The 113,498-nt window shown below is 73.2% G+C and carries 98 protein-coding genes and 2 pseudogenes (2 of these 100 cut by a window edge); 46 read left to right on the top strand and 54 right to left on the bottom strand.

The window, feature by feature from the left end; all coding sequences use genetic code 11:
* Positions 1-1,857, top strand: the 3' portion of a protein-coding gene (locus ACZ6JS_RS24605; RefSeq protein ID WP_469300946.1) for a tetratricopeptide repeat protein. The gene continues 318 nt to the left of window position 1, outside the view; the window shows 1,857 of its 2,175 coding nt (coding positions 319-2,175); the start codon falls outside the window, past its left edge; the stop codon is at positions 1,855-1,857.
* Between the two features lie 32 nt (positions 1,858-1,889).
* Here the strand turns inward: ACZ6JS_RS24605 and ACZ6JS_RS24600 are convergent, their stop codons facing one another.
* The 4 genes from ACZ6JS_RS24600 to ACZ6JS_RS24585 form a co-directional block, all read right to left on the bottom strand.
* Positions 1,890-3,194 carry an MFS transporter gene (locus ACZ6JS_RS24600; RefSeq protein WP_469300944.1) on the bottom strand — a complete coding sequence of 435 codons (1,305 nt, stop codon included), beginning with the start codon at positions 3,192-3,194 and terminating at the stop codon, positions 1,890-1,892.
* Positions 3,191-4,315 carry a PLP-dependent cysteine synthase family protein gene (locus ACZ6JS_RS24595; RefSeq protein ID WP_469300942.1) on the bottom strand — a complete coding sequence of 375 codons (1,125 nt, stop codon included), beginning with the start codon at positions 4,313-4,315 and terminating at the stop codon, positions 3,191-3,193. The genes ACZ6JS_RS24600 and ACZ6JS_RS24595 overlap by 4 nt, the downstream gene beginning before the upstream one ends.
* Before the next feature lie 126 nt (positions 4,316-4,441).
* On the bottom strand, positions 4,442-4,954 hold the full coding sequence (locus ACZ6JS_RS24590; protein WP_469300940.1) for a hypothetical protein: 513 nt from the start codon (positions 4,952-4,954) through the stop codon (positions 4,442-4,444).
* 124 nt (positions 4,955-5,078) lie between these two features.
* Positions 5,079-5,477, bottom strand: coding sequence for a hypothetical protein (locus tag ACZ6JS_RS24585; RefSeq protein ID WP_469300938.1), 399 nt, complete (start codon positions 5,475-5,477; stop codon positions 5,079-5,081).
* A gap of 105 nt (positions 5,478-5,582) precedes the next feature.
* On the opposite strand from ACZ6JS_RS24585, the gene ACZ6JS_RS24580 reads away from it, so the two are divergent.
* From ACZ6JS_RS24580 to ACZ6JS_RS24550, 7 genes are all read left to right on the top strand, one after another.
* Positions 5,583-6,020 (top strand): DUF6153 family protein, encoded by a 438-nt coding sequence (locus tag ACZ6JS_RS24580; RefSeq protein ID WP_469300936.1) that lies wholly within the window; start codon positions 5,583-5,585, stop codon positions 6,018-6,020.
* A gap of 117 nt (positions 6,021-6,137) precedes the next feature.
* The gene (locus ACZ6JS_RS24575) at positions 6,138-6,785 is read left to right on the top strand and encodes a DUF305 domain-containing protein (protein ID WP_469300934.1); all 648 of its coding nucleotides are present in this window, start codon (positions 6,138-6,140) and stop codon (positions 6,783-6,785) included.
* A gap of 125 nt (positions 6,786-6,910) precedes the next feature.
* A complete protein-coding gene (locus tag ACZ6JS_RS24570; protein ID WP_469300932.1) occupies positions 6,911-7,918 on the top strand; it encodes a saccharopine dehydrogenase family protein in 1,008 nt (335 codons plus the stop codon).
* Positions 7,919-8,050: 132 nt separating this feature from the next.
* Positions 8,051-9,373: a cytochrome P450 gene (locus tag ACZ6JS_RS24565; protein ID WP_469300930.1), complete on the top strand. Its 1,323-nt coding sequence runs from the start codon at positions 8,051-8,053 to the stop codon at positions 9,371-9,373.
* 123 nt (positions 9,374-9,496) lie between these two features.
* Positions 9,497-11,332, top strand: a complete 1,836-nt coding sequence (locus ACZ6JS_RS24560; RefSeq protein ID WP_469300929.1) for an ABC transporter ATP-binding protein — start codon at positions 9,497-9,499, stop codon at positions 11,330-11,332.
* Positions 11,333-11,351: 19 nt separating this feature from the next.
* Positions 11,352-12,089: a carbonic anhydrase gene (locus ACZ6JS_RS24555; protein WP_469300927.1), complete on the top strand. Its 738-nt coding sequence runs from the start codon at positions 11,352-11,354 to the stop codon at positions 12,087-12,089.
* Between the two features lie 240 nt (positions 12,090-12,329).
* On the top strand, positions 12,330-14,198 hold the full coding sequence (locus tag ACZ6JS_RS24550) for a flavin monoamine oxidase family protein (RefSeq protein ID WP_469301064.1): 1,869 nt from the start codon (positions 12,330-12,332) through the stop codon (positions 14,196-14,198).
* Between the two features lie 22 nt (positions 14,199-14,220).
* Here ACZ6JS_RS24550 and ACZ6JS_RS24545 read toward each other — a convergent pair whose 3' ends face one another.
* The 3 genes from ACZ6JS_RS24545 to ACZ6JS_RS24535 form a co-directional block, all read right to left on the bottom strand.
* On the bottom strand, positions 14,221-16,203 hold the full coding sequence (locus tag ACZ6JS_RS24545; protein ID WP_469300926.1) for a CASTOR/POLLUX-related putative ion channel: 1,983 nt from the start codon (positions 16,201-16,203) through the stop codon (positions 14,221-14,223).
* Between the two features lie 65 nt (positions 16,204-16,268).
* Positions 16,269-16,904: a TetR/AcrR family transcriptional regulator gene (locus tag ACZ6JS_RS24540; protein ID WP_469300924.1), complete on the bottom strand. Its 636-nt coding sequence runs from the start codon at positions 16,902-16,904 to the stop codon at positions 16,269-16,271.
* A complete protein-coding gene (locus tag ACZ6JS_RS24535; protein ID WP_469300922.1) occupies positions 16,901-17,983 on the bottom strand; it encodes a saccharopine dehydrogenase family protein in 1,083 nt (360 codons plus the stop codon). The genes ACZ6JS_RS24540 and ACZ6JS_RS24535 overlap by 4 nt, the downstream gene beginning before the upstream one ends.
* A gap of 201 nt (positions 17,984-18,184) precedes the next feature.
* Between ACZ6JS_RS24535 and ACZ6JS_RS24530 the strand changes: the two genes are divergently transcribed.
* Positions 18,185-18,745, top strand: coding sequence for a DUF6434 domain-containing protein (locus ACZ6JS_RS24530; protein ID WP_469300920.1), 561 nt, complete (start codon positions 18,185-18,187; stop codon positions 18,743-18,745).
* 144 nt (positions 18,746-18,889) lie between these two features.
* Here the strand turns inward: ACZ6JS_RS24530 and ACZ6JS_RS24525 are convergent, their stop codons facing one another.
* From ACZ6JS_RS24525 to ACZ6JS_RS24515, 3 genes are all read right to left on the bottom strand, one after another.
* Positions 18,890-19,342 carry a hypothetical protein gene (locus ACZ6JS_RS24525; protein ID WP_469300918.1) on the bottom strand — a complete coding sequence of 151 codons (453 nt, stop codon included), beginning with the start codon at positions 19,340-19,342 and terminating at the stop codon, positions 18,890-18,892.
* A 580-nt stretch (positions 19,343-19,922) separates the two neighbouring features.
* Positions 19,923-20,795: a hypothetical protein gene (locus ACZ6JS_RS24520; RefSeq protein ID WP_469300916.1), complete on the bottom strand. Its 873-nt coding sequence runs from the start codon at positions 20,793-20,795 to the stop codon at positions 19,923-19,925.
* 19 nt (positions 20,796-20,814) lie between these two features.
* Positions 20,815-21,129 (bottom strand): hypothetical protein, encoded by a 315-nt coding sequence (locus tag ACZ6JS_RS24515; protein WP_469300915.1) that lies wholly within the window; start codon positions 21,127-21,129, stop codon positions 20,815-20,817.
* Positions 21,130-22,526: 1,397 nt separating this feature from the next.
* On the opposite strand from ACZ6JS_RS24515, the gene ACZ6JS_RS24510 reads away from it, so the two are divergent.
* Positions 22,527-23,549 (top strand): enoyl-CoA hydratase/isomerase family protein, encoded by a 1,023-nt coding sequence (locus ACZ6JS_RS24510; RefSeq protein ID WP_469301062.1) that lies wholly within the window; start codon positions 22,527-22,529, stop codon positions 23,547-23,549.
* Positions 23,550-23,728: 179 nt separating this feature from the next.
* On the opposite strand, the gene ACZ6JS_RS24505 is transcribed toward ACZ6JS_RS24510, so the two are convergent.
* Positions 23,729-25,996: an ATP-binding cassette domain-containing protein gene (locus ACZ6JS_RS24505; protein ID WP_469300913.1), complete on the bottom strand. Its 2,268-nt coding sequence runs from the start codon at positions 25,994-25,996 to the stop codon at positions 23,729-23,731.
* Positions 25,997-26,076: 80 nt separating this feature from the next.
* On the opposite strand from ACZ6JS_RS24505, the gene ACZ6JS_RS24500 reads away from it, so the two are divergent.
* A complete protein-coding gene (locus tag ACZ6JS_RS24500) occupies positions 26,077-26,862 on the top strand; it encodes a TetR/AcrR family transcriptional regulator (protein WP_469300912.1) in 786 nt (261 codons plus the stop codon).
* A gap of 656 nt (positions 26,863-27,518) precedes the next feature.
* Here ACZ6JS_RS24500 and ACZ6JS_RS24495 read toward each other — a convergent pair.
* Positions 27,519-28,445: an SDR family oxidoreductase gene (locus tag ACZ6JS_RS24495; RefSeq protein ID WP_469300910.1), complete on the bottom strand. Its 927-nt coding sequence runs from the start codon at positions 28,443-28,445 to the stop codon at positions 27,519-27,521.
* 201 nt (positions 28,446-28,646) lie between these two features.
* Between ACZ6JS_RS24495 and ACZ6JS_RS24490 the strand changes: the two genes are divergently transcribed.
* Positions 28,647-29,924: a cytochrome P450 family protein gene (locus ACZ6JS_RS24490; protein ID WP_469300909.1), complete on the top strand. Its 1,278-nt coding sequence runs from the start codon at positions 28,647-28,649 to the stop codon at positions 29,922-29,924.
* A gap of 48 nt (positions 29,925-29,972) precedes the next feature.
* On the opposite strand, the gene ACZ6JS_RS24485 is transcribed toward ACZ6JS_RS24490, so the two are convergent.
* The 7 genes from ACZ6JS_RS24485 to ACZ6JS_RS24455 form a co-directional block, all read right to left on the bottom strand.
* Complete coding sequence (locus ACZ6JS_RS24485; protein WP_469300907.1) at positions 29,973-31,151, bottom strand: serine hydrolase domain-containing protein; 1,179 nt, start codon at positions 31,149-31,151, stop codon at positions 29,973-29,975.
* A 253-nt stretch (positions 31,152-31,404) separates the two neighbouring features.
* Positions 31,405-32,994 (bottom strand): molybdopterin-dependent oxidoreductase, encoded by a 1,590-nt coding sequence (locus ACZ6JS_RS24480; protein WP_469300906.1) that lies wholly within the window; start codon positions 32,992-32,994, stop codon positions 31,405-31,407.
* 60 nt (positions 32,995-33,054) lie between these two features.
* Positions 33,055-34,242: an oxygenase MpaB family protein gene (locus tag ACZ6JS_RS24475; protein WP_469300904.1), complete on the bottom strand. Its 1,188-nt coding sequence runs from the start codon at positions 34,240-34,242 to the stop codon at positions 33,055-33,057.
* 61 nt (positions 34,243-34,303) lie between these two features.
* Positions 34,304-35,338 carry a polyprenyl synthetase family protein gene (locus tag ACZ6JS_RS24470; protein ID WP_469300902.1) on the bottom strand — a complete coding sequence of 345 codons (1,035 nt, stop codon included), beginning with the start codon at positions 35,336-35,338 and terminating at the stop codon, positions 34,304-34,306.
* Entirely contained in the window at positions 35,331-35,681 is a 351-nt protein-coding gene (locus ACZ6JS_RS24465; RefSeq protein ID WP_469300900.1) for a hypothetical protein, read from the bottom strand. The genes ACZ6JS_RS24470 and ACZ6JS_RS24465 overlap by 8 nt, the downstream gene beginning before the upstream one ends.
* A 235-nt stretch (positions 35,682-35,916) precedes the next feature.
* On the bottom strand, positions 35,917-38,229 hold the full coding sequence (locus ACZ6JS_RS24460) for an alpha-N-acetylglucosaminidase (protein WP_469300899.1): 2,313 nt from the start codon (positions 38,227-38,229) through the stop codon (positions 35,917-35,919).
* Positions 38,230-38,315: 86 nt separating this feature from the next.
* Positions 38,316-40,004, bottom strand: coding sequence for a ricin-type beta-trefoil lectin domain protein (locus ACZ6JS_RS24455; protein WP_469300897.1), 1,689 nt, complete (start codon positions 40,002-40,004; stop codon positions 38,316-38,318).
* A 155-nt stretch (positions 40,005-40,159) separates the two neighbouring features.
* Between ACZ6JS_RS24455 and ACZ6JS_RS24450 the strand changes: the two genes are divergently transcribed.
* Both ACZ6JS_RS24450 and ACZ6JS_RS24445 read left to right on the top strand, forming a co-directional pair.
* Positions 40,160-40,801: a TetR/AcrR family transcriptional regulator gene (locus ACZ6JS_RS24450; RefSeq protein ID WP_469300895.1), complete on the top strand. Its 642-nt coding sequence runs from the start codon at positions 40,160-40,162 to the stop codon at positions 40,799-40,801.
* Positions 40,802-40,816: 15 nt separating this feature from the next.
* Positions 40,817-41,758 carry a serine/threonine dehydratase gene (locus tag ACZ6JS_RS24445; protein ID WP_469300893.1) on the top strand — a complete coding sequence of 314 codons (942 nt, stop codon included), beginning with the start codon at positions 40,817-40,819 and terminating at the stop codon, positions 41,756-41,758.
* An 86-nt stretch (positions 41,759-41,844) separates the two neighbouring features.
* Here ACZ6JS_RS24445 and ACZ6JS_RS24440 read toward each other — a convergent pair whose 3' ends face one another.
* Positions 41,845-42,318 (bottom strand): universal stress protein, encoded by a 474-nt coding sequence (locus ACZ6JS_RS24440; protein ID WP_469300892.1) that lies wholly within the window; start codon positions 42,316-42,318, stop codon positions 41,845-41,847.
* A 190-nt stretch (positions 42,319-42,508) separates the two neighbouring features.
* On the opposite strand from ACZ6JS_RS24440, the gene ACZ6JS_RS24435 reads away from it, so the two are divergent.
* Positions 42,509-42,874 carry a hypothetical protein gene (locus ACZ6JS_RS24435; protein ID WP_469300890.1) on the top strand — a complete coding sequence of 122 codons (366 nt, stop codon included), beginning with the start codon at positions 42,509-42,511 and terminating at the stop codon, positions 42,872-42,874.
* A 5-nt stretch (positions 42,875-42,879) separates the two neighbouring features.
* Here the strand turns inward: ACZ6JS_RS24435 and ACZ6JS_RS24430 are convergent, their stop codons facing one another.
* Positions 42,880-43,938, bottom strand: a complete 1,059-nt coding sequence (locus tag ACZ6JS_RS24430) for an AraC family transcriptional regulator (protein WP_469300888.1) — start codon at positions 43,936-43,938, stop codon at positions 42,880-42,882.
* Positions 43,939-44,207: 269 nt separating this feature from the next.
* On the opposite strand from ACZ6JS_RS24430, the gene ACZ6JS_RS24425 reads away from it, so the two are divergent.
* On the top strand, positions 44,208-45,596 hold the full coding sequence (locus ACZ6JS_RS24425) for a serine hydrolase domain-containing protein (RefSeq protein WP_469300886.1): 1,389 nt from the start codon (positions 44,208-44,210) through the stop codon (positions 45,594-45,596).
* Positions 45,597-45,871: 275 nt separating this feature from the next.
* Here the strand turns inward: ACZ6JS_RS24425 and ACZ6JS_RS24420 are convergent, their stop codons facing one another.
* From ACZ6JS_RS24420 to ACZ6JS_RS24410, 3 genes and pseudogenes are all read right to left on the bottom strand, one after another.
* Complete coding sequence (locus ACZ6JS_RS24420) at positions 45,872-46,444, bottom strand: EF-Tu/IF-2/RF-3 family GTPase (RefSeq protein ID WP_469300884.1); 573 nt, start codon at positions 46,442-46,444, stop codon at positions 45,872-45,874.
* Between the two features lie 268 nt (positions 46,445-46,712).
* Positions 46,713-46,889: pseudogene (locus tag ACZ6JS_RS24415) on the bottom strand (ABC transporter ATP-binding protein); the annotation flags it as partial.
* A gap of 14 nt (positions 46,890-46,903) precedes the next feature.
* Entirely contained in the window at positions 46,904-48,169 is a 1,266-nt protein-coding gene (locus ACZ6JS_RS24410) for an MFS transporter (protein ID WP_469300883.1), read from the bottom strand.
* 258 nt (positions 48,170-48,427) lie between these two features.
* Here ACZ6JS_RS24410 and ACZ6JS_RS24405 point away from each other — a divergent pair, with 258 nt between their 5' ends.
* From ACZ6JS_RS24405 to ACZ6JS_RS24385, 5 genes are all read left to right on the top strand, one after another.
* The gene (locus ACZ6JS_RS24405; protein WP_469300881.1) at positions 48,428-48,670 is read left to right on the top strand and encodes a hypothetical protein; all 243 of its coding nucleotides are present in this window, start codon (positions 48,428-48,430) and stop codon (positions 48,668-48,670) included.
* Positions 48,671-49,291: 621 nt separating this feature from the next.
* Positions 49,292-50,629 (top strand): ABC transporter substrate-binding protein, encoded by a 1,338-nt coding sequence (locus ACZ6JS_RS24400; protein ID WP_469300879.1) that lies wholly within the window; start codon positions 49,292-49,294, stop codon positions 50,627-50,629.
* The gene (locus tag ACZ6JS_RS24395; RefSeq protein ID WP_469300877.1) at positions 50,626-51,585 is read left to right on the top strand and encodes a carbohydrate ABC transporter permease; all 960 of its coding nucleotides are present in this window, start codon (positions 50,626-50,628) and stop codon (positions 51,583-51,585) included. Before ACZ6JS_RS24400 ends, ACZ6JS_RS24395 begins: the two co-directional genes overlap by 4 nt.
* Entirely contained in the window at positions 51,582-52,433 is an 852-nt protein-coding gene (locus ACZ6JS_RS24390; protein ID WP_469300875.1) for a carbohydrate ABC transporter permease, read from the top strand. The genes ACZ6JS_RS24395 and ACZ6JS_RS24390 overlap by 4 nt, the downstream gene beginning before the upstream one ends.
* A 62-nt stretch (positions 52,434-52,495) precedes the next feature.
* A complete protein-coding gene (locus tag ACZ6JS_RS24385) occupies positions 52,496-55,519 on the top strand; it encodes an alpha-mannosidase (protein WP_469300873.1) in 3,024 nt (1,007 codons plus the stop codon).
* 5 nt (positions 55,520-55,524) lie between these two features.
* Here ACZ6JS_RS24385 and ACZ6JS_RS24380 read toward each other — a convergent pair whose 3' ends face one another.
* Entirely contained in the window at positions 55,525-56,775 is a 1,251-nt protein-coding gene (locus ACZ6JS_RS24380; RefSeq protein ID WP_469300871.1) for an alpha/beta fold hydrolase, read from the bottom strand.
* A 35-nt stretch (positions 56,776-56,810) separates the two neighbouring features.
* On the opposite strand from ACZ6JS_RS24380, the pseudogene ACZ6JS_RS24375 reads away from it, so the two are divergent.
* Positions 56,811-57,635: pseudogene (locus ACZ6JS_RS24375) on the top strand (RNA polymerase sigma factor); the annotation flags it as partial.
* A 21-nt stretch (positions 57,636-57,656) separates the two neighbouring features.
* Here the strand turns inward: ACZ6JS_RS24375 and ACZ6JS_RS24370 are convergent.
* The 4 genes from ACZ6JS_RS24370 to ACZ6JS_RS24355 form a co-directional block, all read right to left on the bottom strand.
* Entirely contained in the window at positions 57,657-59,138 is a 1,482-nt protein-coding gene (locus ACZ6JS_RS24370) for a condensation domain-containing protein (RefSeq protein WP_469300869.1), read from the bottom strand.
* Between the two features lie 69 nt (positions 59,139-59,207).
* The gene (locus ACZ6JS_RS24365; protein ID WP_469300867.1) at positions 59,208-59,633 is read right to left on the bottom strand and encodes a hypothetical protein; all 426 of its coding nucleotides are present in this window, start codon (positions 59,631-59,633) and stop codon (positions 59,208-59,210) included.
* Between the two features lie 93 nt (positions 59,634-59,726).
* Entirely contained in the window at positions 59,727-62,033 is a 2,307-nt protein-coding gene (locus tag ACZ6JS_RS24360) for an ABC transporter permease (protein ID WP_469300866.1), read from the bottom strand.
* Positions 62,030-62,740: an ABC transporter ATP-binding protein gene (locus ACZ6JS_RS24355; RefSeq protein WP_469300864.1), complete on the bottom strand. Its 711-nt coding sequence runs from the start codon at positions 62,738-62,740 to the stop codon at positions 62,030-62,032. Before ACZ6JS_RS24355 ends, ACZ6JS_RS24360 begins: the two co-directional genes overlap by 4 nt.
* Positions 62,741-62,874: 134 nt before the next feature.
* Here ACZ6JS_RS24355 and ACZ6JS_RS24350 point away from each other — a divergent pair, with 134 nt between their 5' ends.
* Together ACZ6JS_RS24350 and ACZ6JS_RS24345 are read left to right on the top strand one after the other, a co-directional pair.
* The gene (locus tag ACZ6JS_RS24350; RefSeq protein WP_469300862.1) at positions 62,875-63,735 is read left to right on the top strand and encodes a sensor histidine kinase; all 861 of its coding nucleotides are present in this window, start codon (positions 62,875-62,877) and stop codon (positions 63,733-63,735) included.
* The gene (locus ACZ6JS_RS24345; protein ID WP_469300860.1) at positions 63,732-64,445 is read left to right on the top strand and encodes a response regulator; all 714 of its coding nucleotides are present in this window, start codon (positions 63,732-63,734) and stop codon (positions 64,443-64,445) included. The genes ACZ6JS_RS24350 and ACZ6JS_RS24345 overlap by 4 nt, the downstream gene beginning before the upstream one ends.
* Before the next feature lie 8 nt (positions 64,446-64,453).
* Here ACZ6JS_RS24345 and ACZ6JS_RS24340 read toward each other — a convergent pair whose 3' ends face one another.
* Both ACZ6JS_RS24340 and ACZ6JS_RS24335 read right to left on the bottom strand, forming a co-directional pair.
* Positions 64,454-66,004, bottom strand: coding sequence for a hypothetical protein (locus ACZ6JS_RS24340; protein WP_469301061.1), 1,551 nt, complete (start codon positions 66,002-66,004; stop codon positions 64,454-64,456).
* Entirely contained in the window at positions 66,001-66,918 is a 918-nt protein-coding gene (locus ACZ6JS_RS24335) for a LysR family transcriptional regulator (RefSeq protein WP_469300858.1), read from the bottom strand. The genes ACZ6JS_RS24340 and ACZ6JS_RS24335 overlap by 4 nt, the downstream gene beginning before the upstream one ends.
* A gap of 71 nt (positions 66,919-66,989) precedes the next feature.
* Between ACZ6JS_RS24335 and ACZ6JS_RS24330 the strand changes: the two genes are divergently transcribed.
* Positions 66,990-67,922 (top strand): NAD-dependent epimerase/dehydratase family protein, encoded by a 933-nt coding sequence (locus tag ACZ6JS_RS24330; RefSeq protein ID WP_469300856.1) that lies wholly within the window; start codon positions 66,990-66,992, stop codon positions 67,920-67,922.
* 70 nt (positions 67,923-67,992) lie between these two features.
* Here ACZ6JS_RS24330 and ACZ6JS_RS24325 read toward each other — a convergent pair whose 3' ends face one another.
* On the bottom strand, positions 67,993-68,505 hold the full coding sequence (locus ACZ6JS_RS24325; RefSeq protein ID WP_469300854.1) for a hypothetical protein: 513 nt from the start codon (positions 68,503-68,505) through the stop codon (positions 67,993-67,995).
* An 85-nt stretch (positions 68,506-68,590) separates the two neighbouring features.
* Here ACZ6JS_RS24325 and ACZ6JS_RS24320 point away from each other — a divergent pair, with 85 nt between their 5' ends.
* From ACZ6JS_RS24320 to ACZ6JS_RS24295, 6 genes are all read left to right on the top strand, one after another.
* On the top strand, positions 68,591-69,670 hold the full coding sequence (locus tag ACZ6JS_RS24320; protein WP_469300852.1) for a DUF2330 domain-containing protein: 1,080 nt from the start codon (positions 68,591-68,593) through the stop codon (positions 69,668-69,670).
* Between the two features lie 257 nt (positions 69,671-69,927).
* Positions 69,928-70,251, top strand: coding sequence for a hypothetical protein (locus ACZ6JS_RS24315; protein ID WP_469300850.1), 324 nt, complete (start codon positions 69,928-69,930; stop codon positions 70,249-70,251).
* A gap of 317 nt (positions 70,252-70,568) precedes the next feature.
* Positions 70,569-70,730 carry a hypothetical protein gene (locus tag ACZ6JS_RS24310; protein WP_469300848.1) on the top strand — a complete coding sequence of 54 codons (162 nt, stop codon included), beginning with the start codon at positions 70,569-70,571 and terminating at the stop codon, positions 70,728-70,730.
* 153 nt (positions 70,731-70,883) lie between these two features.
* Entirely contained in the window at positions 70,884-71,171 is a 288-nt protein-coding gene (locus ACZ6JS_RS24305; protein ID WP_469300847.1) for a hypothetical protein, read from the top strand.
* Between the two features lie 176 nt (positions 71,172-71,347).
* Positions 71,348-71,893, top strand: a complete 546-nt coding sequence (locus tag ACZ6JS_RS24300; protein ID WP_469300846.1) for a hypothetical protein — start codon at positions 71,348-71,350, stop codon at positions 71,891-71,893.
* A 72-nt stretch (positions 71,894-71,965) separates the two neighbouring features.
* On the top strand, positions 71,966-74,287 hold the full coding sequence (locus ACZ6JS_RS24295) for a bifunctional polysaccharide deacetylase/glycosyltransferase family 2 protein (RefSeq protein WP_469300845.1): 2,322 nt from the start codon (positions 71,966-71,968) through the stop codon (positions 74,285-74,287).
* A gap of 2 nt (positions 74,288-74,289) precedes the next feature.
* Here ACZ6JS_RS24295 and ACZ6JS_RS24290 read toward each other — a convergent pair whose 3' ends face one another.
* The 3 genes from ACZ6JS_RS24290 to ACZ6JS_RS24280 all read right to left on the bottom strand — a co-directional run bounded on the left by ACZ6JS_RS24290 (position 74,290) and on the right by ACZ6JS_RS24280 (position 76,966).
* Positions 74,290-75,144: a DMT family transporter gene (locus tag ACZ6JS_RS24290; protein ID WP_469300843.1), complete on the bottom strand. Its 855-nt coding sequence runs from the start codon at positions 75,142-75,144 to the stop codon at positions 74,290-74,292.
* Positions 75,145-75,248: 104 nt separating this feature from the next.
* Positions 75,249-76,049, bottom strand: coding sequence for an ATP-grasp domain-containing protein (locus ACZ6JS_RS24285; RefSeq protein WP_469300841.1), 801 nt, complete (start codon positions 76,047-76,049; stop codon positions 75,249-75,251).
* Complete coding sequence (locus ACZ6JS_RS24280; protein WP_469300839.1) at positions 76,046-76,966, bottom strand: ATP-grasp domain-containing protein; 921 nt, start codon at positions 76,964-76,966, stop codon at positions 76,046-76,048. Before ACZ6JS_RS24280 ends, ACZ6JS_RS24285 begins: the two co-directional genes overlap by 4 nt.
* A gap of 211 nt (positions 76,967-77,177) precedes the next feature.
* Between ACZ6JS_RS24280 and ACZ6JS_RS24275 the strand changes: the two genes are divergently transcribed.
* Positions 77,178-78,602: a hypothetical protein gene (locus ACZ6JS_RS24275; protein WP_469300838.1), complete on the top strand. Its 1,425-nt coding sequence runs from the start codon at positions 77,178-77,180 to the stop codon at positions 78,600-78,602.
* A gap of 9 nt (positions 78,603-78,611) precedes the next feature.
* Complete coding sequence (locus ACZ6JS_RS24270) at positions 78,612-79,343, top strand: DUF7873 family protein (protein WP_030031943.1); 732 nt, start codon at positions 78,612-78,614, stop codon at positions 79,341-79,343.
* Positions 79,344-79,763: 420 nt separating this feature from the next.
* Here ACZ6JS_RS24270 and ACZ6JS_RS24265 read toward each other — a convergent pair whose 3' ends face one another.
* From ACZ6JS_RS24265 to ACZ6JS_RS24255, 3 genes are all read right to left on the bottom strand, one after another.
* The gene (locus ACZ6JS_RS24265; RefSeq protein WP_469300836.1) at positions 79,764-80,489 is read right to left on the bottom strand and encodes an anti-sigma factor; all 726 of its coding nucleotides are present in this window, start codon (positions 80,487-80,489) and stop codon (positions 79,764-79,766) included.
* On the bottom strand, positions 80,486-81,097 hold the full coding sequence (locus tag ACZ6JS_RS24260) for a sigma-70 family RNA polymerase sigma factor (RefSeq protein ID WP_469300834.1): 612 nt from the start codon (positions 81,095-81,097) through the stop codon (positions 80,486-80,488). Before ACZ6JS_RS24260 ends, ACZ6JS_RS24265 begins: the two co-directional genes overlap by 4 nt.
* A 99-nt stretch (positions 81,098-81,196) precedes the next feature.
* Positions 81,197-82,204 carry a DUF1996 domain-containing protein gene (locus ACZ6JS_RS24255; RefSeq protein ID WP_469300833.1) on the bottom strand — a complete coding sequence of 336 codons (1,008 nt, stop codon included), beginning with the start codon at positions 82,202-82,204 and terminating at the stop codon, positions 81,197-81,199.
* A gap of 438 nt (positions 82,205-82,642) precedes the next feature.
* Here ACZ6JS_RS24255 and ACZ6JS_RS24250 point away from each other — a divergent pair, with 438 nt between their 5' ends.
* The 3 genes from ACZ6JS_RS24250 (at position 82,643) to ACZ6JS_RS24240 (ending at position 88,772) form a co-directional block, all read left to right on the top strand.
* Positions 82,643-83,392 carry a DUF1838 family protein gene (locus ACZ6JS_RS24250; protein WP_469300831.1) on the top strand — a complete coding sequence of 250 codons (750 nt, stop codon included), beginning with the start codon at positions 82,643-82,645 and terminating at the stop codon, positions 83,390-83,392.
* 612 nt (positions 83,393-84,004) lie between these two features.
* Complete coding sequence (locus tag ACZ6JS_RS24245; protein ID WP_469301059.1) at positions 84,005-85,768, top strand: S8 family peptidase; 1,764 nt, start codon at positions 84,005-84,007, stop codon at positions 85,766-85,768.
* A 235-nt stretch (positions 85,769-86,003) separates the two neighbouring features.
* Entirely contained in the window at positions 86,004-88,772 is a 2,769-nt protein-coding gene (locus ACZ6JS_RS24240) for an AAA family ATPase (RefSeq protein WP_469300830.1), read from the top strand.
* A 17-nt stretch (positions 88,773-88,789) separates the two neighbouring features.
* Here ACZ6JS_RS24240 and ACZ6JS_RS24235 read toward each other — a convergent pair whose 3' ends face one another.
* From ACZ6JS_RS24235 to ACZ6JS_RS24225, 3 genes are all read right to left on the bottom strand, one after another.
* Positions 88,790-89,716 (bottom strand): glycoside hydrolase family 19 protein, encoded by a 927-nt coding sequence (locus ACZ6JS_RS24235; protein ID WP_469300828.1) that lies wholly within the window; start codon positions 89,714-89,716, stop codon positions 88,790-88,792.
* Between the two features lie 140 nt (positions 89,717-89,856).
* Positions 89,857-90,270 (bottom strand): rodlin, encoded by a 414-nt coding sequence (locus ACZ6JS_RS24230; RefSeq protein ID WP_136228620.1) that lies wholly within the window; start codon positions 90,268-90,270, stop codon positions 89,857-89,859.
* A 184-nt stretch (positions 90,271-90,454) separates the two neighbouring features.
* A complete protein-coding gene (locus ACZ6JS_RS24225; protein ID WP_030848425.1) occupies positions 90,455-90,646 on the bottom strand; it encodes a DUF5302 domain-containing protein in 192 nt (63 codons plus the stop codon).
* Between the two features lie 217 nt (positions 90,647-90,863).
* Here ACZ6JS_RS24225 and ACZ6JS_RS24220 point away from each other — a divergent pair, with 217 nt between their 5' ends.
* The 3 genes from ACZ6JS_RS24220 to ACZ6JS_RS24210 all read left to right on the top strand — a co-directional run bounded on the left by ACZ6JS_RS24220 (position 90,864) and on the right by ACZ6JS_RS24210 (position 93,677).
* Positions 90,864-92,225 (top strand): FAD-dependent oxidoreductase, encoded by a 1,362-nt coding sequence (locus ACZ6JS_RS24220; RefSeq protein WP_469300826.1) that lies wholly within the window; start codon positions 90,864-90,866, stop codon positions 92,223-92,225.
* 158 nt (positions 92,226-92,383) lie between these two features.
* Positions 92,384-93,046, top strand: a complete 663-nt coding sequence (locus ACZ6JS_RS24215; protein ID WP_469300824.1) for an NADPH-dependent F420 reductase — start codon at positions 92,384-92,386, stop codon at positions 93,044-93,046.
* 232 nt (positions 93,047-93,278) lie between these two features.
* The gene (locus tag ACZ6JS_RS24210; RefSeq protein ID WP_469300822.1) at positions 93,279-93,677 is read left to right on the top strand and encodes a hypothetical protein; all 399 of its coding nucleotides are present in this window, start codon (positions 93,279-93,281) and stop codon (positions 93,675-93,677) included.
* A gap of 30 nt (positions 93,678-93,707) precedes the next feature.
* Here the strand turns inward: ACZ6JS_RS24210 and ACZ6JS_RS24205 are convergent, their stop codons facing one another.
* Together ACZ6JS_RS24205 and ACZ6JS_RS24200 are read right to left on the bottom strand one after the other, a co-directional pair.
* Positions 93,708-94,226 carry a mycothiol transferase gene (locus ACZ6JS_RS24205; protein ID WP_469300820.1) on the bottom strand — a complete coding sequence of 173 codons (519 nt, stop codon included), beginning with the start codon at positions 94,224-94,226 and terminating at the stop codon, positions 93,708-93,710.
* 80 nt (positions 94,227-94,306) lie between these two features.
* Complete coding sequence (locus tag ACZ6JS_RS24200) at positions 94,307-95,821, bottom strand: MFS transporter (protein WP_469300819.1); 1,515 nt, start codon at positions 95,819-95,821, stop codon at positions 94,307-94,309.
* A 152-nt stretch (positions 95,822-95,973) separates the two neighbouring features.
* Between ACZ6JS_RS24200 and ACZ6JS_RS24195 the strand changes: the two genes are divergently transcribed.
* Genes ACZ6JS_RS24195 through ACZ6JS_RS24185 form a run of 3 tightly spaced genes read left to right on the top strand, consistent with a single transcriptional unit; the run spans position 95,974 to position 97,363 of the window.
* Positions 95,974-96,408 (top strand): MarR family winged helix-turn-helix transcriptional regulator, encoded by a 435-nt coding sequence (locus ACZ6JS_RS24195; RefSeq protein WP_469300818.1) that lies wholly within the window; start codon positions 95,974-95,976, stop codon positions 96,406-96,408.
* A gap of 11 nt (positions 96,409-96,419) precedes the next feature.
* A complete protein-coding gene (locus ACZ6JS_RS24190) occupies positions 96,420-96,791 on the top strand; it encodes a DUF4180 domain-containing protein (RefSeq protein WP_469300816.1) in 372 nt (123 codons plus the stop codon).
* Positions 96,788-97,363, top strand: coding sequence for a HutD/Ves family protein (locus tag ACZ6JS_RS24185; protein WP_469300814.1), 576 nt, complete (start codon positions 96,788-96,790; stop codon positions 97,361-97,363). The genes ACZ6JS_RS24190 and ACZ6JS_RS24185 overlap by 4 nt, the downstream gene beginning before the upstream one ends.
* 342 nt (positions 97,364-97,705) lie before the next feature.
* Here the strand turns inward: ACZ6JS_RS24185 and ACZ6JS_RS24180 are convergent, their stop codons facing one another.
* On the bottom strand, positions 97,706-99,511 hold the full coding sequence (locus tag ACZ6JS_RS24180) for a galactose oxidase-like domain-containing protein (RefSeq protein WP_469300813.1): 1,806 nt from the start codon (positions 99,509-99,511) through the stop codon (positions 97,706-97,708).
* A 267-nt stretch (positions 99,512-99,778) separates the two neighbouring features.
* Between ACZ6JS_RS24180 and ACZ6JS_RS24175 the strand changes: the two genes are divergently transcribed.
* Positions 99,779-100,429 (top strand): DUF4360 domain-containing protein, encoded by a 651-nt coding sequence (locus tag ACZ6JS_RS24175; RefSeq protein ID WP_469300811.1) that lies wholly within the window; start codon positions 99,779-99,781, stop codon positions 100,427-100,429.
* 40 nt (positions 100,430-100,469) lie between these two features.
* Here ACZ6JS_RS24175 and ACZ6JS_RS24170 read toward each other — a convergent pair whose 3' ends face one another.
* The 3 genes from ACZ6JS_RS24170 to ACZ6JS_RS24160 form a co-directional block, all read right to left on the bottom strand.
* Positions 100,470-101,516 (bottom strand): LacI family DNA-binding transcriptional regulator, encoded by a 1,047-nt coding sequence (locus ACZ6JS_RS24170; RefSeq protein WP_469300810.1) that lies wholly within the window; start codon positions 101,514-101,516, stop codon positions 100,470-100,472.
* A 76-nt stretch (positions 101,517-101,592) separates the two neighbouring features.
* The gene (locus ACZ6JS_RS24165) at positions 101,593-102,603 is read right to left on the bottom strand and encodes a glutathione S-transferase family protein (protein WP_469300809.1); all 1,011 of its coding nucleotides are present in this window, start codon (positions 102,601-102,603) and stop codon (positions 101,593-101,595) included.
* Positions 102,604-102,611: 8 nt separating this feature from the next.
* Positions 102,612-102,965, bottom strand: coding sequence for a PRC-barrel domain-containing protein (locus ACZ6JS_RS24160; protein ID WP_469300808.1), 354 nt, complete (start codon positions 102,963-102,965; stop codon positions 102,612-102,614).
* Positions 102,966-103,174: 209 nt separating this feature from the next.
* On the opposite strand from ACZ6JS_RS24160, the gene ACZ6JS_RS24155 reads away from it, so the two are divergent.
* Entirely contained in the window at positions 103,175-104,281 is a 1,107-nt protein-coding gene (locus ACZ6JS_RS24155; RefSeq protein WP_469300806.1) for an NAD-dependent epimerase/dehydratase family protein, read from the top strand.
* Positions 104,282-104,356: 75 nt separating this feature from the next.
* Here the strand turns inward: ACZ6JS_RS24155 and ACZ6JS_RS24150 are convergent, their stop codons facing one another.
* The 4 genes from ACZ6JS_RS24150 to ACZ6JS_RS24135 form a co-directional block, all read right to left on the bottom strand.
* Positions 104,357-104,965: a hypothetical protein gene (locus tag ACZ6JS_RS24150; RefSeq protein ID WP_469300805.1), complete on the bottom strand. Its 609-nt coding sequence runs from the start codon at positions 104,963-104,965 to the stop codon at positions 104,357-104,359.
* A 10-nt stretch (positions 104,966-104,975) separates the two neighbouring features.
* Positions 104,976-105,200, bottom strand: coding sequence for a hypothetical protein (locus ACZ6JS_RS24145; protein WP_469300803.1), 225 nt, complete (start codon positions 105,198-105,200; stop codon positions 104,976-104,978).
* 89 nt (positions 105,201-105,289) lie between these two features.
* Positions 105,290-106,375: a carboxylate-amine ligase gene (locus tag ACZ6JS_RS24140; RefSeq protein WP_469300801.1), complete on the bottom strand. Its 1,086-nt coding sequence runs from the start codon at positions 106,373-106,375 to the stop codon at positions 105,290-105,292.
* A 245-nt stretch (positions 106,376-106,620) separates the two neighbouring features.
* Entirely contained in the window at positions 106,621-107,457 is an 837-nt protein-coding gene (locus ACZ6JS_RS24135; protein ID WP_469300799.1) for a class II glutamine amidotransferase, read from the bottom strand.
* Between the two features lie 143 nt (positions 107,458-107,600).
* Here ACZ6JS_RS24135 and ACZ6JS_RS24130 point away from each other — a divergent pair, with 143 nt between their 5' ends.
* Complete coding sequence (locus ACZ6JS_RS24130) at positions 107,601-110,027, top strand: GAF domain-containing SpoIIE family protein phosphatase (protein ID WP_469300798.1); 2,427 nt, start codon at positions 107,601-107,603, stop codon at positions 110,025-110,027.
* Positions 110,028-110,065: 38 nt separating this feature from the next.
* On the opposite strand, the gene ACZ6JS_RS24125 is transcribed toward ACZ6JS_RS24130, so the two are convergent.
* The 3 genes from ACZ6JS_RS24125 to ACZ6JS_RS24115 form a co-directional block, all read right to left on the bottom strand.
* A complete protein-coding gene (locus ACZ6JS_RS24125; protein WP_469300796.1) occupies positions 110,066-110,662 on the bottom strand; it encodes a hypothetical protein in 597 nt (198 codons plus the stop codon).
* Position 110,663: 1 nt separating this feature from the next.
* Positions 110,664-111,206, bottom strand: coding sequence for a hypothetical protein (locus ACZ6JS_RS24120; RefSeq protein ID WP_469300795.1), 543 nt, complete (start codon positions 111,204-111,206; stop codon positions 110,664-110,666).
* Positions 111,207-111,309: 103 nt separating this feature from the next.
* Entirely contained in the window at positions 111,310-112,383 is a 1,074-nt protein-coding gene (locus ACZ6JS_RS24115; protein WP_469301057.1) for a CapA family protein, read from the bottom strand.
* Positions 112,384-112,631: 248 nt separating this feature from the next.
* On the opposite strand from ACZ6JS_RS24115, the gene polX reads away from it, so the two are divergent.
* A protein-coding gene (gene polX / locus ACZ6JS_RS24110; protein WP_469300793.1) for a DNA polymerase/3'-5' exonuclease PolX crosses the window boundary here: on the top strand, positions 112,632-113,498 show its 5' portion. 858 nt of this gene lie beyond the right edge of the window; the window shows 867 of its 1,725 coding nt (coding positions 1-867); the start codon lies at positions 112,632-112,634; the stop codon falls past the right edge of the window.

Raw genomic sequence — 113,498 nt, 5'->3', positions numbered from 1 at the left:
CATCCTGCCGACGGGAGCCGGACCCCGGCCCCGCCCCCGGCGTACATCCGCCGCGACGTGGAACCCCAGCTGCGCGAGGCCCTCGGCCGGGCCGGCTTCGTCCTGGTGGTGGGGGAGTCCACCGCCGGCAAGTCCCGGCTGGCACACGAGGTGGCCCGCGCGCTCTTCCCCCGCCACGCCTTCGTCCGTCCCCTGGGCAGGACCGCGCTCCCGCAGGCGCTGCGCGTGGCCGCCAAGCGGCGGCGGGCCGTGCTGTGGCTCGACGACCTGGAGGAGTTCCTCGGCGCGGGAGGGCTCACGACCGCCATGCTGGCCGCGCTGTCGGCGCCCGCGCCGGGGCGCCGGGTGGTGCTCGCGACCATGCGCACCCAGGAGTTCCGGCGCTTCGACGCCCGCGAGGAGAGCCGGCTGACGGGATCCGACCGCGATGCCTGGCGCACCCAGCGGGACGTGCTCCGGCAGGCGCAGGTGGTACGGCTGGCCCGGCACTGGTCCCCCGAGGAGCGCAGGCGGGCCGCCGCACACGGACAGGACCCGCGGATCAGGGCGGCCCTGCGAGCCGGGGACCGCTTCGGCATCGCGGAAGTCCTGGCCGCCGGACCCGAGTTGCTCGCCGCATGGCACAACGCCTGGACGCCCGGCGCCAATCCGCGCGGCGCGGCCGTGGTCGCGGCGGCCGTGGACTGCCGGCGGGCCGGGCTGCGAAGCCCGGTGAGCCGTGACCGCCTGCGCGAACTGCACCGCCCCTACCTGGTGGAACGCGGCGGCGGCGACCTCCAGCCGGAACCCTTCGACGACGCGATGACCTGGGCCTGCACGGCGGTCTACGCCACCAGCGGGCTGCTCATCGGCAACTACACCCAGGGCTACACGGCCTTCGACTACCTCCTCAACGCGCCCGGCCTGCCCCCGGTGCCGGAGCACCTGTGGCAGACCCTCGTCACCAGGGTCACGCCGGCCGGGGCCTACGACATGGGACTGCTGGCCCACCAGGAAGGGAGGCCGAGGCGGGCCGCCGAAGCGCTGTCCCGGGCCCGGCTGGGCGGGGTCCCCGGGGCCGACTTCCTGCTCGCCATCACGGTCGGGGACGCGGGGCGACCGCGCCGGGCCGCCGCAGACCTCGCCGGGATCACCCGGCGGCGCGAGGACCGGCTGGGCCCGGCCCACCCGGACACCCTGGCCGCCCGCCACCAGCTGGCCTTCTTCACCGGCGAGGCGGGCAACCCGCACGCCGCGGCCGGCCGGTTCGCCGCCCTGGCCGCCCACACCGCGTCCGTCCTCGGCGCCGATCACCCCGACACCCTGGCCGCGCGGCACGAACTGGCCTACTTCACCGGCGAGGCGGGCGCCACGGCCGAGGCGGCACGGCAACTGACCCGGCTGCTCGCCGACCGGCTGCGGGTCCAGGGCCCCGACGACCCCCAGGTGCTCGCCACCCGGCGCAGCCTGATCTGGTACCGGGCCGACGAACCGGACCGCACCGAACAGCAGCTGGTCGAACTCCTGGCCGACGCCGAACGCTGCCTCGGCGGCGACGACCCGCACACCCTCGCCGTCCGCAGCAGCCTCGCCGCCTTCGCGGCCCGGGCGGGCCGTACCGCCGAGGCGGCGGCCGCCTGGGAGTCCCTGGTGGCCGACCGCACCCGGGTCATGGGCCCCGATCATCCGCACACGATCTACGCCCGCCTGGAATGGGCCCGGGCGCTCGCCTCCGCGGGCCGCCCCGAGCAGGCCCGCACCCTGCTGAACCGGACCCTCGGCGACGCCCGGACCCTGCTGGAGCCGGGCCATCGCCATCTGCGCCTGGCCCGGGAGCTGCTGGCCGGCCTCCCGCCGACGGGGCAGCACCGGGCCTGACCCGCGCACCACCCGCGCCGGGGAGGGGCCGGTCAGGCGGCGGCCGGCTCCGTCCGCCCCGCCGAAACGGGGTCCGCCAGGCGCCCGCTGCGGTGCAGCCACCGGACCGCGGCGGCGCACAGCACTCCCACGGCGGCCAGGGACAGCCACGGCAGCGCCGGCGCCCCCGAGGCCCGGGCCGCGTCGAGAGCCGCACCCGTGAGCAGGTTGCCCACGGTGATTCCGATCCCGCAGACCGTGTTGTACAGCCCGTAGTGCGTCGCGACGAGCCGGTCCCCGGACAGCCGGACGACGGTGTCCATCTCGAACGGATACGCGATCATCGTGCCGACGGCGAGCAGCAGCGCCGCCAGCGTCGGCGGCCCTGCCGCGAGGAGCCAACGCCCCGGACCCCCGTCCGGGACCGGAACGGCCGTCGCCAGGAGCAGCGGCACGAACGCGCCGCCCATCACCAGCAGACCCCCGGGCAGGGCCCGTCCCGGCGTCGTGCGCGCCTTGCACCAGGCGGTGACCCGCGTCTGGAACAGGACGGTGCTCAGCCCCGACACGGCGAACAGGCAGGCCGTCGCCGCCCCCGCGAAGGTCCCGTCGCCACCGAGGCGGCGGACCTCCAGCGGCAGCGCCAGGTACACCTGGAAGGCCAGCACGTACGAGCCGGTCATCGCGGCGGCGAAGAGCAGGAACGGCCGGTTGGCGAGGATCCCGCGCCACTGGGCCGGCACGGTCTCGCGCGCCGCGCCCGGTGCCGTGCCCGCCCCGTCCGCCCGGCGGGCGGGCAGGCCGCGGATCTGTACGAGGCTCAGTACGGCGAAGATCCCGGCCGCCGTCAGGCAGATGACGCGGAACCCGGCCCCGGTGAGGACCATGCCCACCAGCGGCCCGAGCAGGATGCCTGCCTGATAGAAGACGTTGAACAGGGCGAACGCCTCCACCCGGCCGTCACCCGCCTCCGCAGCCAGGTACGCCCGGGTCGCCGGGTTGAACAGGGCCCCCGCCAGGCCGGTGGCGGCGGACGCCGCCAGCAGGGCGGGCACGGACTCGACGAGCCCGAGGGCGGCGAAGCCGATGACGCGCAGGACCAGCCCCGCGATGATCACGGGTTTGCAGCCGAACCGGTCGGCGAGGGTGCCGCCGATCAGGAACATGCCCTGCTGGCTGAAGTTGCGTACGCCGAGGACCAGGCCGACGAGCCAGCCGGCGAGCCCCAGCGAGCCGGACAGGTGCGCGGCGAGGTACGGCATCAGCATGTAGAAGCCGAGGTTGATGGTGAACTGGTTCACCATCAGCAGTCGGACGCTGCGGTCGTAGGAGCGGAACTGCGCGAGGGTGCCCTTCACCGGCCGGATCCCTCCGCCCGTTCCGGGGACCCGCCGGCCCGCTCCTCGAGGGACAGCGGATCGACGACCGCCGCACACCGGGTCCAGCGCGTGACCTCCTTCTCGTCGACGCGCCCGACGACGTCCGGTTCGGCGCCGGGAGGGCCCTCGAGGAGCCCGTGTGCCGCGCAGTAGTCGTCGTCGTAGACCGTGCCGAGGTAGCGCTGGGGCCCGTCGGGGAAGACCGCGGCGATACGGGTGTCCGCCGGCCGGGTCCGGGCCAGCCAGCCCGCTACCAGGGCGACGGCGCCCACGCTCCAGCCGCCCGTGGCGTAGTGCGAGCCGGCGAGCTGTCGGCAGGCCCAGACCGCCTCGGACGGTGCCACCCAGTGCACTTCGCAGAAGTCGCCGTAGGCGACGTTGCGCGGATAGATGCTCGATCCGAGTCCGCGCATCAGGCGGGGCCGGGCGGGCTGGCCGAAGATCGTCGAGCCGATCGTGTCCACGCCGACCAGCTCCAGCTGCGGGTGGAGCTGCCGCAGTACGCGGGAGACGCCCGCGGAGTGCCCGCCCGTGCCGACGCTGCACACCAGGACGTCGATGTGCCCCAGTTCGGTGGCCAGTTCGAGGGCGAGGGGCGTGTAGGCGCCGGTGTTGTCGGGGTTGTTGTACTGGTCGGGGCACCAGGATCCCGGATTCCGGTCCATGAGCCGGCGTACCCGCTCGCGGCGGGCCTCCTGCCATCCGCCGCAGGGGTGGGGCTCGGCGACGACGTTGACCTGTGCGCCGTAGGCGGTCAGCAGTTTCGTCATGGACGGCTCCAGTCCCGGGTCGGTGACCAGCGTGACCGGATGCCCGTGGACCATGCCGGCCAGGGCGAGCCCCAGGCCCAGGGTGCCGCTGGTGGACTCGATGATCCGGGCGCCGGGCAGCAGGTCACCGCGGGCGCGGGCCCGTTCGACCATGTGCAGGCCGGGCCGGTCCTTGATGCCACCGGGGTTGAAGCCCTCGAGCTTGGCCCAGAAGCCGTGGCCCTCGGGGGCGAACGGCTCGGACACGCGCAGGAGCGGGGTGTTGCCGACGAGCCCGGACAGGGCGGCGCCGCGGGCGGGCTGGGCGGTTCGTGTGGACGGAGAGGACATCTTCCTCTGCTCTCGTTCGTAGACGGATGTTTCCGTGACATCTCGTCCGCCTCTGTCGCGCAGGGGTGTCGGCCCGTACGGGACGGAGGGGACGGCGGCCTTTCGGGCAGGCCGCACGAACGGCTTCTAGATCCGCCAGCAGCAGATGCGGGTCCTGGTTCTGCGGCCCGCGAGCGCTATGCCGGGAGACGGGGAGGCGCGGTGCCGTACCGGGCCGGGCGACGCCGCGGCGAGCAGTGCGAGGAGCACGGTGGCGAGCACCGGGAACGCGGCCGGGCGCTGCACCGCGAGGTCCTGGACGCCCCGCGGCGCGAGATGGAGGACGCAGGGGTCGTCGGGGTGGGGGACCCCCGGAGAGTCCGGAGCGGTGCTCTCGTGGTGGTGGACCGGTGCGGATCGGGCGAGGGCCGGCCGTGGGGCCGGCTGACCGTCGTGGACCAGGCAGCCGATGAGTGCCGCGGTGAAGGCGTACAGGGCGAGGAACGCGGACAGCGCGAGCAGCGGCCGCACGAGGACCCCCGCGCGGCGCGCGGCGGCGGACAGGTGGAACGACACGGCTCCTCCGGGGAGGTGCTTCGGACCGTGGACGGGGACGAGGGTGCCCGGTACGGGCGGCGGGTGGATGGCGCCGCGGGTCATGCGGAGTGTCCCGCCGATGTCCGGGGGGCCCGGTCGGCGCGACCCCCGGACGCCCGGGAAGGGTGAACCGGATGCGCCGCGTGGCCCACCGGACCGCCGGGAGCGGACGCGGGTACGGCCGGAGCTAGATGCGCAGGACCCCGTGCGCCGGCCGGGCCGGAGTGCCGCAGGTCTGCGGGGCGGCCGTGCCCGGTGCCGAGTACCCCTCCGTGCGCAGGGCGGGCGTCGCCGGACCTGCGACCGCCTGCGGGTGGCCCGCGGGAGCGGTGCCGCGGTCGGAGCGGCCGGGCATGCACTGCTCGGACGGCGTGGAACCGTGCGCGTCGAACGCGAGGGCCTGCGAGGAGGCGGTGACGGCAGCGGCGGAGGAGGCGGAACGGGCGTGGTGCACGTCGCCGCCGTCCGTGCCGGTCCCGTGCGCGTCGAGCAGACCGATGAGGAGCAGGGTCAGCCACAGGAGCACCAGCGGAGTCCGGTTCCCCCGGATCCGCGGCACGCCGGAGGACGACCGAGCCGTGATCATGTCGTGATCCTAGCCACCCCTTCACGGGCGGCGGCAGGCCCGTTCGCACGAATGGCTCGAAAGCGGTTGCCGCTCGGCGGCGCTCGGTGGCCGTACGATGATCCGGTGACCCGCACCCGCCGCCCGACGAACCCGCGCCCCTCGGCGCGCGGTGCGGCACTGTCGGTGCTGGTGCTGGCGTTGCTGACCGGGATCCTCGGCATGCATGCCCTGGGACCCGCCCCGGCATCCGCTGCCGTGTCCGCGGGCGCCCACCACGCGGCGGCCGGGGACCACGGAGGTCCTGCCGCCGGGCAGACGGCTCCCGCCGTCGAGCAGGCGGGCGGAGGCTGCTCGCACCCCGCCGACGGCTCGGGCCATGTCGAGCACGCCGACGCCACCTGCGCCGCCACCGGTGTCGCCTCCGCCTACTCGCCGCCCGCACTCGCCGAGGCGCTCGCGGGCGTCCCCGGGGCGTCCTCGTGGGACGCCGCCGAACCGGCGGCCGCTGCCGGCGCCCGGGCTCCTCCCGATCTGGCCGAACTGCAGCTGCTGCGGATCTAGAGCCGCCCGCGCGGACCGTCCCGTCCGGCACCGCCGGGCGAACGGCCGCGCTCCGGGCCCCTCTTCATCCGTACTTCCCGCATGCCCCGAACCGGGCTGCGGATCAAGGAGCAGCACATGACCAGCAAGCGTTCCCTCTTCCGCCGCGCCGCCGCCGCCGTCTCGGCGGGCGCGGCCGCCGTCGCCCTTGCCGCCTGCGGTGGCGGCGACAGCACGAGCGGGCACGACGGCCACGGCGCCGCGGCCGCTTCGGCGTCCCCGTCGGCCACCGCGTCGGCCCAGGCCCCGGCCGCCGAGGGCCGGCACAACGCGGCCGACGCCGCCTTCGCCAAGGGCATGATCCCCCACCACCGCCAGGCCGTGGAGATGGCCGATCTGGCACCCTCCCGCGCCCGTTCCGCGGAGGTGAAGAAGCTCGCCGAGGACATCAGGAAGGCGCAGGACCCCGAGATCAGGACCCTGTCCGGGTGGCTGGCCTCCTGGGGTGAGCAGGTGCCCGCCGAGGGGGTCACGGACCACTCCGCGCACGGTATGCCCGGGATGATGACCGCGGAACAGATGGACAAGCTCAAGAGCGCCTCGGGCGCGGCGTTCGACACAGCCTTCATGGAGCTGATGGTCGAGCACCACGAAGGCGCGGTGGCGATGGCGAAGACGGAGCAGGCCCAGGGCGCCTTCCCCGCGGCCAAGACGATGGCCGAGGCGATCGTCACCTCCCAGTCCGCCGAGATCGCGCAGATGAACAAGCTCCTCGGCAAGGGCTGACCGTCCCCCGGCGGGCCGGGGCGGGCGTGCGTGAGCGGCCACGCCCCCGCCCCGGCCGTCGGGGCCGGCAGGACCCGCACGGCCCGGTCGCTTCGAAGTCGTTCACTCCCCTGGGGCAGGTACAAGTGACATCGGACAGGATCGTGGTGGTCGGAGGCTATGGCGCGGTGGGCGCGACGGTGGTCTCCACACTCGACGGGTGGTTTCCGGGACGGGTCGTCGTCGCCGGGCGCGACGAGGCCAGGGCACGCCGGCTCGGCGGCGTACGCGCCGACGTGGCCGATCCGGAAGGATTCCGGCGGACGTTGGAGGAGCTGGGCGACGTGGCGGCCGTCGTGCTGTGCGTGGAGCCGCCCGACACCGGCGTCGCGCGCGTCTGCCTGGAACGCGGCGTGCACCTCGTCGACATCGGTGCCACACGGCGGCTGCTCGACGGGGTTGCGGACCTGCACGACCTCGCCGCCGGGGCCGGTGCCACGGCCGTACTCAGCGTGGGCGTCGCCCCCGGCCTGACCAACCTCCTCGCCCGCCGGGTGCACGAGGCCGTGGGCGGCGCCGAGCGCATCGACCTCACGGTGCTGCTGGGCGCCGGCGAGCGGCACGGCGTCGACGCCGTGCGCTGGACCGTCGAGGGCCTGGCCGGGCCGACGGCCGCCGCCCCGCTGCGGACGACCCTGCCCGGCCACGGCAGGCGCACCGCGCACCCGTTCCCGTTCTCCGACCAGCACACGCTGGCCCGTACGCTCGGCGTGGAGCAGGTGACCACCCGGCTGTGTCTGGACTCCAGGCCGCTGACCTCCGCTCTGTTCGGGCTGCGGGCGGCCGCCCGCCGGCCCGCAGTGCGGCGGGCGCTGACCGCCGCCTTCAGCCGGATCCACCTGGGAGGCGACGGCTTCGCCGTCCGGGCCGACGCCCGGCGCGGCGGCCTCCACGCGGCCTGCGCCGTCACCGGACGGGAGCAGAGCCGCGTGACCGCCCTGGCCGCGGCCTACGCGACGCGGGAACTGCTCACCGGCCCGTTGCCCCCGGGGGTCCACCACATCGAGCAACTGCCCGCGCTGGCAGGCCTGCCGGAGGTCCTGGGCGCACACGGACTCGCCGTCTGGCACCGCGACGACGCGCTCGGCTCCTGACCGTTCGCACTGCCTCCGGCTCGGCGTGCGGAGCCGGAGGCGGGCTGTCGCGCACCGCGCGCACTCCCTTACAGTGCGTGATGCCGAAAGCCGGTCCGTGACGACGCACAGCCGCCGAAGAGGAGCAGACCCGTGGCCACCCACGCCCGACCCGGCCCGATCCCGTCCCCGGCCGCCCGCCCGGTTCCCGAGCTGGACCCCGCCCTCGTTCAGGACTGGCGGACCGGGGGAGGGGAGCTCGTCGACCTGTTCGCCCGGGCCCGCGCGCGGATCGGCGGCGTCGCCGCGTTCCGGCTCGGCCCGCACCCCACCGTCCTGGTCACCGCACCCGAAGCCGTCCAGCACGTCCTCGCACTGCGGCCCGACCTGTATGTGAAGCGTTCGCACCGGGCCCGGCTGCTGATCGGCGACGGGGTCCTCGCCGCGACCGGCGATGCCTGGCAGCGCCAACGCAGGCTGCTCCAGTCCCAGTTCACCGGACGGGGGATGCGCCGCTACGAGCAGCGGATCGCCGAGGCCGCGCGGACCACCGCGGCGCGCTGGGCGGCGTACGCCCGCGACGGACAGGTCCTCGACGTGGGCGAGGAGATGCGCCGCTTCGCCCTGGACACCATCTGGCGGTCGCTGACCGGACATCCCCTGGATCCCGGCACCGAACGTGAACTGGCCGCCGTGCAGGCCGTGGTGGCCGCGCTGCCCAGCCTGCCCGCCGACGGCGTCGCCGCCCAGGGGGCGGTGGCCGCCGAACTGGCCCGGATCGACGCCCTGTCGAGCCGTGCCATCGCCGCCGCCCGCTCAGCCGGGGCGGGCCCCCACGGCCCGGGTCTGCTGCACGTGCTGCTGGAGGCGGCCGAAACGTCCCCCGAGTACATCGACCGGCTGATCCGCGACGAGCTCGTCACCCTGATGGTCGCCGGCCACGAGACCACTGCGACCACCCTGACCTGGCTCCACGTCCTGCTCGACCGCAACCCGCACGCACGGGAGCGGACCCTCGCCGCGGGCGCGGAAGGCTCCCCCGAACGGCGCCAGGCGATGCAGGCCCTCGTCCACGAGACACTGCGTTTCTACCCGTCCGCCTGGATCCTGCCCCGCCACGCGGTCGGCGACGACGTCCTCGCCGGGTACGCGGTCGAGGCCGGCACCGACGTCCTCGTCTGCCCCTACCTCACCCACCGGGACCCCGGGACCTGGGAGGACCCCGGCCGCTTCGACCCGGACCGCTTTCTCACCCCCGGCCGGCGGCCCACGCGCCCCGGCAGCTACATCCCCTTCGGCCTGGGCCCCCGGGCCTGCCTGGGCCTGCAGTTCGCCCTCCGGGAGTCGACCGCCCTCCTCGAACACCTGCTGCCCGCGCACGTCCCGCACTTCCACTCCGTACCGGCCAAGGCCGCCTACGGCCTCACCGTCCGCCCGGACGGCCCCACCCCCGCGACTCTCGGCGCCACCGCCTGAGGGCTGTGCCCCGGTGCGCCTTTCCGGTCACACCACTGCGCCGGGAAAACGCGTGGACCGGCCCGCTGTCCGTGCGGGACACTCCGACTCCTGTCCTGCCGGTCCGACAACACAGGGTTTGGGATGGGTTCACCAAAATCGCCCGAAAGCACGCCGAGCAGGGGCTCGGTCCTCCTCGCACTCCGCTACTACGGACGGGAGTTGGCGCGCCTGCGCCGGCTGACCGCTCCCGCCATGCTGCTCCCGGCGCTGGGCAACATCGGCATCTTCTACGTCGCGCCGCTGGTCGTCGCCAAGCTCGTCGGCGAGATCGCCGACGGCGCGTCAGGCATCGACGCGATGCTGCCCTACCTCCTCGGATTCGCCGGGGTCCTGCTGCTCGCCGAGACGCTGTGGCGGATCGGGTTGCACTGCCTCAACCGCCTCGACGCCCGCGGCATCGAGCACCTCTACGTCATCGGCATGGACGAGCTGTTCGCGAAGGACGCGGCGTTCTTCCACGACAACTTCGCCGGCTCGCTGACCAAGCGGGTCCTGAGCTTCGCCTCCCGCTTCGAGGAGTTCGTCGACACGCTCACGTTCTCCGTCATGGGCAGCTTCGTGCCGCTGCTCTTCGCGTCGGTGGTGCTGTGGCAGTACGAACCGATGCTGGTGGTGGGCCTCCTCGCGCTGATCACCCTGACGGCGATCTGCGTCACCCCTCTCATCCGCCGCCGCCAGACCCTCGTCGCCCGGCGCGAGGAGGCGATCGCCCGGGTCTCGGGCCATGTCGCCGACAGCCTGATGAACATGGACACGGTCCGGGCGTTCGCAGCCGAGGACCGCGAGGCCGCCGAGCACCGGTCCCGCGTCGGGGAGTCGCGCCGGCTGATGCTTCGTTCGTGGGACTACGGCAACCTGCGCATCGACACGCTGGTCGCACCGCTCTCCGTGCTGACCAACGTGCTGGGCCTGTTGCTCGCGGTCGCCCTCGGCGCGGCGGAGCACGGCGTGGAGGCGATCATCGTCACCTTCACCTACTACGCCAACGCGACCCGCATCATGTTCGAGTTCAACCAGATCTACCGCCGACTGGAGAGCTCGATGACGGAGGCCGGGCAGTTCACCGAACTGCTGCTGCAGCCGCCGACTGTCCTCGACCCGGAAACCCCGGAGCCGCTGCGGTCCGACAGCGCCGACGTCCGGTTCGAACGGGTGAACTTCTCCCACAGGGGAGCGCAGCCGCTCTTCGAAGGCCTCGACCTGGACGTGCCCAGCGGGTCGAAGATCGGCCTGGTCGGCCGGTCCGGCGGCGGCAAGACCACCCTCACCCGGCTGCTGCTGCGGATGACGGACGTCGACGGCGGCAGGATCATGATCGGAGGGCAGGACATCAGCCGGCTGCGGCAGGCGGACCTGCGCAGTCGGCTCGCCTACGTGCCACAGGACCCGGCGATGTTCCACCGGACGCTGCGGGAGAACATCGCGTTCGCGCGGCCGGGCGCCACCGAGGCCGAGATCCGCCGCGCCGCCGAGGCGGCCCACGTCACGGAGTTCGCCGACGCCCTGCCGGACGGATTCGACACCATGGTCGGCGAACGCGGCATCAAGCTGTCCGGCGGACAGCGCCAGCGCGTCGCCCTCGCCCGGGCCGTCCTGCGCGACGCGCCGATCCTGCTGCTCGACGAGGCGACCAGCGCCCTGGACTCCGAGAGCGAGATCCTCGTGCAGGAGGCGCTGTGGCGGCTCATGGAGGGCCGGACGGCCCTCGTGGTCGCGCACCGGCTGAGCACGGTGGCCACCATGGACCGGCTCGTCGTCCTCGACCGCGGGCGGATCGTGGAGCAGGGCTCGCACCGGGAGCTCCTCGCCGCCGAAGGCGCCTACGCGAAGCTGTGGAAGCACCAGTCGGGCGGTTTCCTCCACGACACCCCCGCCGCGGCCGACACCGTCACCCGCGCGCGCTCCGAACTCCGCTGAACCGCTAGTTTGTCCCGATGTGAGCGTCGAAGGCGAAGGTCGAGAGGTCCCCGGGCGGCGTCGGCTGGCACGGGCGCTGCTGACGGGCGCGGCCGCCGTGGGCGCCGGGCTCGTGGCCGGTTCCGCCCATGTGCCCATCGCCGCCCCACCCGGGGGAGGGGCCGGATCCCGGCCCACCACGCCGGAGTCGGCGCTCCGCGAACTGGTCGCGGGGAACGGGCGCTGGCGCACCTACCACGAGCGCCACCCCGACCAGACGCGCACCGTGCGGCGCACGCTGGTCGCCGGACAGCACCCGTTCGCCGTCGTCCTCGGCTGCGTCGACTCCCGCGTCCCGCCGGAACTGGTCTTCGACCAGGGCCTCGGCGACCTGCTGACCGTGCGCTCGGCGGGGGAGGTCCTGGACGAGGCGGTCCTCGGGAGCATCGCCTACGGGGTCCTGGAGCTGCGCATCCCGCTCGTCGTCATCCTCGGACACCAGTCCTGCGGTGCCGTCGCCGCCGCCGTGCGGGCCGCGGAGGGCGGACCGCTGCTCCCGGGCCACATGCAGTACCTGGTCGACCAGATCCGCCCCGCCATCGACCGCGGGCTCCGGGGGGCGGCGCGGATCGACGCCGCGATCACCTCCAACGTACGGCTGGTGCGCAGGCGGCTGGCCGCGGAGCCCGAGATGGCCGCCAAGATCGCCGCCGGGGCGCTGGCCGTCGTGGGGGCCCGCTACGAACTCACCAGCCAGCGCGTGCGCCTGGTGCGCTGAGAGCACTCCGGCGTACGAAACTCCGTTCGTCAGCACCGTGCGGGCGAGGCCGCACGTCCGGGTGATTGTTCCCCTCCGGGACGGCTTTCAGCGATCAAGGCGTGCCGGGGCCGGGAGAGTTGGTTCGTGATCATCGACTCTTCCCCGACCCCCGGTTCCGACCCCGCCCCGGGCTCCGACCCCGCCCCCGGTTCCGACCCCGCCGCGGACACGGGCCGGCGCCCCTCCCGTCGCACGCTCATCGCCGGCGCCGCCGTGGTCGCGGGAGCCGGCGCCCTCACGGTCGCCACCGCGTCCGCCGGCACCCCGCAGGCGCCCGCCGGCTCCGCGCGCCCGGACTGGGAGACCTGCCTCACGATCGCCCGCGCCGTCCTCGTACGCGGCGACGACGACCAGCCCCTGGTACCCGGCTACGCGGACATCCTCCTCAGGAACGGCCTGCCGCGCTCCCGCATGCCCCGCAGGAAAGTGCTGGTCGTCGGCGCCGGACCGGCCGGCCTGACCGCTGCCCACCTGCTGCGCGAGGCCGGCCACCAGGTCACCGTCATCGAGGCCAACGGCAACCGCGTCGGCGGCCGGATCAAGACCTTCCGCACCGGCGGCCACGAGAAGTCCCCCGCGGCCTTCGCGGACCCCAAGCAGTACGCCGAGGCCGGCGCGATGCGGATCCCCGACAGCCACCCGCTCGTCACGGGCCTCATCGACAGCCTCGGCCTCGAGCGCCGGCGCTTCCACCTGGTCGACGTCGACGGCTCCGGCCGCCCCGCCTACCGCACCTGGATCTTCGTCAACGGCGTCCGCGTCCGCCGCGCCGACTACGCGCGCAGCCCGCAGACCCTCAACCGCTCCTTCGGGGTGCCGGCGGCCTACGAGGGGATCCCCGCCGCGCAGATCGTCCGCAACGCCTTCGCCCCCGTGCGCAAGGAGATCGAGGGCAGGAAGGACAAGGCACTCGTCGAAGGCTGGGCCCGCATCATCCAGCGCTACGGCCACATGTCGATGTACCGCTTCCTGACCGAGGAGGCGAAACTCGACGAGCGCACCATCGACCTCATCGGAACCGTCGAGAACCTCACCTCCCGCCTCCACCTCGCCTTCGTGCACAGCTTCATCGGGGCCTCCCTCATCAGCCCCGACACGGCCTTCTTCGAACTGCCCGGCGGCACCGCCACCCTGGCCGACGCCCTCTACGCCCGGGTCGAGGACATCGTGCGGCTCGACCGCCGCGCCACGCGGATCACCCACGGGGAGGGCAAGGTCACCGTCGACACCGTCTCCGAGGGCCGCGACGGCCGACCCGTGCAGCGCGAGACCTTCACCGGCGACACCGCCATCATCACCGTGCCCTTCTCCGGCCTGCGCCACATCCCCGTCACCCCCGCCCTCTCCTACGGCAAGCGGCGCGCGATCACCGAGCTGCACTACGACGCGGCCACCAAGGTGCTGCTGGAGTTCAGCCGCCGCTGGTGGGAGTTCGACGAGGCCGACTGGAAGCGCGAACTGGAAGCCCTGCAGCCCGGCCTGTACCGCAAATACCAGCTCGGGCAGACCCCGGAGGACGGCGCGCTGCTCGGCGCCCACTCCTCCGTACCGCGCAGCGGCATCTCCGGCGCCCAGCGGGCCCACTACGCGGCCTGCCGCAGCCGCACCCGGGACCAGCCCGAGGCCGCCGGGGTCATCGGCGGCGGCTCGGCCACCGACAACCCCAACCGGTTCATGTTCCAGCCCTCCTACCCCGTCGAGGGCAGCCGCGGCGGGGTCGTGCTCGCCTCCTACAGCTGGTCGGACGACGCCCTGAAGTGGGACTCCCTGGACGACGACGAGCGCTATCCCCGCGCCCTGGCCGGTGTCCAGGAGGTGTTCGGGCAGCGGATCGAGGTGTTCTACACCGGCGTCGGACGCACCCAGTCCTGGATGCGCGACCCGTACGCCTACGGCGAGGCCTCGGTGCTGCTGCCCGGCCAGCACACCGAGCTCTTCCCGCACGTCCGCAAGGCGGAGGGGAACCTGCACTTCGCGGGCTGCCACACCTCCATCAAGCCGGCGTGGATCGAGGGAGCCCTGGAATCCGCGGTGCGCACCGCCCTGGAGGTCCACACCTCGGTGTGACGGACGGCCGCAGGCCCGTGGCTCAGCTCTCGGCGAGCACGACCACCCAGTCGTGCTCGCCGAAGCGGACCGGCTGCCGCTTGTCGGGATTGAGCCGCACACCGTACGACGGGGCCGTGGCGGCCTGCGCGCGCAGCCGGTAGCCGACCGCGCACTCCCGGCGGCGGCGTGCCGACTCGACCACCGTCGCGAACGCCACCTCCCGGTCGGTTCGGACGTAGTCCGCCGCCGGCCTCAGGTAGAACTCGCTGCCCTCCGCCCTGAACAACTCCTCGAAGACGTCGGCGAGATGTCCGCTCTCCGAGATCTGCGTCATCAGGAGGCTGATCAGACGGCCGCTGACGATGAAGTCGGCGCCGGCCCGGGCGGGCGCGAGCAGCCGGTTGGCGTCGTCGGACATCTCGGTGGTGAGCGGGAGTTCGCGGCCCGCCGCCTCGCCGATCGCCCGCAGGTGAAGCAGCGTCACCAGGGTCCGGTCGTCCGTGCCGTTGCCGGGCTCCGGGGCGGAGGCCGGCAGCGCCGTGCCGGTCGCCGCGGGTGCGGTCGCGGGCGGGGGCGGGGGCGCGCTCTCGCGGTCCGTCTCGCCGATCACGATCACGCTGTCGTAGGAGGGCACGTCCAGTTTGGCGAGGACCTCCGGATCGGTGATGTCCCCGTTGCGGAAAGCCACTTCGAGGCGGCTGCGCGACGCGGCGACCTCGGCGGCGGTCCGCCGCGCCGCTCCGTCGCCGAGGGCCACGACGTCCAGGGTGGTGCCGGGGCTCACGAACTCGTCGAGCTGCTCGACGACGAGCGGCGCGCGCCGGTTCCAGCCGAGGAGGAGCAGGCGTTCGGCGAAGCGGGACCGGGCGCGGGCGGTGACGATCGCGTCCTCGTCGACCCAGGGGCCCGCCGGCTCCGGCACGGCCGTGTCGTCGTCCTCGGAGACCAGGATGATCCGGTCGCCCGCGTCGATCTCCGTACCCGGATCCGGATTGAGCACGACACGGCCGTCGTCGTGCAGCAGGCCGACCACCGAGGAGGTGGTGAACGCCAGAAGGGCCTCGCCGAAGGCGCGTCCGACGAGATCCCGGGCATCGGCGGTGTAGAACTCGTCGCCGTCGAAGTCCAGCAAGTCCTGGTAGACGAGGGAGAGTCCGGGCTGCCGGGCGGTCTGGACGAGGAGCCGGGCGATGATCTCGTCGGCGCAGAGCACGTGCCCGCCGGGCCCGGCCGCCAGTTTCGCGGTGAGGTGGTTGCGGGAATCGCGCACCGCGGCGACCACCACCGTGCCGCGCGGGCGGGGGAGCGCGGCGTCGAGAGCGAGCAGGGTCTTCACCACGTGGGCGTCGCCCGAGTCCCCGTCGGGAGGCAGCACGAGGACCGCCTTCGACGTCTGCGGGCTCAGCCGGGCCAGCGCCGCCGGGTCGGTGGTGGAGCCGCTGCGGCAGATGATCCGGGTGGCTCCCGTGCCCGTACGGCCTTCCGGGCCGCAGAGGCCCGTGGCGACCTCGTCCTCCATGTCCACCTTGTCCTTCGGCGCGAGGACCGCGATGGCGGACCGGCGCTGGTTGGCGTTGGCCGCGACGAGCTCCGAGACCACCGGAAAGATCTGGTCGGACCAGCCCAGGACGACGGTGTGCCCCGCCTCCAGCACCGTCGAGTGCCCGCGGCGCAGCGACATGATGCGCCGGTTGATGCCGGTGGTGATCAGACTGACCAGCGTCGACACAAACAGCAGGGCGACCAGGGCGAGCGTCACCGAGGCCAGCACATAGAGGGGCGAACCGACCGCACCCCCGAGCTTGAGGGTCTGCCCGACGCTGACCCATACAGCCGTGAGCCGCCCCGAGAGGGTCGCCGGGGCAGCCCGGTCGGCCCAGACGAGGACCGCGCTCGCCGGGACGACGACGGCCAGGCAGGCCACCGCCAGCCACCCGATGAGCGGGGTGGTTCCGCCCGCCACCAGGTTGTCGAACCGGTACCGCAGGCGCAGCCGCAGGGACGTCGTGTGCTGCTGTGCCATGCGTACTCCCTCGTTTTCCGAGCTGCTAACCGGCGGGAGCCCTCCCGGTTACGGCCTGAACCGGCCTACACGGCCCCGTCCTCGGGGCCGGGCACCCCGAGCAGGCCGAGCAGGGTACGGCGGAGCACGGCGTCGGTCGCCGGGGCGGCCCTGCCGGCGATGCCCGAGCGGAACAGCGCCGCGCCCTCCATCAGCATCACGAAGGCCTCGGCGCGGGAGTGCGCCGCGACGGGGTCCAGGCCGGGGGAGCGGTCGCGGACGAAGCGGGCCACGTGCCCGGCGTAGGCGGAGTAGAAGGCGCGGACGGCCCCGGCCGCGTCCTCGTCGTGCGCGGCCATCGCCCAGACCTCGGTGAACAGCCGGACCAGGGACGGGTCGTCGTGGTCGCCGAGGAGGGTGTCCAGGACGGCCGCCGGGTCGCCCGCCGCACCGGACTCCGCGAGTGCGGCGACGCGCGCCAGTGAAGCCGCGAGGATGCGGTCGAGCAGGGCGGCCAGGAGGTCGGAACGGGCCGGGAAGTAGTACTGGAGGTGGCCCAGCCGGACGCCCGCCGCGTCGGCGACCGCCCGCAAGGTGAGTTCGGCGCCGCCCGCCGAGCCGAGGACGTGCTCCGCGGCGTCCAGCAGGGCCGCCCGCCGCCGGTCCCCCTTCGGGGTCGGCGCAGCGGCCTTCCCGGGGGTGCCGGGGTTCCCTGGGGTCATGCCGCCGCCCCCGTCCCCACGCGGTCGCGTTCGACGCGTACGCCGTGGTCCGCGAGCCGGGTGGCCGCCGCGACCGGGTCGGGGTGCTGCTCGGGGAAGACCACCCCCTGCGGCGGCGCCGCCCCATCGGTGCCCAGCACGCGGTGCAGTCCCAGGACCGCCCCGACGGCGGTCAGATGGCTCTGGCCGCGCGTGTCTGTGACGGTCGCGCTGCGGCTGCGCCCGCCGTGCGACACGTCGACGCGCAGCTGCGCCGTACCGCCGTCCCCGGGTGAGTGCAGCAGGGCCCGGCGCGCCGGCGCCCAGCGCTCCCCGCCGGCCCAGCGGAAGAAGCCGGTCCCCCGCAGGGCCAGGAGCGCGCGAGTGGCGGCAGGGGAGCCGAAGCCGATACGGGTCGCCGCGGTGGAGGCGGCGAGGGTCAGCGGAAGGGTGAACTGCTCCGGTGTGTCGATGCGGGCGACCCGTACGGGAGCCCCGTCGATGACTGCCGTACGGGCTTCCGTGAGCGGGGCGGCGAGCCGGCGGCGCCCGCCGTCGACCACCTCGAACCGCACACCGAGCCGGTCCATGAACTCCACCGAGTCCGCGCCGGACCGGTCGGCCGTGTCCCAGCGGACCGCGATCTCCACCTGCTCGGCGCCGCCCAGGCCGGCGGCGAGCGACGCGGCGACCAGGCTGCTCACTCCGCCCATCCAGGCCGAGGACAGCAGCACGGGCGCGGTCGGGCGCAGCAGGGTGGCCACGGTGATCGCCCGCTGCATCCGGGCCGTCCACCGGGTGATGTCGACGTAGGGGACGCCGCCTTCGACGGCGGCGCGCAGGACCCGGTCCTCCGGGTCGTTGACCGCGTTGACCACGGCCCGGACGTCCGCGCGGAAGGGCGCCGGGGAGCCGAGGTCCCACGCGCGCACGTCGGCGCCGGTCTCGGCGGCCAGGGCCCGGCCGCGCTCGGGCGAGCGGCCGGTGAGCAGGATCGGGGAGACGGGGGCGACCATACGGGCGATCTCGGCGCCGACGGTTCCGTACCCCCCGGTGATCAGGACGGGAGCGGACGGATCGTGCCGCAGGACATCAGTCATGCGCGAGATTCTAGGTCGAGCGACCTAGAAATGTGAACCGGATGGTGCCCCCCTGCCGGATCCGCGGGAATCCGAAGGTGTCCGCGTGGGAGTCGGCGTCGGTGTCGGCGCCGGCACCCTCGCGGACGACCGGGTCGCGCGTTCCCGGGCTCGGCGGGCTCGGCGAGCGGCAGATCTCGGGGAACCGCCTAGAATGCGAACGTGAGTACGAATTCGGGGGAGGTCCGTCCCCTCCTGTCGTCGGCGTTGACCGGCGCGGAACTGCGGCGCTGGTACTGGACCCTGGCCGAACTGACCGGGCTGGCACGGCGGATGGGCCTGCCGGTCCGGGGCGGGAAAGCCGCCGTCACCGCCCGGCTGGCCGCCGCCCTCGACGGCCTGCCCGAGCCCGCGGCCGCGGCGTCCGCCGCGCCCCGGCGCGCCGGGCGCCAACTCGCCGCCCCCGTCGACGGGACGACGGTGATACCTCAGGGGCAGCGCTGCAGCCAGGTGCTGCGGGAGTACTTCGTACGGGAGATCGGCCCCGGCTTCCACTTCGACGCCTTCATGCGGGAGTACATCGCCGCGCACGCGGGACACACCCTCGCCGAGGCCGTCGAACACTGGCACGCGACCCGGGCACGGGCGGCCGAGCCCCAGGAGGTCGGCGCCCAGTTCGAGTTCAACCGCTTCCTGCGCGACTGGCACGCCCGCCACCCCGGCGGCGCCCGGACGGACGCCCTGGCCGCCTGGCAGGTCCACCGGACCCGCCCCCGCGACTGACCTCGGGCGGACGACGGCGGCGCCGACGTCCCGGTCGTCCGGAGCGCCACCGCATGGGCCTTGCCATCAGCTCGTCGAGGACCTGCTCGCCGAGCTGATGGCGGTGCGCGCCGGCGGGGCCGTGGTCCGTGAGACGGTACGGCTTCAGTGGGTCGGCGCAGGCCTGCGGTCGACGCGGGCCGGATGCCTGGTGGTGTCGCGCACGGCGAGGAGGAACGCGGCGATGTGGTCCGGCGCCGCCGGGACGTCGGCCCGCAGGATCCGGTAGCCGTCGATGTCGACGCCGTGGGCGATGCGCTGTTGCTGCAGCCCTTCCTGAGGCCGTTCCACCATGCCGGCCTTCCGTTTGCGATGCTGCAGAGCGTAGGCGCCTGCGGCGACGACCTCGGCGAGCCGGTTGGCGAAGGCCGCGTTGCATCCTCCGAGCCGGACGAAGCCGTGGCCGGCCACCGGCCCGTCGTTGCTCAGGGAGGGAAGGGTCAGGTCGGCGAGTGCGAGCGCCGCCCGAAGGTTGGAGACAGCCTCTGCGCCCGCCTGGTAGGCGGCGTCCTGGCGCCGCTTGTACTGGATCCGCTCCTGATAGGTCAATTCGTACATGGTGCTGCTCTCTCGTGTCGGGGGTGGGGCGCCGGAGCGCCTTGTGCTTTCGGTTCAGCGGAGTGCGGCCTTCGCAGAAGCCGATGGGCCGGGCCCGCTGCCCGGGCATGACCGGGCTCTACGGCACGTCGGCCGGGTGGGCCGACGCGATCGGACGCCCGGGGTGCGGGGGTGAGGTCCGGGCGGCATCGCGGTGCACGACTCAGGTCCGGCGTCGCGAGGGCCGAGAGCGGGTGGACCTCGGACCGAGTCCGGGTCCGGCCCGTGACCATCGGTTTCGATCTTCGTTTCAAAGATGCAGGCGAGCACCCCTCTGACGTGTGGGAAGGACCGGGTTGGCCAGGGAGGAGTCAGCAACCGCCACCCCCTTCGCCCCTCGTGGCCGCCGCCCCGGGGCGATCGGCCCTCTTGCGACGTGCTGCGGCGGCTCGGTTCCCGCCGGGACGCTCGCCCAGGTCTTCCGCTCCCGCGCCCGGACGGCGAATCGCTCTCGCCGGCGGCAGGACTGCCGTCCGGGCGGACGGCCTTTGCCGTGGCCTGCGCACGGGGCACCGCCGCACGCGTACGTCCGTCATTCGCCCTATCCGAATCTGCTGTGGGACGGCGATCGGAGTGCAGTGCTGTCGGCCGCGGGGAAGCCGGGAGTGACACCGCCCGGGCCACGTCTGGCGGAGGCCGACTGCCGGAGCGCAGCGGACACGGAAGCCGTCGGATTGCGGTGCCGCGGAGCGGCTTGGCGAGGCGGCCGCGTGAGGGTGATCTGGCGGACCAGCTGCTGGAAGCAGGCCAGCGCCGCGACGGCGGGAAGAGCGGACGCCGCCCCGGCGGCGATCGTCCTGGGAGCCTGGGCCACGCACAGGAGTGTGGCCAGGGTGGAGAACAGCAGAACGATCGACCAGGAATGCAGCGCACGGCGCTGGTGCAGGGCCGACCTGAGGATGGACAGCGAGGCGACCATCCAGGGCCCGTAGATCAGCAGGGGCCACCAGCTGACCACTTCGCGGTCCGTGTGGGGCCCGGCGCTGTGGCGCAGGGCGTCGCAGATGGCCAGGCCGCTGAGGACGCTCACCACGGCGGCGATGCCGCCCACCAGCGCGGCGGCGAAGAGACTGCCCGTTTGCAGCAGGGGCACGACCGGCGATCCCGGCAGGCTCCGCCGGCGCACCCGGGAGGCTTCTGCGGGCGGACGCGCGGGAGGGGAGTTCTTCAGCCCTGCGAGGAGGCCGATGGTGTCGGCCGCGGCACCGGTACGGTCGAAGTCGCCTCGGGCGAGGGGCTCCCGCTGCCCGTGTGCAGCGCTCTCCTGGAGTAGGCCGGCGAGTTCCTCAGCCGGATCCCATGGGGGATGCGCCTCGCCGGGTCCGCCGAGCGGTTGCCCGGCAGAGGCGTTCGGCATGTGGTCCGGCCAGCCCCAGAACTCCGAGGTCTCCGGCTGGGGGTGGACACCTTGCATGTCCGGGTACCCGTACGGCTCATACACGGGAGCTGCCACCCGAGCAGTCGCCGGCAGTCGTTGCGGACGCCGCCGTGTTCCCCAACCGCCTGCCGAAGTCGGTCTCGATCACGCTGATCGTATGGAGGAAGTCCTCGAGGATCGTCGACGAGTCACTCGGCCCGGTTTCCGGAGTCTCGGGTTCCAGCGTCGTGTTCCGGGTCGCGCCACGGCCGGCCGAGCCCGGAGCGAAAAGCCGCTTCCCGATCTTGATTGCGCCGCTCTGGGAACCGTCTCCCTGCCCGTCTTCTTCCGTGGTTCCGCGGAAAAAAACGGGGATCTTTGCTGTTGTCATATTCCATAAACGCTGTCGATGTTGGTCAGGGTATGCGCCATCCGGGTGATGGTGGCCGAGGGGTAAGTCCCGGTTCTGTCATATCGATTTCAACAAAGAGCTGTAACGTTATTCCCGCAGTCGTGCCGCCCCGCGGGTCGGGCGGCAATGTGTTCGCGTCAATACGGTCGCCCTCCGGCCCGTCGGGGCCCATCGGCGGAGTCCTCGTGCGCGGGATGGGGGTGTCGTGCCCGTCTGCGACTCCTGCCGCAGGACGCCGCCGGGCTGCGGGCCCGGTTCGGCCCGGGCTTGCTGGCCGGCGGGCGGCTGATCATCGGTGAACAGTGCGAGATGCCGAGTCCGCCGGTCGCCGCGCATGGCTGCAATCGGGGGACGGGGCGCAACCAGGCATATGCCATCGCGTTATGCCGATCGATCGCAGGGGCCCCGGTCCGGGCGAACCATGCCGTTGCAACCTTCGAAAGGACCAGCTGTGGGAGGCATCCTCCTGTGGATCGTGCTGATTGCCACTGCGTTGGGCACTGTTTTCACGGCCTTGAGCTCCTCGAGGGCCGGCCGTCTCTGGGGTGTCGACGCTCTTGAGCTGAGGCGCCAACGACGCTTCAGGCAGGTCCTGTCCCTGCATGTTGACGCCACCAGGCTGTCTTGCCGGGAAGCCGCGGTGCCCGACCGGTCCGGGGAGGAGCCGGTCGGCGTCCGGGTGCCCGGATCGTTCATGAGTCATGTCGGCCACCCGTCCTACGGCGAAACGCTCGTGTGCCGGCGTTCGGCTCCACCCGCTGAGCCGCTCCAGCCCTGAGGGTGGAGCGCTTGCGCCGCCTCCTGCCCCGTCGCATCCCGTCTCCGGCGCGGCGGGTGAGGGCGAGGGCGCATCAATGCCGGAACGCCGTGCAATGCGGCATGTCGACACGACACCCGGCCGCCTCCTGATCAAGTACGCCCGGCGGAAAGGGCGGCCGGCGTCACTGAAAAACCCCGGCAATTCGTACATCCTCGGAGGGGGGTGGAAACCCCGGCAATTTGCGCATCGATGGCCGGGTAAAACCCGGCAATTCGCACCTCGCTGCTCTCTCGCCATCGAATGGCCATATCGAAATGATCACGGGCGGCCTCGTTCGCGTTCGATGTATTCCGTCCTGAGTGCCGAGGGGGAAAGTCGCGAGTTGCTTGAACCGAAAAGATGATCATCGTGAGATGCCTGGACGGGCCGGGCCGCGAAGAGCCGGGTATGACCTTCCCGTGGGGGCGCACCCGGCTCAGGCTGCACCGGGCCTGTGGGCGCCCCTGGCGCGCACTGCGGTCCGCCCCTGGCGCGCACTGCGGTCACGGACATACTGATGGCCGTGAAGACCGAACCCGAGACGCACGCCAGCGCCCGCGCCGACGACGACCCCGTCCTGTTCCACGTCGACGGGCGGACCGGCGTGGTCACCCTCAACCGCCCCAGGGCCCTCAACGCCCTCACCCACCCCATGGTGCTGCGGATCGCCGAGGCTCTCGACGCCTGGGCGGACGACCCCGCCGTCGGGCAGGTCCTGATCCGCGGAGCCGGCGAGCGCGGGCTGTGTGCGGGCGGCGACATCCGGGCCATCCACGACGACGCCAAGGCCGGGAACACCGCCTCCGCCGGCTTCTGGCGCGACGAGTACCGGCTCAACGCCCGCATCGCCCGCTACCCCAAGCCGTACGTCGCCCTCATGGACGGCATCGTCATGGGCGGCGGCGTCGGCGTCTCCTCCCACGGCAGCGTCCGTGTCGTCACCGAACGCTCACGCGTCGCCATGCCCGAGACCGGCATCGGCTTCGTCCCGGACGTCGGCGGGACCTGGCTGCTGGGCCGCGCCCCCGGCCGGCTCGGCACCCATCTCGCCCTCACCGGCAGTGCCGTCGGCGCCGCGGACGCGCTGCTGTGCGGGCTCGCCGACCACTTCGTACCCGCCGAACGCCTCCCCGAGCTCACCGCCGCGCTCGCCACGGCCCCCGCCGACGAGGTCCTGCCGCGGTACGCCGCCACGCCCGAGCCCGGAGTGCTCGCCGGCGGACGCTCCTGGATCGACCCCTGCTACGCGGCCGACACGGTCGAGGAGATCGTGGAGAGGCTGCTCGGCCGGGGCGAGCCGGCGGCGAAGGAGGCCGCCGAGACGATCCTGGCCAAGTCTCCGACCGCGCTGAAGGCCACCCTCGCGGCGGTGCGCCGGGCCGCGGTCCTCGGGACGCTGGAGGAGGCGCTGGCCCAGGAGTACCGGGTCTCCTGCAACGCTCTGACCTCGCCCGACCTGGTGGAGGGCATCCGGGCGCAGGTCGTCGACAAGGACCGCAGCCCGCGCTGGACCCCGGCGACGCCGGCCGAGGTCACCGAAGCCGACGTCGAGCGGTTCTTCGCCCCGCTCGGCGAGGACCGCGAGCTGCGCCTGCCGTAGCCCTCGCAGGGGAGCGTGGCGCCGGGTCGGGGCGGGCCGGCCTCGGGGTGCGCACGGGCCCGCGGCCGTACCGCGCCGCGTGGCCCGGCCGGGCGGTGGAGGCCCGGCCGGGGCCGTTCGACGGCCGGCGCCGGAGCCCGCAGCCGCCGGCGACCCGCGGGCCCGCGCCCCGTACCGCTCTACGCGTCGGCGCCGACGTATTCCCGAAGGTGGCGGGCGGTCAGGGTGTCGCCCTCGGCCACCAGGGAGGCCGGAGTGCCCTCGAAGACGACCTGGCCGCCGGAGTGCCCGCCTCCGGGGCCGATGTCGATCAGCCAGTCGGCGTGCGCCATCACGGCCTGGTGGTGCTCGATGACGATCACCGAGTTGCCGTCGTCGACGAGCCGGTCCAGCAGGGCCAGCAGCTTGTCCACGTCGGCCATGTGCAGACCGGTCGTCGGCTCGTCCAGGATGTACGTCGAGGACTTCTCCGCCATGCTGATCGCGAGCTTCAGGCGCTGCCGCTCGCCGCCCGACAGGGTGTTGAGCGGCTGGCCGAGCCGCACGTACGACAGGCCCACGTCGGACAGGCGCCCCAGGACGGCCCGCGCCTGCCCGGTGGAGAAGAACTCGTGCGCCTCCGAGACCGGCATGTTCAGCACCTCGCTGATGTTCTTGCCGCGCAGCCGGTACGTCAGCACCTCGGGGGTGAACCGCTTGCCCTCGCACTCCTCGCACACCGTGGACACCCCGGCCATCATCGCCAGGTCCGTGTAGACGAGCCCGAGGCCGTTGCACTTCGGGCAGGCGCCTTCCGAATTCGCACTGAACAACGCCGCCTTGACGCCGTTGGCCTTGGCGAAGGCCGTCCGGATCGGCCCCAGCAGCCCGGTGTAGGTGGCCGGGTTGGACCGGCGCGAACCGCGGATCGGCGACTGGTCGGCCACCACCACCCCCTCGCGTCCGGACAGATAGCCGTGGATCAGCGAGCTCTTCCCGGATCCCGCGACCCCGGTCACCACCGTGAGCACGCCGAGCGGCACGTCCACGCTGACGTCCTTCAGGTTGTGCAGGTCGGCGCCCTTCACCGACAGGTGGCCGCGGGGGGTGCGCACCGTCTCCCGAAGCCGCGCCCGGTGTCCGAGGTGGCGGCCGGTGAGGGTGCCGGAGGTGCGCAGCCCGGCCACGTCCCCGCTGTAGCAGAGTTGTCCGCCGGCCGTGCCGGCGCCCGGACCGAGGTCGACGACATGGTCGGCGATCGCGATGACCTCGGGCTTGTGCTCCACGACCAGCACCGTGTTGCCCTTGTCGCGCAGTCGCAGCAGCAGGTCGTTCATGCGCTGGATGTCGTGCGGGTGGAGGCCGGTGGTGGGCTCGTCGAAGACGTACGTGACGTCCGTGAGGGAGGAGCCCAGGTGCCGGACCATTTTCACGCGCTGGGCCTCGCCGCCGGAGAGCGTGCCCGAGGGGCGGTCCAGGCTGAGGTAGCCCAGGCCGATCTCGACGAGCGAGTCGAGCAGGCTCCGGAGGTTGGCCAGCATCGGGGCCACGGCGGGATCGTCGATCCGGCGCACGAAGCCGGCCAGTTCGCTGATCTGCATCGACGCGCACTCGGCGATGTTCACCCCGTGGATGCGCGAGGACAGTGCGGCCGCCGAGAGGCGGGTGCCCCCGCAGTCCGGGCACGCGGTGAAGATCACCGCGCGTTCCACGAAGGCGCGGATGTGGGGCTGCATCGATTCGCGGTCCTTGGCCAGGTACAGCCGAGTGATCTTGGTGATCAGGCCCTCGTAGGTGAAGCCGTTCGAACCGGCCTTCACCTTCACCGCGCTCTTGTGGAGGAAGTCGGCCCACTCCTGGTCGGTGAAGTCCTTGAGCTTCGTGTCGGGCGAGTAGAAGCCGGAGTTGGCCATGTTCTGCCAGTACCAGGAGTCCACGGCGAAGCCGGGGACGGTGATCGCGCCCTCGTTGAGTGAGAGGTCGCGGTCGACCAGCTGGTCCACGTCGATGTCCGAGACCTCGCCGACGCCCTCGCAGCGCGGGCACATGCCGTCGGGGTTGTTGAAGCTGAACGCGCTGGAGGTGCCGATGTGGGGCGTGCCGACGCGGGAGTAGATGATCCGCAGCATGGTGTAGGCGTCGGTGGCGGTGCCCACGGTGGAGCGGGAACCCGCGCCCATCCGCTCCTGGTCGACCACGATGGCGGCGCTCAGGTTGTGCAGTCCGTCCACGTCGGGCCGGCCGAGGCTCGGCATGAAGGACTGGATGAAGGCGGTGTACGTCTCGTTGATCATCCGCTGTGACTCGGCGGCGATGGTGCCGAAGACGAGGGAGGACTTCCCGGAGCCGGATACGCCGGTGAAGACGGTGAGGCGGCGCTTGGGGATGTCCAGAGAGATGTCGGCGAGGTTGTTCTCCCGGGCTCCCCGGACCTGGATGACCTGGTGGTTGTCGGCGGCGATGTGCACGGAACTCCTCGAGGTGCGGCGTCTCGGCTAACTCTCTGCCTTTACTCTATACGTTGTACTCTATACGGTGTAGTGAATTAATGGCGATGCTCGGAGGCCGGGACATGGTGAAGGACCGCAGCGGTGCCGGAGACCCGGTGCGCACACTGGAGCTGCTGTGGCGCGAGCCCGGACAGCCGGCGCAACCCGTCCGGCGCGGCCCGCGGCAGGGCCTCAGCGTGGACGCGGTCGTCCGCGCCGCGACCGTGCTCGCCGACGAGGAGGGGCTGGCCGCGCTGACCATGCGGGCGCTGGCGCAGCGGCTCGGCGTGACGCCGATGACCGTCTACACCTACGTCCCCGGCAAGGCCGAGCTGCTCGACCTGATGCTCGACGACGCGTACCTCCACATGGAACGCAGGCCCGCGGGCCCGAAGGAGCCCTGGCAGGTTCACGTGACCCGGGTGGCCGAGGACAACCGGGACCTGATGCTCCGCCACCCCTGGATCGCCGACCTCGCCGTCACCCGCCCGCCCCTGGGACCCGGGGTGATCGGGAAGTACGAGTACGAGCTGGCGGCCTTCGAGGGGATCGGGCTCACCGACACCGAGATGGACGCCGCCCTGACCCACCTGCTCGGCTTCGTGCACGCCAACGCGCTGGCCGCCGCCGATGACGCCGACCACAACCGCCGCCAGAGCCAGGAGGAGTGGTGGGCTGTGAGCGCCCCGCTGCTGGAGCGCGCCCTGGACCCCGACCGCTACCCACTGGCCGGACGCGTCGGCACCGCGGTCGCCGGCTACCACCCCGGGACGATCTGGGCCTTCGGCCTCCAGTGCGTCCTGGACGGTCTCGCCCATCGCCTGGCCTCCCGCCAGGCCCCGTAGCGCAGGCGCACGGGCCGCCGCCGAGGCCGATCCGGCCCGGACGGGTGCCCGGCACTGCCGGCGGGGGGCACCGCCGTCCGGTGTGTCCGGGCTCGAGCAGCGGAAGGGGACGCAGAGGTGGGCCGCCCGGGCCGCCGGCCCCCGCCGGCCGTCTCGGCCGCCACCGCCACCGGGTGGCGTCCGCGAGCTGCGCGCCTTCTCGGAGGTGGCGCTCGGCCGGGGACCGGTGGACGAAGGCCGGTGCGTGCTCCGCCGGCGCGTCGGCCGTGACGGCCGACAGCCGCACGAACCGGCATGGGCTGTGCCTCCGTGCCGGACCGCCCCGACCGCCACGACGCGCCTGTCGACCCCGCCGACGCGCCGGACCGACGACTCCTGATCGAGAGGCGTGTCGGGGCGCGGGCGACCCGTCGCCGTGGTGCGCGTACCGGTCGCCGACGACGTCACGGGCGGCGCCGACCCCGATGCCTCCGGCGCGTCCTGCAGGACGAATCCGTCGATCCGGGCACGGATCCCCGCGGGCACTCCCTCCCACCATCGGCCGCGAGCCTGCTTGCCCATCCCGCCCCCGTCCCCCTGGGGCCCGCTCGGCGCAGGGCCCCGCGCCGCACGGTACGCGAGCTGACCCGGGGGGCCGTCAGGATCTGGTCACAGCACTAGCGGTAGCCGGTGGTGTCCGCCGGGCGGCCGGGGTCCTGGACTTCGACCAGGTAGCGCCAGGCGTCCGGGCGGCTGCCGTCCAGGTCCGTGAAGCCGTAGACCTGTGCCAGCCGGCCGCTGGAGAGGGACTGGCCGTTCCAGCGGGAGACCTCCGGGTCCGCGGCGAGGGCGGCGACCGCACGGCCCACGTACGCGGGGGTCTCGGAGATCGCGAAGTGCGGGACCTCGGCCAGCGCCTCGCGCCAGGTCTCCTCCGTCACGCCGTAGGCGTCGAGCATCATCTCCGAGCGCAGCCAGCCCGGCGTCAGCGCCACCGCCGTCGCCCCGCGCGGCCCCAGCTCGTGCCCGAGCGCGAACGCCATCCGCAGCACCGAGGACTTGGCGATGTCGTAGAAGAAGGAGACCCGGTAGCGGGTCGCGTTGTAGTCGGCGGTGCCGTCCGTCATCTCCACCACCAGACCGCCCGGCTCGCGCAGCAGCAACGGCACCGCGAAATGGCTGGTGATGGCGTGCGTCTCGACCCCCAGCCGCAACAGCCGCAGCCCCTTGTCCAGGTCGTGCTCCCACACCGTGCTGTCCCACTCGAAGAGCAGCTCCCCGCCCCAGATGTCGTTGACCAGCACGTCGAGGCGGCCCTGCTCGGTGTCGATCCGCCCGACCAGCGCCTCCACCTCGTCCGGCACCAGATGGTCGGCGACGACCGCGATCCCCCGCCCGCCGGCCGCCGTGACCAGCTCGGCGGTCTCCTCGATCGTCTCGGGCCGGTCGTATTCCGATCGCCGGCCCCGGGTGCTGCGCCCCGACACGTACACGGTCGCGCCCCGTGCCCCGAGCTGGACCGCGATGCCCCGGCCCGCGCCACGCGTCGCCCCCGCGACGAGGGCCACCCTGCCTTCGAGATCTTCGGCACCTTCGAGAGTCATGCCACGACCCTATGACGGGCCGCCCGTCCGGAGCCCGCCCAACACGAAGACCGTGCCCGGCGACCGCAGCGGACCGCCCGCCGCACCGGCCGGAGGGGCCTGGCGCTCGGCAAGGACGACGGGCGCGCACTTGTCCAACCAGCCGACCTGGCCGCACTGTTGACCGAGCTTCGCTTCGTCCACCAGGTCAGGAGAACCGGCTTGTCGTCGCACACCGCACCCGTCCCGCAGACCCCGTCCGGCCCGGAGACCCCGTACGTGATCGACCCCGCCGGCGGCTGCCCCCACGCCCTCAACGCCCGGCTGCGCGCCGAGCACGGCGCGGTCGCGCGGGTCGTGCTCCCCGGCGGGGTTCCCGGAGTGGTCGTCCTGGGGCACGAAGCGCTGAAGGATTTCCTCGCCCACCCCGAAGCGGCCAAGGACGCACGGCACTTCCCCGCCCTGCACGACGGCAGCATCCCCCGCGACTGGCCCTTGCGGGCGTTCGCCAACGCCCAGGGCATGCACACCGCCGACGAGGACGACCACCGCCGGCTCCGCGCCCTGGTCGGCCGGGCCTTCACGGCCCGCCGGGTGGAACGCCTGCGCCCGCGCGTCGAGGAACTCACCGCCGAGCTCCTCGACGATCTGGAGCGGGCCGCGGCCGCCTCCCCCGACGGGGTCGCCGACCTGCGCGAACACTTCGCGCTCCCGCTCCCGATGAGCGTCATCTGCGAGCTCCTCGGCGTGAACCCCGAGCACCGGGGACGCCTGCACCACCTGTCCAACAAGGTGATCATCGCGACCGACACCGCCCCGGCCGAGGCGATGGCCGCCGTACGGGAGCTCGTCGAGCTCATGGGAACGATCGCCGAGATCCGCCGGGCGGAGCCGGGCGAAGACCTCACCAGCGCCCTGATCGCCGCCCGCGAGGACGACGGCGACCGGCTCAGCGAGGCCGAACTCATAGGCACCATGCGGCTGATGCTCGTCGCGGGCCACGAGACCACCCTCAACCTCATCAGCAACGCCGTCCGCGCCCTGTGCACGCACCGCGACCAGCTCTCCCTCGTCCTGGAGGGCAAGGCGACCTGGTCGGACGTCGTGGACGAGACGCTGCGCTGGGACGGCCCCGTCAGCTGGTTCCCGTTCCGCTACCCCACGAGCGACATGACCGTGGGCGGTACCGTCATCCCGCAGGGCACACCGGTCCTCGCCGGCTACACCGCGGCCGGCCGCGACGAGAACTTCCACGGCCCCGACGCCGACCGCTTCGACATCACCCGCCCGACGGCCGCCCGCAGCCTCTCCTTCGGGCACGGCGCGCACTACTGCGTGGGCGCCCCCCTCGCCCGCCTGGAGGCCACCACCGCCCTGGAGCGGCTGTTCACCCGCTTCCCCGACCTCGACCTCGCCACCCCCGAGAGCGAACTCCCGCACCAGCGCAGCTTCATCGGCAACAGCGTCGAGACGCTCCCGGTCCACCTGCACCGCCCCTGACTCCCGATGCCCGCCGGGACGGGTTCCGGCGGGCAGCAGGTCTGCCGGTCAGCCCAGGGTGAGGGGGCGCTCCGGGGCCAGGTGGGCGGCGATCGCCTGGAGGACGTTCGAGCTGGCGTTCTGGACGGTGCTGCCGAGGCCCTGGGTCGCCACCGTCGCGATGGCCAGCTTGCGGGACGGCAGGTAGGCGACCGTGCCGGCGTAGCCCGCGAAGGACGGGTTCTGCAGGATCCAGGTGTTCTCCACCGGGAGCCCCAAGGCGAACCAGGCGTTCCCCTTGACCTTGACCACGGGCGTGAGCTGCAGCTTGTGCGACTCGGGAGTCAACAGCCTGCCTTCGCCGATGGCCGCGAAGGACTTCGCCATGTCCTCCAGCGTCGCGGTCATCACCGCCCCCTCCGCCACCGTCCACGAGGGGTCCCAGTAGGTGGAGTCCTCGAACACCCCCCGCCCGTTGTCGAAGCCGTGCAGCACCGGCGCTGGGATCTCGGCCCTGGACGAGATGTCGGTCCGGGTCAGTCCCATCGGTTCCAGGACGTTCTCCCGCATCACCTCGCCCAGGGGCCTCTGTTCGACCTTGGCGATGATGTCGCCCAGGAGCACCCAGTTGGCGTGCGAGTAGGCGAAGCCCGAACCGGGCGGCCGCGCCATGGGCCTGGACATGGCGATCCGTACCAGCTCGTCCCCGGTCCAGTGCCGGAAGGGGTTCTTGTAGAGGGCGGCGATGAAGCCCTCGTCCGTGACGTAGTCCGCGTACCCGGAGGAGGCTGACGCCAGCATCTTCAGCGTGATCTCGTCCGCGTGCGGGAGGTCCGGGTGCCAGCGGGAGAGCTTGTCGTCGAGCGAGACCCTGCCCGCGTCCACCAGCTTGAGCAGCTCGGTCGTCATCAGCGGGATCGCGACCGACCCGATGCGGAACCGCATGTCGGTCGTCGCGGGGAAGCCCGTCATCGTCTCCCCGGCCGCGGCGGCCGAAACCCGCTCGCCGTCGACCCACACCCCGGCCATCGCCGCGGTGAGCCTGTACGTCTTCAACGCGTCCGAGACCTGTCGCGCGACGAACTCCTCCGTGTCGTCCGGCAGACAGCTGCCACCCCGGGAGACCTGGCCGGCCGGGCACGGCGCGGCGGCGCTCCCGGCGCGGACGGCGGTCCAGCCGCCCGCCAGTGAAGCGCCCAGCAGCAGGCTGCCCAGACAGGCGGCGGTGAAGGTCCGGTAGCGTCGCACGGCGTGCCTCCCTTGCGAGTCGAAGGCGAAGGCCCCCCGCCGGGGCGGGACTTCCCGATCCTGCCGGGCCCGCGCCGCCCGGCAGCGGACGCCACGGGCTCGACCGACACGATCTGACAGACACGTCCGAGCGATCGCCGGCCTGGTCCCGGCAGGCTAACCGGCGGCCCCGCCCGCCGCATGCCGGAGCAGCTCCACGGGTGACGCCGCCGACGACACCTCCGGGCCGCCCGCCGGACACAGGCGCGGAGGGTCAGCCAGGGGCCCGGACGCGGACCTCCACCGCGTGCCAGCCCGTCGCCCCGTCCGGCACGGTCCCCGCGCGGACCCCCGTCTGGACGGCGCCCGTCCCGTCCACCGCCCGGACCTCCAGCGTGTGCAGGCCCGCCGTCGCCTCCCACGTCCACACCCACTGCCGCCACGTGTCCACACCGTCCGCCGCCCCGAGCCGTGCCTCCTGCCAGGGGCCGCCGTCCACCCGTACCTCGACCCGCCGGATCCCCCGGTGCTGCGCCCACGCCACCCCCGCCACCGCCACCCGGCCCGGTCGCAGGGCCGCGTACGGGCGCGGGGTGTCGATCCGCGACTGCGTCTTCACGGGGGCCTGCTGCGCCCAGGACCTGCGCACCCAGTACGCGTCGTAAGCGGCGAAGGTGGTCAGCCGCAGGTCGCTGAGCCATTTGCAGGCGGAGACATACCCGTACAGGCCCGGTACGACCATCCGGACGGGGAAGCCGTGCGCGAAGGGCAGCGGCGCGCCGTTCATCCCCACGGCCAGCAGAGCCGCCCGCCCGTCCATGACCGTCTCGACGGGCGTGCCCAGCGTCATGCCGTCGACGGAACGGGCCACGAGCTGGTCGGCCGGGCCGCCGCGGGACGGGGGCCGCACCCCGGCTTCGCGGAGCAGGTCCGCGAGAGGAACGCCGAGCCAGCGCGCGTTGCCCGCGTACGGGCCCCCGACCTCGTTCGAGACGCAGGTGAGGGTGATGTCGTGCTCGACCAGGGGGCGGGCGAGCAGCTCCCGCAGGTCGAGGGTGAGGGGACGCGAGACCCCCTCGCCGTGGATGCGCAGCCGCCAGGTGTCGGCGTCCACGCGGGGCACGACCAGCGCGGTGTCCACCCGGTAGAAGTCCCGGGCGGGCGTCAGGAAGGGGCCGAGCCCGGGCACCCGCAGGTCCGCGCCGGCCGGCACCGGCGGTGCGGGCACGTCGGGACGGGGGAGGACGAGGCGGACCCTGGAGGCGGTCGCCCCGGCGGAGCCGTGGGCGCCCAGGCGCCGTCCGGCGAGACCGGCCGCGGCCGACACCGCCAGGACGCCGACGACCAGCCTGCCGAAGCCGCGCCGGTCCATCGCCCGGCCGCCGCCGGCGGGCGCCCCCGCCGGTCGGGGCCGCGTGGCCGCGGTGCCCAGCAGCCACAGCACGCCGGCCGCCGCCAGTCCCCCGGCGAGCGAGGGCAGCGCGTCCTGCCGGACGGCCTGCGGACGGCTGAGCGCGGCCGCGGCCCCCAGCAGAGCGCAGCCGCCCGCGACCGCGATCCCGGCGGGCAGGCTGCGTACGGCGAGCAGCCCGGCCCCGGCCGCGACCGCGGCGAGGACGGCGATGATGCCGAGCGTCAGCACCGCTTTGTCGGCGGTGCCGAACAGGGCGATGGCCCACTCGCGGACGGCCGTGGGAGTCAGATCGACGGCGGCCGCGCCGACTGCGGCCACCGGGGTGGCCTCGGGCCGGACCGCCGCCGCGACCAGCTCCGCCACCGCGAGGCCGGCGAACGCGCCGACGACGCCGCAGGCGGCGCCCACCGCTCGCCGCGGCCCCCGGGAGCCGCTTCGGTCTGCCCTCACACCGCCAGTCTGCCCCGGGCCGCGGCGCGGCGCGTCGGCGCCACGGGGGAGCGGAGCCTGTCAGTGCACGGGCGACGGCGGCACCCAGCGCCCGGTGCGCGGCGCCTTCACCCCGTAGTCGCCCTTCAGCTCCGCCGGGATGGCGTGGTGCATCACCCTGCCCCGGGTCAGGGAGGCCAGCTCGAAGCCGGAGAGCAGCGAGCCGGCCTTGTCGAGCGCCCACTCCGCGTACGGGCTGCTGTCCTCGATGGTCTCCAGCAGCCCGAGGAACACCGGCACCGCCTTGGCCGCGGTGTCCCAGGCAGTGCGCGGGATCTCCAGCCAGTCGCCGATGGTGTCGCCCACGAGGAACCGGACGGTGGCGGGGACCATCGGGTCGAAGAGAGTGCCCGGGACCACGTCCTCGTACATGCGCATCAGCTGGGCGTTGAGGCGGACCCCCTCGGGCGAGGGGCCGAGGTTGCGCAGGAGGTAGAGGTCGCAGTAGTCGCGGGCCTCGGTGAGCGTCTCCGGCACCGCCGACATGTCGCAGCCCAGCATGGCGCCCACGACCCGCCAGGCGTAGAAGTAGGCCTCGGCGCCGTCCTCGCTCATGTGGATGCCGAGCCGGTGCATGGCGTCCAGGACCAGCAGCGAGAAGCAGATCTGCCCCCCGATCATGTCCTCCTGGCAGATGGGCACGCCGTCCTTCTCGACGTCCCAGTGGCCGCCGTGGCCCAGGTGGTGGCGGACCGCCGCGTGCAGCAGCCGTACCTTCTGCGCCGCCGGGATGAACTTGCTTCCCTCCGCGAAGGAGTTGGTCTGCATGAGGTAGGTGACGAACTGCCCGGTGTTGGCCATCCGGCGCGAGGGGTACGCCATGGAGTGCGTCGAGGCCAGCAGCCGCGAGAGCCGGGGGATCGCATAGGTCGCGGGCATGGCCGCGAAGGACAGACCGGTGTTGATGTGGGCCGCGTTGTCCATGAAGAACAGCCTGGCCTGCTCCATCACGTCCCAGTCCACCCAGCTCGGGGGCATGGCCGTCGCCTCGAAGTAGGCGCGCGCGGACTGCGGGAGCTGCTCGGGGAGCTTGTCGCCGGCGGTGGTGAAGAACCGCATGAGGGTGTTGAGGTCGCCGACCTCTTTGCGGCGGAACATCTCGGCGACGGTCTCGTCGGCGAGCGGATCGCCCTGCGTGCTCAGGGCGTCGAGGGCGGCGTGGTCGTAACGGGGTCGCGCCGGGGCGGTCTTTGGTGCGTTGGCGTTCACGTCGATCGTCCTTGTCGTCTTCTTCGGGTGCGTGGCTGCGGGGAAGGGGTGCGCCGATCGGCTAGAGGGAGCGGTCGGCTGCGGTCGCGGCCAGCCCGCTCAGCGCGGACCGGGCCTCCGCGGGCATCGAGGCGAGGTCCAGCGCGGCCTCGGCCCGGCCGATGCGCTCGCGGATCATGTCCTCCACCCGCTGCCTGGCCCCGCACCGCTCCATCAGCTCGCGCACCGACGCGGCCTCTTCCCCGCCCAGCTCCGGGTTGCCGACCAGCTTCGCGAGCAGTCGGCGGTCGTCGGGTCCGGCCGCCGCCACGGTCAGGGCGAGCAATGCCGTGGGCTTGGCGTCCCGCAGGTCGTCCAGGTTCGACTTGCCGGTCCGTGCGGGATCGCCGAACGTGCCCAGCAGGTCGTCGCGCAGCTGGAAGGCCTCCCCGAGGGGGAGGCCGTAGCCGGAGAAGGCGTCCAGGAGGGCACCGGGGCCGCCGCCCAGGGTGGCGCCGAGGTGCAGGGGCCGCTCCACCGTGTACTTGGCCGTTTTGAAGCGGGCGACCTCCAGGGACTCCGCCACCAGCGGTTGCCGGTCCGCTCCCGCCGCGGTGCGCAGGACCTCCAGGAACTCGCCCGCCATCGTCTCGCGGAGCAGCGTGGACCAGAGGGGGACGGTCCGGGCCAGATACGCGCCCGGCAGCCCGCAGGAGGTGAAGACGTGCCCGGCGTACCCCATCAGCAGGTCGCCGAGGATCATCGCAAGGGCGGTGGCACGCTGCCCGTTGGCGGCGAAGGCGGCGTGAGCGGTGAGCTGCCCGTGCCGCATGCGGCTGTCGTCGATGATGTCGTCGTGGGTGCAGGCCGCCGCGTGGACGAGTTCCATGGCGGCCGCGGCCCGGATCACCCCTTCGCAGTCCGGCTGGCCCGCCGCCCGCCACCCCCAGTACAGGAACGCTGCCCGGATGCGCTTGCCCTGGGCCAGTGAGCGACGTAACTGCTCCGACAGCGGCGTGAGTTCGGCGTGCAGGCCGAGCAGGGCCCGCTCCTCGTCGTCGGCCAGCCGGACCAGCACCTCGTCGATGCGCTCCTTGAAGCCGGTGTGGTCATGCACAGGGGCGGCCCTCGGAGGCGGTCTGCTGCGCGGCGCGGCGGGCCATGGTCTCCAGGTAGTTCTCGCTGCCCATGCCCGCCCGGCGGGTGGCCAGTTCGCCGCGCTTGCGCAGCTCCACCACACCGTCCGTGAGCAGTTCGCGCAGGTCGGCACGGCGCAGTGCGTCCTGCGCGCGGTCGGCGGTCTGCCGCAACTGGTCGAGGGCCAGGTCGGCCACCCCTGCGGCGAGCAGCGTCAGCAGTTCCAGGGACGCGGCGGCGGAGCCGGCGCCCGCCGGCCGCTCCTGCTGCTGCCGCTCCTGTTCCCGCTGGTACGCGGACTGGTCGTGTTCGGTCTGGGACATGCTCGGGTGCACTCCTGGTCGCGTCGCGCCTCGTGGCATCGGCAAGGGGCGGCCACCGGATCGCTCCGGTGGCCGCCCCTTGGTCTTCTCCGGGCCAGTGAACCGACTGCCGTCCCCCCGCGACGAACCGCGGCCCGCCATCTCCCCCGCACGAGCGTGGACTTTCCTCCTCGCGGGTGATCGTCCCGGCATCGGGCGATCATCTCCGCTCCAGGTGGTGTACGCCGAGTCCTTCTCAGCCGGTGGCCGCCGCCGGCGGGAGGGCCGCCGCGACCGCCGCGGCCAGCCGGTACGGGTTCCCGCTCGGCCGGTCCGGATGCCGGGTGGTCCGCCCGGCCCACTCCTCCTCGAAGGCGTGCCAGTCGATCTCCCGCGGGGCCGCCCCGCGGACCAGCGACTCGTCCAGCGCCGCGAAGTAGGCCGTCCACCTTCTGGCGTACAACTCCGAGATCAGGCCGCTCCATTCGCGGTTCGCGTAGTCGTGCAGGAACCCGCCCTCGCTCGTGCTGCGCCGGCCCCACACGCTGAGGAGCGTGCGGGCGTCGTACTCGTACCGGTCCTGCTCGGCCCGGTCGGCCCCCCAGGAGCGGGCCCGGGAGAGCCACGTCCCGAGGAGGAGGTTGGGGTCGGATCCGGTCACCTGGTCCAACAGCCGCATCCCGTCCTGCCATTCGGCCGTCAGGGCGCGGAAGCGGGTCAGGTCCTTGGCGTCGTAGGCCGCCTTGATCTTCGGCAGCAGCACCCGCGAGTGGTTGGCGAGGGCCTGCCGGGCGGTGTCCACGAGGTCGAAGCGGTAGGCGCTGGAACCGCGCAGCGCCGGGTCCACCTTCAGGAGGTGGTCCAGCGCGCGGCGCACCGAACCGGCCGGATAGCGCATCGACCTGGGGCTCCAGTACGCCGCCCCCACCGAGGACAGGCTCGGCCGGGCGCTGAACAGGCTGTCCTGCGACTCCGACCACAGCCCCGAGGAGGTGCTGTACGGGCCCTTGCGGAGCTCCTCCCAGGCGGCGGCGGCCTCGGCGTCGGGCCGGCCGTACCGGCGGGCCGCGAAACCGGCGAACCACGCGCGCTGGTCGACCGGCCCGGGATCCCAGGCGAGGTCGGTGAACAGGTCGAAGGCCGCCGGGTTGGTCCCGGTGGCCTCCGGCAGGTAGGCGATGCCCGTCAGCGCGCTGTTGCTCTTGGCGCGCCAGGGGCCGAAGCGTTCCAGCCACACCGAGGTGTTGGCTCCGATCGTGGTGTGCCCGCCGAAGTTGTAGATGGTGCCCATCGCGTACGGGGCGCCGCCCCAGCGCTTCTCGCGGTCCAGCCGGTTGTAGCGGTCGGACAGCCCGTCCAGGATCAGCAGCTTCGAGGTGTCCACCCCGGCCAGCAGCTCCGCGGTCGGATCGTCCTGCCAGCCCAGTACGGCCCACAGCGCACCGGGGTGGGCGGCGTGCAGGGCGTCCTGGACGGCGCCCGCCGCCTCGCCGACGTCGACGGAGCCGGTCCGGCCGCCCTCGTGCAGGGGGCTCATCCGGTACATCGCGCTGTCCCCGAACACCGTGCGCTGTTCCGCGTAGTAGGCGGCGGCCAGCTTCGCGAAGACCGGGGAGGCCGGATCCAGCCAGTCCGGGCGGTCGAAACCCGCCCAGTCGCCCTGCGCGACCGTGGCCGCACCGGCGTTGCGGGCGGCGAAGCCGGGCGGCACGGTGCCGAAGTAGCCGGGCAGCACCGGCGTCATGCCGAGCCCGCGCAGCTGCTCGGCGATCCGCCCGCCGAGCTCCGCGCGCCGGCGCATCAGCCGCTCGGACACCGGCCCGCCGAAGCCGCTCAGGTTCTGCAGCAGCCACCAGCTCTGGTGGCCGGGGCCGGGGATCCACTGCCGCAGCTCCTCGGCGGAGTATCCGAACCGCTGGAGCGCCCGGTAGTACGGGTACTCCGCCCCGACCTGCACGAACACCTCGTTGATGCCGTGCAGGGCGAGCAGGTCGATCTGCCGCTGGTGCTCCTCGAAGGTGCGGTACGGGCCCGAGTACCCGTCGTCGGTGTCGTTGAGGGCGTACCGGTGCGGGACCTGCGCGGTGCGGGTGACCGGTGCCGGTACCGCCGGCAGCCGGGCCGGCAGCATGCCGATGCTGTCGCCGGGCCAGCCGATGTCGGCCCCGGCGACGTGCTGGAGGTACCAGCCGACGCCCGTGAGCAGGGTGGCTCCGGTGCTGCCGCGCACGGTGATCGCCCCGGCGGTCCCGGACACGGTGAAGGTGTCGGGTCCGGCGGCCGGGTCGGGCACCAGGGTGAACTGCCGCGCGTGCCGCGGGAGCAGCCGTTGCAGGGAGGCCCGGGCGGGCGCGGGGTCGAAGGTGCCGGCCCGCCGCGGCTGCGCGGGCGCTCCGGCCCGCACCGGGAGCCGCGCGTCGGTCGCCGCGACGGCACGTGCGGGCGCCCCCGCGTCCGGGGCGGTGGCCCCGGGCGCGGGTCCCGCGCAGATCACGGCCAGCAGCGCGGCGGGGAGCGCGGCCAGCGAGAGCGGGCGGGCGGCGGGCAGCCGGCGTCCGCGCCGTGGCATCGGCCGAGGGTTCGGGTTCGGCTCGGGGGTCGGGGCCGGGGTCGGGGTCGGGGTCGGGGTCGCGTCGCTCATACGTCGGCCCGGCCTCAGACCGGCAGGGACCAGGCCTGGTCGACCCGGTGGTCGCCGCAGGGGGTCAGCCGCAGCCGCTCGGCGGGCGCGTCGGGGGTGGCGGCAGCGGCGGGCGCGGTCAGGCACAGGCCGCTGACCTCCTCCACCAGGGCCCCGTCCCGGCGGTGGGACCAGCTCTGGCCGTGCTGCCGGTTCTGCCGCGGCGCGCAGTCGGCCAGCTCCACGGAGCCGTTCCTGCCAGCCGACAGGCATTCGCCGGCGAGCCGCAGGCGGGCGTCGTCGCCCAGGATCCACCGCTGGTCGGGGGCTCCGGTGCAGGCCGCCATCACGACCGCGCCGACGCCACTGGTGTTCGCCCCGTCCGCGCAACGGGCGCCGTCACCGACGATCTGCCCGGTCGGCACGGCTTCGGCGCAGCCGCGCGGGCTGAGCCGCCACACGGCGGTGTCGTGGCCGGCCAGCCTGCCTGTCAGCGCGTCGGAGACCTCGGTGCGCGCACCGCTCCACAGGTCCTGGGCGTCGGCCGTGCAGTTGTTCAGGCCGACCTCGTCGAGCGGGACCCGGATGTCGCGGGTGTTCGCCGAGCGGTTCAGCACGGCCACCGCCCGGTCGCCGTCGGCGAGGGGGCGGACCAGGATCTCGAAGGTGGCGTTGGAGGAGACCACGGAGCCCTGTCGCCCCATCGGGTCCTGGTCCAGCGCGATCATGCGGGTGTTGCCGAGGGCGGCGAGCCCCGCCGGGGTCAGCTTCGAGACCTCGGAGGACAGGATGAAGGGGGCCGCCATCATGGCCCAGAGGGCGACCTGGCTGCGGCTCTCGGCGGCCGTGAGGCCGGGTGCGCCCGCCAGCAGGAAGTCGGGGTCGTTCCAGTTGCCGGGGCCGGCGTACCGGCCGAGCCAGCGGTTGTATCCGTAGTTGCCCAGGACCGAGCTCCACCGGGAGGTGGCGGGAGCGGCCGGGTTGTAGACCTTGATGTCCTTCCCCTCGCGCCACAGCTGGCCGGTCTCGCCGACCCAGCCGAGCACCCTGTGCCAGTCCGGGCTCCCCCACTCGCCCTGCTGGAAGTAGGCGGGTGCGGAGGCGGACAGGACCATGTCCCGGCCGCTCTCGCGCAGGGCCTTCGCGACGCCGTTGTAGGCGTCCCGGTAGGCCTGCTCCTTCGTGCGGCCCTCCGGCACCCACAGGTTGCAGCCGTCCATCTTGACGTAGTCCACCTTCCAGGAGGCGAACTGCCGTGCGTCCCGGGCGTAGTGGTCGGGCCCACCGCCCTGGGGGGCGCCGCTGCCCGGGTACTTCTCGCACGTGAGCGAGCCGGCGTCCTGGTAGATGCCGAACTTCAGGCCCTTGGCGTGCAGGTACTCGCCGAGCCAGGCCATGCCGTGCGGGAACTTGGCGGTGTCGACCACCAGGTTCCCCTGCGCGTCGCGGCTCTTGGTCATCCAGCAGTCGTCCACGGTCACCGTGTCGTAGCCCTTGGCGGCGAGCCCCGTCGACACGAGCGCGTCGGCGTTGGCGACCACCTTCGCCTCGTCGATGTCGCACATGTAGTGCGCCCAGTTGTTCCAGCCCATGGGAGGGGTGAGCGCGAGCGGGGTGTCCGAGGTCGCCCGGGGCTCCGCCGCCACCGGGGCGGGGGAGAGCGCGAGGGCGAACAGGGCGGCCGCGGTCAGACAGGGGAGCGTTGCGCGCAGGCGAGGCGGCACTGGGTCTCCTTGACGTGGGGGCAGTCGTGGGCCCAGTGCAGCGAGGCGACTACTCAGTGTCAACGCAAGTCGCTCGTTGTCGTCCGATGACCAGCAATATGGCTGCAATCAACGTCACACGAAAGAGTTGATACAACGTATGATACGGTGTATCCATGCCGAGGAGATCCGACGCACTGGACCGTGCCACCCCCGAGGCCATCGCCGTTGCCGCCCTGCGGATCCTCGACGAGGAGGGGCCGCAGCGCCTGAGCTTCCGCACCCTCGCCGACCGCCTCGACGTCTCCCACGCCACCGTCCAGCGCCGCTGCACGGACCTCGCCGGCCTGCTCGACCTGTGCACCGAGCACCTGGCCGCACAGCTTCCCGAGATCCCCGCCGGCACCGACTGGGCCGAGGCCGCCGAGCAGCGGTTCCGCGCGCTGTACCTGCTGCTCACCGCCCACCCCGGGCTGCTCGTCCTGCGCGGCGGCCGTCCCTGGCTCGGCCGGCAGCTGCTGGCCCGGCTGGTCGAACCGGCCCTCGCCGACAGTGTGGCGGCAGGGATGACCGTCACCGAGGCGATCACCGCATACCGCCGCATGTACCTCCTCACGCTGGGCAGCGCGGCTTTCGTGGACCATCGCGATCCGGCCACCGCCGCCTCCGCCTCGCGCGCCGCACTGGCCGCGCTCGACCCCGAGGAGTTCCCCGTGCTCTCCGGCGGACTGCCCGACGTACTGCCGGTCCTGACGGACCACGAGGTGTACTACGGCGCCCTGCGCCAGCTGATCGAGGCCGCCCGGCCCACCACCTGATGGGGAGAGACGACCATGGAACGTCCGCAGCAGCTCGACTACGCCGCCGTGCGCGCCGCCGCCGCGCGGATCGACGGCGGGGTGCGACCCGTCACGGTGGCGCCCGCTGCCGACGGCGTCTGGTACGCGCTGGAACACCTCCAGCACACCGGCAGCTTCAAGGCGCGCGGCGCCCGCAACTTCCTCGCCGCGCACCACGAGGCCGGCACCCTCCCGGCCGCCGGCGTCACCATCGCCTCCGGCGGCAACGCCGGGCTCGCCTGCGCCTGGGCGGCCCGCGCGCTGGCCGTGCCCGCGACGGTCTTCCTGCCCGCCAACGCCCCGCGCGTGAAGGTGGAACGGCTGCGCGGCTACGGGGCCGACGTCCGGCTCGTCGGCGACCGGTACGCCGAAGCGCTCGCCGCCTGCCAGGAGTTCGCCGCCGGGAGCGGGGCGCTGAGCAGCCACGCGTACGACCATCCGCTCATCGCGGCCGGCGCCGGAACCCTGCTCGACGAGATCCGCGACGCCCTGCCCGGGCTGGACACCGTGGTCGTGGCAGTCGGCGGCGGCGGCCTGTTCGCGGGGGTGGCCACCGCCGCGCGCGAACACGGCGTACGGGTCGTCGCGGCCGAACCGGAGAACTGCCGGGCCCTGAACGCGGCCCTGGAGGCGGGCCGGCTCGTCGACGTGGCCGTGGACTCCGTGGCGGCCGACTCGCTGGGGGCCACCCGCGTCTCGGCCGACGCGCTGACAGCCGCGCAACGCAGGAACGTGACGTCGGTCCTCGTCCCCGACGAGGCGATCACGGCGGCTCGGCGCGCCGTCTGGGAGGAGCACCGGATCGTGGTCGAGACCGGTGCGGCCACCGCCCTGGCGGCCCTGCGCGAAGCGCCGCAGCCGCTGGGGAAGCGGGTCGCCGTCATCCTGTGCGGGGCCAACACGGATCCGCGGGACCTGACGGAACCCGCCACCTGAGGCCGTCAGCCGCCGAACGCCGCCGGTCGCCGGCCGGCCGTCGGCCGCAGTCCGCAGTCCGCCGTGCGCCGTTCGCCGGCCGCGGGTCAGGCGTCGCCGTCGTCCTCGCCCTCGCGGACGACCACGACCGTACCGGCGGAGTACTGCACGACCTGCTGGCTCACCGATCCCAGCGACGCTCCCTTGAAGCCGCCGTATCCGCGGGTCCCGACCACCGTCAGGTCCGCCTCCTGCGAGGCGTCCACCAGGACCTGCGCCGGCGACCCCTGCTCGACGCGGCGGAAGACCGGCACGCCGGGGGAGGCGCCGACTGCGGCGATGACGGTGTCCGCCAGCTTCCGGCGGGCCGCCTCCTCGGCCGACACCGCCTCCTGCTCGGCGAACCGGGCCTGCGCCATGCCGATCGCGAAGGGACTGCTGTTCCGCTCCCAGGCCATGACGGCGTGCACCCGGCCTCCCACCAGCCGGGCCTGCTCCACGGCCCAGCGCACGGCCTCCTGGGAGTGGTGGGAACCGTCCACGCCGACGACGATCAGGGGCTCGATGGTCTGCTCACCCACGGTATGTTCCTATCGTTCCGCCCGGAAAGTCGATCTTCTCCCTGTATACATGCAACGCCGGGCCGGCCTCGAACGACGATCGTTGCGGCGAGTGACGACTTTCGAGGACAGCCCGCGGCCCGCGTCCCTTGCGAGGGTGTGAGCGTCCAGGCGATCGCCGCCGGACGCGAAGCGACTTGGAGGAACGGGCGTGGCTCAGCGCAAGGGTTGTCTGATCGGCTGCGGCGTGGCGCTGGTGCTGGGCATAGGAGCCGTCGTCGCGGTGGTCTTCGGTGTGGGGAAGATCGCCGACATGGCCGACAAGAGCATGGTCGACCCCGCGGTCTACGAGGAGGTGAGGACCGGCGACGCGGAGGGCGACGTCCGCGCCAAACTCCCCTCGGGCGAGAGCTTCGTCAAGAGCGCCCTCAAGGAGGGCGGACCGGTCGAGCCCGAGGGCAGCACGTGCGCCTGGTACATCTCCACCGGCGACGCCGAGATGGGCAAGGAGACGGTGGTCCGCTTCTGCTTCAAGGACGGCAAGCTCGCGGAGAAGACCAAGTACCCGATGAAGTAGGCGCGTCAGCCGCCCCCGTGGCCGGCGGCCGACGCGAGTACGGCCGCGTTGCGGATGTCGCGGGGTGCCCGACCGTCCCAGCGCCGCACCGCCCGGCGCAGCGCGCGCATGTCGCTGTACCCGACCCGGGCCGCGATCGCCTGCAGCGGCAGGTCGGTGCCGCGCAGCAGCTCCATGGTCCGCTCCTGGCGCACGGACTCGACCTCCTCGCGCCAGGTCGTACCGAGCTCCCGCAGCCGCCGTTGCAGCGTGCGCGGGCTCATCGCCAGCCGCCCCGCCACGTGCTCCAGGCTCACGGCGTCCTCCCGGAAGGCGCCGGCGAGAACCATCCGGAAGCTGTCCTGCCAGAGCATGACCGGCTGGGCGGCCGCCAGGGTCAGCCGCGCCTGCTGCGCCAGGAGGCGGTCCAGCCCCGGCTGCGCCTTGGGCAGCGGCGCGCGTACGTCGTCGTCGTGGAAGGTGATCGAGTTGTACGGTGCCTCGAAGTCGACGCGGGCGGCGCCGAAGAACTCCGCCAGCCGGCGGTACCCGCCGGTCGCGCCGTGCGTGACGGACACGCGCAGCGCGGCGAGGGGCCGCCCGGCCGCGGCCCGCGCACGGGTCAGGAACATGGCCAGCGCGAACCAGTCGATGGCCTCCACCACGTCCGGCCCCCAACTGCCCGTCGCGTGCCGGATGGTGAAGCTGCGCCCGTCCTCCTCGACGAGGAGCTTCTCGTGTGCCGGGTCGCCGATGACGGCGCTGTACTCCACCACCTGCTTCAGGGACTCCCGGAGGGTGGGCCCGCTGGTGACCAGATAGTCCCACAGCCCGAACGTGCCGATGGGCGCCTCGTCGGCGAGCAGCGCGCCGACCGCGGTCCCCGGCTCCGTGAGTGTCAGCTCCTCCCACACGGCCAGCGCCGACGGGGTCGAGACCCGGGCCAGTTCGTTGCCCAGCACCTCGGGGCCGAGGTCGTGGAACCGGGCGAACCTGCCCATGTCCCCGCCCGACCGGCGCAGGGCGTCGACGATGAACCGCGCGAGGTGCACGGAGATGGTGCCGTGGGCGTGGTGAGGCTGCATAGGGCCGGTGAGGCTACCATCCCTTCGCGCGAACTCGCCCCGTCCATCGCGCAGCTTGGCGCCCCGACGTCCCCGCACGGCGCATAACGCGCCTTGCCGGAACGCCGCCGCCGCCCCGTGGCGCCGGGGGTCCCCTCCCTGACGCGCGCAGGGCCTTATGAACGCCCGAGGCCCCTGCCTACGGTGGCGACGATCACGGGGACGCGGATCGAACTCCGGCCGTGCGCGTGCCGTGATCCGTACGACACCACCGAGTCGAAGGATCCGACGTGACGTTCTCACCTGCCCACTGGCAGAAGCGCCTCGACGCGTTGCGCGCCGTCCACCACGTTCCCGGCGCCACCCTCGCGGTGTTCGCCGACGGACGGATCCACGAACTGGCGAGCGGCCTCCTGCACCGCGGAACCGGGGTGGAGGTCACCACCGACTCGGTGTTCCAGCTCGGCTCGATAGCCAAGATCTACACCGCCACGCTGATCATGCAACTCGTCGACACCGGCCGGCTGGACCTGGACACGCCCGTCGCCGAGATCCTCCCGGAGTTCACTCCGGGCGCCGCACCCGGGGCGGGCAAGGAGATCACCGTACGCCGACTGCTCAGCCACACCAGCGGCCTCACCTGTGACTTCACCTACGACAGCGGGCGCGGCGACGACTGCCTGGCCGCATATGTGCGGGCCGCCCGCGACGTGGCGCTCGACTGCCCGCCCGGCACGGCCGTCTCCTACAGCAACGTCGGCTACAACGTCCTGGGCCGCATCGTCGAGGTCGTCGCCGGACGCACCTGGGACCAGGCCCTGAAGGAACGGATCGTCGCCCCTCTGGGCCTGACGCGCACCATGACCCTGCCCGAGGAGGCGCTGGCCTTCCGCACGGCGATGGGCCACCTTCCGGGCGATGGCCGGGAACCCGAACCGGCGCCGGCCTGGGACATGCTGCCCCGCTCGGCCGGACCCTACGGCCGGGTCCTCGCGAGCGCGGCCGACGTGCTGCGCCTGGCCAAGATGCACCTCGACGGCGGCGCAACCGCGGACGGCACCCAGGTCCTGGGCGCCCGTGCCGTCGCGGCGATGCAGCGGTGGGAGGTCGACGTCCCGGACCGGTGGACGGTCGGCGCGGACGGCTGGGGGCTGGGCTGGTCGCTCTACGACTGGCACGGAGTCCCGGGATACGGGCACGACGGCGCCGCCATCGGCCACTACGCCTACCTGCGCGTCATCCCCGGCGCCGACGTCATCGTCGTCCTGCTGACGAACGGCGGCGATGCCCGCCGCCTCTACGCCGACCTGTTCCGCGAACTCCTCGCTGACCTCGCCCACATCCGGATGCCGCCCCCCTTCGCACCACCCGTGCATCCGCCGGCCGTCGACATGACGCCGCTGCTCGGCACGTACCGGCGCGAGGGCGTCCTCATCACGGTCGACGTCGCCCCCGACGGCACCCCGCAAATGCGCTACGAGTTCGTCGACGGCATGCGGGACTTCTCGCCGCCCCTGGAGATGGACCTCGTCCCGCTCAGCGCGACGGTCTTCGCCGCGACCGCCGCCGGCCCCTACGTCAGCGAGGACTGGATGCCCGTCGTCTTCGCCGCCCTCGTCGACGGGACACCCTGCTGTTACATCGGCATGCGCTGCGCCCCCAGAACGACCTCCGTCTAGGGCCCTCTTTTCGGATCGGGCCGGATCAGGGAGCGGCGTACGGTGCCGTGCAACGCAGGGCGGAGGAGGAAGTCCATGCGGAGGATCGAACGACGGCAACGCGGCGGGTCGCGGCGCGTTGCGGGGCGTCGCGAGCCCGGCAAGATCCGGAAGAGAGGTCCGGGTGTCCTGGGTCGTTCCCGAGGAGGGCTGACCACGAAGAGCACCTCCGCAGGAGCGAGCTGGAGCGAACGGTCGCGGTCGCAACGGTTCTGCTCTGGCGCCGTTGACGAGGCTCAGTCGAGAAGGCGCATCACACGCCCCGAGCCAGCAGCCCGTCCGCGGTGTCGAAAAGCGAAGGACTGCCCTTCCTCCAAGGCAACAGGCCGTTCAAGCGTGATCGTCGCCTCGCCCCAGTGGAGCGGGTGCAAGACATCCGATCCCCTGGTAAGCGTCAGGTCTCCTGCTACAGCGGCAGTGCCGAAGTGGAAGTGGAGTCGTTCACCGGTGCGCACTTCAGCCGCACCTTGTTGCTCGGACAAGAGCGTGATGTCCGCGGCAAAACTACTGTGTCCGCCCATTGAGCCAGGTGCCGCCAGCACCTGCCCCCGCTCTACCTCGCCGGCCGCCGTCCCACGTATCAACAGGCCCGCGTTCATGCCCGCACTCGCCTCGTCGACGTACCGACCAAAAGCTTCGATCTGTTCGACGGTGACGAGCGCGGTCCCACCGGAACCGACGATCTCCACCGCATCGCCCTTACGAACCCGCCCGCGCTCGATCAGGCCGGTCAGTATGACCGCCTTGCCATGGTTCTGCCAGAAGAGATCTCCGACATACATCAGGAACGGCTTGCCCGGTGCTTCCATCTGGGCTCCTCCCCAACGACCAGCCCCCAGCGGACCGGCGAGGTCAACAGTGATCACTGGCCGCCGTGTGCCCGATCGGTGCTGCGTCCCATCGGACAGGCCCTGAGGGCTGTCCCGGACACAGGGCTGAGGGGTGGTTCGGCGTCGAGTGCGGTGTGTCGGCGGTGGCGGCGGTAGGCGTGAAGGAAGTCTGCCAGTGGCCGTCCGCTCGTTGGCGAAGACGCAGGGCTGCAGGCAGGCCCGTTCATCGAGCAGGCTGTGTGCCTCGGCCGCGCCGCCCGAGCCGCAGCCGGATGTCCCGCTCTCGCGGCGGCCCCGGCGGCGGCACCGCTCCCTCGCACTCTCCGAAACCGCGTCTGCGTCGCCCGGTACCGCGATCCATGCCGGGCCTGAGCGCCGCCTGCTGCCGCAGTCTGTGGACCAGTGCCTTCAGGCGCGCGTGCTCCCCGCTGTCCTGCTTCACGGCAGGCCGGCTTCTGAGACAGCGTGGACGCTGCCGCTGCCGTTCGCAGTGCTCGGGGCATGCGCCGGGAGACGCCGTACGGCCGGGACACAGAGAAGCGCGAGAGCGGTGGGGACCGCGATGACCGTCATCGCGTACAGAGTGGGCCGCACGCCGAGGGATTCGGACACCGGGCCGGCGAGCACCAGACCGACCGGCATCAGTCCGGCCGACAGCAAGTGGTCGTAGGAACTCACGCGGGACAGAGCATGCTCGGGCACGTGTGTCTGCAGCGCCGTCTCCCACAGGACGAAGAAGAGAGAAACGGCAACGCCGGTGACCGCTTCGAGGACCGCGATCAAGGCGAGCGATGCACCGGATCCGATGATGACCGCCTGACAGGAGGCCACCGCCAGCGCGGCAGCGGCCAGGGCCATGGGCCGCGCGATCTTGAGCCGGTAGGCGCACACATCGCCGACGACGGACCCGATGCCGAAGGCTGCGACCACTATCGACCAGCTTGCCGCACCGCCCCACTCACGCTCGGCGAGCACGGGTCCCAGCACATAGACCGACGGCAGCACGACAACGTGGTAGACCGCCATGCCGGCCAGGCCGGACCACACCCACGTCCGGCTGCGCACCTGGACCCAGCCGTCGCGCAGTTCCGCGAGGAAGGGCCCCCCGGCTGTGCCCGGCGGTGTCTGGGATGCCGTCTCGCGGGGCCTGAGGCGGGCCAGGAACGCGGCACTGACTGCGAAGGTCAGGGCGTCCAGGGCCAGGGCGCCGCCGGGGCCGGCCAGCGCGACCAGTCCACCGGCCAGGGCCGGGCCGAGCACCAGCCCGGACGACTGGACGAACCCGCGCAGGGCGTTGGCCTCCCGCAGCCGGTCCGGCCCGACCACCAGCGGCATCAGTCCGGTGGAAGCGGGCATGAAGAACGCATCCGCTGTGCCGAACAGGATCATCAGCAGGGCCAGATGCGGAACCTCGGCGACACCGGTCAGCAGCAGTACGGCAATGAGCCCCTGCACGGCGAACCGCGCCATGTCGGAAACCAGCATGATGCGGTGCCGTCGGAAGCGGTCCGCCCACACCCCGCCCACCAGGGTGAACAGCAGCATGGGCACCAGCCCCGCGGCCGCGACCAGGCCGACGTCAGAGGCGGACCCGCCCACCGAGAGCACGGCAAAGGGCACGGCCACGAACGCCACACGGTCGCCCAGCACCGACAGGGACTGCCCTATGAACAGGCGGGCGAACTGCGGTTCATCACGCAGCACGCCGGGGATCAAGGATTTCATGCAGGAGGCCGTTCAAGAGACAGGAGGGCAGATCGCGCAGCGCCCGATCGTAAGGAGTGCCGTCCTCGCCGGTCACCTGAATTTCTCCCGGGCCCGCCCCGGCCTCCCGTGGGGCGCCGGATACCTGAGGATGGCGAAGGTACGGCCCCAATCATCGGCAAACGTCGGCGAACGTCGGCAGCGGCGCGGCAGTTCACCCTGGCCGCGGTTTCCTCGAGCCTGCGCAGGAGGACCGCCGTGTTCGACTTCGGGTCCAGGTGCTTCGTGCAGCGGCTGTGCGCCGCTGTCAGGGCCCGGTACCGGGCGAGCAGCGCCGCGCCCTCCCCCCCGCGTCACGGCCTGCGGATCGGCTTCGATGCGCAGCCGGTGGCGGCGCAGCTCGTCCTCGTAGGGCCCCAGACGGTGAGCGCCTCGCGCTGCGCCTCGACGGCGGGCCGCGGCGCACGGCGCGAGAGCGCCGCGGCCGCCTGCCGACGGTGAGCCGGTGCACGGCGTCCGGACCGGGCACGGGCCGCTCGGCGGGATACGGTGCGAAGCTGACCTGGAGCCGAAGGGCCGCAGATCCTCGACGAGTTCGGCCGCTGCGGCGTCCTCCGCGACGCGCCGCCGCCAGGCGACGCACAACAGCGCGGCGTGCTCCGGCGCGCGCACCTCGTACCGTCCGCTGCCGAGCAGCGACTCCAGCCGGGCGAGGCCGTCGTCGCTGAGGCGGTGGCGAAGACGTCCGCGTCGGAGAGGCCCGGGGCTCTGAGGTCGGCAGCGGAACGGGGCTCGGCCCCCGCACCACGGGGGGTCGGGGTGGTCGAGGTAAAGCGCATTAGTGCGGGAACGGCGAAAGGGGCGACAAAGCGTCAACATTGTCGCGCGCGGAGCTTCACCATGGAATCGAGACCAGGCTCGGCGGTGTCTGCACTAAAGCGCATCAGTCCAGGTCCAAGGTGTGGGATCGCGCGGCGCCCGTACCCGCTTCGCCCCGTCTCCGGATTCGGTACTTGTCGACATCGGCCAGCGCCATGTCGGCCTCATTGACGAGGACTTGCTTTCCCGCGACCGTGGGCCCGCCTCCGGCGACGAGGCCGGACTTCTGCGAAGGCGGCGACGATGACCCGTTCGAAACCGACCCGCACGGCTGTTGCCGCACTGGTGGCAGGCGTCCTCCTCCCGGTCTCCGCGTGCGGTCTCGCCGGCGTCGGCGGCGGGGATCCCAAGGAGGCGGAGAGAACGGGCAGGGTGGCCGGTGGGATCACCTTCCGGACCCTCCAGCTGAAGCCCGCCTTCACCGGCTACGTACAGGCCGTCATCGACGCCTTCGAGAAGGAGCACCCCGAGGTCGACGTCACCTGGGAGGACGTGCCCGGGGACGGCTACAACGAGAAGCTGGTCGCGGACGCCCAGGCCGGCACTCTCCCGGACGTGGTCAACCTCTCCACCGACTCCTTCCAGCTCCTCGGCGACCGGGGCATGCTCGCCGACGTCGCCAAGCTCGACGGGGAGTCGGCGGGGGAGTACGTCCCCGGGGCCTGGGAGCAGTTCAAACTGCCCGGAAAGGGCGAGGGCGTCTACGCCTACCCGTGGTACGTGACGCCGGAGATCCTCACCTACAACAGGGAGCTCTTCGAGAAGTCCGGGCTCGACCCCGCCGCACCGCCCACCAGCGTGGAACAGTTCTTCGACTACGCCGAACAGATCGCCGCCAGGTCCGGCGGCCGGTACGCGGCCTTCATGGCCGACCCCAAGGGGCGGCTGCCCGGCGACTGGCAGAAGATGGGCGTCCCCCTTCTGAGCCCCCGGAAGGACCGGTTCACCTTCGACACCGACAAGGCCGTCGCATGGGTGGAGCGGATGAAGGACCTGTACGCCAAGGGTGCGATGCCCAAGGAGTCCCTGCTCAGGTCGGACGACATCAACCAGCTCTACGGCAGTGGCAAACTCGTCTTCGGCCCGGGGTCCCCGGGATTCGTCAAGGACATCAAACAGAACGCCCCGCGGGTCTACGCGATGACGCAGGTAGCGGGAGCCGTCACGGGCCGCCTCGGCCACATCGGCATCTACGCCCAGGCGCTCGGCATCCGGAAGGACACCGAGCACCCCGACGCCGCGGCCGAGTTCGCCAAATGGGTCACCAACGGCCCGAACCAGGTGGAGTTCTCGAGGAAGGCCACCATCTACCCCTCCAACGCCCGGGGCCTCGCCGACCCGTTCTTCTCCGACCGGGGCGACGGCAAGGACGCCGAGACCCTCGCCCGGGCGGTCGGCGCCGAGCAGCTCAGGACCGCCGCGCTCGACGCCAACACCCCGGTCCAGTGGACCAGCCAGGTCGGGGACGCCGTCGTACGCGAGGTACAGAAGGCCATCCAGGGCGAGCAGGACCCCCGGACGGCGGTGAAGAAGGCCGAGGACGCGGCGAACAGGCTCCTCGCCGACGCGGCCCGCCCATGACGGCCGCCGGCACCCGCCCGCCCGTGCCGGAGGAGCAGCGCCGCAGAGCGGCGCTGCGGGCCATGGAGGCCGACACCGGGCTGCCGCACCGCAGCTGGTGGACGCCGTACCTCTTCCTCGCGCCCGGCCTGGCCATGGTGCTGCTGTTCAGCCTCTGGCCGTTCGTCAACACCGTCGTCCTCTCCTTCACCGACGCCCGGATCCTGCGCGGCGGCGGCTTCGTCGGCCTCGACAACTACCGGCGGGCGTTCGCCGACCCCGACTTCTGGGTCGCGACCGGCAACAGCGTCCTCTACCTCCTGGTCGTCGTCCCCTGCCTGGTCCTGCTGCCGCTGGCCCTCGCCGTCCTCGTCCAGGCCGAGATCCCCGGCATCGGCTTCTTCCGCTCCGCCTTCTACACCCCGGTGATCGCCTCCGCCGTGGTCGTCGGGCTGATCTGGCAGTGGGTCCTGCGCAGCGACGGCCTCGTCAACACCGTCTTCCAGCGGCTCCGCATCGTCTCCGAGCCGGTGCCGTTCCTGACGGACAGCACGATGCTGCTGGTCTCCGCGATGATCGTGACCGTGTGGAAGGGCCTCGGCTACTACATGGTCTTCTACCTGGCAGCCCTCGGGAACGTGCCCGCCTCCCTCCACGAGGCCGCCGCGATCGACGGAGCCGGCTGCGTCCGCCGCTTCTTCAGCATCACCGTCCCCCAGGTGAGGCCGATGATGCTGCTGGTCGGAACCCTCTCCGCCATCTCGGCGCTGCGCGTCTTCACCGAGATCTACATCCTCGGCGGCGAGAGCGGGGGACCCGGCGGCGGCGCCCGCACCCTGCCCTTCCTCATCCGCCAGGTGGGCCTCGGCTTCTCCGGCGAGACGGGCTACGCCAGCGCCATATCGATCCTGCTGTTCCTCCTCACGCTGGTCTTCAGCCTGCTGGGCCGCCGCCTGACGAAAGGAGACGGTGCATGAGCACGGCATCCCCCGGCCGCGCCGGCCGAGCTCGCCGCCGGCTCGCCCCGGCAGCCCGGTACGGCACCCTGCTGCTCATGCTCGTCGTCATGCTGGGCCCGATCGTCTGGCAGTTCCTGACGTCGATCCGCGGCCGCACCGAGAACGTGTACGACGGCGTGCTGCCCGCACAGCCCACCCTCGACAACTACGTCCGCGTCGCCGAGTCCTTCCCGCTGCTCCAGTACGCCGGCAACACCCTCGTCGTCGCGTTCCTCGCGATCACCTCGAACATGCTCTTCGCCGCGATGGGCGGGTACGCGCTCTCCCGCGCCGCCTGGAAGGGCCGCGAGGTCGTCTTCACCGTCCTCGTCGCGACCCTGATGTTCCCCTTCGAGTCCGTGATGATCTCGATGTTCCTCACGGTCCGCGAGATGGGCCTGGTCGACACTCTCATCGGCGTCTGGCTGCCCGGCGCGGTCTCCGTACTCAACGTCATGATCATGCGGGCGGCCTTCCTCGCCGTGCCCAAGGAGGTCGAGGAGGCCGCAGTCCTGGACGGAGCGGGCGAGTGGACCCGCTTCACCCGGGTCTTCGTCCCCTCGGCCAAGGGCGCCCTGGCCGTCGTCTGCATCACCAGCTTCATGGGCGCCTGGGACGACTTCCTGTGGCCGCTGCTGGTCCTCACCGACAGCGACCACTACACCCTCCAGCTCGGCCTGAAGACCCTGGCCGGCGCCACCACCGTCAACGACCAGCGGCTGATCGCCGCCGGCGCGATGGCCGCGCTGCTGCCGATGATGCTCCTCTTCTTCGCCCTCCAGCGTTTCTTCTTCAGGGGAGTGGGCGAGGGAGCCGTCAAGCTCTGAGCCGGACCCTCCGACGGACCCGCAGACGTACCGACCGACCACCACCTCCGGGAGCAGCTGTCATGCATGACGACCGCAGCATCACCGAACACCGCCTTCGCCGGGTGCTCCACGAGCGCATCAAGCCCGCCGTCCACTCCGGCCCGATCCCGCTGACCGTCGAGCGCTGGGACGCCCCGGGCGAGCCCGTCTCCGTTGCCGAGGGTCTGGCGGCGCCCTACGAGCCCTGCGCACCCGGCGACCCGTGGGGGCCGGCGTGGGGCACCACCTGGTTCAAGGTCACCGGAACCGTCCCCGCCGGATGGGCCGGCCGGACCGTGGAGGCCGTCCTCGACCTCGGCTTCGACCGGATGATGCCGGGCTTCCAGTGCGAGGGCCTGGTCCACCGGGCCGACGGGGGCGAGATCAAGGCCCTCAACCCGTACAACGACTGGGTGCGCGTGGCCGACCGCGCCGAGGGCGGCGAGCGGATCGAGTGGTACGTCGAGGCGGCCTCCAACCCGGTGCTCGTCGAGCACCGCCCCTCCTACGAGGGCGATGCGCGCACCAGCGGCCACCAGCCCCTCTACCGCCTCGCCCGGATGGACCTCACCGTCTTCGAGACCGACGTCTGGGAGCTGGTCCAGGACCTCGAGGTGCTCTACGAGCTGATGACGCAGCTCCCCCCGGAAGACGCCCGCCGCCACGAGATCCTGCATGCCCTGAGTGCCGCCCTGGACGCGGTCGACCTCACCGACGTGCCCGGCACGGCGCCCGCCGCCCGCGCCCGCCTCGCCGGCGTCCTCGCAGCCCCCGCCAACGCGTCCGCGCACCGCGTCAGCGCCGTCGGCCACGCCCACATCGACTCCGCGTGGCTGTGGCCGCTGCGCGAAACGGTGCGCAAGGTCGCCCGTACCGCGTCCAACATGGTCAACCTGATGGACGAACACCCCGAGTTCGTCTTCGCGATGTCGCAGGCGCAGCAGCTCGACTGGATCAAGACCCATCGGCCGGAGCTGTTCGAGCGGGTCAAGAAGAAGGTCGCGGACGGGCAGTTCGTCCCGGTCGGCGGCATGTGGGTGGAGTCCGACACCAACATGGTCGGCGGCGAGGCGATGGCCCGCCAGTTCCTCTACGGCAAGAAGTTCTTCCTCGACGAGTTCGGCATCGACACCCACAACGTCTGGCTGCCCGACTCCTTCGGCTACACCGCCGCCATGCCGCAGATCGTCAAGCTCTCCGGCTCCCGCTGGTTCCTGACCCAGAAGATCTGCTGGTCGCAGGTGAACGAGTTCCCCCACCACACCTTCTGGTGGGAGGGGATCGACGGCACCCGCGTCTTCACGCACTTCCCGCCCGTCGACACCTACAACTGCGACCTCGGGGGCGCCCAGCTGGCGCACGCCGCTCGCAACTACCGCGAGAAGGGACGGGGCTCACGCTCCCTCATCCCCTTCGGCTGGGGCGACGGCGGCGGCGGACCCACCCGCGAGCACCTTGCCCGCGCCCGGCGCCAGCGCGACCTCGAAGGCTCCCCGCGCATCGAGATCGAGCGGCCCGACTCCTTCTTCGAGAAGGCTCGCGCCGAGTACGAGGACGCACCAGTCTGGGCCGGCGAGCTCTACCTGGAGCTGCACCGCGGCACCTACACCTCCCAGGCCAGGACCAAGCAGGGCAACCGGCGCAGCGAATCCCTGCTGCGCGAGGCGGAGCTGTGGGCGGCGACCGCCGCCGTGCGTGTGGCCGGGTACGCGTACCCGTACGAGGACCTGGAGCGGATCTGGAAGACGGTGCTGCTCCACCAGTTCCACGACATCCTGCCGGGCTCGTCCATCGCGTGGGTGCACCGCGAGGCCCGCGAGACGTACGCGAAGGCGGCCGAGGAGCTCAGGGGCATCACCCTCGCCGCGCAGCAGGCGCTCGCGGGGGAGGGCGCGGAGGAACTGGTCTTCAACTGCGCCCCGTACGCCCGGCGCGGCGTCCCGGCGGGCGGAGCCGCCCGCCCCGCGCAGCCGCCGGAGCCGGTCACCGTGGAGGAGCGGCACGGCGGCGGGCACGTCCTGGCCAACGGCCGGCTGCTGGTGGAGATCGACGGCCGCGGCCTGATCGTCTCCGTCTACGACCTGGAGGCGCGCCGGGAGGCCATCGCCCCGGGAGCCGCCGCGAACCTGCTCCAGATCCACCCCGACTTCCCCAACATGTGGGACGCGTGGGACGTCGACGCGTTCTACCGCAACCGTGTCACCGACCTCGTCGCGCTGGACGGCCTGGAGGTCGCCGAGAGCGGGCCGGGGGCGGCGACCGTGCGGGTGAGCCGCTCCTTCGGGCGGTCCGCTGCGGTCCAGCGGATCACCCTGCGGGCGGGCGCCAGGACGGTCGACGTCGTCACGGACATCGACTGGCACGAGACGGAGAAGTTCCTGAAGGCGGCCTTTCCGCTGGATGTGAAGGCCGATCGGACGGCGTCCGAGACGCAGTTCGGGCACGTGTACCGGGCCACCCACACCAACACCTCCTGGGAGGCGGCCAAGTTCGAGATCTGCGCCCACCGCTGGATCCACGCGGAGGAGCCCGGCTGGGGCGTCGCCCTGCTCAACGACTCCACGTACGGGCATGACGTGACCCGCGACGTACGGGCCGACGGCGGCCAGACCACCACCGTACGGCTCTCCCTGTTGCGGGCCCCGCGCTACCCGGACCCGGAGACCGACCAGGGGGCGCACACCCTTCGGTTCTCGCTCGCACCCGGGGCGGGGATCGGGGACGCGGTCCGCGAGGGCCACGCGCTGAACCTGCCCGAGCGCACCGTGCACGGCGCCGGCCCCGTCGCCCCGCTGCTGGCGGTCGACCAGGACGCGGTGGTGGTCGAGGCGGTCAAACTCGCCGAGGACCGCGGCGGCGACGTGATCGTCCGCCTCTACGAATCCCGCGGCGGCCGTGCCACGGCCACCCTCACGGCGGGCTTCCCGATCGCGGAGGCGGTCGAGAGCGACCTGCTGGAACGGCCCCTGGCGGGCACGGCCGTCGCGCCCCCGGCGGCGGACGGCACGATCGCCCTGACCCTTCGCCCCTTCCAGATCCTCACGATCCGCCTCCGCCGCGCCTGACCGGCTCAGCCCCTCTGCTCGCCGGCGGCGGCCTCGTTCCATGCCTCCGGGCTGCTGCAGTGGTGCCGGTGTCCGGCGCCGAGCACCTTCCGCAAGGCGGCGAGGTGCTCGGTGTCGGCGGGCAGTGGCAGCCGGTCCAGCAGGGCGAGGGCGGGTTCCGCCTCGAGCTGTCCGTGGAAGTCGTGGTAACTGCGCAGCAGGGCCCGGAAGAGGGCCGGGTGGAGGCAGGGGACCCGGGCAGCCGCCTCGTACGAGGCGGCCTTGGCCTCCCAGGGCACCGGACCCGAGTGCTCCAGGACCCGTCGGGCCCTGCGCAGCAGGGGATCGGGCGCCCCGGGCACCAACAGCTCGCGGTCGTTGCCCAGGACCTCCGCGAAGGCCTCCGCGGAGGTCCGCACGTCCTCGAACCAGGCCAGCCAGAGGACGGAGAGGACCGGCTCGCAGTCCCGGACGGCTTCCAGACGCCGCCGGTAGCCGCCCCAGAGGGCCTCGGGCGGCAGCGGTCCCTCCGGGCCGAGATGGGCGGAGTGGATCTGCTCGGTCACCAGGAAGTGGCTGCCGAGGAGGTCCATCAACCCCAGGGCCAGCCGCACCCGTCCCGCCACGTCCAGGCGGTCGTCGGTGAAGGCCTGCGAACCGAGCCCGTTGCACACGTCCTCGGTGGTCAGCGTCTCGCCGGGGGAGTCGGCGTCGGCCCAGAGGCCGTCGCCGGTCCGGGTGATCCCGTCTTCGGCGAGCCAGCGCCGGGCGATCTCGACGTCGGGCAGGTCGGCGAGGAAGGCCGAGACGACCGCCGCGACTTCGGCGGGCGCGCAGGCGGGAACCGGGCCGGCCGCGGGCAGGGTCACCAGCCGGGCGTCGGGGACGAGGGCCACCAGTTGGGCGTCGGGGATGCGGCGCACCGGGTCGCCCGCGGCCTCCTGCACGGCGCCGCCGACCGGGCCGCCCGAGACGACCAGGGCCGTGGCCGTGATCGGCGGGGGTCCGTCCCGCCCGGTCTGCGGCGCCGCCCCGTCGGGGAGCGGGTGCGGCACGCCGACGAGGACCAGCCGTACGACCCGGTGCGGCTCGCGCCGGGCGACCAGGCAGGCAGCCAGTGCTCCCGTGCCGTGCCCGACCAGGTCGACGCGGTCGAGGCCGAGGCGGTCCAGGAGGCCGAGGAGACCGGCGCACATCGCCTCCGGTGCCCGCATCGCCTCCGGCACGCGGCCCGTCGCGCCCTGATCGTGCCCGGCCGGGGTGACGGCGTGGACCATGCGCTCCCGGGCGAGCTCGTCCCGCAGGGCCGCCCATCGGGGGACTGACGACCCAGGAGATCGCCCGCGCCTTCCTCGCCTCCGAGAGCACCGTCGCCCAGCGCATCGTGCGCGCCAAGCGGACGCTGGCCAAGGCCGCGGTGCCCTTCGAAGTCCCCTACGGGGCCGATCGCGCCGCACGGCTCTCGTCGGTCCTCGAGGTCATCTACCTGGTCTTCAACGAGGGCTACTCGGCCACCTCCGGAGACGACCTCGTCCGGCCCGCCCTCTGCGAGGACGCCCTGCGCCTGGCCCGCGTCCTGGCGGCCCTGATGCCCGAGGAGGACGAGGTGCACGGCCTCGCCGCGCTGCTGGAGTTCCAGGCGTCCCGGATCGCCACCCGCACCGGCCCCGAAGGCGAGCCGGTGCTGCTCGCCGACCAGAACCGGGCCAGGTGGAACCGCCTGCTCATCGCCAGGGGCGTCCGGGCGATGAGCCGCGCCGGCAGCGGCCCGTACTCCCTCCAGGCCGCGATCGCCGGCTGCCACGCGGCCGCCGTCCGCTACGAGGACACGGACTGGGACAGGATCGCCATCCTCTACGGACGGCTGGTCCAGCTGACCCCGTCACCGGTCGTGGAACTCAACCGGGCGGTGGCGGTCTCGATGGCCGACGGACCCGCGGCGGCCCTGCCGCTCGTCGACGCCCTGGCCCGGGAACCGGCCCTGAGCGGCTACCACTTGCTCCCGAGCGTACGGGGCGACCTGCTGGAGCGCCTCGGCCGGACGGGCGAGGCCCGGGCCGAGTTCGAACGCGCGGCCTCGCTCACCCGCAACGAACAGGAACGCACCCTGCTCCTGCGGCGCGCGGCCCGCCTGTGAGCCGCGCTCCCGGGCCCCGGCTCAGCCGCGCCGCGCGAACGCGGCCACGTCCAGCGGAGTCATCCGCCCCGGCCGGCGCTGCGGGGTCAGCGCGACGGGCCGGCGGAAACCGCCGCTGCGGGCGACCTCCTGGACCGTCAGGCGCAGCGCCTCCTGGAAGCCGCGCATGGTCCGGCGGGCCGCCGGGGTGTCGACGTAGATGGAGTTCATGTGCAGGCCGTCCGTGTCGCGCTGGAACCACGAGCACGCGCCGTTGGCCCGCGCGGACCACACATGGGTGGTGGGCCGCCAGTCGTCGTGGCGCTCGGCGCCCGGGCACTTGCGCATGTCGATGTACGAGAAGAAGTTCACCGGGTACGGCCAGGAGCGGGCGGCGAACTCCTCGGGCGCCAGCAGCTCCCACGCACGCACGAACGGAACGTCGAGATGGGTCATCATCTCGGTGAACCCGGCCCGGACCGAGGCCATCACCTGGGCGAAGTCCCGGCCGGGCGAGGCGTCGAACTCGATGGGCAGGGTGTTGACGAACCAGCCCACCGAGTTCGTCCAGGTGCTCCGGCCGCGCTCGCTGACCGGCATGAAGCCCCGGTAGACGCCCGGCCCGCCCGCCTCGCGCAGACACACGGCCACCGACCCGAGCACGCCCATGAACGGCTTCCCGCCGACCGCCAGACAGGTCTTCTCGAAGACCTCCGCCTCACCGGCGTCCAGCAGCATCGACGCCTCGTTGACGATGGGGTACATGCGGCCCGGCTCCACGCCGAGATCGAGGGGGAACCGCGGGAAGAACTCGCCCGTCGACCCCATGAAGGCCTTCCAGTAGTCCAGACGGGCGTCGTGGGCGTCGATGGACAGGTAGCGGCGGCGCTGCTCCTCGGCGAAGTCGAGATAGCTGGGCGCGGGCGGCAGTTCGGCGGCCTCGCCGCGGCACAGGCCCTCGTAGGCCGTCAGCACCTCGCGGGCGACGATGGGCATCGACATGCCGTCGCAGACGATGTGGTCGAAGGCCAGGTAGACCGTCGCCGAGTCCTCGCGGACCACCGCGCCCATGATGAACAGCGGCCAGGACAGGGTGTCGATGCTCCGCTTGAAGCGTTCGACGAGGAAGTCGCTCAGCACTTCCGCGTCCCCGAAGGTGCCCACGGGCTCGGGGTCGAGGGTGAGCGTGGCGGGGGCGAAGGGCTCGCAGGCCACCTCGCCGGCCAGCCGCCGGAACGCGCAGCGCAGGACCTCGTGCCGCTGGACGAAGGAGAGCAGCGACTGGGCCAGGGCCCGTTCGTCCAGCGGGCCGGTCACCTCGAAGGTGACCGCGACCCAGGACGCGACGGGGTCGTCGGCGGCCCGGCTCTCCTCGGCGACGGTGAAGTGCTTGTCCTGGTTGAAGGACGCTTTCCGGCTCGCCGGGTCACCCGGCCCGTGGGCCTGCGCCGCGGTGGACCTGAGCCGCCACTCGACCACCCTGCCGGGTGCCACGTGGTGCATCTCCAGAGGAAACTGCCGCATACCGCCATCCCTTCGCCCCCGAGTCAACCCCCAGGCCCTAACGACCCCCGGGCCGAGGAGGTGACGGAATCACCCCTGCGGGGCGGGCGGCGGGGGCGCGGTGGCTGTCGGTGCCCCCCGCCGCCTGCGCAGGGCGGCCTCGAAGAGGGTCCAACCGTCGATCTCCATGCCCGACGGGCCGTCTGGACGCCACCCGTGATCGCGGGCCTCCTCCATCAGAGCCCGGACGGTGCCGGGTTCGTGCAGGTAAAGGGAGTCGCTGGCGGCGAGCGACACCTCCCCGGAGACCATCGGGTAGCCGGTCGGGACGAGTCTGCCGGGGCCCTCCCGGAAGACGATGCGCAGGGCTCCCCGCGCCCCCGTCAGGTGGACGGTGAGCGACTCGCAGCAGTCGCGGTCGGGGCCGCCCGGCCTGCCGTGGGAGTGGCGCACCGACCGTGTGTAGGTGTTCCCGTCCACGACGAGACGCCGGGCCTTGCTCGGACTGCGGGGCATCCGCGGCTCCTTCCTCGGGTGTCCGGGTGCCGGGGGAGCAGCCTACGAAGCCCCGGACACCGGCCGCATCCGCAATTCGCCCCGTTCGGCGGCCTATTCGGTGTGCAGCGCCGCCGCGATCGTCGTCCGGGCCGCCGCCCGGGCCGGAACCAGCGCGCCCGCGACGGCGATCGCCACTCCTGCGAGCAACAGGCCGGACAACTGCGGCGCGTCCCAGACGTCCTTCATCGGCTCCGGGAAGGAGACCACCCCGACGTGGTCCACGACCAGCCGGTGCGCGAGCATCCCGAGCGGGATGCCCAGCAGCCCGCCGACCGCGCCCACCCCCGCGACCGAGGTGACGGTCATCGTCACCACCTGCCGTGGTGTCATCCCGATGGACTTCAGCATGCCGAGGTCCCGGCGGCGCTCCCTGGTGCCCAGGAGGACGGTGTTGAAGACGCCGAGCGACGCGACGGCGCTCAGCAGGACCGTGAACACCGTGGAGAAGGCGACGACGGTGGTGGTGGCGGTGTTCCCCGAATCCGACACAGAGGCACGCAGCCCCGGGTCGGCGGCCTCGGCCGCCGCGGCGTAGGCCCGGGCGTCGGCTCCGGGAGCCAGCCTCACCTCGTACTCGACGGCGCGGGCGTCCGGCGCAAGTGGCAGGAGGGTGTCCCAGGAGGCCTCCAGGGCGCGGGCGTTGCCCTCGATGAGCTTGCCCACGACGGTCGCGGAGGTCTGCCTGCCGCCCAGCGCCAGGGTGACCCGGTCGCCGAGCCGCAGCCCGTTCTGCGTCAGGAAGGCCGGCCCGGCGACGAACTCGCCGGCCGCCTGCGGCATCCGGCCCTCGGCGATCCGGGCGGCGGCGGAGGAGTCGTCCCCCCGGTAGAAGTCGGCGAAGACCGGCCTGCTCTGCCCGACGAGGCTCACCTGCGCCAGTGCGCGGGCCCGCACCCCCGCCGCGCCGGGCAGGGACCGCAGCCGTTCCTCGATCCGGGCGTCGCCCGGCAGGGGAGCGGCCCGGCCGCCGGCGGGCCCGCCGGCTTCCACCCTGACCAGGGCGCCGCCGCCGTGTCCGGCCTCGCTGTACGCGAGCATCGTGCTGGTCAGCCCGGTCGCCAGGGTCACCGTGGTGACGCCCAGGACGATGGCCGCCAAGGTCAGCAGGGTGCGGCCGGGGCGGGCGAACGGCTGGCCCAGGCCCATGCTGACGGCGCGGGGGAGCCGGCTGCCGCCGAGGAGGCGCTGGACGCGCAGCCCGCGGCCCGTCAGCGGGGTGGCACCCGCGCCGATCGCCCGGGCGGCCGGCAGCCGGTGCGCCCGCAGCGCGGGAACCAGCGCGGTGAGCAGGACGAGGGCGGGCATCCCCAGCAGGCAGACGACCGACACCCACGGGGAGATGCCGCCGACGGCGGCCCGGCCGGTCTCGATGCCGGAGAACGCGATCCTCAGGATGGGCTCGGCCAGCGCGTTGCCGAGCAGGGTACCGGCCGCGGAGCCGACGAGGGCCGGTACGGCCATCATCGCCAGATAGACGGCGACCACCTGGTTCGGGGTGAAGCCCAGGGCCTTGAGGACGCCGATGTGCCGGTAGCCGGACACGACCGCCCCGCTGACGACGTTCCCGACGATCAGGGCGGAGACCAGCAGTCCGAGGACGCCGAAGAGCGTCATGAAGGGGAGGTAGGCGTCGGCCAGGGACGAGAAGGCCTTCCTCAGGTCGAGGTGGGTGTGCGCACTGGTCACCGCCCCCTCGGGCAGTCCGGCGGTGGCCCGGGCCAGTGCCGCGCCCAGCTGTGCCTGCGTCGAGGAGTCGGTGAAGCGGTACAGCATCTGGGCGGTGGCCGGGCGCAGCGCGGTCATCTGCTCGGGCGAGACCCAGGCGTCCGCCGACTTGCCCATGCCCGCCGCGAATCCGACGACCGTCAACGGCGCCGATCCGGGGACGTCCAGGGGGGTTCCGAGCAGCTTCGGCCCGGGTGTGCCCGCGGACGGCCAGGCGATGACGATCTCGCCGGGTGCGGTCGCCCAGCGGCCCTCCAGGACCTCGACCCGGTCGACGGGGCCGCCGGGGTCGGCCCGTCCCACCACCCTCAGGGAGCCGCCGGGCATCCAGAGCCAGCCCTCGGGCACGTCCAGGACACTCTGCCCGAACGGCCCCGCCGCGGCGCTCACACCGGGCCGCCGGGCGGTCTGCGCCAGCTGTTCCGGGCCGGCCTTCACCGTGTCGAACGCCGCCACGGTGTGCGGGCCGCGCTGGGCGGCGTACGCCTTGTCGAACGGACTGGTGGCGACGTCGAGCAGCCCCAGCGCGAGCAGGACGGTCGTGGTCGAGCAGAGCACGACCAGCCCGATGACGAACGTCTGGAGCCTGCGGCGCTTCACCGCCGCGCGGGAGGCCCGCCACACGGCGCTCACGCGCTCGCCTCCAGCACGCTCTGCCGTGCGACCCGGCCGTCGGCGACCTCGACGAGGCGGCTGGCGCAGCGGGTGGCCAGCTCCGGGTCGTGCGTGACGATCAGCAGCGTCTGGCCGATCTGGTTGAGGTCGATGAGCAGGTCCATCACCTGCTCGCCCGAGCGGCTGTCGAGCGCGCCGGTCGGTTCGTCCGCGAGCAGCAGCGCGGGACGGTTCATCAGGGCGCGTGCCACGGCGACCCGTTGGCGTTCCCCACCGCTCAGTGTCGCCGGGTAGTTGTTCCGGCGGTCGGCCACGCCGAGCTCGTCGAGGAGCTCCAGGGCCCGGCGGCGCGCCTGCCGGGCGGGGGTGCCGGTCAACTGGGCGGCCAGCGCCACGTTGTCCAGGGCGGGAAGGTCGTCGATGAGGTTGAAGAACTGGAACACCATCCCGATGTTCCGGCGCCGGAACAGCGCCAGCCCCGTCTCGCCGAGCCCGCCCAAATCATGGCCCTGCACCTCGACGGTCCCCGACGTCGGCCGGTCCAGCCCGGCCACCATGTTGAGCAGCGTCGACTTGCCGCAGCCGGAAGGTCCCATCACGGCCACCGCTTCACCCGCCCGGATCTCCAGACAGAGGCCGTCCAGGGCCTTCGTGTCGCCGTACTCCTTGTGCACGTCGTCCAGTCGTACGACGACCTGCGGTGCGCTGTCGTGATCGGTTGTCATGGCCCCGAACCTAAGTCGGCGGCCCGGCGCGGGGCGTCAGCCCCCGGATGTAAAGGCCGGCGCAGGTCATCCCGGGGATGTACGCGGTTCGTCCGGCACAATGGCACCCGGGTTCGCGGCGTGGGGAGTTGAGGGTGGGGCAGATCATCGCGACGGCCGTCGCCTGCGTCGCGGCCGCAGCGGCCGGCGTACTGGGCGTGGCCCTGCTGCGCGCCCGGCGCGGCCATCGGACGGCGCTCGAAGAGCGCGGCTGGCTGCTGGAGCGGGAGCGGGAGAGCGCGGCCCGCAGCGCGGTCGACGCCGAACGGGCCAGGATCGCGGCCGAACTCCACGACATCGTCAGCCACAACGTCAGCCTGATGGTGGTCCAGGCCGGGGCCGCCCGCGAGGTGCTCACCACCCAGCCGGAGGAGGCCGCGGCCGCCATGGCCGCCGTGGAAGGGGCCGGGCGGAACACGATGACCGAACTGCGCCACCTGCTGGGGCTCCTCGCGCCCGCGCAGGACGGCGCGGACGCCCCCTACGAAGAACAGGTGGCCGCGGCCACCCGGCTGTCGCCGCAGCCCAGCCTGAGCCGCCTCGGCGCGCTCATCGACCGGTTCGCCTTCGCGGGCCTGCCGGTGGAGGTGCGCGTGTCCGGCGACCCGTGCCCGCTGCCGGCCGGGATCGACGTCACGGCGTACCGGATCATCCAGGAAGCGCTCACGAACGCGCTCAAACACGGAGAGGGAGGCAGGACGCAGGTGACGGTGCGGTATGCGGAACACGCCCTGCGCGTGGAGGTGTTGAGCGGCGCTACGGACTTGCTCCCGGCGGGTGCGCCCGGACCCCGCCCGCCTACCGTGGGCCGCAGCGCCCCCAAGGCCGAGGGAACCGGACGGGGGCTGCTCGGCCTGCGCGAACGGGTCGCCGTCTACGGCGGCGACCTCGACGCCCGCCGCCGCCTGGGCGGCGGCTACCGGGTGCGCGCACGCCTCCCCCTGGACCGGCCGTGACCGCGCCCGCAAGCCCCGGCGCACCCGGCGGGCCGGCGCCCCGCGTCCTGATCGCCGACGACCAGGACCTGGTCCGCACCGGCTTCCGGCTGATCCTTACGGCCCGCGGGATCGACGTGGTCGGCGTCGCCGCCGACGGCGCGGAGGCCGTCGCCCAGGCGCGCCGGCTGCGCCCCGACGTCGTCCTGCTCGACATCCGCATGCCCGTCATGGACGGTCTGGAGGCCGCCCGGCGCATTCTCGCCGAGTCCCCCCACTGCAGGGTGATCATGCTGACCACCTTCGACCTCGACCAGTACGTGTACGCCGCCCTCGCCGCCGGGGCGAGCGGCTTCCTGCTCAAGGACGTCACCCCCGAACACCTCGCCGCCGCCGTCCGCTTGGTCGGCACCGGCGACGCGCTGCTCGCCCCGTCGATCACCCGCCGGCTGGTGGAGCGCTGCGCCCCGGCCGAGCCCGCCGGCGACCGCGTCACGACGGCCTCCACCCGCCGGGAGTTGGCCGCCCTGACCCCGCGCGAACGCGAGGTGCTGACCCTGATGGGCCACGGCCGCTCCAACTCCGAACTGGCCGAGGACCTGACGCTCAGCGAAGCCACCGTGAAAACCCATGTGGCCCGCATCTTCGCCAAGTTGTCGCTGCGCGACCGGGCCCAGGCCGTGGTCCTCGCCTACGAGACCGGCCTGGTGACGCCCGGCTCGGGTGGCTGAACCGGCCGTCACGGCACGAGCTGCGCCATCACGGCGGTCGGCAGCGAGGGGTTGCCGGCCGCGGCCTCCACCACGTCCGGGTCCGGATCGTCGAGCAGTCCGACGACGACCGCCGCCGGGAGCGCCGGGTGGGCGGCGGCGCGCACCCGGGACCTGCCGTGCGCCAGGCAGGGCAGCAGCGCCTCGGCGGTCGCGTTCGGATGCGAGGCGATCTCCCTCAACGCCCGCCGGACCGGCGGCTCGTGGCGGGCCAGCTCCGCCAGAAGGTCCCCGGGTGCGTCCGGGTTGGCCGCGACCCGTGCCAGGACCTGTACGCCGTGCAGCGCGACCATGGCCCGCAGCCGCTCCGGCGACAGTCCCGGGTGCGGGGCCACGGCCTTGGCCACTGAGGCGTCCCGGTCGGCGGCGAGCCCGTCGCGCAACTCCGGCGGCAGATCGTGCCGGTGGGCGACGAGCATCCGCACGCGGCCGTGCGCCGACCGGGCCGCCTGCGCGAGTTCCTCCGGCGCGGCGGCGGAGATCCGCGGCAGCAGCTCCGGGCCCAGGCGGGTGGTGCCGGTCAGCCGCTCCAGCACGTCGAGCGGGACGCGGGGGTGCTGTGCCACGGCGCGCCGTACGTCGTCGCGGGGGTCGGCGGCCAGGACGCGGATCACCTCCGGCCCGGCCCCCGGGTTCCGCGCGACCGCCCTCCGTACCCCGGGCACGGGATCCGCGGCGAGGCGCGCGTAGACGTGCGCGGGCAGCCCGGGGTGTTCCGCGGCGGCCCACCGCAGCAACACGGACGGATGGTCCGCGAAGGCCGCGACGGTTTGCGGGGGAGCGGCCGGGTTGGACAGGGCCCGCTGCCGGATCTCGTGGACGGTCGAGCCGTGTGTTCCGTCGCATGCGGCGCCGGCCGGCAGATCACAGTCGGCGTCCGGGCAGTGGGGGTCGTGGGTGAAGGGGATCTCCCGGCTGTCGCACACCGGGCAGGAGCGGGCGGGCGGCAGACCGCGTCCGGTGAGCAGCGCTGCCAGCGCGGCGGGCGGCACGGCCTCGTTGCCGGCCGCCGCCCGCCGGACCTCGGCGTGCGGGTGCCGCGCGAGGCGGGCCGCGACCGGTGCGGACGTCGTCCACAGCGCGAGCTCGGCGGCCACCTCCGGGTCCGGGTCGCAGGCCAGGGCTTCTTCGACGTCCGGGGGCAGACCGGGGCAGGAGGCGAGCCGCCGGCGCAGGGAGGGGTCCGGGTCCGCCGCGAACCGGCGGGTCCACTCCGCAAGGCCCCGGCCCTCGTCGAGGAGGGCGAGGGCCGCGAGCGGCCACACGGCCGGGTCGACATCGGCGGCCTTCAGATATCCGTCGTGGGCGAGCCGCGCGGGGGCGTCCTCGTCGAGCGCGGCCAGGGCCGCCACCTGCGCGGGGGCGAGGTCGGTGCGGTCGGCCAGGCACCAGGCCAGCAGGTCGGCCGGATCGGCGGGGAGGGGCGGCCCGGGCGTCGCCGCGGCGAACGCGATCAGCCGGTCGACCAGCTCGGGCGGCAGTGCGGGATTGGCGGCGAGGCCGTACAGGAGGCGGTTCAGGGACGGGCTCCGTTCCGTGGGGCGGTGGCGGCGGCGGTGAGGGCATCGGCCAGCGCTTCGGCACAGGGGTTCGCGTGGCGACGCCGCGGCAGGATCAGGCCGATGTGCCGGGCGGGCCGCGGGGGTTCGACACGGATCGCGACCGCCTCCGGGGCGACGGCCAGCGCGACCTGCGGCACGAGGGAGACCCCGACCCCCGCCGCGACCAGTGTCTGGGCGAAGAAGTAGTCGGTCGTCGAGGCCCCCACGCGCAGGTCGAAACCGGCGAGCTCCGCGTACCGGCGCAGGTAGGCCTCCGTCTTGAGGCAGCCCAGCACCCACCGGTCGCCGGACAGCTCGCCGAGGTCCACCGAGGACCGCCCGGCCAGGCGGTGGCCGCGCGGCAGCACCAGCCACAGGGGATCCTCCATCAGCGGCCGCCAGCCGAGGACCGGGCGCCCACCCGGACGCACCGGCGGCGGCCCGTCGAAGTGGTACGCCAGCGCGAGATCCGCCGCACCGCCGAGCACCATCGGCACGGCGTCCTCCGGTTCGCTCTCCCGCACCGTCAGCTCCACCTCCGGATGTGCTTCCACGAACCGGGAGAGCGCCGTCGGCAGCAGGTGCCGGCCTCCGCTGGTGAAGGTGGCCACGGTCAGCCGCGGCCGATCCTGCGCCAGCCGGTCGATCGCCCGCCGGACCTGGTCCAGTTCGGCGGAGATCGTCTCCGCCGCCTCCACCAGCAGCCGACCCGGCTCCGTGAGCGTGACACCGCGCGTGCTGCGCACCGCCACCGGGTGGCCGAGCGTGCGCTCCAACGCCGCGATGTGCTGGGAGACGGCCGACGGGGTCAGCAGCAACGCCCCGGCCGCCTTGTTGAAGCTGCCGTGCTCGGCCACCGCCCGCAGGACGCGCAACCGCTGGACATCGATCATCAGTTTTCCTTACGACCCGTTCAGCAGTCGGTCGGTTCCGCTGGGGACGATACAACGCGAGAGTCGGACGCATGAAGCGGATTCTTGTCATCGGCGGCAGCCGGTACTTCGGGAAGTCCCTGGTCACGCGGTTGCGCGACGAGGGGAACACGGTCACGGTCCTCAACCGGGGTTCCAGCGCCCCGCCGCCCGGCGTCGGCCGGCTCCTCGCCGACCGCGACGACGAGGCCGGGCTGCGGGCGGCCCTGGGCCGGCGCGACTTCGAGGTGGTGGTCGACCAGGTCTGCTACACGCCCCTGCAGGCCGCCGTCGCCCGCCGGGTGTTCGCCGGGAGGACCGGACGCTACGTGATGACCTCGACGATGGAGGTCTACGACCCGGCCACCCTCCCCGCCGGCTCCGCGCCGCACACCGTACCCGTCGCCGAGGGGTCCCTGGACCTTACGCGCCCGCCGCGCGGATCCGGGCAGGAGCCCGCCCGCCCCCGACGGGCAGGCGCCGCCTACGCCTACGCGGAGGGCAAGCGGCGGGCAGAGGCCGTCTTCCTGCACGAGCCGCCCTTCCCGTACGTCGGCGTGCGGACCGCGCACGTCCTCGGCGGCGGCCGGGCGGAGTTCACCGGGCGCCTCGCGCACTACGTGGAGCGGATCGGCGCCGGGATCCCGGTCGAGGTCCACGAAGCCCCGTACGGCACCTCGTTCATCCACCACCTGGAGATGGCCGACTTCCTGCGGTGGACGGCGGGGCAGACCTTCACCGGGCCCGTCAACGCCGCCTCGCACGGCGCCCCGGACGTCCACGCGCTCTGCGCGGCGGTCGCGGAACAGCTCGGACGACGGCCTCGCCACCGGCTCGTGGAAGCCGGTTCCGACGCCTCGCCCTTCTCCTTCGACCGCGCCTACGCCATGGACAACACCCGGGCCGCGGCCCTGGGCTTCAGCTTCGGCCGGGTCGCCGACTGGCTGCCCGGCGCGGTCGCCGAGACCGCACGCGACACCCTGTGACGGGGCCGGCCGGCATACCGTCGCGATCCCTGTCGCGGTGCTGCCGGCGCCCCGTCGCGGACCGCCCGCGTCACGACGCCGACAGGCCGAGGATCTCCAGGATGCCCTCGGCGTACGCGGCCGTCCCGGAGCCCGGCACGGCGTCCAGCTCCCGTCGGAAGCCGTCCGCACCGGTCCGGATGAACGCGGCGCACTGCCCGTGCAGCCCCGCCTCGTGCGTGCCGCCGTCGTCCACCGTGCACAGCAGGGCCAGCAGCGTCCACAGCAGCGCCTCGCGGGTCGCCCGCCGGGGCGGACACGCCGACCACACAGCCATCAGCACGGCGCACACCGCCGGAGCGGGCGGTTTCAGATGCTGTCCGAAGAAGGCGTGGCCCTCCAGCGCGTGGAACGCGGCGGGATGCCCCTCGGCGGCGTCGCGCACGGCCTCCACCAGATGGCCCGCGGGCCGGCCGCAGCCGCACTCGATGCCCTCCCAGTCGTGCCGGGCGATCTCCGCCATCACGGAGTCCGGAACCATCGGGCTGCGCGGCAGCGCATTCAGACGCCGCAGAACGTGCGGCTGCTTCTCACTCCCCCTCATGCGCCACAGTATGAGCCAGGGCCGATCGTGCAGCGAGAGGGGGCGGAACCGGATCACCCGGTCGGCCGTCCCAGACCCCGTGTGGATGAGACGAAGGATCCTGATACTGCTGTTCGCCCTGCTCGCGACCCAGGTGGGCGCACTGGTCGACCCCGCCTACGCCTGCGGCTGCGGAGCGATGATCCCCGACGGCCAGTCCCGCATCGGCGTGGACCGGGAGACCTCCGTCGTGCGCTGGGACGGGCGTACGGAACAGATCGTGATGCGTTTCACCGTCGGCGGGAACGCACAGCGGGCCGCCTGGATCATGCCGGTGCCGGGGCGGGCCACGGTGGAGCTGGGCGACGGGGACATGTTCGACGAACTGCGCGATCTGACCCGGCCCGAGCGCAGGACCCGCAGCCACTTCTGGCCGCGCGGCGGCGACTGGCCCTTCTCCCGCGACACGGGCGACGGCGCGGGTGCCCCGGCGCCGGGCGCCGCGCCGTCCGTGGGTGTGGTCGGCCGCGAGCAGCTCGGCGACTTCGACGTCGCCCGGCTCACCGCCACCGACCCCGACGCCCTGAGGAACTGGCTGGAGAGCAACGGCTTCCAGCTCCCCGAACGCCTCGCCACCGAGGTCAAGCCGTACGTCGACCAGCACTGGGAGTACGTGGCGATACGGCTCGCCCCGCGCGGAGGCCAGGGCAAGGTGCTCCGGGGCGACCTGGACCCGCTGAAGATCCGCTTCGACAGCGACCGGCTGGTCTACCCGATGCGGCTCTCCCGCATGGCGAAGACACCGCAGTCGCTCGGCCTGTACGTGCTGGCGGACCACCGCATGGAGCCCGCCACCAGGATCGGCGGCTCCGCGCCGAAGGTGACCTTCGCGGGAACCATCGACCCCCAGGACGGCCCGCTCGCCGCCCTCGCCGGCGGAAAGCCGGTGTTCCTCACGGCGATCGAGCAGGAGTTCCCGGAACCGGGCCGCATCGACGCCGACCACGAACTGCGCGCGACACCGAAGGACACCCCGTACCGCCGGGCCGTCTACCGCGACGAGCTGCTCACGGTGGGAGGCGGCATCCCGGTCTGGCTCCTGACGGTCGCGGCGGCCGCCGTGGCGCTCGCGTCCGCCGTCCACGCACGAAACCGCCGCCGCCGGCCCGCCGTACCGACCGCCTAGGGCCCTGCCTTCGGATCGGGCCGTATCAGGTGCAGGATCCGGAAGAGAGGCCCGGCCGGGTGCCCCGGCCGCGGAGCGCCGCGTCCGCGGCCGGACCCCGACCGGATCCGCGGCCGGCGCCGGGGAGGGTTCGGGCGCCGGGGAAGCTGCGCCGTACGGATGGACTCGGGCCGTACAAGGCCGGGTGCGGTTCTTTGAGGTGCGAAGCGTCCTACCTTCGCACTGCTTCCTCCACCCCTCCACGAAAGGCACTACTCGTGCGTTCGATCCGTTGCGCCCTGACCGCTCTCGCCGCCGGCGGCATCATCCTGGCGGGCGCGTCCACCGCCTCCGCCGACGACACCTTCACCATCTACGCCCCGGTCAGCAACACGTATTCGATCGTCTTCGGCGACCTGAGCCAGGTCGCGGGCGACGACGTCTTCAACGCCGGCCGCGACAACACGGTCGGCTCCCACAACGGCGCGGCACCGGCCGGTGACATCGGCATGGCGGCCCTGCCGGGCACCCAGGTCCTGAGCAACGAGGCGCTGATGCAGGGTGCCGCCGGCCAGTGGACGGGCAGCATCCTCGGCAAGTGACGCGGCAACAGCAGCCCGGAGCCGGCCCTCTGCCCGCGTGGTGAGGGCCGGCTCCACGGCGTCACCCCGGGGCCGAGCCCCGCGCGGCGTGGGCCACCGCCCCGGGAAGCCGTCGGCGACGGTCCGCCCGGCGGGCGCCACGAGGCCGACGGCGGCAGCCCCGCTCCCGTTCCACCGCGGCGGGACCCCGAGCCTGCCCGGCCTCGCACGGGAGCCGTAGTACGCGGACGCGGACGCCGTCGTGCTCTCGGCGTGCGTGCAGAGCGCCGTCCCTGGGCGACATCGAGCCGGCCGAACCGCTCCCGGGCAGGCCGGTCGTGTCCGCGGCGGTCTGCACCGCCCGCCAGACGCTCCGGGCCCTGGACCTCGACGCCGCGGCCCCGGGGGCCGGCCACCCGCTCTCCGGTGCGTACGTGAGGACCCCGCCGCCCGGACCGCACCGGGAAGCGGGCTACCGCATGGGCGGCGGCACGGTGTAGTTCGGGATCGACGGGTCCTTCGGGTCGAACGGTGTCGGCTTCCACGTCGGCAGCGGGGGCCGGTCGGGCGCCGGGGGCGGGTTCGGGCCCCGGTTCGGGTTCTGCGGCACGGCCGACGCATCCGCCGGCGTCCGCTTCGGCGCCGGGCCGCCGGTGGCCGACGGCCTCGGCCCCGCGTCCGGCGTCGACGGCGGCGCGGACGGCTCGGCGGTCGCCGGCTCCGAGGGCGAGGGCGAGGGGGCCGGCGGGGGCGTCGCCGGCGTCGAGGCGGGAGCCGGCGCGGTCGGCTTCGCGCCGGCCGGCTCGCCCGAGCAGCCGCCAAGCACCAGGGCGCCCGCCAGCGCCACTGCCGCGGCACCCGTCACTGCGCCCCTGGTACCCACACCCACCACCCACCCCGTACCCGTACGGTCCGTCCGCCCCCGGGCCGGGCGATGGTAGCCCACGGGGGCGCACCGAACATGGGCGCGCGCCCCCAGCCGTACCGCAACGTGTGGAAACGGCCCGTTTCGTGCTCTCGGGAGTGACACCAGCGGCGGCTGCAGCGCTGAGGGGCATGGGTCGCCTCACGGTGACCGTGTTCCCGCCCGACATCCGATCCTCAGAGGCCACGACGCATGCACCCAGCCCCAGGCGCCCCCGAGCAGGACACGTTGGAGCTCTTCCTCGGTGATGTGGCCGCCGCCCGCACGGCGGAGGGACCTCCGGATCCTCCCCACGCCGAGGCCCCCGTGTTCGTGGACAGCTCCGGGCGCAGGCAGCTGTGGGTGCGCCGTTGGGGCCGCCTCCTGGTGATACCGGCCGTCGCCTACGTCGTCCTGCTCCTGAGCACGCTGATGGGCGGCCCCACCTTCCCCTCGCCCTTCCTCCCCTCCGCCCAGGCCCCGCACACCCCGGCACCCGGGGAGCCTGCCAAGGCAGGAACGGCCGGCCCGTCGCCGCGCGGCACGGCGGGCGGAAGCCCCCGGCCCACTCCGGCCGCCTCACGGCCCGGCGCGCCCGCACCGGCCGTGACCCCGGGAGGGACGGCACCCGTCACCGGAGCGGCGCCGACGGAGGCGGCCGACGGACCGGCGAACCCGTCCCAGCCGTCCCCGGCCGGCCGCGGCCGCTTCACCACGCCGCCCGGGCAGGGCGGCGGCAAACCCACGGGCCGGCCCTGAGCCTGCGGGCCGGCACCGTCCACACCGCCCCCGACCGCACTGCCCGCCGCACCAGTCAGGAAGCCCCACCCCGTGTCGAAGAACCGCCGTCGCCGCTCGCAAGGCAGGCACACTTCCGTACGCAATGTCCCCCTGCGTACCCACTGGCTGCTGCTCACCACTCTCGTGCTGACGCTCTCAGCGGCGCTGCTCCTCGAGGGCTACACCCAGCACCTCTTCGACGAGCGCCCCGACGGTGCTCCCCGCCGGCAGGCGGCCGCGACGTCCGTACCGGCCGCGATCGGCTCCGGTGGCCCGGTGATCGAGGGCGCGGCGGGCCGCACCGCCACTCCGGCGCCCCGCACGATCGCCCTGACCTTCGACGACGGCCCCGACCCCGTCTGGACCCCGAAGATCCTCGACGTGCTGCGCCGCAACGAGGTGCGCGCGACCTTCTTCACCGTCGGTACCCGCGTCGCCGAGAATCCGGAGCTGGCTCGCCGGATCGTCGAGGAGGGCCACCAGATCGGCCTGCACAGCTTCACGCACACCGACCTCGGCACCGCGTCCGCCTGGCGCCGTTCCCTGGAGCTGCGTGAGAGCCAGCTCGTCATCGCCGGTGCCACCGGGGTCACCACCCCCCTGCTGCGCCCGCCCTACTCCTCCACCAACAAGGCGCTCGGCGACGCCGACTGGAAGGCGGTCGTCCAGGCTGGGCAAGAGGGATACCTGACCGTCCTGACGACCCTGGACAGTCAGGACTGGCGCCGCCCCGGCGTCGAAGCGATCGTCGCCGCCGCCACCCCCGCGGGCTCCACCGGCCAGATCGTGCTCCTGCACGACGCCGGAGGGGACCGCTCCCAGACGGTGGCCGCGCTCGAACAGCTCGTGCCGCGGCTCAAGGCGTCGGGCTGGACGTTCGCCACCGTGGGCGACGCGGTCGCCCTCCCCGCCGCCGTACGGAGCGCCGGCACCGCCGACCGGTGGCAGGGCATGGCACTGATCACCGCCCTCCGTACCAGCGGCTGGATCCTCGACGTGCTGTCGTGGCTGCTGTGGGCAGCGGGTGCGATCAGCCTGTTCCGCGCGGTCGCCGTGTTCGTCGCCGCCCGGCGGCACGTGCGGATGCGACGGAGGCCGTGGGGCGCTCCCGTGACCGAGCCGGTGAGCGTGATCGTGCCCGCGTACAACGAGAGCGCCGGGATCGAGGCGGCCGTCCGTTCCCTGCTCGCGTCCGACCACCCCGTCGAGGTCATCGTGGTCGACGACGGCTCCACCGACGGCACGGCGGACATCGTGGAGGCGCTCCGGCTGCCCGGCGTACGGGTCATCCGGCAGCAGAACGCGGGCAAGCCGGCCGCCCTCAACACCGGGATAGCGGCGGCCTCCTGCAACCTGCTCGTCATGGTCGACGGCGACACCGTCTTCGAACCCGACGCGGTCCGCATGATCGTCCAGCCCTTCGCCCACCGCCGGGTGGGCGCGGTCTCCGGCAACGCCAAGGTGGTCAACCGGGGCGGCCTGCTCGGCCGCTGGCAGCACATCGAGTACGTCGTCGGGTTCAACCTCGACCGCCGCCTGTTCGACCTCGCCGAGTGCATGCCCACCGTCCCCGGTGCCGTCGGCGCGTTCCGCCGCGAGGCCCTGCTGCGGGTCGGCGGCGTCAGCGACACCACCCTCGCCGAGGACACCGATCTGACCATGGCCCTGTGCCGGGACGGCTGGCGCGTGGTCTACGAGGAGCGGGCCAAGGCCTGGACGGAAGCCCCCGCCTCGCTCGGCGCCCTGTGGAAGCAGCGCTACCGGTGGTGCTACGGCACCCTCCAGGCCATGTGGAAGCACCGCGGGGCCCTCGCCCAGCGCGGGCAGGCCGGCAAGCTCGGCCGACGGGGCCTGGTCTACCTCCTGATGTTCCAGGTCCTGCTGCCGCTGCTCGCGCCCATCGTGGACGTCTTCGCCCTCTACGGCCTGCTCTTCCTCGACCCGTTGCGCATCGTCGGCCTGTGGACGGCCTTCCTGCTGCTCCAAGTGCTGATGGGCCTGTACGCCTTCCGTCTGGACGGTGAGCGCCCCGGACCTCTGTGGAGCCTGCCGCTCCAGCAGTTCGTCTACCGCCAGCTCATGTACCTGGTCGTGATCCAGTCCGTCTTCACCGCTGTGGCCGGCTCCCGCCTGCGCTGGCAGCGGATGGAGCGCTACGGCAGCCTCCAGGTGCCCGTCACCCGGTCCGAACCCCCGGCCGAGCCGCAGTACGTGACCGGGACCCCGCCGGGCGCCGAAACCGCGGCCGAGCCCTGGGGCGGTCCCGCCGGCCCCTACGGGGGCCACGACACGGACCCCTGGGAGTCCCACCCCGCGGCTCCGGGCCCGCAGAACCACATCTGGCCGTCCCGGGAGGGGCACCCGTACCCGTAAGGTCACGGGGCGCCCTCGCCGGCCCGGGACAGGGCGAACACCCCCGCGCAGACCAGGGCCACGCCCAGCAGCTGGGGGAGCAGCCACCAGCCCGAGCGCAGGTGTTCCTCGTACAGGACCACTCCCAGCGCGATGCTGATGCTCGCGTCGCCGAGGGTCAGCGCGGGCTGCGACGCCACCAGCGGGCCGCCCTGCATGGCGTGTTCGAGCAGCAGCAGGGCGCAGATGCCGCTCGCGCCGAAGGCGTACGTCTCCCAGGAGGTCAAGAACGCGCCGATGCCGTGGTCGTCGAGGACGTGCATGGAGGACTTCATCAGGGCGGCCGTCAGCGCGTAGCAGACGGCGGTGGCCGCGCCCAGGCAGCCGGCCCGTGAACGGCCGGGCGGCCTCCGCAGGCCCGCGACGGCGAGCAGGGCGACGATCACCGCGCAGGCCGGCAGCGCCGCCAGCCACCTCTCGGCCGGCACGTCGGTGCGGTTGCCCGCCGGCGAGGCGGCCACCAGCGCGACCCCGAGCCCCGTCACCACCCCCGCAACGGCCAGCCACAGCGCCCCCGGCAGCCGCTGACGGGTCAGCAGGGAGGCGATCAGCAGGGCGAGCGGCAGCTCCAGCACGAACAGCGGCTGTACGAGGGCCAGCGCGCCCGTGGCCAGCGCCGCGGCCTGACCGGCCCCGGCCGCGATCACGGCCAGGATGCCCGCGACCCACACGGGCCGGCGCAGCAGGTCCAGGACCAGACCGAAGCGGAAGCCCTCGCTCTGCGGCACGGTGAGTGCGGCCCGGCGCTGGAGCACGGTGGCCAGCGCGTTGCTGAAGGCAGCGAACAGCGCGAAGAGGACCGGCAGGACGACGCCCATGCCCCGATCCTCACCTCGTCCGCCGCCCGGCCGCGCCACGACACCGGGCCGCGGGGGTCGCGGCGCGCCCGCATTCCCCCGTCCGGGCCTGTCGCGGAGCCGCATCAGGCGCGCCCGGCCGCCGCCCGGCGCAGGGCCAGCGCCGCCAGGGCCTCCGGGGCGCCGGACTGGCCGCGGATCCCGGGGAAGGCGTTGACGTCAACGATCAGGGGCGTCCCGCCGCCGGTGTCGATGATGTCCACACCGTAGACGTCCAGGGCGAACACGAACCCGACCCGGCGCACCAGATCGGCCCAGCCGACGGGCAGTTCGTCCGGGGGCAGCTGGCGGGTGGGGCCGCGTCCGCCGGGGGAGAGCTCCGACCGGCGCAGGGCCGAGAACACCTGGTCGCCGATGGCCCACAGTTTGTGGTCCCAGCCGTTGTTGGGCGCGTACTCCTGCACCACGACCGGCTCCTGCGGCCAGTCCCGGGCCAACTCCCGCAGCCGCGCGGTGTCGTCGGCGCGTGCGACGAGGTCGCCGCGCCGGCTGAGCCGGCTCTTGACCACGACGGGAGCGGGCGGCCGTGCCTCCCGTGCCCACACTCCCAGGGCGCCGACGGTACGGGTCGCGGCGAACGGCAGACCGGCCCGCAGGGCGAGCCCGGCCATCTCCGTGCGGTCCTGGCACAGCGCCGTGGCCGCCGCGGTGTTGACCACCGGCGCCCCCCGGCGTTCCAGGTACCGGGCGAGTCCCAGCGCGTGTGGCGTCCGGGACTTCAGCAGGTACACATCGGCCAGGGGCAGCGGCACGTCCCCGAGGGTGACCGGATCGAGCGCCTCGACCTCGTGCTCCGGAGCGAGCAGCGCGGTGGTGTCCGCCAGCAGCGGATGCCCGGGTTCCGGGGTGATCAGGCCGATTTTCATACGGCGTCACCCGCCGCGGCCGGAATCTGCGCCGCGGGCCGGGCCGGGATCGACAGGGGCAGGGCGTACGGCAGCGTCACGGGCGCCGCCGGCGCCGCTGCGGGTCCGCCGGCCCGCGCCAGCCCCAGTACGGCACGGGCCACCCGCGCCGTCGCGTCCGGCACCTGCCGGAAGCTCGGGAAGTCGTTGACGTCGACGACGACCGGCCCGTCGGGACCCAGCAGGACGTCCACCCCGTACAGGTCGAGCCCGTAGACCGCACCCACCTGGGCGGCGATCGCCGCCACCTCAGCCGACAGCGGCACCCGGCGCTCGCGCACCGAGGGGTCGGGGTGCAGCGGGGAGCAGCGCTCGGTCGCGAACAGCTCCCCGCCGACCGCGTACACCTTGATGTCCGTCCCCGAGTTGGGTACGTACGGCTGGGCGATGAGCATGCCCTCGCCCGCGAGCGCGGGCAGCAGCGTCTCCAGCGCCCCGGGCGAAGTCGCCAGGTGCACGGCCCGCCCGGAGCTGCCGTCGGCGGGCTTGACCACGAGCGGGTACTCGGCCGCCGGTATCTCCCTGAGCAGCTCGGGGCGGGCGACGGCGTACGTGGGCGGCAGCGGGAGGCCTCGGCCGCGCCCGATCGCGGCGGCCAGCGCCTTGTCCCGTACGCCGCGGATGGACCGGGCGTCGTTGACGGTGGTCATCCCGGCTGCGGCGGCGGCTTCGAGGAGGGTCAGCCCCGGGCCGCCCGACACCGTCTTGAGCACCCAGGCGTCGTGGGCGCCCGCGTCCACCACCTCCGTCATGCGCAACAGCGAGCCGCCGGGCCGCACGACGTCCACGCGGTGCCCCCACGCGGTCAGCGCTCCGATCACCTCGTTCGGCATACCGTCGTGGCGGTAGTGCTCCTCCACCAGGAAGCAGAGCCTCATCGACCTTCCCCAAAATTCCCGGACGTCCGCCGAATCCGCCCGGCGAGTTGTGACGCCACAGGATGTCATGGACCGCAATGTGATGATCGGTCCGCCTGTGGGCTCCTGTATGACGTTCCGACCGGTCGACTGTCCGGCCGTCTGTGCGGTCCTCCGCGCGGACTTCCTTGTTACGCTGCCCCTTACGGTCCGACGGGGGGAAGTGCGGGACATGTGCGGCCGGTGGACGGGGCAGTTGTGCGCACTGGCGGTCAACGGAGCCGCACCGGCGGACGTGCTGCTGCGGTTGCTCGGCCATGAGGACGAGTGCGCGCGGCGGCCGGTTCCGCGGCGCGCCGTGCTGCCGCAGGAGGTCATCGAGGCGATTGTGGTCCACCCGGACCGCCGCGTCCGAAGCGCCTTCGCGCAGAACGCCGACGCCGACCCCGAGCAGCGGGCCCGGCTGGTCGACGACCCGTCCAAGTCGGTCCACCTCAGTCTCGCGACCGGTCCCGCGCCCTACCGGCAGCCGGTGCCCCCGCTGCCCGACCGGGCGTACGAGCGGCTGCTGAAGCACCCCGAGGCCCTGGTGCGCCAGGAGCTGTTCAGCTGGAGCAGCCGGCCGCCCGCCCACATCCTGGCGGGCCTCGCGGACCACGAGGACCCGCTGTTCCGCCTGGCCGCCTGCCAGGGCGCCTGGCACCGGCTCCCGGACGAGGCGCGGGAGCGGCTCCTCCGCGACGACGACCGCGAGGTACGGCTGGCAGCCGCCGAACAGGTCTGCCACGAGGACGAGGAACGGACCGCCTGGCTCATCGGGCAACTGAACGGCTCGTGGCGGCCCGTAGACGTCCTGGGCACCGGCCGGCTCACCCGGGAACTCGCCGAACGCCTCGTAGCCGAGGGGGATCGGCTCGCGACGATCGCCGGAAACCCCTCGCTCCCGCCCGACCTTGTGGCACGCCTCGCCGTCGACCCCGACCCGGCGGTCCGGCTGGTGGTCTCCGCCCGCCCCGAGCTGACCGAGGCCGAGCGCGCCGCCGTCGACCACGCCGTGGAAGCCGACGCCCGGCTGGGCACGCTCGACTGGGTGTGGGAGCGGCGCGAGGACGCGGAGTTCCTTCGGCGGTGCGCCCGGTCCGCGCACACCTGGCTGCGCCGCAGCGCCGCCGCCTGCCCCGGCCTGCCGGCCGACGCCGTGGAACTGCTCGCGGGGGACGAGGACTTCGCCGTACGCCTGCTGCTCGCGGAGTCCCACCCGGCGGCGCCGCCGGAACTGCTCCTCGACCTCTACCTCAACGGCACGCACCGCGCCGTCGGCATGCTGACCGCCCGTCCCGGCTTCCCCTTCGCCGGGCTCGCCGCCCGCTTCGGCGACTCGCCGGATCCCGACCGCCGGATGCTCGCACTGCGCGACCCCGGCCTGGAACCGGAGCTCCTCGACCGCCTCAGCCGGGACCCCGAGACGCGGAACGCCGCCGCGCAGCACCCCCGGCTCCCCGTGGCGCGGATCCGCGAACTGCTCGACGATCCGGACCCGGGGACCGCGGCCGCCGCGGCCGCCAATCCCGCACTCCCGCCCGAGGACATGCGGCGGCTCCTGGACCGGGCGCAGGTGCCGGAAATCCGGGTGAATGATCGGACAAGCGGCTGCTAGGTTGATCACGTGCCGAAGCTGAATCAGATCATCGCAGTCGAAAAGGGCGTCAAGTCCAAGTCCCTCCAGGAGCTCACCCAGGCTCACCACGACGTGCAGAAGCCCGCCCTGCTGGCCGGTATCTCGCGGACGTACCAGCCCAAGGACGAGGAGGGTGAGCAGCTGCCGCCCGAGTCCACCCGGGTACAGGTCAAGGCGGAGGACGTGCTGCGCGCGACGGCCGGGACGCTCACACGGCTCTTCGACGTGACGGCCACCAAGGACTGGGCGAACCGCAGCGCTGCCGCGGACGTGGTCGTCGACGGCAACGTCCTGCTCGCCCAGGTGCCCGTACCGTACCTGCTCTTCCTGGAGAAGCAGCTCACGGACCTGCACACCTTCGTGCGGAAGCTGCCGGTGCTGGACGCGTCCGAATCCTGGAACCTGGACCCGTCCACGGACTCCTGGAAGACGGACCCGGTGCGCACGATCCGCACCAAGAAGGTGCCGCGCAACCACGTCAAGGCCGAAGCCACCGAGAAGCACCCGGCGCAGGTCGAGGTGTACTACGAGGACGTGCCGGTCGGTTACTGGACGACCGTGAAGTTCTCCGGCGCGCTGCCCGCCCGGCGGGTCAACGAGCTGCTCGACCGCGTCGAAAAGCTCCAGCAGGCCGTCAAGTTCGCCCGCGAAGAGGCCAACAGCGCCGAGGTCACCGACCAGAGGGTCGGGGACGCGGTGTTCGGCTACCTGTTCAGGTAGCCCACGAAGACCCCTCCCGTATGTCTGCGGGAGGTGCGCGAGAGCGCAAGCTGAAACTGATGTTGAAGCTGAACAGGGGTGTCAGTTGGGGGTTCGAATCCCTCCCCCGGCATTGCGTGCCGGGGTGGCCCAAGCTGGTAGAGGCGGCCCCATGAATCTCAGATTCTCGCTCCAGTCTCAGTATTCGCCGCCGAACACCGGATCGACCGAGCGTGGACGACCATCGATGGATGGGGGTTCAAGTCCCTCCTGCGCCTCTCCCATGGCGCGGTAGTTCAAAGGCAGAACACGTCGATCTCAGAATGATCCGCGACTCTTAAACGTGCCGGTGTGCGCAATTGGGTGGCAAGCAGGAGCCCGGGAGCTGGATATGCTCCCGGGCTCCGTCACGTTCGCCCCGAGGTCACACGGTTCGGACGGTCACACGGGCACGGACACGAAGGTCCTGCCGGCTTCGTTCTCGACCAGGACGGCCTTGACGTCCGCCCGGTCGACGGCAGCCGAACCGTCCAGGCCGGCGCCCTTGGCCTCGCCGTTGCCCTGGCTTCCCACGACCCAGCTGCCCGCGGTGGTGCGCTTGCCGTCCTTGGAGACCACGACCAGCCGGCAGCGCTCGCCCGGCGGCACTCCGGTGACCGCCGCCCGCAACCGCACCCACTTGGTGGCCGGCGTCATCTGTACGGTCATCCGCGCACCCGTGCCCGCATCGGTCGCGGAGTGCAGCGTGGTCCCCCTGGGCGGGGGAGAGGGGTCCGCCGAAGCGGTCGGCGACGGGGGCAGGGGAAGTGCGACGGGGTCGGGATCGCCCGCACCCAACTGCGTGCCGGCCCAGAACACGGCAGCCAGGGAGGCCGCCACCGCCAGCCCTGTGAGACCCGCACGACGGCGTGCGGCACCGGCGCGCTCGCCCCGCATCTGCCGCAGGGTGCGCTGGAGCAGCAGGTCGCCGCCCTGCGGCGGTCCGTCGAGGAACGCCTCCTCGGGCACCTCGCCCAGTGCCGCCTCCATCTCGCGCAACGCGGCCACCTCCTCCCGGCACTGCACACATCCGCTCGTGTGTCCCTCGACCCGGCGGACCTCCTCGTCGTCCAGGACGCCGAGCACGTACGGGCCGAGCAGTTCCTCCTCGTGCCGCTGCCGGTTCATGCCACCACCTCACGCAGTCCGGCCGGCTGCTGGGGCGGCCTGCCCGATCTTTTTCCGTCTCTTGTGCCGCTCTCCCGGAAGCCGTCGTCCCTGAAGACGTCGCGCAGGGCCTTGAGCGCGTAGTGCGAACGCGACTTGACCGTACCCGCCGGGATGCCGAGGGTGTCGGCGGCCTCCGCCACGCTCAGCTGCCGGTAGTACAACTCCTTCAGCACGTCCCGGTGTTCCGGGGACAGCCGGTCGAGAGCCCCCAGCACGGTCATGCTGTCCACCACGGAGTCGGCGTGGTCCGCCTCCACCGGGGGAGCGGCCGCCGAACCGGACACCTCCGGCGGCCGGGCGGCCCGGGCCCGATACCGGTCGGTGATGATGTTACGGGCCACGGTGAGCAGCCAGCCGCGCACCGAGCCCTTTCCGTTCACGAGGACCTCGGAGTGCCGCCAGGCACGAATCAGGGTCTCCTGCACGACGTCCTCGGCCGCGGCCCGGTCCCCGGTCAGCCGGGTGGCGTACGCGAGCAGGGCGTGGCCGTGCTCCTCGTACACGGACTTGATCAGTGCCTCGTCGGTCGAGCCCCGCCGAGTGCGGGGCCACAGTGGTCCGGCCATCTCACCCTCTCCGTCTTCCTCGCTTGCGTGGTGCGGTCGGAACACGCCGGCGGAGCCGATACGGTTCATGTGACCTGCGTCACTCGAGGTCCGGGGGGTTCAAGTCCGGCAGGCGCGGCCCTCGTTGAGGCAGTCGACGAGCGCGGCCATCTCCGGCCCGGTCATCGCGTTCACGAACATCGCGTGGTCCGTTCTGGGGCTGTGCCGTTGCTCGGGGAAGGAGTCGATCGCCACCGGCGCCCCCGCGGGGACCTCGTAGGCGAGGGAGAGGCGCAGTTCGGGCACCGGGAAGGTGTCGGTGGGGCAGACTCCGTTGCCGCCGGGGAACAACAGGTGCGAACGGTGCCCGGCGCTCGCGGTGTCGAGGCCGTTCCAGCAGCTCGGGAAGACCAGGGTGCGGGTGACGCGGTCGCCCTCGGGGCAGCGCGGGTAGCGGGTGGTGGAGCGGTCGGGGGAGCCGGAACACCCCCAGCGGGCCCGGACGTGGGCGTCGCTGCCCGCCGTGCGGGCGACAGCGTCGCCCGTCATCGCGCGCAGGAAGGGCGGCATCGCCACGACCTTGCTCACCGGGTTGCCCCGGAACTCGACCCGCACGGAGCTCTCGGGCACGATCTCGCCGGTGTTGCCGTGCCCCGCCGCCGTCTCGTGGGGGCGCACCCCCGGCCGGTCCAGGCGGCGCAGGACGGGCCAGTAGTACGTCGACCGGTCCCCGCCCGCGCAGCTCGTGGCGGCGGCGGCCAGCGAGTCGTCGGTCGACATGGCGTCCGTGGACAGGTTGCCCACGTAGGAGTGCGTGTGGTGGGCGCCGGCCCGCAGGCCGGGCGAGACCAGCAGGTTGTCCTCGTTGTAGTGCCCCTCCTCGTTGCGGCCGCAGTCCACCGCCACCGAGCCCGCCGAGCCGTCGCTCCGATCGGCGGGCGTGGCCCGAGCGACGGCGGGGGCGGGTGGAACATCACGTATGTCCACGTAGTCGGACGGTGCCGGGGCGCCGGCCACCGCGCCCGGGTGCGGTCCGGCGGCGCGCGTGGCACCCAGCACCGCGGCGGCCAGCCCACCCCCCAGGACCAGGCAGATGACGACAGTGAGCAGTCGGCGTTCTTTCCCCATGGCGGTCACGGTTACCGGTGGCGACCCCGTCGTCAACCTGGCATCCGCACGGCGGTCGCCCCACCGCGTTCGTGCGTTCCGACGGGGCCGCCCGGTGACGTGTGGCGGTTCGCCCGGTCAGTTGCGGACAGGGGCCCGCAGGATCCGGGCGACGACGTTCTCGGCCTCCTGCGGGTGCTCCTCCGGCCATGTGCCGTTCGTCGAGGGCCGGGGCGGGGGTGCGAGCCGCGGCGGAACAGCGGGCGCGGGCCCGCCGAGGCCGCGTACGCCCCCCTTCCGGGCGGCTCCGAGGTGCCCGATTCCGGGGATCGCGGCCACCGGCCGACCGGCCGGTGGCGACCGCCGGGGAGGAGAGGCCGGGCCAACCACCACCGAGAGGGCCGGGGTTGTCCGTGGGGCCGCTTGTCCGGCCGCACGGCGACCGGACACAGTGTGCGCATGACACCCGCCGAGCTCCTGAACGCGTTCGCCCGCACCCGCGCCCGACTCGACGGCGGCGAGGTCACCTACTGGTGGACCGGCGACGTCCACTCCTGGGCACCGGGCGAGCCCTACCGGCGGCTGTTCGGCTTCGAAGGACTCAACGTCGCGCGCCTCGTGCCGGACGAGGAGAGCGGCGGCTACCAGCTTCTGTCCCGGGAAGCCGCCTTCTACCTGGACCCGGTGACCCGCGAGATCATGGAGACCTGGCAGGGCAGGCCCGTGGTCCACGTCTGGAACGATCCGGCCAACCAGAAGTGGCGCCCCTTCCCGGTCCCGGTGACCGAGCTGGGCGACCAGATCTGCTTCAGCCTGGAGATCCCGCTCGCCTACCCCTCGCCGCTGCCGGCCGAGGAGTACCCGGACCACTCCGCCGACGACACCTACCGGGCACTGGAACTCTTCCAGTTCTTCGCACCCGCCACCGCCCTGACCACCGACGGGGCGAGCGTCCCCGCGACGATGTCCTGGACCCGCATGTCCCCCTGGCTGCCGTGGATGGCGCAGGGCCCGCGCCCCGGCGGCCTCACCTTCCACTGCCGCGGCCGCAAGCTCGACGCCTACGCGCAGGTTCCCGAACGCACCCGCGCGTACATTGCCGACCGCCACCCCGAGTTCGCCCATGCGCCGGAGAAATGGAGCGAACCGAACGAGACGAGCTGGACGTACTTCCGCAAGCTTCTCCCGCCCCACCGGGAGGAGTCCTGAGCGCCACCCCCGCCCGCCGGGCCGACCCCTAGGGGCTTTCCCGTGATCCCCGGCGGGCGCGCGACGACGGCTGCGGCGCCTCGCCGTTGTCGGAACGCCCGGATACGTGCGGTACGAGTACGCGCCTCCACCCCGCGCCCGTATCTGCCGCCGCGCCCCGATCCAGCGGGATTCGCGGCACCGCCCTCGGGTGGCCGGGGGCCGGCGCGCACCGGAAAAGGCCTGATCACACCCTGCTCAGGGCCCCCCGGGGGGAGTGGCAGGGGGCGGACAAGGGTTTTCCCCGTATCCAGTTCATCCCCGCGTTGCCTACTGTCTGCCCACCGGCGATCTTCCCCAGGCCGGGCGGTACACACTCCAACCCCACATGGCGTGTAGGCCTACCACCGGGGGAAGTACGCCGGGACCGCCGTTGCCCCTGCCTCGCCGTTGCGGCCGGGACAACGTGGCGTGCGGCGGCAGCCGGGGCGAGACCGACCAACTCGCTCCCGGCCCCGCGGCCGCCGGAACCTCCCACACTGCACCGAACCGGCCGCTCCGGCCTGCCCGGAAACGGCCCTCGAAAGGGATCACGTGCACGCAACGAGACGCAGGCTCATATCCGTGGTGGCCATGTCCGTCACCCTGCTCGCCGGCACCGCCACCGCCTCCGTGGCCGTGGCCTCCGAGACCCCCACCGCTGTCCCCGCGGCCGCGCTCGCCCCCACCGCGCCGGTCGAGAACCTGATCGTCGGCTACAAGTCGTCCGCCTCCGAGGCCAGCTCCAACAACGCCGCCGCCGCCGACGCCACCGCCAAGGGCAAGAAGGCGGGCAAGAAGGCGAAGTTCGACCGGCGCCTGGGCACCGGCGCCGCGCTGGTCAACCTCGGCGGGACCGTCGCGCCGGCCGAGGCCGCCGACGTGATGGCCCAGTTCCGTGCCGACCCGGACGTCGCCTACGTCGAGCTCGACACCCGCGCCTACGCCGCGGCCGTGACCCCGAACGACACCGAGTACGCCAAGCAGTGGGACCTCTTCGAGTCCACCGCGGGCATGAACGTCCCGGCCGCCTGGGACAGGACGACCGGCTCCGGCGTCACCGTCGCGGTGATCGACACCGGCTACGTCGCCCACTCGGACCTCGCGTCGAACACCGTCGCCGGCTACGACTTCATCAGCAGCGCCACCTACGCCCGTGACGGCGGCGGCCGCGACAGCAACCCCGCCGACGAGGGCGACTGGAACGCCACCGACGGCGAGTGCGGCGTCGGCTCGAAGGCCGGCAACTCGTCCTGGCACGGCACCCACGTCGCCGGCACCATCGCGGCGGCCACGAACAACTCCAAGGGCGTCGCCGGCATCGCCTACGGCGCGAAGGTCCAGCACGTCCGCGTCCTCGGCAAGTGCGGCGGTTCCACCTCGGACATCGTCGACGCCATCACCTGGGCCTCCGGCGGCTCCGTGGCCGGCGTCCCGGCCAACGCCACCCCGGCCAAGGTCATCAACATGAGCCTCGGCGGCCCGGGCGCCTGCGGCACCAGCTACCAGAACGCGATCAACGCGGCCGTCGCCCGCGGCACGACCGTCGTCGTCGCCGCCGGCAACAGCAACGCCGACGCGGCCGGCTACTCGCCCGCCAGCTGCAACAACGTGATCAACGTGGCGGCCAGCAACCGCGCCGGCGACCGGTCGTACTACTCCAACTACGGCTCGATCATCGACATCGCCGCCCCGGGCGGTGAGACCCGCCGCGCCACCGACACGCCCGGCACCGTCACCACCCCCGAGAACGCGATCCTCTCGACCCTGAACGCGGGCACCACCACCCCGGGCTCCGAGATCTACAAGCCCTACCAGGGCACCAGCATGGCCGCCCCCCACGTCGCCGGTCTCGCCGCGCTGCTGAAGTCGGCCAACTCCGCGCTGACCCCGGCCCAGATCGAGACGGCGATCAAGAACAACGCCCGTCCGCTCGCCGGCACCTGCACCGGTGGCTGCGGCGCCGGCCTCGCCGACGCCGCCGCGACCGTCGCCGCCGTGACCTCGACCCCGCCCGCCCCGGCCTTCGAGAACACCGCGGACTACGCCATCGGCGACAACACCACCGTCGAGAGCCCGATCACCGTCACCGGGAAGTCCGGCAACGCCCCGGCCACCCTCAAGGTCGGTGTGAACATCGTCCACACCTACATCGGTGACCTGAAGGTCGACCTGGTCGCCCCGGACGGCAGCGTCTACACGCTCCACAACCGGACGGGCAGCGGCACCGACAACATCAACCAGGTCTACACCGTCAACGCCTCCTCCGAGGTCGCGAACGGCACCTGGAAGCTCCGGGTCAACGACAACGCCGGCGGCGACACCGGCAGGATCGACTCCTGGAATCTCACCTTCTGAGACGGATCACGCCGCCTCGGGGTCCGATACCAACTCCGCCTGACGGAGCGATAGTACGGACCAATTGAATCCCCGGGCCTGCCGATACTACGGGTATCGGCAGGTCCGCCGGGTTTTCCCTGCACCGTGACTGAATTCTGCGTCACAATGCGGGTCCACCAGCCGTCCGACCTCGTATTCTCGCCTCTCACAGGAAGGGCACAGGAGCTGGGGACTGGAAGGCTGGTGGCTGTGCGTGGTGGCGGCGACGGGGCACGCTGACACAAGCGTAGGACACGGAGAACTGATCAAGGCGGTCGACCGCGCGCTGACCTCGCACGGCCGGGCGCTCCTGACCGGACCCGCCGGCGCGGGCAAGACCGAGGTCGTCCGCGCCGTCTCGGCCGCGGCCGAAGCACGCCGGGAGAGCGTTCTCCGCCTCGCTCCCGAGGCCGCCGACCAATGGATACCCGAGGCCTCCGCCGCCGCCCTCCTCGCCTCCGTGCCCGCTGCCGCCCTGGAAGACCTCTCCGGCCCCCAGCGCACCGCCATCGCCCTCCTGCGCCGGGAGGCCGACGCCCCCCGCGCGGGCCGCGACCACGTGGCGCTGCGCCTGGCCGTCGTCGAGGTGCTCCGCAGCCTCGCCGCCCGCCAGCCCGTCCTCCTCGTCATCGACAACGCCCAGTGGCTCGACGCCGAGAGCACCGACCTGCTCCGCTTCGCCCTGCGCCTCACCCCGCCCCGCGTGCGGGTCCTCGCCGCCGAACGCGTCCAGGGCGGAGCCCCGGTCGGCGAGCCCCTCTGCGGCCCCGGCGTCCCCTCCATACGGGTGCCCCCGCTCGGCGCCGACGAGGTCGCGGAGCTGCTTCTTCGCCACGGGCTGCCCGCCCGCCTCGCCGGCCGCATCCACCAGGCCAGCGGCGGCAACCCGCGCCTGGCCCTCGCCCTCGGCCACTCCCTCGCCGAAGCCGCCGAGGCCCGCGACTGCAGCGCCCACCACGCCGACCCCCTGCCCGTCTCCGGACAGGCGCGCGAGGTCGCCCGCCGCCTCCTCGCGGGAGCCCCCGCCCAGGCCCGCCGCACCCTGCTGCTCGCCGCCCTCGCCTCCCGCCCCACCATCTCCCTGCTGCGGCGGGCCGGCCGCCCCGACGCCGAGGCCGAGCTGGCCGAGGCGGAACGGGCCGCGCTGGTCAGGGTCGGAGAGGACGGCACGGTCGAGTTCACCGCCGGCGCCCTGCCCACCGCGCTCGCCGCCGACGCCGGCTGGCCCGAACGCGCCGCCGGGCACGCGGCACTGGCCGCCGCCGTCGACGATCCCGTCCAGGCCGTACGCCACCGGGCGCTGGCCGTCGACACCCCCGACCAGGGGCTCGCCGCCGAGATCACCGAGGCCGCCGCGGTCTGCCGCAGCCGCGGACAGCGGGCCCTGGCCGCCGAACTGGGACTGCTCGCCGCGGAACGGACGCCGTCCCGGCTGGCCGACGACGAACTGGCCCGCCTCGTCACGGCCGCCGAAGACGCCGGCTGGGCGGGCCGCGCCGACCTCGCCCGGCGCGCCACCCGGGCCGTGCTGGCCCGCGACGCCTCGCCGGCCGACCGGGTACGCGCCCGGCTCGCCGTGATCGACGCCGCGGGACAGGCCCTGGGAGCGCTCGACGAGACCTTCGCGTACGCCATGGACGAGGCCGCCGGGGACCCTGCCCTGCTGGCCGCCGTCCAGCTGCGGATCGCCTGGAAGCACAACCTCAGCGACGGCGACCCCGTCCGCTCCCGCGACGCCGCTGCCGAGGCCGGCGCCCTCGCCGCGCAGGGCGGCGACCAGACCGCCGAGGCCATGGCCCTGACCGTACGGGCCCGCATGGGCCGCATCCTCGGGGACGCGGAAGCCGAGGAGATCCTCTCCGAGGCACTCGCCCTGCCCGCGCCCGAGGTGCCGCTCGGCATGCGCAACGCCCCGCAGTACCTGGCCGTCCGGCACGCCCTCTTCGACGACCGCCTCGCCGACGCGCGCCGCCAGCTCATGGTGCTGCTGCCGGCCGTCCGGCGCACCGGTTCGGCCGAGGACGTCTTCGAGGTCCTGCGCAGCCTCACCGAGGTGGAACTGCGCAGCGGCCGGTGCGAGGCCGCCTCCGTCCACGCCCGCCGGGCCCTGGAACTGACCATCGAGGCCGGCCTCTCGCCCGGTCCCGCCTGGTACGTGGCGGCGATGGCCGAGACCATGGGCGGCAGCTTCGCGCGCGCCGAGAGCTTCGCGCGCCGCGGCATCCAGGCCTCCCAGGAGGAACAGGACCAGGTCTTCCTCTCCCGCAGCCTGCACGCGCTCGGGCTCATCGAACTGGCCACCGGCGAGGCGGCGAAGGCGGTCGCCACCCTGCGCCGCGTCGCCGAACTGGAGGCCGCCCAGCAAGTCGTGGACCCCTCGATCCTGCGCTGGCACGGTGAACTCGCCGAGGCCCTGATCGCCGCAGACGCGCCCGGCGAAGCTGCCGAACTGATCGAGCCCGTGCGCGCGGTCGCCCACGGGCTCGGACGTACCGGCGTCGTCGCCGCCCTCGACCGGGCCCGCGCGCTGTGCCTGTCCGCGCAGGGCGACGCGGACGCAGCCGTCCGACTGCTGGAGGACACGGCGCAGCGCTTCGAATCCCTCCGGCTGCCGCTGGAACGGGGTCGTACGCTGCTCGCCCTCGCCCGGGTGGAGCGCCGCCGCCGGCGCCGGGCGCCGGCCCGTGCGGCGCTCCGGGCCGCGGCCGAGGTGTTCGAGCGGGCCGGCGCCGCACCCTGGACCGAGCTCGCCAGGGAACCGGTCCCGGGTGACGGGGCCGGCTCACCGGTCACCGCGGCAGCGGCGCTGACCGAGGCCGAGACCCGCCTCGCGCTGCTCGTCAGCCAGGGCGCCAGCAACCAGGAGGCCGCGGCGAAGCTGTTCCTCAGCGTCAAGACCGTCGAGGCCCGGCTGACCCGCATCTACCAGAAGCTCGACGTACGGTCACGGGCCCAGCTGGCCACCGCGCTGCGCACGCGGTGACCGTACGGCACGCAGGGTCAGCAGCTCAGGTTGCCGCCCGGCGTGACGCCCAGCAGCTGGGTGAAGCTCTGGTACTTCGAGATCCGGCTCTGTACCTGGGCGGGGTTGCCGCCGTTGCACTCCAGGGCGCCGTTGATGGAGCGGATGGTCTCGCCGAAGCCGGCGCCGTTCACCATGGCGGCGTGGGCGGTCATGGTTCCCGGACCGTTCTGGGTGTTCCAGTACCAGAGCGCCGTCTTCATGGCGACGGCCGGATCCTGCTCCACGAGGTAGGGGTTGGCCAAAAGGTTGATGCCGAGGGCGTCGCCGGCCGCCTTGTAGTTGAAGTTCCAGCTGAGCTGGATGGGCCCGCGGCCGTAGTAGGCGGCCTGTCCGGCCGGACAGCCGTACGGCTGGGTCGCGTCGCAGTAGTGGGGGTAGTTGGCGGTGTTCTGCTCCACGATGTGCACGAGACCGCCGGTCTCGTGCGAGACGTTCGCGAGGAAGGCGGCGGCCTCGCGCCGCTTCACCGTGTCGTCGCCGGTCTTGGCGAAGCCGGGGTAGGCGGACAGCGCGGCGACCAGGCCGTTGTAGGTGTAGAAGGGATTGCGGTTCGGGAACATCTGGTTGAACTGGGCCTCGGAGACGACGAATCCGGACGGGTCGGGGTCCGGTTCCTGGCCGCCCCCGCCCCCGCCCCCGCCGCCGCAGACGCCCTGGTCCGCCCAGACGCCCCACTGGCCGGTGGTGCCGGGGGTCTCGCCCTGGGTCCACCACTTGGCCTGCCAGTTGCGACCGCCGTACGAGGCGCTCATTCCGTTCGTGTAGACGGCGGACGAGGCCCAGGGGGAGGCGCAGGGGGCCGCCGCGGAGGCGGGGGAGGACGGAAGGGCGATGGCCAGGCCGGCCGTGACGGCCGCGGCGGCGACCAGGCTGAGGGCGCGGCGGCGAAGCGCACGTATCACGTAACTGCTCCTTCAGTGGGGGGACTTGCCGGGAGGCAACAGCGCCCACTGAAACGGAATGGTCTGAACCTGTCAAGGTCTAGACCAAAGGAAAGCGCCGGTGTCACGCGAGGCGCGTGACACCGGCGCGGAAGAAGGGGTCAGCTGCCGGCGGAGAGGTTGCCGGAGAGGACCGGAATGTTGCTGGCGATGTGCGAGAGGGCCTCGTCGCCCTTGGCCTGGGTGGAGTTCTCGGCGCACTGCTGGTTCTGCGGGTTGGACAGGACGTTGACGTCCTGGACGCCGATGTTGGCGAGGACCGCCAGCAGGGACTGGGCGTTGACCTTGGCGGGCAGGCCGACGCAGAGCTTGTTGAGGGAGCCCTGGATCGGGGCGAGCTGCGGGCTCTGGTTGCCGCGGGTCTCCGCGTTGCCGTAGATCTGCGCCGAGTCGTTGCCGTTCACGGTGTTGACGCCGTTGTCGTTGCCGATCGCCATCGCGGGCGAGGCGGCGGCGGCGCCCGCGCCGAGCACGGCGGCGGTGGCGGCGGCGGTGGCCATGAACTTCTTGAGCATCTGGGGGATCCTTCGGTCGCACTGTCGCGTGTGATGGCTGCCCACGGCGGGACGCGCTGATCAACTGCTGACGGTGTCCGGGGTTATGCCCCCTCACCCGACTGGCCCAATGGCGCGACGGCCGGATCGTGAACCGGATCGGCCCCGCCGCGGTGGCGGCGGGGCCCGGATCCTGCCCGGCGGGTCAGCCGCTCTTGCGGCGGACCTTCTTGTTCTTGCCGCTCGCGGCGCTGCTGGAGCCCTGAACCTTGTTCCGGTTCTGGTGGGACTGCTGCGCGTGGGCCTTCGCGGCGTTGCGCTCCAGGGCTTCCCGGAATCGGCGCTTGGCCGCTTCGGCCGGGGACTCGTCCTGCGGGGTGCCTGCTTCGTCAGCCATTCGTCCTCCTGGAGTGATCAAGCGGCCCCAGTCTGTCAGTCGCTGTACGTGCTGACCAGCGGGTTCCTGGAAACCCCAAGGGTGGCTTGGGGAGGTTATAAGCTTAGGTTATGGGGGCATAAACCGACACCGGGTGCTGAGTTAGGCTTACCTTCGTTTAGGGTTCCCTTTGATCCGACTTGATCCACCTTGCCGTCGCTCGAAGGGAACCTCTGCCATGCCTCGCCCTCTGCGGGTAGCAATCGTCGGTGCCGGCCCGGCCGGCATCTATGCCGCCGACGCGCTGCTGAAGTCCGAGGCCGCCGTTGATCCCGGTGTGTCCATAGACCTCTTCGAGCGCATGCCCGCCCCCTTCGGCCTGATCCGGTACGGCGTCGCCCCGGACCACCCGCGCATCAAGGGCATCATCACGGCCCTGCACCAGGTGCTGGACAAGCCGCAGGTCCGCCTCTTCGGCAACGTCGACTACCCGAGCGACATCAGCCTCGACGAGCTGCACTCCTTCTACGACGCCGTGATCTTCTCCACCGGCGCCACGGCCGACCGCGCGCTCGACATCCCCGGCGTCGACCTCGACGGCTCCTACGGCGCCGCCGACTTCGTCTCCTGGTACGACGGCCACCCGGACGTGCCGCGCACCTGGCCGCTCGAGGCCGAGAAGGTCGCCGTGCTCGGCGTCGGCAACGTCGCCCTCGATGTCGCGCGCATCCTCGCCAAGACGGCCGACGAGCTGCTGCCCACCGAGATCCCGGCCAACGTCTACGAAGGCCTCAAGGCCAACAAGGCCCTCGAGGTGCACGTCTTCGGCCGTCGCGGTCCGGCCCAGGCCAAATTCAGCCCCATGGAGCTGCGCGAGCTGGACCACTCGCCCAACATCGAGGTCATCGTCAACCCCGAGGACATCGACTACGACGACGGCTCGATCGCCGAGCGGCGGGGGAACAAGCAGACCGACATGGTCGCCAAGACCCTGGAGAACTGGGCGATCCGCGACATCGGCGAGCGGCCGCACAAGCTGTTCCTGCACTTCTTCGAGTCGCCCTCGGAGATCCTCGGCGAGGACGGCAAGGTCGTCGGCCTGCGCACCGAGCGCACCGAGCTGGACGGCACCGGCAACGTCAAGGGCACCGGCCGGTTCACCGACTGGGACGTCCGGTCCGTCTACCGGGCGGTCGGCTACCTCTCCGACGAACTGCCCAAGCTCCCGTGGGACGTCGAGTCCGGCACGGTCCCGGACGAGGGCGGCCGCGTGATCGACGCCGGCGGCCCCATGCAGTCGACGTACGTGACCGGCTGGATCCGCCGCGGCCCGATCGGCCTGATCGGCCACACCAAGGGCGACGCGAACGAGACCGTCGGGAACCTGCTCGCCGACCACGCCGAGGGCCGCCTGGGCACGCCGGCCTCGCCGGAGCCGGAAGCGGTCGAGGCCTTCCTCGCCGAGCGCAGCGTGCGCTACACGACGTGGGAGGGCTGGTACCGGCTGGATGCGGCCGAGAAGGCCCTCGGCGAGCCCCAGGGCCGCGCGCGCGTGAAGATCGTGGAGCGCGAGGAGATGCTCGACGCGAGCGGCGCCTGAGCACGAGGGGCCGGGACCTGACGGGTCCCGGCCCCTGCGCGTCGGGCGGCCTCCGGCCGTCCTTCGGCCAGGAGGTGATCGCTCCGGATCGGAATGCCGCGCCGCGCACGGGAGTTGGACACGAGCACGACACCGACCCCACAGGCCCTGGAGAGCTCATGAAGATCGGCATCATCGGCGCGGGCAACATCGGCGGCAACCTCACCCGGCGGCTGGCCGCCCTGGGACACGAGGTCGCTGTGGCCAACTCACGGGGGCCCGAGACCCTGGCCGCCCTCGCGCAGGAGACCGGCGCCACCCCCGTCACCGTGGCCGAGGCGGCGCGCGGCGCCGAGATCGTCGTCGTCGCCATCCCGTTCAAGAACGTGCCCGACCTGCCCGCGGGCCTCTTCGACGGGGCGGCCCCGGGCTTCGCCGTCATCGACACCGGCAACTACTACCCGCGCCGGCGCGACGGCCGGATCGCCGGCGTGGAGGACGAGGGCCTCACCGAGAGCCGCTGGACCGAGCGGCAGCTCGGACACCCCGTGATCAAGGCCTTCAACGGCACGTACGCCCAGGACATCCTCGACCGGCACCGCCCGGCCGGCGCCGCCGACCGGATCGCGCTGCCCGTCGCGGGCGACGACGAGGCGGCGAAGAAGGCCGTACGCGACCTCATCGAGGAACTCGGCTTCGACACGGTCGACTCGGGCGGCCTCGACGACTCCTGGCGGCAGCAGCCCGACACGCCCGTCTACGGACTCCGGGAGGGCGTCGAAGGGGTCACCCGGGCCCTCGCCGCAGCTTCCCCGGACCGCCCGGAGGCTTTCCGCGGCTGACGGGAGCGGGACGGCGGGAACCCCTGTCCGGGCAACGGGACGATCTCGTGCCGGCTCCGGGAACGGTCGCCGGCGATGCCGCGCCTGCGCCGGCAGATGGCCGGATTCCGGATGACGGATGACGGGACGGGCAGACGGGCAGACGGCCAGAAGGAGAGGGCCGGACCGGAGCGGCCGACCGGCGGTGAAGGGGAGGGGCGGTGCGGGAACGCCGAGGGGCCGGAGGGGGCTGGTGGCCCTCGCGGTGGGGCTGCCGCTGCTCGGGGCAGCGATCGTCATGGCGGTCGTGTTCACCGGTACCGGTGTCGTGAGGCGCAGCCCGCTGCACCGGACGGTGGACGGGTACCTCGAAGCCGTCGGCGGCGGCGGACCCGCACCGGCCGCCGGACCGGGAAGCGGGTGTCCCGGCGGCGCCCCGAATCCCGCGGACGCCCTGAGGGGCATCACACCCGGCTTCGGGCACCGCATCGTGTCGTCCACCGCGAGCGGCGACAGCGCCGCCGTCGATGTGGACCTCGTCCCGGCCGGTGGCGGCGAGCCGGTGGCGGTGCTCCTGGAACTGCGCCGCAGCGGGGACCGTCGGGACGTCTGCGCGGCCTCGACGGGCCGCACGGCGGTCGATCCGTTCTGAGATGCCGGAGGCATCGGACCCGCGGCCGGGTCAGGCGTCCCGGCCGCGCTCCAGCACGCCGCGTACGAAGGCGGCCTGGCCGGCGTGCTGGAGGTCGTCGGCGAGCACGCTGACCAGTCGCACCCCCAGGGTGACGGGCGGGTCCCAGCGCTCGTCGACCACCCGGTCCAGGTCGGCGGCAGCGAGGCCCCGGACGAAGGCCAGGGTCTGCTCGTGCACCGCGTCAAAGTAGCCCAGGAGCAGGTCGCCCGAGTCCACCCGGACCGTGCCGACCTGGCGTGCGGAATGGCCGTAGCCCGTGGACGTGGCCGGCAGCGGCAGGGCGAACCGGTCCGCCCAGCCGCCGGCCTGCCACACCTGCTCCAGACCCGCCGCGGCGGCGATGTGGTCGTCCTGGATCCGGGTGAGGTGCCAGACCAGCCAGGTGATCGAGTTCGCGGCCGGGTCGACGCGGGTGTTCAGCAGGTGCGCCGGGACTCCGTCCGCGGCCTCGTACACGACCTCCCGGATCCGACCGAACCCGTCCGCGATGACGTCCGTAGCCTTCATGCCCCCCACCATGCAAGGCCCGGTGGCCCCGCCGGCGCGAACGACACGCGGGGCGGGCCGCCGGGCCTGCGGACACGGGCTCACCCGACGGCGTGGGCCTTCTCGGGCTCCGCGGTCCGAGCCGGTTCGGCCGCGGCGGGCCGCCCGGGGGCCGCCGCGGCGGGTTTGTGCCCACCGCGCAGGCCGAGCCGGCCGATCAGCCCGACCAGGGCGAAGGCCGCGGCCCCGATCCCGAAGGTGAGGGTGAACCCGGACTCGGCGGGCAGCGGGGGCACCCCCGCGGGCAGGTGCTCGATGGTCCTGGAGGCCAGGATCGTGGTGACCACGGCACTGCCGATCGCGCTGCCCGTCGAGCGGGAGATCGAGTTGATGCCATTGGCGATGCCGCTCTGGTGCGGCGGGACGCTGGACATGATCACGGCGGGCATGGCGGCGTAGCCGAAGCTGACGGCCGCCCCGACGACCAGGCCGGAGCCGATCACCGAGAAGGCGTGGCTGTGGTCCACCGCGAGCCAGGCGAAACCGGCCGCGCCCAGCACGGCGGCCATGCCCAGTGCCGCGCGCGGACCGCGGTGGCGCACGATCCGGCCGCCGATGGGCGAGGCCAGCAGTGAGACGATCGCGCTGGGCAGCAGGAACTGCACGGAGGCGCGCAGGATCGACGCGTCGAAGCCGTAGCCGGTGAGCGCCTCGGGCATCTGCACGAGGTACGAGACGCCGAGGAAGCTCGCGAACATGCCGAAGCCGACGAGGAGGCCGGACAGGTTGGCCATGAGCACCGGGCGGTGCACGAACATCCGCATGTCGACCAGGGGCTCGCGGACCTTGAGCTCGGTCGCCACCCACACGGCGGCCATCACGGCGGCGCCGGCGAAGCCGCCCAGCGTACGCCCGGAGGTCCAGCCCCACTCGTGGCCCTGTGAGATCGCCAGCAGGAGCAGCAGCAGCGCGGCACCGAGGGTCAGGGCGCCGAGGACGTCGGTGCGCCCGCCCGTCCTGGTTCGGGTGGCGGGGACCAGGAGGACCACGGCGAGCAGGGCGAGGGCCGCGAGGCCGGTGGCCATCCAGAAGGCGTTGCGGTAGTCCGCGTCGGGTCCCGAGGTCAGCAGGCCGGTGGCCGCGAGCGCGAGGCCGCTGCCGAACGCGAGCGTGCCGCTGACCAGAGCCATCGCGCCGGGCAGCCGCTGCGGGCTGACCTCTTCGCGCAGCACCGACAGCGCGAGCGGGAAGATCGCGGTGGCGGCGCCCTGGAGGACGCGGCCGAGGATCAGCAGCGGGAGCGAGGACGCCAGCGCCGTCAGGACGGAGCCGGCGACCATCACGCCGAGGACGGCCACCAGGGTGGGCTTCTTGCCGTGCTGGTCGCCGAACCGGCCGAGGAGCGGCGTGAAGACCGCCGCCGACAGCAGGGTGGCGGTGGTCACCCAGCTCGCGTTCGCGGTCGAGGTGCCGAGATCGTCGCGGATCAGGCCGAGGATGGGGACCGGCAGGGTCTGCATCATCGACACGACCATGGCGGCGAGGCTCAGGGCGAAGACGACGACCGTCTCGTTGCGCCGCCCGGAGGCAGGCGCGGCGGCGGATGGGGTGCTCATGGCTGGGGGACCTTCTTCGTGTTTCGGAGCTGAGAAGCTTCGGAACCCAGATGTTTGATGTCATCAAGTAACTCGATCGAAGGTAGAGGTCGATATTTCAGGTAGTCAAGTAAACAATTGATAATGTGAAGCATCCTGAGTAGGCTCGAGGCATGAGCGAGACCGCGACCCACCCCACGAAGGTCGAGCTGCTGGAGCTGCTCGCCGCCATCGGCACCGCCCAGTGGCGCGAGTTCGCCGCGGCCGCGGCGCAGCACGGCCTCACCCCCACCCAGGCGCGCGTCCTCGCCCAGCTGGACGGGCCGGTGCCCATGCGCGGCCTCGCCGCCCTGCTGGTCTGTGACGCGTCCAACGTGACCGGCATCGTGGACCGCCTCGAGGCCCGCGAGCTGGTGCGCCGGGAACCGTCCCCCGCCGACCGCCGCGTCAAGAACGTGGTCGCCACGGAGGCGGGCCGGGAGGTCATCCGCCGGGTGCGGGAGGAGATGCAGGCGGCGCACGGCGCGCTCGACAGCCTCGACGACGCCGAGAGCGCGACGCTCCACGCCCTGCTGGCCCGCCTGCGGCCGTCGATGGAGAAGGGCTAGTCTCGACCCCCGTGGACACCCTTCAGCGGATCAACGACGTGCCCGTCCTGATGTGCGGCACCGAGGGCGAGACCATCGCGGGTGAACGCGAGGCCCTGGACTGCATCGGAAACGCCTCCTACCAGGGCGCCGAGTGGGCGGTCATCCCCGTCGAGCGCTTCGACGAGGCGTTCTTCCGGCTGAGCACCCGGGTCGCCGGCGAGATCATCCAGAAGTTCGTCCAGTACCGGGTGGGCGTCGTCGTCCTCGGCGACATCTCCCGCCACATGGAGGCCGGCACGGCGCTGCGCGACTTCGTCCGCGAGTGCAACCGGGGCCGCCAGACGTGGTTCGTCGCCGACATCGACGAGCTGCGCGACCGGCTGACCGGGGCCGGGGCGTGAACGGCGGCGACGTCCGGATCCTGCGTGCGGCCGACCGCCCCGCCACGGTGTGGAAGAACGGCGGGGGAGTCACCCGGGAGATCGCCGCCTGGCCGGCGGACGCCGACATGGAGTCGTTCCGGTGGCGGGCGAGTCTGGCCGAGGTGGCCGCGGACGGCCCCTTCTCGGCCTTCCCCGGGATCGACCGCACCCTCACACTCGCCGAGGGTGCGGGCATGGACCTCGTGGTGGGAGGCGTGCACCGGCTCGTGGCCGAACGCTTCGCCCCGCAGGACTTCGCGGGGGACGAGCCGACCGACTGCAGGCTCGTCTCCGGCCCCGTCGTGAACTTCAACGTGATGTACCGCCGCGGTGCGGCGACGGCCGAGACCGCAGTCGTACGGGGCAGGCTCACCCTCGCCGCCGAACCCGGCGAGACCCTGCTGGTGGTCGCCCTGGACGGCCCGGCGGCGCTCGAGGCCGCGTGGGGACCGGGCCACGCCCTGGGCCCGTACGACGCGGCCCTCGCGCGGGGTGCGTTCACCGGACGCCTGCGGACCGAAGGCCGCGCGGCGGTGGTCCGCCTGCGGTAGGTCGTGTCCGGTCGCCCGCGCCCGCTGTTTCCCCGCGACTGGGTTGCCTGCGCGTCACGCAGGCCCTGGCACTCTCCGCGCCACGTGACCTTGCCGATGACGGCGTCGTGGTTGCAGTCGAGGCCGCAGTGGTCCGGGCCCGGGGAGGGTGGACGCGCTCGAGCCGCTGCCGAAGGCCTTCCCCTCGGCCTGGATGCGGGCGGCCGCCGCGCCGCCCGGCAAGGCCACCGGCCACGCCGGTTCCTGCGTGCAGTGCCGTGACGCCGGCACCCTCGAGGCCGCGGGACAGGGTGCTGCGCGGACACGCCCCGGGCCCGCCTCCGCGCATCGGCCGGGCGGGCGTCAGCGGGCGCCGAGCTTGATCCATTTCGCCGTGCTGGGAACGCCTTTCGCGTCGAGCAGGAAGAGCATGTAGTAGCCGGGCGGGGCGTCGGCCGCGCCCGGCGGGGTCCGCAGCCCGATCCGGTCGCCCTGGACACCCGTGAGCCGCAGGTCGAGGTGGCGCTGACTGGTGTTCACCGAGTGGGTGACCGTCGTGGGGGCCAGCAGGACCGCGCGCTTGACGTGCTTCGCCGTCGAGCTGGACACCCGGAAGACCGTGTCGTAGCGGAGGTCGCCCACCGGAACGCGGTCGAGGGCCGGCCGGGCGCCCCGGTGCAGATAGGCGGGCTCGTAGAGCTCGATGCTCCCGTCCATCCCGTCCTTGATGTCGGGATCGTTCGCGATCTGCTGGAGCTCGTCACCGGTGACCATCATCCGCCCGTCCGGCAGGATCAGGGCGTTGGAGTGGTAGCCGCGGGGCAGCCGCTGGGCCGGTCCCAGCTTCCAGCGGCCGCGCGCGTCGCGCACCTCGATGTGCCGGTACTTGGGATCGGCCGTCGGATTGAACGGGCCGTGGCCGTAGTCCCGGGTGTCCAGGGCCCCGTTCACGGTGAGCAGGGTGCCGTCCGGCAGGATCAGGGTGCCGTCCTGGGTGCGGCCGAAGGCCCTGGGCTCCTCGGTCGTCCAGCGTCCGCCGGCCAGCCGGTAGGTGTGCGGGTCGCGCGGGTCGCCGCCGAGAACCAGGACGGAGTCCGGCCCCCGGAAGCCGGCCGGCAGCGGCACCGCCGATCCGTAGCCCCGGAAGTCGGCGGGCCGCCGGGGCAGGTCGCCGCGTACGTCCTTGACCGGGTCGAAGATCCACTGCTGGTCGGCGTCCCGGCCGAGGCCGTAGACCATCCCGTCGCGCAGCGAGAAGAGGTGCGGGTAGTCGTTGCGGAAGGGGGCGTCCGAGCGGAGCCGCTCGGCGGGGACGCCGGCCGGGATGTCGTACGGCCGCCAGGGCACGCGGTGCCCCCGTGCAGGGAAGCGCTCCACCACCGGGGTGGGGGTGCCCGTGCCGCGCTCGGACTGGCCGGACATGATGATCTGCCGGCCGTCCGCCCCGGTCACGACGGACGGGTACCAGCGGCCGACGGCCATGTCGCGGTTGCGGAACCACTTCTCGGTCCACGGGTCGAAGACGAAGGACAGCCTGGCGCCGCTGCCGCCCTTGCCTCCGACGTTGCCGCCGAAGACCCCGACCATCCCGTTGGGCAGGTAGGAGTGCCCGGCGCAGAAGAACGGCGCCGGGCGGGGGGAGTAGGTGCCGTCGGGCATCAGGACCACCGGCGGCGGTACGTTCCGGAAGGCCCTGGCCCCGGTCCCCCTGGCGGGGTCCCAGAGCCATGCGCGGCCCGCGTTGGTGCGGCCGACGGTGTTCGTCGGCCCGGTCTCCTTCGTGGGGTCGGCCTCCACGCGTTCGAAGGAGAACAGCAGCACCTTGCCCGTGGGCAGCAGGGCCACGTGCACGCCGAAGTCGGGGGAGGGGAAGTACTGCGTGAAGCGGCCGAACCGGGCCGCGTCGAAACCGGCATTGGCCTTGCGCTGGGAATGCGCCAGCGAGGCCAGGCTCGCGGTCCGCTTCGACTGCGGATACCCCTGGGTGCCCTTGGCGGCCTGACGCAGCCTCGCGTGGGCGCGTGCATGCTCCTCGCCGAGGACGGCGGCCTCGTCGCCGGCGTGGTGGACCGCGGCCCGGGCCGGTGCGGGCGGTCCGGCCGCCGGGACGGCCAGGGCGGCGGCGAGGGCCAGCACCGCCAGGACGGCGGACCGTGGTGTGCGGGGCATCGGACTCCTCACCGCAGGAGGCGCGGGGCCGAGGACGGCTCCGGAACCCGCTGTTGGCCTGAAGGATCCCGGCGATATTAGGACGAACCGCATGCCCGATGGCCGCAACCCGGCGCGAGGGGGGTGCTCCTCGCAGGCCGGTTGGGGCCGTTCGGCGGTCGATATGAGGCGGTTTATCGTTTCTGCGGTGAATCGTTTCGGCCGTCAAGGTGAGACCGCGTACCAGCCGACCGGCCCCGCCCCTCGCGGACCGCTATCCATGTCGGTGTGATCAAGTCGCTCCGTACCGGATTCACCGCAGCCGCCGTGACCGCAACGCTCCTCACGCTCAGCCCCTCCGCGGGGGCCTCCGCCTCGGCCCCCCTCGACCAGGTGACCGTGGACGTCGCCACGGTCAACGGATCGGGCTGCCGTCCCGGCAGCGCCACCGTCGCCGTGTCGCCCGACAACTCGGCCTTCACCGTCACCTACAGCGAGTACGTGGCCCAGGCCGGCGGCGGCGCCCCCGCCGTCGAGGGCCGCAAGAACTGCCTCCTGTCCCTCGTCGTGCACGTCCCCCAGGGTTACACCTACGCCATCGCCAAGGTCGACTACCGGGGCTTCGGAAGCCTCCAGCCGGGCGCGATCGGCACACAGAAGGCCAGCTACTACTTCCAGGGCATGAGCCAGACCGCCTACCGCACCCACCGGTTCGACGGCGCGCTCGACGACAACTGGCAGGCCACCGACACCACGGGCATCGAGGCCCTCGCCTGGTCGCCCTGCGGCGAGCAGCGCAACTTCAACATCAACACCGAACTGCGGGCGGAAGTGGGCACCTCCGACCCGTCGAAGACCAGCTTCATGGCCCTGGACTCGACGGACGGCAGCATCAACAGCGTCTACCACTTCTCCTGGAAGCAGTGCGCCCGGCGCTGACCGGGCAGGAGCCGGGGCCCGTCGTCGCGCGGGCCCCGCGTCAGCCCGACGCCCGCTGCACCAGAGCCGTCTCGGTTATCACCGGCCCCTGGGCGGTCCGGCCGCCCTCGCGGCCGTCGCCCAGCCGCTCCATCAGCAGCCCCGCCATCATCCGGCCCATGCCCTCGATGTCCTGACGCACGGTCGTCAGCGGCGGGTCGGCGCTCTCCGCCACCGGCTCGGCGTCGTCGAAGCCCACCACCGCGACCTCCGCGGGAACCGCCCGCCCGTGCTCCCGCAGCACCCGCAGCGCACCCGTCGCCATCAGGTCGTTGCCGGCGAACACCGCGTCGATCGAAGGGTCCCGGTCCAGCAGTTCGGCCATCGCGCGGGCCCCGCCCGCGACGGTGAAGTCCCCCACGGCGACCAGCTCGGCCCCTGCGTCCGGGAGCACGTCGCGGTAGCCGCTCAGCCGGTCGGCCGCCGACGTCTGGTCGAGCGGGCCGCAGATGTGCGCGATCCTCCGCCGTCCCTGCGCCAGCAGGTGCCGTACGGCATCGCGGGCGCCCCCGCGGTTGTCGGCGTCGACGTACGTCACCCCGTCGTCCCCGCCGGGGCCGGCGGTCCAGCCGGGGCGGCCGCCGTAGACCATGGGCATGCCGATGCGGCTGGCGATGGCGGGCAGCGGATCGTCGGTGTGCAGGGAGAAGGCGAGCGCCCCGTCAACGTGGCCGCCGGCCAGGTACCGCTCGATGCGGTCGTAGTCGCAGAGGTCCTCCACCAGCAGCAGTACCAGCTGGGTGTCGTGTGCGGTCAACTCCTTGCTGATGCCGCGTATCTGACGGGAGAAGAAGGGATCCGAGAAGATCCGCGCCTCGGGCTCGGGGATGATCACCGCGACCGCGCCGGTGCGCCGGGTGACCAGCGTGCGCGCCGCGTGGTTCGGGATGTAGCCCAGTTCCTGGATCGCCGTCTGCACCCGGTCCGCCAGATGCGGGCGGACCCCGTCGCCGCCGTTGACCACACGGGAGACCGTGGCCCTCGACACGCCCGCGAGCGCCGCGACGGCCTCCAGGGTGGGACGGCTGCCGGAGCGCGGTTCGGGCACGTGATTTCCTCCATGGTCCACAGGCGGTGGCCTCGCCGAACAGAAGGGTAACGGGTGATCAACGCAGGGTGTGAGGTCAGGAGGGGAGAGGGGTGTGATCCGGCGGTACGGCCTCCCCGGCGCGGACGGGCGCGGGCGGGGTGCCGTCGCCGAACGGGCGGCCTCCGAGAGCCTCCCGGCCGTGGGGAGCGAGCCAGCCGGTCAGGTCCGGGCCGGCCGGCACGATCCCGGTCGGGTTGATGTCGTCGTGGACCAGGTAGTAGTGCCGCTTGATGTGCTCGAAGTCGACCGTGTCGCCGAACCCGGGGGTCTGGAAGAGGTCCCGCGCGTAGGCCCACAGGACCGGCGTCTCGGACAGCTTCCGCCGGTTGCACTTGAAGTGGCCGTGGTAGACGGCGTCGAAGCGCACCAGGGTGGTGAACAGCCGGACGTCCGCCTCGGTGATGGTGTCGCCCACCAGGTACCGGGACTCCCCGAGGCGCCGGGCGAGCAGGTCCAGGCGGGCGAACAGCCTCTCGTACGCGGACGCGTAGGCCTCCTGGGACCCGGCGAAACCGGCCCGGTAGACACCGTTGTTCACCTCCTCGTAGACCACCTCGTTCACGGCGTCGATCTCCGGGCGGAGCGCCCGCGGGTAGAGGTCGGGGGCTCCCTCGCGGTGGTACGCCGACCACTCCAGGGACAGGTCGAGCGTGATCTGCGCGAAGTCGTTGGTGACGACCCGGCCGGTCGGCACGTCGACGATGGCGGGCACCGTGATGCCCCGGTCGTAGCCGGGGTCGCGGGCGAGGTAGGCCTCCTGGAGCCGCTCGATGCCGAGCACGGGGTCGCGGCCGCCCGGGTCCAGGTCGAAGGTCCAGCTGCGGTCGTCGTGCGTCGGGCCCGCCACGGCCATCGGCAGCGCCTCCTCCAGCCCGAGGAGCCGCCGTACGATGACGGCCCGGCTCGCCCACGGGCAGGCCCGGGCCACCACCAGCCGGTAGCGGCCGGGCTCCACCGGGAAGCCGTCGCGTCCGTCGGCGGTGATCCGCGTGGTGAGGTACCGGCTGTCCCGCGCGTACTCGCTGCCTGGGTTCACGTAGCGCATCTGCGCCCCTACATGTGGGACTGGCCGTAGTAGTGGCCGAACCGGTCCATGAAGTTCGGCTCCCCCGCGTACTTGGCCTCGTCGTAGTCCGGCGCGTTCTTGATCTGCTCCTTGGTCAGGTTGAGGTAGACCTTCTCCTCGGACGCGTCGATGCGCTCGACGACGCCGGCCGGCAGGAGGACGTGCTTGCCGAAGATCCAGACGCCGGTGTCGACGACGATGTGGGAGGCCTGGAAGTCGGCGGAGTGCCTGTCGACCTTTCCGATGTGGCCGTCGGTCGCCTCGACCCTGTAGCCGACGAGATCGATGCCGCTGTGGTGGCCGGCGTCGTCGCGGTATCCCCAGATGTCCTTCTCGCTCACGGCTCTCACCCTCCTGTGCCCGTACGTCTGCCGGCACCTGTACCCCCTCCGGCAGCCGGAGGGGGGTGCCCGCACCCAGACGCCTCCCCACATATGGCCGGCTCACGCCCAGGACGCAGGAGCGATCGCACTGCCGCGCGCGCATGCGCCGCGACGGCACGGGTAGGCGCTCCACACCCCCAGCGCCCTCCCGGAGAGGAGCCGACACGATGACGCGGCACGCACCGGCGGAGAACGACGTCGAACACACGGCCGAGCGGCGAGGTGAGGGCATCCGCGTCGTGGTCGTCGGGGCCACGGGGAACGTCGGGACCAGCGTGGTCCTCGCCCTCGCCGAAGACCCTTCCGTCCGCTCCGTCCTCGGTCTGGCCCGCAGGCTTCCCCGGTGGACGCCGCCGAAGACCCGCTGGCAGGCTGTGGACGTGCAGCCGGGCGGTGCGGACCTGACCCCGCTCTTCACCGGCGCCGACGCCGTCGTCCACCTCGCATGGAAGTTCCAGCCCACCCACCACCCGGCGGAGACCTGGCGCACCAACGTCCTCGGCAGCATCCGCGTCTTCGACGCCGTGGCCGCCGCCGGTGTTCCCGCCCTCGTGCACGCATCGTCCGTCGGCGCTTACTCACCCGGACCGAAGGACCGAGCCGTCGACGAGTCCTGGCCCACCCACGGCTGGCCCCAGGCCGCCTACACCCGGGAGAAGGCCTACCTCGAACGCGTCCTCGACGCCTACGAACGCACCCACCCGGACATCCGGGTCGTGCGGATGCGGCCCGGCTTCCTGTTCAAACGGCAGTCCGCCTCCGAACAGCGCCGCATCTTCGCGGGCAGGCTGCTCCCGAGCCGGTTCCTGCGGCCCGAGCTCCTGCCCGCCGTTCCGGATCTGGCGGGGCTGCGGTTCCAGGCCCTGCACACCGACGACGCGGCCGCCGCCTATCGCGCCGCGGCCGTTCTGCCGGTTCGCGGGCCCTTCAACCTGGCGGCCGACCCGCCCCTGGACGCGGAGGTCCTCTCCCGGATCCTCGACGCCCGGAGTTTGCCCATGCCGACGGCGCCCGTCCGGGCCGCCCTCGCCGCGGCGTGGCGGCTGCACCTGGTGCCGGCCTCACCGGACCTGTTCGACGCCGTACTGCGGCTGCCGCTGATGGACTCCTCGCGGGCGCGCCGGGAGCTGTCCTGGGAGCCCCTGCACACCTCGGCGGAGGCCGTCGAGGAGTTCCTCGACGGCCTCCGTTCGGGAGCGGGCATGGACACCGCCCCGCTCGCCCCGGACGCCAAGCCCGCCCGGCACTCCCAGAGGTCCGGCGGCCGGGTCTGAAACCCCGCCGGCGCCATGCGGCGGTGCCGGTCCGGATCCGTCGGCGCCGGTCGGGCCTGCCGGTGCCGCTGCCGGTCAGGTCCGGCTCCGCCCGGGCAAGCCGTGCAAGCCGCGCAGGCCCCGGCGCCGTACGGCGTCCGCGGCGTGCGGTGTGGCGGCCCGGCCGCGGGCCTCCCGGGCGAAGAGCTGTGACGCGCAGGCGCTGCGCAGCGCCTCCAGGGCGCGGATCTGCTGCTCGGCCCTCCGGAGGAGTTCCTCGATCAGCGCGGTGTCGATCCGCGGGTCGGTGCGGGCCAGGCTGCGCAGCGAACGCCAGCAGGCCGCCTTGCCCTCCACGCCGAGGCGCATCGCCTCCAGTTCAAGGACGTCACTGAGCGGGGAGCGCGACAGGACGCGCCCGTTGAGTTTGAGTCTGCCCACCCTCTCGGCGAGCCGGCCGAGGGCGGCCCTCGTCCGCATCACGGGAACGTCCAGATCGGCCATCAGGGTGCGCAGGCTCTCCCGGTCCGCCGCCACCTGCTCGGCCAGTGACCCCAGGGAGGCGCCGAGCGTGCCGCCCCGGTGGGCCCCGGCGGCGCGGCGGAGCATCTCGACGCCGCCGTTCGCGCCGGTGAGATGGTCGTTGAGGTAGATGGCAAGGAAGGTGGGGGCGCGGCCCGTCGGAGGCCTGTGGCTCTGGTTCACTGCGGCCTCCTCAGGGGGAGCGCCGGCGCGTGTCTGGCCGCTCCTCGTCCGGCCCCGTCCAGCGGGTGCCGGAGCCGCCGGATTCCACCGGCCGGTCGAGGCGGCTCGCCTCGTCCGTGTCCGCGGCCCGCGTGGTCCCGTCGTCCTTGCCCGGCTTCCGGACGTGCGGTGCGCGGTCCCGGTCTTCGTCGCCGTGGTGCAGCGGTACTCCGCCTGCGCCGCCCTGGTCGTCCATGACAGCTCCTCTCGTGTCCACCGAGCCCCCTCGCCCGGCGCGTGCCCGGCCGGGGGGACGGGAAACCCTCTTGTTCCACGGCCCTGCGCTCAGCCGGCCGCCGTCGCCGCCGCCAGCCCGTCGACCACGTCGGCCAGCCTTCCGCGCCGGCCGTGGGCGGCACGCTGACGGGCCGCACCCCCGCCCTCCGCGCGCAGCCGGTCGAGCAGGGTGTCCACCAGGTGCAGGTCGCCGGCGGCGGCGAGCCCGGGAGCGGCCCGTTCGCGCATCCGGTCCAGCATGTGCCACACCGGCACGCGGGCCCCGCCGACCGGATCGAGGCCGTCACCGCTCAGCCCGTGCAGGGCGGCGAGCCGGTGGGCCTCCCGCAGGCGCCCGCACTCCAGGAACGGCGGCGGCCTCCCCTCGTCGCGCTCCGGCAGCAGCACCCCCGCGAGCCCGCGGACGAGCGCCGCGAGCAGGACGACGGTGTCGAGGCGGGCGTTCACGTCGGCGACGCGGATCTCCAGCGTCGGCACGTGCTCGGAGGGGCGGGCGTACCAGTAGATCATCCGCCGGTCCAGCAGGGCCCCGCACTGCACCAGATCGTGGGCGATGCGCTCGTACGATGCCTCGTCCAGGAAGGGAGCGGGCCCCACCGTGGGCCACCGGGCGTGTTCGACCGCACGCCAGCTGGCATATCCGGTGTCCCTGCCCCGGTCGAACGGCGAGTTCGCGCTCAGGGCCTGCAGGGTGGGCAGCCAGGGCCTGAGCCGGTTGGCCAGGTCCAGCGCCTGCGCCCGGGAGGACACGCCGATGTGGACATGGCATCCGCACACAGGCTGGTCGTGGCCCCCTACGGCCGAGGCGAAACGGACCGCCATCCGCCGGTAGCGCTCGTCAGGTGTGATGGCCAGCGGCTGCTCGGGCGGGATCACCGGCGTGCCGGTGGCGACGAGCAGGCAATCCTGCGCCTGCGCGGCCCTGACCAGCTCGGCCCGCAGCCAGGCCAGCTCGGCCCGCAGTACCGCCGTGCTGGACGTGGGACTCGTGCACGACTCGACCTGCGCGGTGTAGAACTCCCGCTGGACCAGCGGTCCCAGTCTGCCCGAAGCGGCCTCTACGACCCCTGCCGCGCGCCCCACCGGGGCCCTGCTGCGGCGGTCGACGAGCAGAAACTCCTCCTCCACGCCCATGGTCGCAACGGTGGCCGCGGCGGAACCGCTGCTTCCCGGTCCGACGGGCGCAAGCGACCGGCTCCCGTGACGGGACGCCGACGTGGACACGGCCAGTGACATCGGGGGTCCTCTCGTGAGGGTGGGCGCCGCCCGGCCACCGGTGGGGAACCGGCTCGGCCGAGGCGGTGGTGCGGTCCTTCCAGGCCCTCCTCAGTGCTTCACCTACCCGCCGGACCACCCCTCATTCGGGGCAACGGCCGTGGCTAGAGTTCCGGAATGAAAGGCAGGTAGTCCACGTCCGGACCGGACGGAACGACCGCGTAGCTGCTCTCGGGGAGCTCGTTCCACACTCCCGGCAGGTCTCCCAGCGGTTCGGAGACCACGATGCGCGTCTCGTCCGACACCTCCCTGAGGTAGTCGATCTCCGGGTAGAGGTGCCGGACCGTGTCGGCCCTGCTGCTGTAGTACAGGGAGCGCGACTTGCCCTGGCTGGAGTACCGGAACGCCCACACGCGCTCGCCGTCGCTCACCGCCACCGTCATCTGGAGCGGTTCCGCCACGCCGTGCTCCTTTCCGAGCCGTTCCACGAGCCCGGCCATCCTCGCCACCGCGCCCGGGGGGTCCTGGTCGAGGCCGTAGGTCACCGCGAGGTAGAACATCACCTCAGAGTCGGTGGACCCCTCGATGCACGAGAACAGGGCCGGGTCGACGGCCATGCACAGATCGCGCTGGAGCCGGTGGAAGTCTCCGATCGCCCCGTTGTGCATCCACAGCCAGCGGCCGTGCCGGAAGGGATGGCAGTTCGTCTGCTGGATCGCCGAGCCGGTCGAGGCCCGGACGTGCGCGAAGAACAGCGGCGAGCGGACGTGGGCGGCCAGCTCCTGGAGGTTGCGGTTGTTCCAGGCGGGGCCGATGTCGCGGAAGACCGCGGGCGTGCCGTTGCCGTCGGCGCTGTACCAGCCGAGCCCGAACCCGTCGCCGTTGGTCGACTCCACCCCCAGCCGGGACTTCAGGCTCTGGTTGATCAGCGAGTGCTCGGGGCGGTAGAGCACGGTGTCGAGCAGGACGGGCGTACCCGAGTAGGCGAGCCACCGACACATGCGCACCATCCCTTTCGCGGCTTGCTCCGAGGGTAACTCTGCGGGCGGCGCCCTTCCCGCGGGGCGCGGGCGCGCCGGGCGCCCGCAGGGCCCCGCCGGGCAGCCGGACGCGGACACCGGCGGCGCCGTGCCATCCTCAAGACATGACGTCCGACGTCGTGCCTCCCGACGAGGGCGCCTCTCCCGAGGTGCTCGCGTTGGCCAAGGTGGTGGCCAGGCTGCGATCGGAGATCGCGGACCTGGAGGGCGTCGCCGCGGCCACGGCCGTGCTGGAGCGCGCCAAGGGCGTCGTGATGGCCCGGGAAGGCGCCTCCGCCGACACGGCTTATGAGAGGCTGCTCGAGCGCGCGGCCCAACGGGGCAGCACCCTCATGGAGGAGTGCTGGCTCGCTCTGGGCCAGGTCCGCCCCGGCCGGCCCCCCGCCCCCCTGGGCGAGGCGCCCCCGCCGCCCGCCCCGGCCCGGGAGACCCGGCCCGAGCCGGTCCCCCGCTCCGGGAGCGGCTGCCACGGCCCGCCGGAGGAGGACGCGCTGCGCTCGCTGCCGGCCCGGATCGCGGAGCGCCTGGCCGAGGCGGGGGACGAGGGGGACATCGCGGAGCTGCTGCGGTCCGTGCTCGCGGAGGCGGTCGGCGTGGACGCCGTGATGATCTACGCGGTGACGGCCGCGGGCAGCCTGGAGCTGACCGGGCACGCCGGCATCGACCGTGAGCTGGCCGAGCAGTGGAGCCACGTTCCGCCGCTCAGCGGCGTCGCCGCCCTCGAGGCCATCGCAGCGCGGCACCCGGTGTGGCTCGAGGACCCGGTGCAGGACGCACGCCGCTACCTGCTGATCGGCAACCCGCCCGAGCGGTGGCCCTCCCGCGCCTGGATCCCCGTACCCTCCGACGGAATCGCCAGGGCCGCCGTGGGGTTCCTGCGCACGCGGCCCGGCCCCTTCGACACCGACACACGGAGGCTGCTGCGCCAGTCCGTGCGGCTGTGCGGCGCGCTGCTGCGCGCCTTCGGCGGCCCCGACGGCGGGGCCGAGCGCGCCGTCGCCCCCGACGACGTGGAGCAGGTCCAGCGGATCCTGGACGTGCTGTCCGGGCCCGCGGTCCTGCTCACCCCCCTGCGCTCGGCGGCGGGGGAGATCGAGGACTACCGGATCGACGCGGCGGCGCCGGAGTCGGTCGACGTGGCAGGCCGCCGGGGCAAGGAGCTCGTCGGCCGCAGGGTCCTGGAGACCTACCCCACCGTGGCGGGCACCGCCCTGTGGGAGGGATACCAGGACACGCTCGCCACGGGGGCGGTGTACGAGGGAGAGCTCTTCAGATACCAGGAAGTGGGAGCCGGATTCCCACAGGAGGCCGTGTACTCCGTCCGGGCCACACGCCTCGGGGAGCGCCTCGTCGTCTCCTGGATCCGGCACGACGCCAGCGAGCGTGAGATCCGCAGGCTGGCCGACATGCAGCGCCTGGGCAACCTCGGCTGGGCCGGCTGGCAGCTGACCACGGACCGGGTCGTATGGTCCGACCAGGTCTACGCCATCTTCGACCGGGAGGCCGCCCTGGGACCGATCGGTCTCGAGGAACTGCCCCGCCATGTGCTGCCGGCGGACCGGGCGGGCCTCGCCGCGGCCCTCCAGCGACTGCTGAGACTCGGACACGCCGTGGACCAGCCCTTCCGGATCACCACCCGCGACGGCCCACGGGACCTGCGGATCGTCGTGGAGGCGCAGACCGACGCGGGCGGCAGCCCCGTCGAGGTCCACGGGTTCTTCCAAGACGTCACCGCCCAGCGGGACGCCGAGCGCGCGCTGCGCGAGAGCGAGCGCGCAGTCCTCGTCCAGCGCGGCATGCTCCAGGCGGAACGCGCACTCGCCGCCCGGCTGCAGGCGACCCTGCTGCCGATCCCGGAACAGTCCCTGCAACTCGCCGGCCTGCGCGTCGGAGTGGCCTGCACACCGGCCGACAGCGGGGTCAACGCCGGTGGCGACTGGTACAGCGCCATCGAACTCCCCGACGGGAGCGCGCTCTTCGTCGTCGGGGACGTCGCCGGCCACGGCCTCGCGGCCGTCGGCACCATGGCCCAGCTGAGGTTCACAGCCAAGGGCATGGCCATCACCGGATCGGCCCTCATCGACGTCCTGCGCCGACTCAACAACCTGCTGCTCCACACGGATTCGGAGCCGTCCGCCACCGCGACGATGTTCATCGGCCGCTACCAGCCCTGGGACCGGCGGCTGACCTGGGCGCGGGCGGGACACCTGCCGCCGCTGCTGCTCCGCGCCGGCCGTGCGCGGTTCCTCCCGCAGCCCGACGGCTGCCTGCTGGGCGCCGCCCGCGACTCCGTCTACGGCCAGGCCGTCGTCGACCTCCGGCCCGGCGACCGGCTGCTGCTCTACACCGACGGGCTCGTGGAGGAACCGGGCGAGGACATCGACCTCGGACTCGACCGGCTCGCTCAGGACGCCCTCGCACTCCTGGAGAGCGGTACCGACGAGGAACTCGCCCGCACGCTGGCCGGGCGCCGCCTGGCCAACCGGGACGACATCTGCGTCCTGGACGTCCACGTCCCGGACGAGGAGTGACCTCGTCCGGGACGTGGACGTCGGGGCGGCTCGGACGTTCAGGTCTTGAGGAGACGGTTGAAGAACGAGCGATAGTGCTGCAACGCCACCCGCAGGTCCTCCGTCGCGACCTGCTCGCCGCGGTCCCACTGTCCCTCCAGGCCCTGCTTGCGCGTGGAGAAGCTGCCGGCCAGGGCCTGCATGACCTCCGCCACCAGGGTGTCCGCCGACCTCACGGCGTCCTGCGGGTCGTCGACGAAGCGGCCCTGGATCTCACTCCACCTCCTGCGGTACTCCTCGGTGTCCGTCGTACCGAGCAACGGTTCCTCCGTGCCGGCGTCCGCCTCCTCGCGTCCCGTGCCGGCGTCCACGTCCTCGCGGCCCGTGCCGGCGTCCATCTGTTCGCGGGCGCCGGCACGATAGGTCGCCTCCGCCTCTGCCTCGGTCGGCGCGTCCGTCCCGGTGCTCCCGGCCGGCTCGTCGGTCCCTGCACCGTCCGGGCCCCCGGACGTGGCCTCCCCGGGGTAGAGGGGCGTCTGCCGTTCGTCGCCCGCACCCGAGTGCATGTCGTCCGCACCCGAGTTCATGATGTCCTCGGTGGTCGGACCGGATTCGGTGTCCCGGTCCTGGTCCTCCCGCTCTCCGCGTATCCGCATGTCAACGACTCCTCTGATCCGTCAGAAGCTCTTCGAACAGGGCGCGGTAGTGCACCATCGCCCCACGCAGTTCCTCCGTCGTCGCCCGGCCCCCGCTGCTGCGCACCTTGACATCGTGCGCGGCCCGGTAGTGGTCGAGGGTGCGGCCGTGTTCGACGGACAGGTCGCGCAGCCGGCCCTCGTACTCGGCGGTGGGGTAGCCGCGCTCGTCCATCAGCCGGGACACCAGGTCGTCCGCCTCCGCCACGGAGGTCTCCGGACGGTCCACGAAGTGTTCCTGGACGTCGCTCCAGGCCTCCGCGTACTCGCGGCGCCGCTCGGCGGGGAGCTCCTTGATGTCGAGCTTCTCGTGCCGCTGCTCCCGGGCGCGCAGGTCACGCTCGGCGGCCATCGCGCCGCCCTCCTCCTGTACGGTGCGCTCGTACTCGGGGCCGAACCGGTCGCGCAGGTGGCGCCGGCGAGCCGACAGCCACAGCGTCGCGATGAGCGCGAGCACCACGACTGCCGCGATGACGATCGCCACTACGAGTGTGGTGGTAGACATGTCCGCACTCCATTCCGGGGTCCGTTCCGGGGGCCTTTGCCTGTGTGCCACGCGGCTGCCCCCGCTGCGGCGGACCAAACCGGGACGTACCCTGCACGGGCGCTCACCGGTGCGCGTGAACACGCAGCGCACCCTCCCGCGTACGGGACACGGCGGTGCCGAAGGCGCGGCCGGCGCGGGTGAGCACCTCGGCGAGCAGGTCGGCGTCCGCGGGGGCGGCCCTGCGCAGCCGCATCCGGTGGACCTGAAGGGGGACCAGGCGCGCGTCGTCGAGGCGGCCGGTTCCCGCCTCCAGCCGGAGGAGGTACAGCAGCCGGAGATCGTCCCGGTACCGCTCGTGGCCTCCGATGCCCTCGTAGTCGTCGATCAGGTCGCCGCAGCCGTAGAGGACCGCGTGACCCCGATAGACCTCGATCGGCCGCGGATGGTGCGAGGAGTGCCCGTGGACGACGTCCGCGCCGCCGTCGACGAGCGCGTGTGCGAAGCGGACCTGTGCGCGCGGGACGGCGTACCCCCAGTTGGAACCCCAGTGGACCGAGACGACCGCCAGGTCGCCGGACCGCTTCGCCCGCCGGATGCGGCCGGTCACCTCGGCCGCGTCCGCCGGGGAGGACTCGTCGACGAGGTCGACGCCGCTGCGCCGCGCGGCGGCCGCCCAGTCGTGGGGGATGCCGCTCGACGTCGTTCCCAGCGAGTAGACCAGCAGGCGACCGCCGCCGCGGAGGGGCAGCACGGCGGGCCGTCGCGCCTCGTCGAGGTCCCGGCCCGCGCCCGCCGTCCGCAGCCCGGCGGCGGCGAGGACGTCGAGGGTCTCGGCCAGCCCGCGCCGCCCGTAGTCCATGACGTGGTTGTTGGCGAGGACGCTGACGTCGGGACGGGCGACGGCCAGAGCCGGGAGGTTGGCCGGGTGCATCCGGTAGTGGACCGCCTTGCCGGGCGCGAGGTCGTCGCTCACGGTGACCGAGGTCTCCAGGTTGAGGATCCGGGCATCCGGCGCCGCCGCGTCGAGGATTGCCAGGGCCTCGCCCCACGGCCACGTGTACGGCACCCGGCGCGGGACGGCGCCGTTCACGGCCTCGGCCAGCTCGACGTAGGTGCGGGCATCGCGGACGTACGCCTCCGGCAGGGCCGGGTCACCGGGGTGCGGGAGGATCTGGTCGACGCCGCGGCCGAGCATCACGTCACCTGCGAGGAACAGCGTCACACGTGCACCGTCCACCCCTTCAGGCTAAGGGCTGTCCTCTCACGAGGGGGAGGAGCGCGTCCTCGTACCGGGCGTATCCGGGCGATCCGACAATTCGGCGGGGCGCCGTGGCTGCCGTCGTGGGCCCGCCGGGGATCACGGGGCGGCCTTCGGCCCTGTAAGCCCCGGGCGGCCGGCCCTTCCGGCGTGCCCGCCCGGTGTCCGAAAGGCACCCTGGAGGCATGGCCCGAGCCAACGACCAGGTCGAGGCGATGCTCCAGGAGTACGCGGACCTCATCGCGATCCGTGGCGGGGAAGGGTTCAAGGCACGCGCCTACGAGAAGGCGGCCCGCGCCATCGGGGGCCACCCCCGCGACATCGCCGCCCTGGACGCCAAGGGCCTGCGCGAGATCCCCGGCGTCGGCCGGTCGGTCGCGGACAAGATCCTCGAATTCCTGCGGACCGGCCGCATGTCCGTCGTCGACGAGGCGAGGGCCTCAGTGCCGTCCGGCGTGCGCGAACTGATCACCATCCCCGGGCTCGGACCGCGCAAGGCCATGGCCCTGTACGAGGAGCTGGGCATCACCTCCGTCGAGCAGCTCCTCGAAGCCGTCCACCAGGAGCGGCTGCGCGACCTCAAGGGCTTCGGCGAGCGCACCGAGGACAACATCCTGCACGGCATCTCGCTGCTCCAGAAGGCGGGTGAGGGGCGGATCCTCGTCGGCGCCGCCATGGACGTCGCCGAGCAGCTCGTCGCCGAGCTGTCCGCCGTCCCGGGCTGCGTCCGCTGCACGTACGCGGGATCCCTGCGCCGCATGCGGGAGACCATCGGCGATGTCGACATCCTGGTGGCGGCGGGCAGGTCCGCGCCCTTCATGGAGGCCCTGACCTCCCTCCCGTACATCGCAGAGGTCATCGCACGCGGCGAGAAGAAGACCTCCGTACGGACCGCCACGGGCCTGCAGGTGGACCTGCGCGTCCTTCCGCCCGCCTCCTGGGGCGCCGGCCTGCAGTACTTCACCGGATCCAAGGCCCACAACATCCGCACCCGCGAACTCGCCGTGCGCCAGGGCCTCAAACTCTCCGAGTACGGGCTCTTCGACGCCGAG

The organism is Streptomyces sp. NPDC046349, from assembly GCF_055587885.1.
The sequence above is the reverse complement of the archived record's forward strand: the minus strand, read 5'-3'. Positions and strand labels throughout refer to the sequence as shown.

What these genes read in the sequence shown, in the direction of transcription:
- ACZ6JS_RS24595 (WP_469300942.1), bottom strand. Translation starts at nt 4,315, where the DNA reads ATGTCCTCTCCGTCCACACGAACCGCCCAGCCCGCCCGCGGCGCCGCC.
- ACZ6JS_RS24590 (WP_469300940.1), bottom strand. Translation starts at nt 4,954, where the DNA reads ATGACCCGCGGCGCCATCCACCCGCCGCCCGTACCGGGCACCCTCGTC.
- ACZ6JS_RS24585 (WP_469300938.1), bottom strand. Translation starts at nt 5,477, where the DNA reads ATGATCACGGCTCGGTCGTCCTCCGGCGTGCCGCGGATCCGGGGGAAC.
- ACZ6JS_RS24575 (WP_469300934.1), top strand. Translation starts at nt 6,138, where the DNA reads ATGACCAGCAAGCGTTCCCTCTTCCGCCGCGCCGCCGCCGCCGTCTCG.
- ACZ6JS_RS24560 (WP_469300929.1), top strand. Translation starts at nt 9,497, where the DNA reads ATGGGTTCACCAAAATCGCCCGAAAGCACGCCGAGCAGGGGCTCGGTC.
- ACZ6JS_RS24545 (WP_469300926.1), bottom strand. Translation starts at nt 16,203, where the DNA reads ATGGCACAGCAGCACACGACGTCCCTGCGGCTGCGCCTGCGGTACCGG.
- ACZ6JS_RS24540 (WP_469300924.1), bottom strand. Translation starts at nt 16,904, where the DNA reads ATGACCCCAGGGAACCCCGGCACCCCCGGGAAGGCCGCTGCGCCGACC.
- ACZ6JS_RS24535 (WP_469300922.1), bottom strand. Translation starts at nt 17,983, where the DNA reads ATGACTGATGTCCTGCGGCACGATCCGTCCGCTCCCGTCCTGATCACC.
- ACZ6JS_RS24525 (WP_469300918.1), bottom strand. Translation starts at nt 19,342, where the DNA reads ATGTACGAATTGACCTATCAGGAGCGGATCCAGTACAAGCGGCGCCAG.
- ACZ6JS_RS24520 (WP_469300916.1), bottom strand. Translation starts at nt 20,795, where the DNA reads ATGCAAGGTGTCCACCCCCAGCCGGAGACCTCGGAGTTCTGGGGCTGG.
- ACZ6JS_RS24515 (WP_469300915.1), bottom strand. Translation starts at nt 21,129, where the DNA reads ATGACAACAGCAAAGATCCCCGTTTTTTTCCGCGGAACCACGGAAGAA.
- ACZ6JS_RS24500 (WP_469300912.1), top strand. Translation starts at nt 26,077, where the DNA reads ATGGCGATGCTCGGAGGCCGGGACATGGTGAAGGACCGCAGCGGTGCC.
- ACZ6JS_RS24495 (WP_469300910.1), bottom strand. Translation starts at nt 28,445, where the DNA reads ATGACTCTCGAAGGTGCCGAAGATCTCGAAGGCAGGGTGGCCCTCGTC.
- ACZ6JS_RS24465 (WP_469300900.1), bottom strand. Translation starts at nt 35,681, where the DNA reads ATGTCCCAGACCGAACACGACCAGTCCGCGTACCAGCGGGAACAGGAG.
- ACZ6JS_RS24460 (WP_469300899.1), bottom strand. Translation starts at nt 38,229, where the DNA reads ATGCCACGGCGCGGACGCCGGCTGCCCGCCGCCCGCCCGCTCTCGCTG.
- ACZ6JS_RS24450 (WP_469300895.1), top strand. Translation starts at nt 40,160, where the DNA reads ATGCCGAGGAGATCCGACGCACTGGACCGTGCCACCCCCGAGGCCATC.
- ACZ6JS_RS24445 (WP_469300893.1), top strand. Translation starts at nt 40,817, where the DNA reads ATGGAACGTCCGCAGCAGCTCGACTACGCCGCCGTGCGCGCCGCCGCC.
- ACZ6JS_RS24430 (WP_469300888.1), bottom strand. Translation starts at nt 43,938, where the DNA reads ATGCAGCCTCACCACGCCCACGGCACCATCTCCGTGCACCTCGCGCGG.
- ACZ6JS_RS24420 (WP_469300884.1), bottom strand. Translation starts at nt 46,444, where the DNA reads ATGGAAGCACCGGGCAAGCCGTTCCTGATGTATGTCGGAGATCTCTTC.
- ACZ6JS_RS24400 (WP_469300879.1), top strand. Translation starts at nt 49,292, where the DNA reads ATGACCCGTTCGAAACCGACCCGCACGGCTGTTGCCGCACTGGTGGCA.
- ACZ6JS_RS24395 (WP_469300877.1), top strand. Translation starts at nt 50,626, where the DNA reads ATGACGGCCGCCGGCACCCGCCCGCCCGTGCCGGAGGAGCAGCGCCGC.
- ACZ6JS_RS24390 (WP_469300875.1), top strand. Translation starts at nt 51,582, where the DNA reads ATGAGCACGGCATCCCCCGGCCGCGCCGGCCGAGCTCGCCGCCGGCTC.
- ACZ6JS_RS24385 (WP_469300873.1), top strand. Translation starts at nt 52,496, where the DNA reads ATGCATGACGACCGCAGCATCACCGAACACCGCCTTCGCCGGGTGCTC.
- ACZ6JS_RS24380 (WP_469300871.1), bottom strand. Translation starts at nt 56,775, where the DNA reads ATGGTCCACGCCGTCACCCCGGCCGGGCACGATCAGGGCGCGACGGGC.
- ACZ6JS_RS24370 (WP_469300869.1), bottom strand. Translation starts at nt 59,138, where the DNA reads ATGCGGCAGTTTCCTCTGGAGATGCACCACGTGGCACCCGGCAGGGTG.
- ACZ6JS_RS24365 (WP_469300867.1), bottom strand. Translation starts at nt 59,633, where the DNA reads ATGCCCCGCAGTCCGAGCAAGGCCCGGCGTCTCGTCGTGGACGGGAAC.
- ACZ6JS_RS24355 (WP_469300864.1), bottom strand. Translation starts at nt 62,740, where the DNA reads ATGACAACCGATCACGACAGCGCACCGCAGGTCGTCGTACGACTGGAC.
- ACZ6JS_RS24335 (WP_469300858.1), bottom strand. Translation starts at nt 66,918, where the DNA reads ATGATCGATGTCCAGCGGTTGCGCGTCCTGCGGGCGGTGGCCGAGCAC.
- ACZ6JS_RS24330 (WP_469300856.1), top strand. Translation starts at nt 66,990, where the DNA reads ATGAAGCGGATTCTTGTCATCGGCGGCAGCCGGTACTTCGGGAAGTCC.
- ACZ6JS_RS24325 (WP_469300854.1), bottom strand. Translation starts at nt 68,505, where the DNA reads ATGAGGGGGAGTGAGAAGCAGCCGCACGTTCTGCGGCGTCTGAATGCG.
- ACZ6JS_RS24320 (WP_469300852.1), top strand. Translation starts at nt 68,591, where the DNA reads ATGAGACGAAGGATCCTGATACTGCTGTTCGCCCTGCTCGCGACCCAG.
- ACZ6JS_RS24300 (WP_469300846.1), top strand. Translation starts at nt 71,348, where the DNA reads ATGCACCCAGCCCCAGGCGCCCCCGAGCAGGACACGTTGGAGCTCTTC.
- ACZ6JS_RS24290 (WP_469300843.1), bottom strand. Translation starts at nt 75,144, where the DNA reads ATGGGCGTCGTCCTGCCGGTCCTCTTCGCGCTGTTCGCTGCCTTCAGC.
- ACZ6JS_RS24285 (WP_469300841.1), bottom strand. Translation starts at nt 76,049, where the DNA reads ATGAAAATCGGCCTGATCACCCCGGAACCCGGGCATCCGCTGCTGGCG.
- ACZ6JS_RS24280 (WP_469300839.1), bottom strand. Translation starts at nt 76,966, where the DNA reads ATGAGGCTCTGCTTCCTGGTGGAGGAGCACTACCGCCACGACGGTATG.
- ACZ6JS_RS24275 (WP_469300838.1), top strand. Translation starts at nt 77,178, where the DNA reads ATGTGCGGCCGGTGGACGGGGCAGTTGTGCGCACTGGCGGTCAACGGA.
- ACZ6JS_RS24265 (WP_469300836.1), bottom strand. Translation starts at nt 80,489, where the DNA reads ATGAACCGGCAGCGGCACGAGGAGGAACTGCTCGGCCCGTACGTGCTC.
- ACZ6JS_RS24260 (WP_469300834.1), bottom strand. Translation starts at nt 81,097, where the DNA reads ATGGCCGGACCACTGTGGCCCCGCACTCGGCGGGGCTCGACCGACGAG.
- ACZ6JS_RS24255 (WP_469300833.1), bottom strand. Translation starts at nt 82,204, where the DNA reads ATGGGGAAAGAACGCCGACTGCTCACTGTCGTCATCTGCCTGGTCCTG.
- ACZ6JS_RS24250 (WP_469300831.1), top strand. Translation starts at nt 82,643, where the DNA reads ATGACACCCGCCGAGCTCCTGAACGCGTTCGCCCGCACCCGCGCCCGA.
- ACZ6JS_RS24245 (WP_469301059.1), top strand. Translation starts at nt 84,005, where the DNA reads ATGTCCGTCACCCTGCTCGCCGGCACCGCCACCGCCTCCGTGGCCGTG.
- ACZ6JS_RS24230 (WP_136228620.1), bottom strand. Translation starts at nt 90,270, where the DNA reads ATGCTCAAGAAGTTCATGGCCACCGCCGCCGCCACCGCCGCCGTGCTC.
- ACZ6JS_RS24225 (WP_030848425.1), bottom strand. Translation starts at nt 90,646, where the DNA reads ATGGCTGACGAAGCAGGCACCCCGCAGGACGAGTCCCCGGCCGAAGCG.
- ACZ6JS_RS24220 (WP_469300826.1), top strand. Translation starts at nt 90,864, where the DNA reads ATGCCTCGCCCTCTGCGGGTAGCAATCGTCGGTGCCGGCCCGGCCGGC.
- ACZ6JS_RS24215 (WP_469300824.1), top strand. Translation starts at nt 92,384, where the DNA reads ATGAAGATCGGCATCATCGGCGCGGGCAACATCGGCGGCAACCTCACC.
- ACZ6JS_RS24205 (WP_469300820.1), bottom strand. Translation starts at nt 94,226, where the DNA reads ATGAAGGCTACGGACGTCATCGCGGACGGGTTCGGTCGGATCCGGGAG.
- ACZ6JS_RS24200 (WP_469300819.1), bottom strand. Translation starts at nt 95,821, where the DNA reads ATGAGCACCCCATCCGCCGCCGCGCCTGCCTCCGGGCGGCGCAACGAG.
- ACZ6JS_RS24195 (WP_469300818.1), top strand. Translation starts at nt 95,974, where the DNA reads ATGAGCGAGACCGCGACCCACCCCACGAAGGTCGAGCTGCTGGAGCTG.
- ACZ6JS_RS24180 (WP_469300813.1), bottom strand. Translation starts at nt 99,511, where the DNA reads ATGCCCCGCACACCACGGTCCGCCGTCCTGGCGGTGCTGGCCCTCGCC.
- ACZ6JS_RS24165 (WP_469300809.1), bottom strand. Translation starts at nt 102,603, where the DNA reads ATGCGCTACGTGAACCCAGGCAGCGAGTACGCGCGGGACAGCCGGTAC.
- ACZ6JS_RS24155 (WP_469300806.1), top strand. Translation starts at nt 103,175, where the DNA reads ATGACGCGGCACGCACCGGCGGAGAACGACGTCGAACACACGGCCGAG.
- ACZ6JS_RS24145 (WP_469300803.1), bottom strand. Translation starts at nt 105,200, where the DNA reads ATGGACGACCAGGGCGGCGCAGGCGGAGTACCGCTGCACCACGGCGAC.
- ACZ6JS_RS24140 (WP_469300801.1), bottom strand. Translation starts at nt 106,375, where the DNA reads ATGGGCGTGGAGGAGGAGTTTCTGCTCGTCGACCGCCGCAGCAGGGCC.
- ACZ6JS_RS24135 (WP_469300799.1), bottom strand. Translation starts at nt 107,457, where the DNA reads ATGTGTCGGTGGCTCGCCTACTCGGGTACGCCCGTCCTGCTCGACACC.
- ACZ6JS_RS24130 (WP_469300798.1), top strand. Translation starts at nt 107,601, where the DNA reads ATGACGTCCGACGTCGTGCCTCCCGACGAGGGCGCCTCTCCCGAGGTG.
- ACZ6JS_RS24125 (WP_469300796.1), bottom strand. Translation starts at nt 110,662, where the DNA reads ATGCGGATACGCGGAGAGCGGGAGGACCAGGACCGGGACACCGAATCC.
- ACZ6JS_RS24120 (WP_469300795.1), bottom strand. Translation starts at nt 111,206, where the DNA reads ATGTCTACCACCACACTCGTAGTGGCGATCGTCATCGCGGCAGTCGTG.
- ACZ6JS_RS24115 (WP_469301057.1), bottom strand. Translation starts at nt 112,383, where the DNA reads ATGCTCGGCCGCGGCGTCGACCAGATCCTCCCGCACCCCGGTGACCCG.